Source organism: Nocardia sp. NPDC050630 (genome assembly GCF_044457245.1).
Taxonomy (GTDB): domain Bacteria; phylum Actinomycetota; class Actinomycetes; order Mycobacteriales; family Mycobacteriaceae; genus Nocardia.
The window spans coordinates 112588-227566 of sequence record NZ_JBITGN010000005.1 but is presented as its reverse complement, the minus strand read 5'-3'; the positions used below and the strand labels follow the sequence as shown (position 1 = coordinate 227566).

Annotated in this window: 107 protein-coding genes, 1 tRNA gene and 1 pseudogene (1 of these 109 cut by a window edge); 73 read left to right on the top strand and 36 right to left on the bottom strand. The window is 64.3% G+C overall.

The features are described 5' to 3' along the window. The 3 genes in view from ACIBG0_RS16005 to ACIBG0_RS15995 are tightly spaced (at most 48 nt apart) and all read left to right on the top strand, a layout consistent with a single transcriptional unit that may run on beyond the window. Nucleotides 1-581, top strand: the 3' portion of a protein-coding gene (locus ACIBG0_RS16005) for a cytochrome P450 (protein WP_397033077.1). Its footprint begins 661 nt before the window's first position; 581 of the gene's 1242 nt are visible here — the last part of the coding sequence; the start codon falls outside the window, past its left edge; its stop codon occupies nt 579-581. A gap of 48 nt (nt 582-629) precedes the next feature. Next, nucleotides 630-1496: an LLM class F420-dependent oxidoreductase gene (locus ACIBG0_RS16000; RefSeq protein WP_397033075.1), complete on the top strand. Its 867-nt coding sequence runs from the start codon at nt 630-632 to the stop codon at nt 1494-1496. Nucleotides 1497-1542: 46 nt separating this feature from the next. Next, nucleotides 1543-2058: a PaaI family thioesterase gene (locus ACIBG0_RS15995; protein WP_397033073.1), complete on the top strand. Its 516-nt coding sequence runs from the start codon at nt 1543-1545 to the stop codon at nt 2056-2058. 47 nt (nt 2059-2105) lie between these two features. On the opposite strand, the gene ACIBG0_RS15990 is transcribed toward ACIBG0_RS15995, so the two are convergent. Genes ACIBG0_RS15990 through ACIBG0_RS15965 form a run of 6 tightly spaced genes read right to left on the bottom strand, consistent with a single transcriptional unit; the run spans nt 2106 to nt 7038 of the window. Then, nucleotides 2106-2948 (bottom strand): acyl-ACP desaturase, encoded by an 843-nt coding sequence (locus ACIBG0_RS15990; RefSeq protein WP_397033072.1) that lies wholly within the window; start codon nt 2946-2948, stop codon nt 2106-2108. Nucleotides 2949-2957: 9 nt separating this feature from the next. Continuing rightward, nucleotides 2958-3791, bottom strand: coding sequence for an SAM-dependent methyltransferase (locus tag ACIBG0_RS15985; RefSeq protein WP_397033070.1), 834 nt, complete (start codon nt 3789-3791; stop codon nt 2958-2960). Continuing rightward, the gene (locus ACIBG0_RS15980) at nt 3788-4048 is read right to left on the bottom strand and encodes an acyl carrier protein (protein ID WP_397033068.1); all 261 of its coding nucleotides are present in this window, start codon (nt 4046-4048) and stop codon (nt 3788-3790) included. Before ACIBG0_RS15980 ends, ACIBG0_RS15985 begins: the two co-directional genes overlap by 4 nt. After that, a complete protein-coding gene (locus ACIBG0_RS15975; RefSeq protein WP_397033066.1) occupies nt 4045-4572 on the bottom strand; it encodes a PaaI family thioesterase in 528 nt (175 codons plus the stop codon). Before ACIBG0_RS15975 ends, ACIBG0_RS15980 begins: the two co-directional genes overlap by 4 nt. Before the next feature lie 3 nt (nt 4573-4575). Beyond that, nucleotides 4576-5364: a ferritin-like domain-containing protein gene (locus ACIBG0_RS15970; RefSeq protein WP_397033065.1), complete on the bottom strand. Its 789-nt coding sequence runs from the start codon at nt 5362-5364 to the stop codon at nt 4576-4578. A 24-nt stretch (nt 5365-5388) separates the two neighbouring features. Next, complete coding sequence (locus ACIBG0_RS15965; RefSeq protein WP_397033063.1) at nt 5389-7038, bottom strand: AMP-binding protein; 1650 nt, start codon at nt 7036-7038, stop codon at nt 5389-5391. 225 nt (nt 7039-7263) lie between these two features. On the opposite strand from ACIBG0_RS15965, the gene ACIBG0_RS15960 reads away from it, so the two are divergent. The 12 genes from ACIBG0_RS15960 to ACIBG0_RS15905 all read left to right on the top strand — a co-directional run bounded on the left by ACIBG0_RS15960 (nt 7264) and on the right by ACIBG0_RS15905 (nt 28772). Then, nucleotides 7264-8502 carry a cytochrome P450 gene (locus tag ACIBG0_RS15960; RefSeq protein WP_397033061.1) on the top strand — a complete coding sequence of 413 codons (1239 nt, stop codon included), beginning with the start codon at nt 7264-7266 and terminating at the stop codon, nt 8500-8502. After that, nucleotides 8499-9764, top strand: a complete 1266-nt coding sequence (locus ACIBG0_RS15955; RefSeq protein ID WP_397033060.1) for a cytochrome P450 — start codon at nt 8499-8501, stop codon at nt 9762-9764. The genes ACIBG0_RS15960 and ACIBG0_RS15955 overlap by 4 nt, the downstream gene beginning before the upstream one ends. Nucleotides 9765-9921: 157 nt before the next feature. Continuing rightward, nucleotides 9922-11277 carry an FAD-dependent oxidoreductase gene (locus tag ACIBG0_RS15950; RefSeq protein WP_397033058.1) on the top strand — a complete coding sequence of 452 codons (1356 nt, stop codon included), beginning with the start codon at nt 9922-9924 and terminating at the stop codon, nt 11275-11277. Between the two features lie 91 nt (nt 11278-11368). Continuing rightward, a complete protein-coding gene (locus ACIBG0_RS15945) occupies nt 11369-12631 on the top strand; it encodes a cytochrome P450 (protein WP_397033056.1) in 1263 nt (420 codons plus the stop codon). A 223-nt stretch (nt 12632-12854) separates the two neighbouring features. Next, nucleotides 12855-13787, top strand: a complete 933-nt coding sequence (locus tag ACIBG0_RS15940) for a LysR family transcriptional regulator (RefSeq protein WP_397033054.1) — start codon at nt 12855-12857, stop codon at nt 13785-13787. An 88-nt stretch (nt 13788-13875) separates the two neighbouring features. After that, entirely contained in the window at nt 13876-15552 is a 1677-nt protein-coding gene (locus ACIBG0_RS15935; RefSeq protein ID WP_397033052.1) for an AMP-dependent synthetase/ligase, read from the top strand. Nucleotides 15553-15593: 41 nt separating this feature from the next. Next, complete coding sequence (locus ACIBG0_RS15930; protein ID WP_397033051.1) at nt 15594-16844, top strand: NAD(P)/FAD-dependent oxidoreductase; 1251 nt, start codon at nt 15594-15596, stop codon at nt 16842-16844. Nucleotides 16845-16908: 64 nt separating this feature from the next. Beyond that, nucleotides 16909-17508, top strand: coding sequence for an SGNH/GDSL hydrolase family protein (locus ACIBG0_RS15925; RefSeq protein ID WP_397033050.1), 600 nt, complete (start codon nt 16909-16911; stop codon nt 17506-17508). 29 nt (nt 17509-17537) lie between these two features. Then, entirely contained in the window at nt 17538-24086 is a 6549-nt protein-coding gene (locus ACIBG0_RS15920) for an SDR family NAD(P)-dependent oxidoreductase (protein ID WP_397033049.1), read from the top strand. Continuing rightward, entirely contained in the window at nt 24083-26002 is a 1920-nt protein-coding gene (locus ACIBG0_RS15915) for a beta-hydroxydecanoyl-ACP dehydratase (protein WP_397033047.1), read from the top strand. Before ACIBG0_RS15920 ends, ACIBG0_RS15915 begins: the two co-directional genes overlap by 4 nt. Continuing rightward, a complete protein-coding gene (locus ACIBG0_RS15910) occupies nt 25999-27561 on the top strand; it encodes a PfaD family polyunsaturated fatty acid/polyketide biosynthesis protein (protein WP_397033045.1) in 1563 nt (520 codons plus the stop codon). The genes ACIBG0_RS15915 and ACIBG0_RS15910 overlap by 4 nt, the downstream gene beginning before the upstream one ends. A 398-nt stretch (nt 27562-27959) precedes the next feature. After that, complete coding sequence (locus ACIBG0_RS15905; protein ID WP_397033044.1) at nt 27960-28772, top strand: SDR family NAD(P)-dependent oxidoreductase; 813 nt, start codon at nt 27960-27962, stop codon at nt 28770-28772. Nucleotides 28773-28785: 13 nt separating this feature from the next. Here the strand turns inward: ACIBG0_RS15905 and ACIBG0_RS15900 are convergent, their stop codons facing one another. The 8 genes from ACIBG0_RS15900 to ACIBG0_RS15865 are packed head-to-tail and all read right to left on the bottom strand — an operon-like array spanning nt 28786 to nt 36555. Then, the gene (locus ACIBG0_RS15900; protein ID WP_397033042.1) at nt 28786-29598 is read right to left on the bottom strand and encodes a carbohydrate ABC transporter permease; all 813 of its coding nucleotides are present in this window, start codon (nt 29596-29598) and stop codon (nt 28786-28788) included. Continuing rightward, nucleotides 29588-30529 carry a carbohydrate ABC transporter permease gene (locus tag ACIBG0_RS15895; protein WP_397033040.1) on the bottom strand — a complete coding sequence of 314 codons (942 nt, stop codon included), beginning with the start codon at nt 30527-30529 and terminating at the stop codon, nt 29588-29590. The genes ACIBG0_RS15900 and ACIBG0_RS15895 overlap by 11 nt, the downstream gene beginning before the upstream one ends. After that, on the bottom strand, nt 30530-31381 hold the full coding sequence (locus ACIBG0_RS15890; RefSeq protein ID WP_397033039.1) for a metallophosphoesterase: 852 nt from the start codon (nt 31379-31381) through the stop codon (nt 30530-30532). Then, complete coding sequence (locus ACIBG0_RS15885) at nt 31378-32766, bottom strand: ABC transporter substrate-binding protein (RefSeq protein ID WP_397033038.1); 1389 nt, start codon at nt 32764-32766, stop codon at nt 31378-31380. Before ACIBG0_RS15885 ends, ACIBG0_RS15890 begins: the two co-directional genes overlap by 4 nt. A gap of 23 nt (nt 32767-32789) precedes the next feature. Then, nucleotides 32790-33917, bottom strand: a complete 1128-nt coding sequence (locus tag ACIBG0_RS15880; RefSeq protein ID WP_397033037.1) for an ABC transporter ATP-binding protein — start codon at nt 33915-33917, stop codon at nt 32790-32792. Between the two features lie 8 nt (nt 33918-33925). After that, nucleotides 33926-34813 (bottom strand): alpha/beta fold hydrolase, encoded by an 888-nt coding sequence (locus ACIBG0_RS15875; protein WP_397033036.1) that lies wholly within the window; start codon nt 34811-34813, stop codon nt 33926-33928. Then, the gene (locus ACIBG0_RS15870) at nt 34810-35388 is read right to left on the bottom strand and encodes a YiiD C-terminal domain-containing protein (protein ID WP_397033035.1); all 579 of its coding nucleotides are present in this window, start codon (nt 35386-35388) and stop codon (nt 34810-34812) included. Before ACIBG0_RS15870 ends, ACIBG0_RS15875 begins: the two co-directional genes overlap by 4 nt. Before the next feature lie 9 nt (nt 35389-35397). Further along, the gene (locus ACIBG0_RS15865; RefSeq protein WP_397033034.1) at nt 35398-36555 is read right to left on the bottom strand and encodes an acyl-CoA dehydrogenase family protein; all 1158 of its coding nucleotides are present in this window, start codon (nt 36553-36555) and stop codon (nt 35398-35400) included. Nucleotides 36556-36699: 144 nt separating this feature from the next. Between ACIBG0_RS15865 and ACIBG0_RS15860 the strand changes: the two genes are divergently transcribed. From ACIBG0_RS15860 to ACIBG0_RS15835, 6 genes are all read left to right on the top strand, one after another. Next, nucleotides 36700-37626 carry a PDR/VanB family oxidoreductase gene (locus ACIBG0_RS15860; RefSeq protein WP_397033032.1) on the top strand — a complete coding sequence of 309 codons (927 nt, stop codon included), beginning with the start codon at nt 36700-36702 and terminating at the stop codon, nt 37624-37626. Between the two features lie 94 nt (nt 37627-37720). Next, nucleotides 37721-38419 carry a hypothetical protein gene (locus ACIBG0_RS15855; protein ID WP_397033031.1) on the top strand — a complete coding sequence of 233 codons (699 nt, stop codon included), beginning with the start codon at nt 37721-37723 and terminating at the stop codon, nt 38417-38419. Nucleotides 38420-38779: 360 nt separating this feature from the next. Further along, nucleotides 38780-39382 carry a DUF4232 domain-containing protein gene (locus ACIBG0_RS15850; protein ID WP_397033029.1) on the top strand — a complete coding sequence of 201 codons (603 nt, stop codon included), beginning with the start codon at nt 38780-38782 and terminating at the stop codon, nt 39380-39382. 143 nt (nt 39383-39525) lie between these two features. Beyond that, nucleotides 39526-40476, top strand: a complete 951-nt coding sequence (locus tag ACIBG0_RS15845; protein WP_397033028.1) for a hypothetical protein — start codon at nt 39526-39528, stop codon at nt 40474-40476. A gap of 20 nt (nt 40477-40496) precedes the next feature. After that, nucleotides 40497-40829 (top strand): hypothetical protein, encoded by a 333-nt coding sequence (locus ACIBG0_RS15840; RefSeq protein WP_397033027.1) that lies wholly within the window; start codon nt 40497-40499, stop codon nt 40827-40829. Between the two features lie 16 nt (nt 40830-40845). Then, nucleotides 40846-41901, top strand: a complete 1056-nt coding sequence (locus ACIBG0_RS15835) for a DUF4185 domain-containing protein (protein WP_397033026.1) — start codon at nt 40846-40848, stop codon at nt 41899-41901. Nucleotides 41902-42068: 167 nt separating this feature from the next. Here the strand turns inward: ACIBG0_RS15835 and ACIBG0_RS15830 are convergent, their stop codons facing one another. Beyond that, complete coding sequence (locus tag ACIBG0_RS15830; RefSeq protein WP_397033024.1) at nt 42069-43289, bottom strand: ROK family protein; 1221 nt, start codon at nt 43287-43289, stop codon at nt 42069-42071. 148 nt (nt 43290-43437) lie between these two features. On the opposite strand from ACIBG0_RS15830, the gene ACIBG0_RS15825 reads away from it, so the two are divergent. From ACIBG0_RS15825 to dgoD, 8 genes are read left to right on the top strand one after another with little or no spacing between them, the layout of a single operon-like run. Beyond that, entirely contained in the window at nt 43438-44484 is a 1047-nt protein-coding gene (locus ACIBG0_RS15825; RefSeq protein ID WP_397033022.1) for a substrate-binding domain-containing protein, read from the top strand. Beyond that, entirely contained in the window at nt 44475-45995 is a 1521-nt protein-coding gene (locus ACIBG0_RS15820; RefSeq protein WP_397033021.1) for a sugar ABC transporter ATP-binding protein, read from the top strand. The genes ACIBG0_RS15825 and ACIBG0_RS15820 overlap by 10 nt, the downstream gene beginning before the upstream one ends. Then, on the top strand, nt 45992-47026 hold the full coding sequence (locus tag ACIBG0_RS15815; RefSeq protein WP_397033019.1) for an ABC transporter permease: 1035 nt from the start codon (nt 45992-45994) through the stop codon (nt 47024-47026). Before ACIBG0_RS15820 ends, ACIBG0_RS15815 begins: the two co-directional genes overlap by 4 nt. Nucleotides 47027-47042: 16 nt before the next feature. Beyond that, nucleotides 47043-47930 (top strand): SMP-30/gluconolactonase/LRE family protein, encoded by an 888-nt coding sequence (locus ACIBG0_RS15810; protein ID WP_397033017.1) that lies wholly within the window; start codon nt 47043-47045, stop codon nt 47928-47930. Further along, nucleotides 47927-48538 (top strand): bifunctional 4-hydroxy-2-oxoglutarate aldolase/2-dehydro-3-deoxy-phosphogluconate aldolase, encoded by a 612-nt coding sequence (locus ACIBG0_RS15805; protein WP_397033015.1) that lies wholly within the window; start codon nt 47927-47929, stop codon nt 48536-48538. Before ACIBG0_RS15810 ends, ACIBG0_RS15805 begins: the two co-directional genes overlap by 4 nt. A gap of 28 nt (nt 48539-48566) precedes the next feature. Then, the gene (locus ACIBG0_RS15800) at nt 48567-49511 is read left to right on the top strand and encodes a sugar kinase (RefSeq protein ID WP_397033013.1); all 945 of its coding nucleotides are present in this window, start codon (nt 48567-48569) and stop codon (nt 49509-49511) included. Between the two features lie 8 nt (nt 49512-49519). Beyond that, nucleotides 49520-50275 (top strand): SDR family NAD(P)-dependent oxidoreductase, encoded by a 756-nt coding sequence (locus tag ACIBG0_RS15795; protein ID WP_397033012.1) that lies wholly within the window; start codon nt 49520-49522, stop codon nt 50273-50275. Next, entirely contained in the window at nt 50272-51417 is a 1146-nt protein-coding gene (gene dgoD, locus ACIBG0_RS15790; protein ID WP_397033010.1) for a galactonate dehydratase, read from the top strand. The genes ACIBG0_RS15795 and dgoD overlap by 4 nt, the downstream gene beginning before the upstream one ends. A gap of 16 nt (nt 51418-51433) precedes the next feature. On the opposite strand, the gene ACIBG0_RS15785 is transcribed toward dgoD, so the two are convergent. After that, the gene (locus tag ACIBG0_RS15785) at nt 51434-51964 is read right to left on the bottom strand and encodes a CGNR zinc finger domain-containing protein (protein ID WP_397033008.1); all 531 of its coding nucleotides are present in this window, start codon (nt 51962-51964) and stop codon (nt 51434-51436) included. Between the two features lie 38 nt (nt 51965-52002). Here ACIBG0_RS15785 and ACIBG0_RS15780 point away from each other — a divergent pair, with 38 nt between their 5' ends. Beyond that, nucleotides 52003-52953 (top strand): EamA family transporter, encoded by a 951-nt coding sequence (locus ACIBG0_RS15780; RefSeq protein ID WP_397033007.1) that lies wholly within the window; start codon nt 52003-52005, stop codon nt 52951-52953. 199 nt (nt 52954-53152) lie between these two features. Here ACIBG0_RS15780 and ACIBG0_RS15775 read toward each other — a convergent pair whose 3' ends face one another. Beyond that, nucleotides 53153-54478: an RNA-guided endonuclease TnpB family protein gene (locus ACIBG0_RS15775; RefSeq protein ID WP_397033005.1), complete on the bottom strand. Its 1326-nt coding sequence runs from the start codon at nt 54476-54478 to the stop codon at nt 53153-53155. A 101-nt stretch (nt 54479-54579) separates the two neighbouring features. Then, the gene (locus ACIBG0_RS15770; protein WP_397033004.1) at nt 54580-55458 is read right to left on the bottom strand and encodes a LysR family transcriptional regulator ArgP; all 879 of its coding nucleotides are present in this window, start codon (nt 55456-55458) and stop codon (nt 54580-54582) included. A 65-nt stretch (nt 55459-55523) separates the two neighbouring features. Between ACIBG0_RS15770 and ACIBG0_RS15765 the strand changes: the two genes are divergently transcribed. The 5 genes from ACIBG0_RS15765 (at nt 55524) to ACIBG0_RS15745 (ending at nt 60925) form a co-directional block, all read left to right on the top strand. After that, entirely contained in the window at nt 55524-56153 is a 630-nt protein-coding gene (locus ACIBG0_RS15765) for a LysE/ArgO family amino acid transporter (RefSeq protein WP_397033003.1), read from the top strand. A gap of 90 nt (nt 56154-56243) precedes the next feature. Beyond that, nucleotides 56244-57050, top strand: a complete 807-nt coding sequence (locus ACIBG0_RS15760) for a hypothetical protein (protein WP_397033001.1) — start codon at nt 56244-56246, stop codon at nt 57048-57050. Nucleotides 57051-57084: 34 nt separating this feature from the next. After that, entirely contained in the window at nt 57085-57882 is a 798-nt protein-coding gene (locus ACIBG0_RS15755) for an N-acetylmuramoyl-L-alanine amidase (protein WP_397032999.1), read from the top strand. 101 nt (nt 57883-57983) lie between these two features. Further along, the gene (locus ACIBG0_RS15750) at nt 57984-60248 is read left to right on the top strand and encodes an MMPL family transporter (RefSeq protein WP_397032997.1); all 2265 of its coding nucleotides are present in this window, start codon (nt 57984-57986) and stop codon (nt 60246-60248) included. Further along, entirely contained in the window at nt 60245-60925 is a 681-nt protein-coding gene (locus ACIBG0_RS15745) for a TetR/AcrR family transcriptional regulator (RefSeq protein ID WP_397032995.1), read from the top strand. The genes ACIBG0_RS15750 and ACIBG0_RS15745 overlap by 4 nt, the downstream gene beginning before the upstream one ends. Nucleotides 60926-60951: 26 nt before the next feature. On the opposite strand, the pseudogene ACIBG0_RS15740 reads toward ACIBG0_RS15745, so the two are convergent. Both ACIBG0_RS15740 and ACIBG0_RS15735 read right to left on the bottom strand, forming a co-directional pair. Beyond that, nucleotides 60952-61278: pseudogene (locus tag ACIBG0_RS15740) on the bottom strand (anthrone oxygenase family protein); the annotation flags it as partial. A 96-nt stretch (nt 61279-61374) separates the two neighbouring features. Then, nucleotides 61375-62229: an NAD(P)H-binding protein gene (locus ACIBG0_RS15735; RefSeq protein ID WP_397032994.1), complete on the bottom strand. Its 855-nt coding sequence runs from the start codon at nt 62227-62229 to the stop codon at nt 61375-61377. A 165-nt stretch (nt 62230-62394) separates the two neighbouring features. On the opposite strand from ACIBG0_RS15735, the gene ACIBG0_RS15730 reads away from it, so the two are divergent. Both ACIBG0_RS15730 and ACIBG0_RS15725 read left to right on the top strand, forming a co-directional pair. Then, complete coding sequence (locus ACIBG0_RS15730; protein WP_397032992.1) at nt 62395-62601, top strand: CopG family transcriptional regulator; 207 nt, start codon at nt 62395-62397, stop codon at nt 62599-62601. A gap of 138 nt (nt 62602-62739) precedes the next feature. Beyond that, nucleotides 62740-63327, top strand: coding sequence for a Uma2 family endonuclease (locus ACIBG0_RS15725; protein WP_397032990.1), 588 nt, complete (start codon nt 62740-62742; stop codon nt 63325-63327). Nucleotides 63328-63526: 199 nt separating this feature from the next. Here ACIBG0_RS15725 and ACIBG0_RS15720 read toward each other — a convergent pair whose 3' ends face one another. Further along, nucleotides 63527-63733, bottom strand: coding sequence for a DUF397 domain-containing protein (locus ACIBG0_RS15720; protein WP_397032988.1), 207 nt, complete (start codon nt 63731-63733; stop codon nt 63527-63529). Further along, nucleotides 63730-64620 (bottom strand): helix-turn-helix domain-containing protein, encoded by an 891-nt coding sequence (locus tag ACIBG0_RS15715; protein WP_397032986.1) that lies wholly within the window; start codon nt 64618-64620, stop codon nt 63730-63732. Before ACIBG0_RS15715 ends, ACIBG0_RS15720 begins: the two co-directional genes overlap by 4 nt. Before the next feature lie 325 nt (nt 64621-64945). On the opposite strand from ACIBG0_RS15715, the gene ACIBG0_RS15710 reads away from it, so the two are divergent. After that, the gene (locus ACIBG0_RS15710) at nt 64946-65305 is read left to right on the top strand and encodes a hypothetical protein (RefSeq protein WP_397032985.1); all 360 of its coding nucleotides are present in this window, start codon (nt 64946-64948) and stop codon (nt 65303-65305) included. Next, a complete protein-coding gene (locus tag ACIBG0_RS15705) occupies nt 65305-65676 on the top strand; it encodes a hypothetical protein (protein ID WP_397032984.1) in 372 nt (123 codons plus the stop codon). The genes ACIBG0_RS15710 and ACIBG0_RS15705 overlap by 1 nt, the downstream gene beginning before the upstream one ends. A gap of 565 nt (nt 65677-66241) precedes the next feature. On the opposite strand, the gene ACIBG0_RS15700 is transcribed toward ACIBG0_RS15705, so the two are convergent. Then, complete coding sequence (locus tag ACIBG0_RS15700) at nt 66242-66985, bottom strand: glucose 1-dehydrogenase (RefSeq protein WP_397032983.1); 744 nt, start codon at nt 66983-66985, stop codon at nt 66242-66244. Nucleotides 66986-67317: 332 nt separating this feature from the next. Between ACIBG0_RS15700 and ACIBG0_RS15695 the strand changes: the two genes are divergently transcribed. Beyond that, a complete protein-coding gene (locus ACIBG0_RS15695) occupies nt 67318-68283 on the top strand; it encodes an alpha/beta fold hydrolase (protein ID WP_397032982.1) in 966 nt (321 codons plus the stop codon). Here ACIBG0_RS15695 and ACIBG0_RS15690 read toward each other — a convergent pair. Then, nucleotides 68280-69677 carry a wax ester/triacylglycerol synthase family O-acyltransferase gene (locus ACIBG0_RS15690; protein ID WP_397032980.1) on the bottom strand — a complete coding sequence of 466 codons (1398 nt, stop codon included), beginning with the start codon at nt 69675-69677 and terminating at the stop codon, nt 68280-68282. The two genes, ACIBG0_RS15695 and ACIBG0_RS15690, sit on opposite strands and share 4 nt — an antisense overlap. A gap of 232 nt (nt 69678-69909) precedes the next feature. Here ACIBG0_RS15690 and ACIBG0_RS15685 point away from each other — a divergent pair, with 232 nt between their 5' ends. From ACIBG0_RS15685 to ACIBG0_RS15675, 3 genes are read left to right on the top strand one after another with little or no spacing between them, the layout of a single operon-like run. Beyond that, the gene (locus tag ACIBG0_RS15685) at nt 69910-70812 is read left to right on the top strand and encodes a metal-dependent hydrolase (RefSeq protein ID WP_397032978.1); all 903 of its coding nucleotides are present in this window, start codon (nt 69910-69912) and stop codon (nt 70810-70812) included. Nucleotides 70813-70823: 11 nt separating this feature from the next. Further along, nucleotides 70824-71915 carry a PDR/VanB family oxidoreductase gene (locus ACIBG0_RS15680; protein WP_397032976.1) on the top strand — a complete coding sequence of 364 codons (1092 nt, stop codon included), beginning with the start codon at nt 70824-70826 and terminating at the stop codon, nt 71913-71915. A gap of 26 nt (nt 71916-71941) precedes the next feature. After that, a complete protein-coding gene (locus ACIBG0_RS15675; RefSeq protein WP_397032974.1) occupies nt 71942-73714 on the top strand; it encodes an SDR family oxidoreductase in 1773 nt (590 codons plus the stop codon). A 3-nt stretch (nt 73715-73717) separates the two neighbouring features. On the opposite strand, the gene ACIBG0_RS15670 is transcribed toward ACIBG0_RS15675, so the two are convergent. Further along, nucleotides 73718-74215 (bottom strand): hypothetical protein, encoded by a 498-nt coding sequence (locus ACIBG0_RS15670; protein WP_397033408.1) that lies wholly within the window; start codon nt 74213-74215, stop codon nt 73718-73720. 1274 nt (nt 74216-75489) lie between these two features. Here ACIBG0_RS15670 and ACIBG0_RS15665 point away from each other — a divergent pair. After that, the gene (locus ACIBG0_RS15665) at nt 75490-76488 is read left to right on the top strand and encodes a zinc-binding dehydrogenase (RefSeq protein ID WP_397032972.1); all 999 of its coding nucleotides are present in this window, start codon (nt 75490-75492) and stop codon (nt 76486-76488) included. A 68-nt stretch (nt 76489-76556) separates the two neighbouring features. Beyond that, nucleotides 76557-76706: a hypothetical protein gene (locus ACIBG0_RS15660; protein ID WP_397032971.1), complete on the top strand. Its 150-nt coding sequence runs from the start codon at nt 76557-76559 to the stop codon at nt 76704-76706. Between the two features lie 2 nt (nt 76707-76708). On the opposite strand, the gene ACIBG0_RS15655 is transcribed toward ACIBG0_RS15660, so the two are convergent. After that, nucleotides 76709-77140 (bottom strand): nitroreductase family deazaflavin-dependent oxidoreductase, encoded by a 432-nt coding sequence (locus ACIBG0_RS15655; protein ID WP_397032969.1) that lies wholly within the window; start codon nt 77138-77140, stop codon nt 76709-76711. A gap of 142 nt (nt 77141-77282) precedes the next feature. Between ACIBG0_RS15655 and ACIBG0_RS15650 the strand changes: the two genes are divergently transcribed. The 3 genes from ACIBG0_RS15650 (at nt 77283) to ACIBG0_RS15640 (ending at nt 78981) form a co-directional block, all read left to right on the top strand. Further along, nucleotides 77283-77356: transfer RNA gene (locus ACIBG0_RS15650), tRNA-Ile, on the top strand. Between the two features lie 97 nt (nt 77357-77453). Beyond that, nucleotides 77454-78386, top strand: coding sequence for a tyrosine-type recombinase/integrase (locus ACIBG0_RS15645; RefSeq protein ID WP_397032967.1), 933 nt, complete (start codon nt 77454-77456; stop codon nt 78384-78386). 64 nt (nt 78387-78450) lie between these two features. After that, a complete protein-coding gene (locus tag ACIBG0_RS15640) occupies nt 78451-78981 on the top strand; it encodes an HD domain-containing protein (protein ID WP_397032966.1) in 531 nt (176 codons plus the stop codon). 20 nt (nt 78982-79001) lie between these two features. On the opposite strand, the gene ACIBG0_RS15635 is transcribed toward ACIBG0_RS15640, so the two are convergent. Further along, the gene (locus tag ACIBG0_RS15635) at nt 79002-79472 is read right to left on the bottom strand and encodes an NUDIX hydrolase (RefSeq protein WP_397032965.1); all 471 of its coding nucleotides are present in this window, start codon (nt 79470-79472) and stop codon (nt 79002-79004) included. A gap of 6 nt (nt 79473-79478) precedes the next feature. Next, a complete protein-coding gene (locus ACIBG0_RS15630; protein WP_397032963.1) occupies nt 79479-80219 on the bottom strand; it encodes a helix-turn-helix domain-containing protein in 741 nt (246 codons plus the stop codon). A 148-nt stretch (nt 80220-80367) separates the two neighbouring features. Here ACIBG0_RS15630 and ACIBG0_RS15625 point away from each other — a divergent pair, with 148 nt between their 5' ends. The 18 genes from ACIBG0_RS15625 (at nt 80368) to ACIBG0_RS15540 (ending at nt 92713) form a co-directional block, all read left to right on the top strand. Next, entirely contained in the window at nt 80368-80580 is a 213-nt protein-coding gene (locus ACIBG0_RS15625; protein WP_397032962.1) for a helix-turn-helix domain-containing protein, read from the top strand. Next, on the top strand, nt 80577-80855 hold the full coding sequence (locus ACIBG0_RS15620; RefSeq protein ID WP_397032960.1) for a hypothetical protein: 279 nt from the start codon (nt 80577-80579) through the stop codon (nt 80853-80855). Before ACIBG0_RS15625 ends, ACIBG0_RS15620 begins: the two co-directional genes overlap by 4 nt. Before the next feature lie 145 nt (nt 80856-81000). Further along, nucleotides 81001-81366: a hypothetical protein gene (locus ACIBG0_RS15615; RefSeq protein ID WP_397032959.1), complete on the top strand. Its 366-nt coding sequence runs from the start codon at nt 81001-81003 to the stop codon at nt 81364-81366. Beyond that, nucleotides 81363-81698: a hypothetical protein gene (locus tag ACIBG0_RS15610; protein WP_397032958.1), complete on the top strand. Its 336-nt coding sequence runs from the start codon at nt 81363-81365 to the stop codon at nt 81696-81698. Before ACIBG0_RS15615 ends, ACIBG0_RS15610 begins: the two co-directional genes overlap by 4 nt. Beyond that, entirely contained in the window at nt 81691-81969 is a 279-nt protein-coding gene (locus tag ACIBG0_RS15605; RefSeq protein ID WP_397032957.1) for a hypothetical protein, read from the top strand. The genes ACIBG0_RS15610 and ACIBG0_RS15605 overlap by 8 nt, the downstream gene beginning before the upstream one ends. Then, a complete protein-coding gene (locus ACIBG0_RS15600; protein WP_397032955.1) occupies nt 81966-82361 on the top strand; it encodes an RRQRL motif-containing zinc-binding protein in 396 nt (131 codons plus the stop codon). Before ACIBG0_RS15605 ends, ACIBG0_RS15600 begins: the two co-directional genes overlap by 4 nt. Continuing rightward, nucleotides 82358-83422 carry a hypothetical protein gene (locus ACIBG0_RS15595; RefSeq protein WP_397032953.1) on the top strand — a complete coding sequence of 355 codons (1065 nt, stop codon included), beginning with the start codon at nt 82358-82360 and terminating at the stop codon, nt 83420-83422. Before ACIBG0_RS15600 ends, ACIBG0_RS15595 begins: the two co-directional genes overlap by 4 nt. Continuing rightward, nucleotides 83419-85437 (top strand): hypothetical protein, encoded by a 2019-nt coding sequence (locus tag ACIBG0_RS15590; protein ID WP_397032951.1) that lies wholly within the window; start codon nt 83419-83421, stop codon nt 85435-85437. The genes ACIBG0_RS15595 and ACIBG0_RS15590 overlap by 4 nt, the downstream gene beginning before the upstream one ends. A gap of 40 nt (nt 85438-85477) precedes the next feature. Further along, nucleotides 85478-86092 carry a hypothetical protein gene (locus tag ACIBG0_RS15585; RefSeq protein ID WP_397032949.1) on the top strand — a complete coding sequence of 205 codons (615 nt, stop codon included), beginning with the start codon at nt 85478-85480 and terminating at the stop codon, nt 86090-86092. A gap of 23 nt (nt 86093-86115) precedes the next feature. Continuing rightward, a complete protein-coding gene (locus tag ACIBG0_RS15580; RefSeq protein WP_397032947.1) occupies nt 86116-86481 on the top strand; it encodes a hypothetical protein in 366 nt (121 codons plus the stop codon). A gap of 38 nt (nt 86482-86519) precedes the next feature. Continuing rightward, on the top strand, nt 86520-88400 hold the full coding sequence (locus tag ACIBG0_RS15575) for a hypothetical protein (RefSeq protein ID WP_397032945.1): 1881 nt from the start codon (nt 86520-86522) through the stop codon (nt 88398-88400). 1 nt (nt 88401) lies between these two features. Further along, the gene (locus tag ACIBG0_RS15570) at nt 88402-88752 is read left to right on the top strand and encodes a hypothetical protein (RefSeq protein WP_397032944.1); all 351 of its coding nucleotides are present in this window, start codon (nt 88402-88404) and stop codon (nt 88750-88752) included. Between the two features lie 5 nt (nt 88753-88757). Next, nucleotides 88758-89102 carry a hypothetical protein gene (locus ACIBG0_RS15565; protein WP_397032943.1) on the top strand — a complete coding sequence of 115 codons (345 nt, stop codon included), beginning with the start codon at nt 88758-88760 and terminating at the stop codon, nt 89100-89102. A 2-nt stretch (nt 89103-89104) separates the two neighbouring features. After that, nucleotides 89105-90112 (top strand): toprim domain-containing protein, encoded by a 1008-nt coding sequence (locus ACIBG0_RS15560; RefSeq protein ID WP_397032941.1) that lies wholly within the window; start codon nt 89105-89107, stop codon nt 90110-90112. A 27-nt stretch (nt 90113-90139) separates the two neighbouring features. After that, nucleotides 90140-90490, top strand: a complete 351-nt coding sequence (locus ACIBG0_RS15555) for a hypothetical protein (protein WP_397032939.1) — start codon at nt 90140-90142, stop codon at nt 90488-90490. Between the two features lie 38 nt (nt 90491-90528). Further along, complete coding sequence (locus ACIBG0_RS15550) at nt 90529-90933, top strand: hypothetical protein (protein WP_397032937.1); 405 nt, start codon at nt 90529-90531, stop codon at nt 90931-90933. Nucleotides 90934-90936: 3 nt separating this feature from the next. Beyond that, on the top strand, nt 90937-91887 hold the full coding sequence (locus ACIBG0_RS15545) for a hypothetical protein (protein WP_397032935.1): 951 nt from the start codon (nt 90937-90939) through the stop codon (nt 91885-91887). An 82-nt stretch (nt 91888-91969) separates the two neighbouring features. Beyond that, the gene (locus ACIBG0_RS15540; protein WP_397032933.1) at nt 91970-92713 is read left to right on the top strand and encodes a DUF5131 family protein; all 744 of its coding nucleotides are present in this window, start codon (nt 91970-91972) and stop codon (nt 92711-92713) included. A 92-nt stretch (nt 92714-92805) separates the two neighbouring features. Here ACIBG0_RS15540 and tcmP read toward each other — a convergent pair whose 3' ends face one another. Beyond that, complete coding sequence (gene tcmP / locus ACIBG0_RS15535; RefSeq protein WP_397032931.1) at nt 92806-93996, bottom strand: three-Cys-motif partner protein TcmP; 1191 nt, start codon at nt 93994-93996, stop codon at nt 92806-92808. A gap of 739 nt (nt 93997-94735) precedes the next feature. Between tcmP and ACIBG0_RS15530 the strand changes: the two genes are divergently transcribed. From ACIBG0_RS15530 to ACIBG0_RS15520, 3 genes are all read left to right on the top strand, one after another. Beyond that, nucleotides 94736-95437, top strand: a complete 702-nt coding sequence (locus ACIBG0_RS15530) for a hypothetical protein (RefSeq protein ID WP_397032930.1) — start codon at nt 94736-94738, stop codon at nt 95435-95437. A gap of 43 nt (nt 95438-95480) precedes the next feature. Beyond that, the gene (locus ACIBG0_RS15525; RefSeq protein WP_397032929.1) at nt 95481-96605 is read left to right on the top strand and encodes a DNA adenine methylase; all 1125 of its coding nucleotides are present in this window, start codon (nt 95481-95483) and stop codon (nt 96603-96605) included. 2081 nt (nt 96606-98686) lie between these two features. Then, nucleotides 98687-99427 carry an HNH endonuclease gene (locus tag ACIBG0_RS15520; RefSeq protein ID WP_397032928.1) on the top strand — a complete coding sequence of 247 codons (741 nt, stop codon included), beginning with the start codon at nt 98687-98689 and terminating at the stop codon, nt 99425-99427. Nucleotides 99428-99900: 473 nt separating this feature from the next. Here ACIBG0_RS15520 and ACIBG0_RS15515 read toward each other — a convergent pair whose 3' ends face one another. Then, nucleotides 99901-100131 carry a hypothetical protein gene (locus tag ACIBG0_RS15515; RefSeq protein WP_397032927.1) on the bottom strand — a complete coding sequence of 77 codons (231 nt, stop codon included), beginning with the start codon at nt 100129-100131 and terminating at the stop codon, nt 99901-99903. Nucleotides 100132-101538: 1407 nt separating this feature from the next. Here ACIBG0_RS15515 and ACIBG0_RS15510 point away from each other — a divergent pair. Then, the gene (locus ACIBG0_RS15510) at nt 101539-102387 is read left to right on the top strand and encodes a DNA-processing protein DprA (protein WP_397032925.1); all 849 of its coding nucleotides are present in this window, start codon (nt 101539-101541) and stop codon (nt 102385-102387) included. Here the strand turns inward: ACIBG0_RS15510 and ACIBG0_RS15505 are convergent. Further along, nucleotides 102353-102880 carry a transposase gene (locus ACIBG0_RS15505; protein ID WP_397032923.1) on the bottom strand — a complete coding sequence of 176 codons (528 nt, stop codon included), beginning with the start codon at nt 102878-102880 and terminating at the stop codon, nt 102353-102355. The two genes, ACIBG0_RS15510 and ACIBG0_RS15505, sit on opposite strands and share 35 nt — an antisense overlap. A 1760-nt stretch (nt 102881-104640) precedes the next feature. On the opposite strand from ACIBG0_RS15505, the gene ACIBG0_RS15500 reads away from it, so the two are divergent. After that, nucleotides 104641-106017 (top strand): hypothetical protein, encoded by a 1377-nt coding sequence (locus tag ACIBG0_RS15500; RefSeq protein ID WP_397032921.1) that lies wholly within the window; start codon nt 104641-104643, stop codon nt 106015-106017. Between the two features lie 634 nt (nt 106018-106651). On the opposite strand, the gene ACIBG0_RS15495 is transcribed toward ACIBG0_RS15500, so the two are convergent. From ACIBG0_RS15495 to ACIBG0_RS15485, 3 genes are all read right to left on the bottom strand, one after another. Further along, complete coding sequence (locus ACIBG0_RS15495; protein ID WP_397032919.1) at nt 106652-106951, bottom strand: hypothetical protein; 300 nt, start codon at nt 106949-106951, stop codon at nt 106652-106654. Nucleotides 106952-107035: 84 nt separating this feature from the next. Beyond that, entirely contained in the window at nt 107036-107863 is an 828-nt protein-coding gene (locus ACIBG0_RS15490) for a hypothetical protein (RefSeq protein WP_397032918.1), read from the bottom strand. A 577-nt stretch (nt 107864-108440) separates the two neighbouring features. Next, entirely contained in the window at nt 108441-109349 is a 909-nt protein-coding gene (locus tag ACIBG0_RS15485; RefSeq protein ID WP_397032916.1) for an aminoglycoside phosphotransferase family protein, read from the bottom strand. Between the two features lie 405 nt (nt 109350-109754). Between ACIBG0_RS15485 and ACIBG0_RS15480 the strand changes: the two genes are divergently transcribed. After that, nucleotides 109755-110147, top strand: coding sequence for a hypothetical protein (locus ACIBG0_RS15480; protein WP_397032914.1), 393 nt, complete (start codon nt 109755-109757; stop codon nt 110145-110147). 963 nt (nt 110148-111110) lie between these two features. Here ACIBG0_RS15480 and ACIBG0_RS15475 read toward each other — a convergent pair. Then, nucleotides 111111-112490 (bottom strand): DEAD/DEAH box helicase, encoded by a 1380-nt coding sequence (locus ACIBG0_RS15475; protein WP_397032912.1) that lies wholly within the window; start codon nt 112488-112490, stop codon nt 111111-111113. A gap of 644 nt (nt 112491-113134) precedes the next feature. Between ACIBG0_RS15475 and ACIBG0_RS15470 the strand changes: the two genes are divergently transcribed. Then, nucleotides 113135-113308, top strand: coding sequence for a hypothetical protein (locus ACIBG0_RS15470; RefSeq protein WP_397032910.1), 174 nt, complete (start codon nt 113135-113137; stop codon nt 113306-113308). Between the two features lie 142 nt (nt 113309-113450). Here the strand turns inward: ACIBG0_RS15470 and ACIBG0_RS15465 are convergent, their stop codons facing one another. Beyond that, the gene (locus ACIBG0_RS15465) at nt 113451-114194 is read right to left on the bottom strand and encodes a peptidase inhibitor family I36 protein (protein WP_397032908.1); all 744 of its coding nucleotides are present in this window, start codon (nt 114192-114194) and stop codon (nt 113451-113453) included. Nucleotides 114195-114979 lie beyond the last annotated feature (785 nt).

Here is a 114979-nt window from a genome sequence, read left to right as displayed (position 1 = left end):
ACATCACCACGCGGATGCTGCGGCACTCGGCGGTACTCAGCGATATCGAAATGGTGCATCAGCTCGGCACGCTGTACGGCGCGGGTATTGAGCCGCAACAGAATCTGATCATCAACACCCTGCTGCTGATCCTCACCGACGAGCGGTTCGGCGGGAGTGTGCTCGGCGGAACGTTGTCCACCCGGGACGCGCTCGACGAGGTGTTGTTCAACGATCCGCCGATGGCGAACTTCTGCTTCAGCTTTCCGCGCCAGCCGATCCTGATCGACGATGTCTGGCTACCCGCCCATCAGCCGGTCGTCATCAGCATCGCCGCCTGCAATACCGACCCGGCGATTGTCGCGAATCAGTACGCGGGCAATCGCTCCCATCTGTCCTGGGGCGCCGGACCACACGTGTGCCCCGCGAATTCGATGGCCTACCTGATCGCACAGGACGCCATCGACCAACTACTCGATGCACTGCCCGAGATCCGCCTCGCGGTGCCGCCCGATCAGCTGACATGGCGGCCGGGACCGTTCCACCGCGCGCTCACCGCACTCCCGATCACCTTCCCGCCGTCACCTCCATTGCTGTCCTAGGACCGGCCGTGCCTGCCCGGCGCGCCCTGATCGTGCCACGCTCGACGTATGCGACTGAGTATTTGCCTCGCCGACTTCACCTGGCCGGATTCACCGGACGCGATCGGTGCGCGGGTCGATCGAATTGTGCGCGCCGCCGATCAATCCGGGCTCGACTCGGTATTCGTCATGGATCATCTGTTCCAGATCGGTTCGAACGGCCCGGCGGAAAACGACATGCTCGAGGCCTACGCCGCGCTGGGATATATCGCGGCGCGGACCGAGCGCGTCCGGTTCGGTGCTTTGGTCACCGCTGTCAGCTACCGGGATCCGGGGCTGCTGATCAAGAGCGTCACTACCCTCGACGTGCTCTCCGGTGGCCGCGCCTGGCTCGGCATCGGTGCGGCCTGGAATGGTGATGAAGCCACGGGGCTGGGTCTGTTCTTTCCGCCGACCTCCGAGCGATACGAACGCTTGGAGGAAACCCTGCGGATCGCGAAGCAGATGTGGGCAGGTTCCGAAAAGCCTTTCCACGGAAAGCATTACACCCTCGAACGCCCGCTCAACGTCCCCAACGCGCTGACCCGCCCGCACCCGCCCATCATGATCGGCGGCCAAGGCGAACGAAAGACACTGCGCCTGGTCGCCCAATACGCCGATGCCTGCAACCTCTTCGGCGAATCGGTCGACACCGTCGCAGCAAAACTCGAAGTCCTGCGCCGACATTGCGAAGCCATAAACCGTCCATACGAGGACATCGAAAAGACCATGGTCGCGTTCTGGTATCCGGACAAATCCGTTGCCGAGCAGGCGGATTCATTCGCCCGCTTCGCCGAGGTCGGCATTCAGCACGTCGTACTCGGCCGTCCCGGCCCTTTCATCGACGAGGACTTCGAGCAGATCTCCGAATTGGTGGGAGCGGTCGCCGACCTCTGATTTCGATCAGCCGATCGAAGCTCGGTATGCAGCGGGTGGTGGCCAGGTGGAATTCACCGGGCGCTGGTCGAATGGGCTGGCATTGTTCGCCAGGGAGGAAGAGGCCATGACCAGCATCGATACTCACACCGTCGCCAACCGCGTCGAGGAATTGACCTCCGTATTCGAGCGGGGGCTGCAGGAGAATCTGGGGGTCGGCGCGTCGCTGGGGATTCGGCTGGAGTCCGCGGGGGACGGGTACACGCGGTATTACCTGGATCCCAATCCGGCCACCATCAACGCCATGTTCACGGTGCACGGCGGAGTGATCGCGACGCTGATGGATACCGCGATGGGCAGTGCGGTATTCACGAAACTCGGTGACGGCGTGGCCTATACGACGTTGGAGTTGAAGGTGAATTTCATTCGGTCGGTGACATTGGACGGATCGCGACTCACCTGTGAGGCCACTGCGGTTCACGTTGGGCGTCGCACCGCGACGGCGGAGGGGCGGATCGTGGATGCGAACGGCAAGTTGATCGCGCATGGTTCGACCACGATTCTGGTGCTGAATCCGGAGTAGTGAAACAAATAGCCCTGCCTCCGAGCATCGGGGGGCAGGGCTATTCGTCAGGTCAGCGTGTTGCACTCGCCGATGAAGCGAACCAACTCATCGAGCCGGTCGGATCTGGCATCCACCGTCCGGTCGATCACCTTCACCAGATGCTCATAGGCCTCGGTGTGGTCGTAGGAGGCGACATCGGCGATCTTCAGCGCCCACCGCCAGTAGCCGCGCATGGTGTCGGCCAGTGGCATCCGAAAGTTGGCGATGACATCGCGGATCGGTTCCACGGTCGCATCGCCCTGCACCCGCAGATACCGCCCGACTACGTCGGCCATGAAGCTGAAATGCCTTGCCTCATCACGAGTTAACCGCCCCAGAACCGCTGCGAGAACGGGCTCGTCGACCACATCGCGCAGGTGCTGGTAATACATCTGCGTCGCCTTCTCCTGTACCAGCGCGTAGGCGAAGAACTGCACCGGATGGTCGTAGGGCAGGTCGAACGGCTTCTGTCCTTCGATCGCCAATTCCGCACGCAGCGAGTCACGTTCGGCGATTCCAGATGCTTGCTGGTATCGAGTGAGAGCCCGTGCGTGGGTATCCTCCTCCAGTGCCCACCGCACGGTGAAGTGGTAGAGCTCGCGGTTGTGCATGAAGGTGGCACGATCCACGGTGTCGTCCACCGGGAAATGCCGGTGGTATACATCGAAATAGCCGGGCAGATGATCCTCGATGAGAGTGACGAACTGCACCGCCGAACGCTGCCCATCGGTGAGCCGACCCGCATCGGCGAGCGACCAGTCGAAGGCGGTCTCCACATCCCAGGCCCGCGCGGCCGGGGAGGCGGCGAGGAAGCCGTCGACCGCGGCCGCCACCTCATCGACCGGAATCAGTGCCGACTCCATATTCATCTGCCTCTCCTACCGGGCATTGCGACAGGTCAGCGCGTAATGCTTGGTCGTATAACCCCATCCGGCATTGGCGATCTCCAGGTAATGCCGCAGCTTCGCGGCCAGTCCGGGGCCGTGCGCATCGATGCGTCCGGCGGCCGCATGGACATTTGCGATCCAGTCATCGATGGTGCGGCGGTAGTGCTCGGTGAGATCGTCCACCGCGATGACCGAGAATCCGGCGTCCTCGGCGGCGGTCAGCAACTCTGACAGTGGGCGCAGATCACCCCAGCCGAAGATGTCCTCGCGGACGAATTCGGTGCCGACGCGGGTGTCGAACGCATTGCGGGCGGAGGCATTTCGAAAACAGCTCTCCGAAACATAGAGTGCGCCACCACGCCGCAGCACCGACCGTGCGCGCCGGAAAACCCCGCCGAGGTCGGGCATATGCACGATCGAGCCGAGCAGAGTCACCGCATCGAAGCTGCGCACCGGCAGATCGAGATCTTCGAAGTGACCGACCTCGGTGCGCACCCGTTCGGTGACACCACGCGCGAGGGCCTGTTCGGCGATGTACTCGTGCTGGCGCGGTGCCGGGCTGATTCCCATTGTTTCGCAACCGAATTCCTCGGCCATGAACAGGATGAGCGAACCCCAGCCGCATCCGACATCGAGCAGTCGCTCCCCGCCGCGCAGGCCGAGCCGATCGGCGACGAAGTGTAGCTTCTGCCGCTGTGCCTGTTCGAGGGTGTCGGTCGGCGAGTTGTACAGTGCCGAACTATATTTGCGCAGCGGGTCGAGGAACTGGCCGAAGATGTCCGGATCCAGGTCGTAGTGCTGGTTGGTATCGGCCGTGACGGTCATGCCGCGGCCTCGTGCAGGGCCCGATCGACCACCTTGACGACATCGGCGAGCGTGGAGAGACCGAAGACGTCCTGGTCCTCCAACTCGATGTCGTAGGTGCGTTCGATCTTGGCGACCATGCGCAGCACGCGCACCGAATCGACGCCCGCCATACCGCGCAGGTCGACGTCGGGTCGTAGTTCGGCCTCGGCGATGCCGGTCTCGGTGGCGGCGATATCGGTGACGGTGCGCAGGATGTCGTCGGCGGTGTTGGTCATTGCTGAACTCCATTCGAAGAGAGGGCATTCGCGGTGGTCAATGCGTGCGAGAGCAGGGCGACCTCGTCGTCGCGGAGGGTGAGTTGATGGCGGACCGCATCGAGTTCGAACGGCTGATAGGCCGCGCTGGAGGTGGCGCAGACGGTGCCGTCGGCGTCCAGGATCTCGGCGGCTGCCTGAATGGGGTGATGCGACTCCGATAGCGTTGCCACACAGTGGTATTCGTGGTCGACCAGCAGCGGCGAGATGAATCGGGTGCGTTGGGAGACCGTGAATGCGGGATGGTGGCGGGCCAGCACGATGAGATTGCCCATCACCTCATCGCAGATCACGCCGATGAGTCCGCCGTGCACCACGCCCGGGTAGGACTCGAAGCCGCGTCCGAGTCGGAACCGGGCCTGCAGGCCGTCCGGATGCGGTTCGAACTCGAGCCGCAGCCCGGACGCGTTGTGCGGGGAACAGCCGAAGCAGTGGTAATCCGGAAGCACCGACCACGGCACCTGAACCGAGCTGTGTCGCTCCATGAGCTAGGCGATCGCGTCGGCGAGGGCGCGGCGGACCTTCGCGTTGGAGGACAGGTCGAGGCCCGTCATAGTGGCGAAGGTGCGACGCACCTTGTCGTGCAGCACATCCAGTTCGCCCTCGGCGGCTACCTGTCCGAGGAACAGATCGAATCCGGTGTCGATGGTCTCGTGGTCGCCGAGTTCGCTGATACCGGCCTTGAAGGTGCTCACCGGATGCTTGATCTTGGCCTCGGAGCTGTAGACGTACAGGGTCTCCAGCACAGACGGCAACTCCTCGGGGCGCCGCTCCAGCCGCTTGGTGGCGTAGTGGATGAACTCGCGGGCATGTCCGGCCTCATCGCGACTCGCATTGAGCAGCAGGCCCTTCAGCACCGGCTCCTGCACCCAGCTCGCGACGGCGCGGTAGATGTGGTTCACCGTGAGTTCGGAGATGATATTGGTGGCCAGGGTGGCCGAGGGGGTGGTTCCGGGGGCGTACGGCTCGCGCATGGAATCGACGGCCTTCTCGTCCACACTCTCGCCGACCGCACCGAGCCAGGAGCGAAAGGCATAGTGGTGCTGCACTTCCTGGTAGCCCCACACCACGGCGAAGGTGGAGAAGTCGTAGTCGTCGACGAATTCGTTCATGAAGCCGTGTACCGCGGCGATGACATTGGATTCGCCCATCGTCGCGCTCTTGGCCAGCGTCACGTATTCGGGGCGGACCAGTGCGTGGTCGACGGCGTCGAGGTCCAGATCGGTCAGCCGCCAATGCAGGCGTTCGTAGTGACGGAAGACTTCATAGCTGTGCACAGGAGGCTCCAGTTCGGTCGAAGATCATTGCCGTGGGGAGATGAGGTCGCGGGCGGCGAGGCGCTGCAGTTTGCCGCTGCTGGTGCGTGGAATGCTGCGTGGCGCAACGAGATGCACCGCTACGGCCGCCAGCCCGAGCTCGGTGGAGATGCGGCCGCGTATCTGATCGGCCAGCGCATCTGCTGCCGCGCCGGTGCAGTCGGATTCGGCTATGAGCGCGATGACATCCGCGCCGCTGGGATCGGTCGCGGCGGTGCAGCGGCCCTTGTAGATGCCATCGAGGTCACACACGGCGGCCTCGACATCCTGGGCGTAGTAGTTGACGCCGCGCACGGTGATCATGTCCTTGCATCGGCCCGTGACGAAGAGTTCACCGTCGCGCTGGTAGCCGAGATCGCCTGTGCGCAGCCAACCTTCGGTGTGCGGTCCGGCCACGCTGGACGGGTCGGCGGTCAGGTAGCCGTCCGTGACCGAGGGGCCCTGGATATGGATTTCGCCGACAGCGCCATCCGGCAGTGTCTCGCCGGTACCGAGATCCACGATGCGCAGCCGCAGATCGGCCACGGCGGAGCCGACACCTGCCACGGCGCGCGCCCCGGGGGCGTCCGGCGAAACGAGGTGTGCCCGAGCGTCATCCGCGAGTGCCGCGCGATCGACCCATTCGAACAGCGGTTCCCGCCCCAGCGGCGGGAAGGCGACGGCGAGGGTCGCCTCGGCCATGCCGTAGACCCCGAACATGGTCGAGCGCGCGAAACCGGCGGGCGCGAAATGCTGGCAGAACGAATCGACCACATCGCGGGAAATCGGTTCGGAACCATTGAAGGCGATGCGCCAATGCCGCAGGTCGAAGTCGGTGACCTCGTCCGCGGGGATGGCGTTGAGCAGTGCCTCGTAGCCGAAATTCGGCATGGCGGTGATCGTGCTGCCGCTTGTCGCGAATTCGGCCAGCCAGCGGGCCGGATTCTTGACGAATGCCAGCGGTGACCAGATGTGCGCGGGAATTCCGCGCAGGATCGCGGACAACGTGCCGAACAGGCCCATATCGTGGAACAGCGGCAGCCAGAAACCGCCCTGATCGGTCAGGTCGAGCGCGATGCCGGTTCGGATCGCGGCCAGGCCGCTGAGGGCGTTGTGGTGGGTCAGCCGAACGCCTTTAGGGGTGGCGGTGCTGCCGGAAGTGAACTGCACGATGGCAAGGTCGTCGGCATCGATCGCGGGCAGCGCGGTACTGACCTCGGTGAATAGCGTTGCGGTGTCCACCAATTCGACGTCCACCGCGGTTTCGAGTAGAGCGGCCAAATCGGCGAATCGGTGCGATACCAAGACGATGCGCATCCCGGCGGCCGCCGCAATGGTCGCGAGCTTGTGCGGGTATCGGCTCAGCTGCGCGGAACCGACAGGCAGGGGAAGGGGAGTTGCGGCACCGCCCGCCGCCGCGACTCCGAACAGACCGATCAGGAATTCGGGCGCGTTCGGGCACAGTATGCCCACCGGCTCGCCCCGTCGTATGCCACGGCGGACCAGCGCCGCGGCAGCGCCACGGGAGAGCCGGTCGAGTTCGGCGTAGCTCAGTTTTTCCGAAACCGACCAGAATGTGGCGGCCACCTCGGGGTGCGCGGCCGCGATCCGGGCCAGTCGACCCGGCAGCGTTTCGACCGATTCCGCAGAATTCATGTCTGCCACGACAACAGCGAATTGTGACAACGCCTTGAACGCATTGTGAATTGCGGTCTGCGATAAACATCCGCGATCATTCAATCGTGTTGCCCGATAAGGTATTCCGGCTATAGCGCGATAGGAACGAGTGATCGCCGCCGTACCGCCGGGTGCGCCGGCGCCACGATGGACCGGAATTGTTTTCGCCCGGTGTCCATTTCGCTTTTCATTCAGGAGTTGCCGGTGAGTTCCGACCATTCCGCGGTCGAGGAATTGACCCCGGTTCAGGTGGCGGTCGTCGAGAGCGTCGCACCGCATATGCGACACAATCCGTATGACAGTTATGCGGTGCTGCGTGATGCGGGGCCATTTGTACCCGGACCGCACGATATGCATTTGGTGACCCGCCACCACGAGGCGCAGACCATCATGCAGGATCCGCGCTGGAGCCACGCCGAGGAACCGCAACTGCTGCACGGCGACAGCGATGTCGAACTACCGGGATCGTTCCTCTGGATGGAGCCGCCGGAGCACACCCGGTTGCGCGGACTGGTCAGCAAGGCATTCACCGCGCGCACCGTCAGCGGCATGCGGGGCAGGGCCGAACAGTTGGTCGAGGATCTGCTCGCGAAGATGCTCGCCGCGGGCGAGGTCGATCTGCTGGATGCGCTGGCCTACCCGCTGCCGCTCACCATGGTCTGTGAGCTGCTGGGCGTTCCGGTCGAGGCATATGAGCATGTGCGCCAGATCTCGACCGGCATCGCCCGCGGCCTCGACCCGGATCTGCTGCTCTCGCCAGAGGAATTGGCCGCGCGCACCGCGGCGGTACACGCTTTCCTGGAGTTCTTCGGCGATCTGGTGGAGCAGCGGCGCAAATCTCCGCGCGCGGACCTGATCACGGCGCTCGTGCAGGCCGATGACGCGGGCGCTCGGCTGACTCGCACCGAATTGCTCGGCACATTGTTGATTCTCGTCGTCGCCGGGCACGAGACGACCGTCAATCTGATCGGCAACGGCGTGCTCGCGCTGATCCGCAATCCCGAGGAGTTCGAGCGGCTGCGCGAATTCCCGGAGCTGTGCGAATCGGCCGTCGACGAGGTGCTGCGCTACGACGCGCCGGTGCACCTCACCACGCGCACCGCGCACGATGTGATCACCGTCTCCGGCCGGACCTTCGCACCCGGTGATGCGGTGATCGTGCTGCTGGCCTCGGCCAATCGCGACTCACGCGCCTTCCCGGACGCCGACAGGTTCGATATCGCGCGGTATGCCGGGGGCCGAAAGGCCGAGCGGCACTTGTCCTTCGGCCTCGGCCTGCACTACTGCCTCGGTGCACCGCTGGCCCGGCTGGAGATGCAGGTCGTGCTGCGTGCCATTGCCGATCGCGTCGCGTCCATGACCTTGCTCGAGGAGCCGCCGTATCGACCGAATGTGGTCGTGCGCGGGATGTCCGAACTTCATGTGCGGCTGGAGGGAAAATGAACGCAGTATCGCGGAGCGATTCGATGAGGGGCGGCGGTCGGGCGACGGGTGGGCATACAGCCGATCCGATCACCTTCGATGCCTTCGATCCGAGTGCGCGAGCGGACCCGTATCCGGCATACCGTCGGGTGCGCGATGCCGCCGCGCTTTTTCCGTACGAATTCGGCGATGTCCCGGTCACTTTGATCACCCGGTACGAGGAATGCGCCGCCATCCTCACCGGATCGGACTGGGGGCACGGCTATGCCGCCGGCATCAGCCCGTTCCGGGACACCACCGCGGCGATTCCCGGTTCGTTCGTTCGAATGGACCCGCCCGAACACGGCCGTTATCGCAAGCTGGTGGCGAAAGCGTTCACGCCACGGTTGATGGCGGAGATGGTTCCGGTCGCCGGTCAGGTTGTCCGCGATCTGGTCGACGCGGCGGTGCGGCGTGGCGAACTCGATGTGCTCAATGATCTCGCGGTACCCCTTGCGGTGGCGATGGTGCCGGTCCGGCTGCTCGGCGCCGATCCGGCCGATGGTGCGCTGTTTCGCGAGTGGCAGCTGGCGATCGCGCGCGGCAGCGATCCGGATTCGCTGCTCGGCCCCGACGAAGTGGCCGCCCGCGGAACCGCGGCAATGGAGTGCATGGGCTACTTCGCCCGGCTGATCCAGCAGAAGAAGGCGCATCCGACACCGGATCTGCTGAGTGCGCTGGTGTCCGTGAGCGATGCGCAGCTGACCGAGCCCGAGGTGATCGGGATTGCGCTGCTGACGCTGGTCGCGGGCATGGAAACCTCGATCAACCTGATCGGCAACGGCATGCTCGCGCTGCTGCGCAATCCGGTTCAGCTGCAACTGCTGCGGGACAATCCGGAGCTGATCGGTCCGTCGCTGGACGAGATGCTGCGCTACGACGCCCCGACCCAGTTCACCATCCGAGTCGCTCTGGCCGACACCACCGTCGGCGAGCACGAGTTCCGTCGCGGCGACGGCGTGGTCGTACTCACCGCCTCGGCCAGCCGGGACGACCGGGTATACCCCGAGGCGGACACCTTCGATGTCACCCGCTACGCCGGAAACCGTCCGGCACGCAAGCATCTCGGCTTCAGCCTCGGCATTCATTACTGCGTCGGTGCGCCGCTCGCGCGAATCGAGGCGGAGGCCGCGCTCGGCACCCTGCTGGACCGGGCCTCCGAACTCGAACTCGCCACCGACACCGTGGAATACCGGCCGAGTCTGATTCACCGCGGCATTGTGTCGCTGCCGGTGTCGCTGTGAACGAGCGAACAATCAACACAGCCGACCGCGCTGGGATGTGCCGCAAGCGATTCGGCCACCGGTTTCGGCAGCACCGGTGCCGAATCGACTCGACGATGTACCGAGAATCTCCGATCTTCTCGGTCGTGTCGGAGCTGAGCGCCGGGCAGGCGCAGGCATGAATGAGCGGCGGCACGCGGTGGTGCTCGGCGCGGGCATCGCCGGATTGCTCGCCGCCCGGGTGCTTTCCGAGCATTACGCCAGGGTCACCATTTTCGAGCGCGACATGGTCGCTGGCACCACCATGCGACGCGGTGTACCACAGGCACGGCACCTGCACGGACTGCTGGATCGCGGCCGGACCATCATCGAACAGCTGTATCCGGGTTTCACCTCCGAAATGGCCGACCGGGGCGCGACCACGGCGGAGGCATTGGTCGGAACCCGCTGGTACGTAGGCGGTTTGCGGGTCGCACCCACATCAACCGGCCTCACCTCGGTAATGGCGACCAGACCACTACTGGAAGAGGTACTGCGACAGCGAACACTCGCGGTACCGGGTGTGCGCCTGTGCGAGGGCACGGCGCGCGGCCTCATCGGCGATGCCACGCGGGTCCGGGCGGTGTCGGTCTCCGGCGGATACGGGGCAGAGGCGTATGCCACGGACCTCGTCGTCGACGCGACCGGCCGCGGCTCCCGCGCGAGCGTCTGGCTGGCCGCTCTCGGAGCGCGGATACCGCGGGAGGAACGCCTCGAGGTCGATCTCGGCTACACTTCCAGGCTCTTCCGTTGGCGGCCGGGCCAATTGGGCGGCCACTCATCGGTGATCATCTCAACCGGCCCGAATGGCCGTGGCGGCGGTGCGATTCGGGTCGAGGGCGAGCGCTGGCACATAACATTGGCCGGAATGCTCGGCGATCATCCACCGACCGATCCGGACGGCTTCGCCGAATTCGCCGCCACCATGCCCGCACCGGATATCCACGAACTCATCACCACCTCCGAACCACTCGACGACGCTGTCCCGCACCGGTTCCGATCGCCCGTGCGCCGCCGCTTCGAGCGGCTTTCCGCGGTGCCGCAAGGCTTTCTGGTTCTCGGTGACGCGCTGTGCAGCTTCAATCCGCTGTACGCGCAGGGCATGGCCGTGGCCGCACAGCAGGCTCTTGCCTTACGCGAATGTCTGCGCGCGGAATCCGACCAGGCCGGACTACCTGCCCGGTACTACTGCGCCGCTGGCAAAGTGGTCGATGTCGCGTGGCAGCTCGCTGCCGGTGCCGACCTCGGTCATCCGGGCGTCATCGGCCCCCGCACGACCCGTACGCGCCTCATCAATGCCTATGTCGCCAGAGCACACCGGGTCGCGCATGTCGATCCGCAGGTCGCGCGGACCTTTCTGCGGGTCGCCAATCTCGTCGAACCGCCCGCGGCACTGGTGCGACCGTTAATGGCGGCCCGAATCCTGCTGCGCGCCAACGCGCAGTCCGCCGCGGTCCCCGACCGTTCACCGATCCCTATCGAACCGACGAGGTGACGGGTCCGCAATGCCGCGCCCCGCACCGCCACATTCCGACCGGACGCACCGCCAGTTCGGCGGTGCACCGCACAGAAGGGACCACCCTGATATGTCGCATGCGAATACGGCGGTGGCGGGCCAGGATTCCGCCATCCAGACCGCCATCGCTCAGCTATTCGGCCCCGAAGGCAGACCCGACCCGTACACGCCGGCACGGGTCCTACGCGAAGCGGGCCCGTTGCATCAGACTCCACTCGGCCACCATCTGCTGACCCGCTATGAGGACTGCACGGCAGTGCTGTCGACCACCGCGTGGAGTCATGCGGAAGAGGCCGCGATGATGCACCCCACCGTGTCACCGGAGGACGCACCCGAGGAACTGCCCACCTCATTTCTCTGGATGGAGCCGCCGGACCACACGCGGCTGCGCAATCTAGTGACCAAGGGGTTCACCCCGCGCATGGTGACCAGGCTGCGCCCGCGCATCGAGGAGCTGACCGAGGAGCTCGTCGACAATGCCCTGGCCGCAGGCGAATTCGATCTTGTCGAGATGATCGCCTATCCGCTTCCGCTGATCATTGCCTGCGAATTGATCGGTGTGCCGCCAGAGGCATATGAGCAGGTGCACCGGTGGTCCCAGGACCTGGCCCGCGGCTTCGATCACGACTACACGCTGCCCGAGCAGGCGCTGAAGGCTCGCAGCGCCGGTTCGCGCGGCTTCATGGGCTATTTCCGTGAGTTGCTGAACGAGCGGCGCCACGATCCGAAGGACGACCTGCTGAGCGCGCTGTCGCAGGTCGAGGACTGCGGCGACGTGCTCACCGAACAGGAACTGCTGGCCACGTGCATCACCACCTTCGTCGCCGGACACGAGACCACCGCCAATCTGATCGGCACCGGCATGCTGCAGCTGATGCGCAATCCGGGTGAAATCGCCGTCCTGCGCGCACGTCCCGAGCTGACCGCGTCCGCGCCGGACGAACTGCTGCGACTGGAGCCGTCGGTGCAGATCACCACCCGCGCCGCGACACGGCCGATCACCGTCGCGGGCCATGAGTTCGACACCGGGGAAGGAGTTGTGGTGCTGATCAATTCGGCCAATCGCGACGATACGGTGTTCCCCGATCCCGACCGGGTCGACGTGGCCAGGTATTCCGATCCGATGTCTCCGGCCAAGAAGCACCTCGGTTTCAGTCTCGGCATCCACTACTGCCTCGGCGCACCCCTGGCATTGCTGGAGATGGAGGTACTGCTGGACGTGCTGTTGCGCAAAGTGCGTGATATCGAACTGCTTTCGGACCAACCGCCCTATAAGCCGAATGTGGTCATTCGTGGCCTGGAAGCCCTGCCGACGAGGTTCACCGCCAAGTGAATTGTGCTCGGACCCGGTGTGATAGCACGCCGGGTCCGCTCTTGTCTCGGCCCATCGTTTCCGGGATGCTGAATGGTCGCGGCCTGTGATAGCACACCGGCGCACGCGCCGGGGTCAGTTCACCCGGCCGCAATGGTCTCGGCGATATCCGTCCGATCGCGGTTCATCCTCGGTTACCTGGCTCCGCTAACGTTTCGGGTACGCGGAATAAGGAGCCGGCGGCATGGAGTTCCGACATCTGGTCTCATTCATCACTATTGCCGAAGAGCTGCATTTCGGCCGCGCAGCGCAGCGCTTGCATCTCACGCAGCCCAGTCTCAGTGCCCAGCTGCAGAAGCTGGAGAAATCACTCGGCGTGCAACTGGTCGCACGTAACTCCCACGAGGTCAAACTGACCCCCGCGGGCCGAGAATTCGAGAGTCAAGCCCGCATCATTGTGGCCCAGATGGACCGGGCCGCCCAGGTCGCCAAGGCGACCGCCGAGGGGCGCGCGGGCACCCTCAATATCGGTTACAACCTTCCGGCCAGCAGACACGTGCTCCCGGATGCGCTAACCAGAATGACCGAACGGCATCCCGATATCGTGGTGTCGCTGTGGGAGAAGCGCACCGGCCCGCAGCTGGCGGCGCTGGCCGACGGCTCGCTCGACCTGGCGCTGGTATACGGCCACCCGAGCACCCCGGATTTCGCTTATCGCCGGTTACTGCACCGGGTTCCGCTGGTGGCGGTGGTCGGGCGCAGACACCGCTGGGCCGAACGGTCCGGCGTGCCCTTCGCCGAATTGGCCGGACAGGAGTGTGTGCTGTTCGCCCGCGAACAGTGTCCGGCCATGTACGACTCCATCTTCCGCGCGGCCGCGGACACCAGGATCAGCTTGGCCGTCGCGCATACCGCCGATGATCCCGGTGCGACCGCGCATATGGTATCGGTGCGTCCGTTCGTCGGATTCGCCTCACTACCGCGTGCCATCTCGATGGGGATGGGTGCGCCGGGCAGTATCTCGGTGGCGGTCAAACTGTTCGATCCGGTGCCGACATTGGATTTGTACGCGGTGTGGCGTACCGACGAGACGAATCCGGCGGTTTCGTTTTTCCTGGAGTGCATCGATTCCCCCGAACCGGCCCGTATAGATATTGCCCGTGCGCTCTCGGCCTGAGTCCTTCGATAGGCCATGACATTCGCGCGGTAGGAACCTCTGTATCGGCGGGGACGTAATTCGTTGCCGCCGACCAGAATTCGACATTGTGAATACAGTGTCAGTGACCGAGAACGGGATCGATCTACCGGACGACGCGAGTTTGTACTCGGTGATTTCCGGTGCGGCCGCGGCACATCCGCGACGGCAGTCGCTGTGCGGCGCGGACGGGACGCAACTCACCTGCGCCGAGGTGGACCGGCGGGCACGAGCGCTGGCCTCGGCGCTCGCCGGGCGTGGCGTGCAAGCGAGGGATCGGGTCGCGATCCTGGGCCGCACGAGTCTGGAGTGGGCGCTGCTGGATTGCGCACTGCTCGCCCTGGGCGCGGTGGTCGTTCCGGTGTATCCGACCTCCTCGGCGGCGCAGATCGAGCATATCCTGCGCGATAGCGGCAGTGCGTATTTCGTCGGCGAGGACGAATCCGATGCGGCGCGCCTGCGTGCCGCCGGTGCGGGCGAGGTCTGGACCTTCGCGCTGATCGCGGAGCTGACGACGACCGAAATCGACGCGGATCTCGATGCCCGCATCGCCACGGTGCACGCCGACGATCTGGCCATGATCGTCTACACCAGCGGCACCACCGGTGTCGCCAAGGGATGCTTGATCACGCACCGCAATATGTTCGTGTCCTCGGCCAATACCGTGCGGCAGACCGGTGCGCTCTTCGATGGCACGACCGTGTTGGCGCTGCCGTTGTCGCACGTCTTCGGACAGACCATCCTGTTCGCCTGCTTGTTCGGCGGCAGCCGCACCCATCTACTGCCCGGCATCCCGGATCTGGTGCCGCTGCTGCCGACGCTGCGGCCCACCTTCCTGGCGCTGATTCCCTACGGATTGGAGAAGATTCGCAAGTACTGCCGAACCCTGCTGTCCGGCACCGAGGAGCAGGAAGCGGTGACGCGCGGCCTGGCATTGCTGGGTGACCGAGCGACGCCGGAACCGTGCGACCATCCGGTTGCGGCCGCGCTCGGTGGGCAGCTGCGCTACGTCATCTCCGGCGGCGCCTCGCTCGACGAATCGACGATCGCGTTCTACGCCGGATTCGGTGTGGTGCTGCTGAACTGCTACGGGCTCACCGAGGCGGCGACCGCCGTGACGGTCAGCGCCCCGGAAACCAATCGGCTCGGCACCGTCGGGCGACCGATTCCGGGGACCTCGGTAGCGATCGCGGACGCCGATGGCGAGGTGCTGGTTTGCGGACCGCACGTCTCGCCGGGCTATTGGGGCGTGGCAGCGGACCAGACCGTCGTGAACGACGAAGGTTGGCTGCACACCGGCGATCTCGGTGGACTCGATGCCGATGGCTATCTGCGCATCACCGGCCGCAAGAAGGAGATCCTGGTGACCTCCGGCGGCAAGAATGTCGCGCCCGCGCCGCTCGAGGACCGGGTGCGACTGCACCCCTTGGTGAGTAACTGCATGGTGGTCGGAGACGGCCGCGATTACGTCACCGCATTGGTGACGCTGGATCCGGTGCAGCTGCGGCGTTGGCGCGGCAACCATCCCAACGGTGATCTCGAGGCCGCCGTGCAGACCGCGATCGACGATGCGAATTCCCTTGTTTCCCGCGCGGAATCGATCCGCGCATTTCGAATTGTGGATGGCGACTTCACCGTTGACGACGGATTGCTCACCTCGTCTCGGAAACTGCGCAGAGCCGCGATCGCCGCGGCTTATTCCACCGATATCGATTACCTCTACCCGGCACGCCAACCCGCGCAATAGGCGCGATCTCGAAATCTCGACTACCGGAAAGTGATGCGAATATGTACGACGTCATCGTTGTCGGAACTCGGGTCGCGGGTTCCCCGCTGGCCATGCTGCTCGCCAGGAAAGGGTACCGGGTCCTCGCCGTGGACCGTGCCACCTTCCCGAGCGACACTCCCTCGACCCACTACATCCACCAGGCCGGACTCGGCTTGCTGCGGTCGTGGGGTCTGCTGGAGCAGGTGGTGGCCTCCGGTTGCCCGCCCATCCGGCACCTGAACTTCACCTACACCGACATCGTCATCAAGGGTTTCGCCGATGTGGCGGCCGACGGCATCGACGCCGTGTACTGCCCGCGCCGCACCGTGCTGGACAAGATCCTGGTCGACGCGGCCGGGAATGCCGGCGTCGAGGTGATCCACGGGTTCTCCGTCACCGAGTTGGTGTTCGACGAGGATCGCGTGGTCGGCATCCGCGGGCGCGTCCGTGACGGCGCCGAGCAGGAGTTCCGTGCCGGTCTGGTGATCGGTGCCGACGGCTCGAATTCGACCGTGGCCAAGGCGGTCGGCGCCGAGGTGTACGAGGGCTCCCCGGCGGCGTGCTTCGTCTACTACTCCTACTACGACGGCGTCGACTGGGGCATGCAGCACCGCACCGGATTCGGTGAGCAGCAGTTCGCGGCGTGGCCGACCAATGACGGACTCTCGCTGGTCGCGGTGATGCGCAAGCGCGACCGTTTCCGCGACTTCCGCACCGATCCCGATGCCGGTGTGCAGGAGATCGTCGAGCAGATCGACCCCGAACTCGGTGCGCGCCTGCGGGATACGGGCAAGCGGGTCGAGCAGTTCCGCCCCATGCTCTACCCGGACAACTACCGTCGCCGCTCCTACGGACCCGGTTGGGCACTGGTGGGCGACGCCGGTTACCACAAGGACCCGTTCACCGGTTGGGGCATTACCGACGCCTTCAAGTACGCCCAGCTGCTCGCCGATCTGGTCGACGAGGGCCTCTCCGGAGCCAGGCCGCTCGATGCGGCGCTTGCCGAGTACCAGGTCGAACGCGACGCCCAAAGTGTCAGCACTTACGAACTGACACGGAGCATTTCGGAGCTGTCCCTGACGCCGTACTACGACTCGGTATTCCGCGCGACCAGCTATGACGAGGACTACTCGAAGAAGTTCTTCGGGCTGATCGCCGGAACCTACTCGCCGGAGAAGTACTTCGGCGAGCAGGAGCTGACCGAGCTGTACGAGAAGGTCGACTTCCCGGTCGACGCGCGGCATGTCACCAAGGATGGGGTGTCGGCATGAGTGAGCGAACCATGGCACAGCGCGCATCGCGCACAACGGAGCCGAGCGTCAGTGAGGTGCGGTCGTGAGCGGACTAACCGCACTGGGGGACAGCTTCGTCGAGGGTCGCGGTGACGCCGCGACCGGTGGCGGTTACCGCGGCTGGGTGTCGCGATTGGGCGGCCAGCTCGGTCTGCGACCGGCCGCTGTGCGCAACTTCGGTACGCACGGTGCCACTACCAGCATGGTGCTCGAACATCAACTGCGCCTGGCTGTTTCGACGCGAGCAAGTCTCTTCGGGGTGGTCGTCGGTGTGAACGATCTGGTCAGCGATTTCGATTCGGATCGGTTCGAACGCAATCTTTGGACGGTGTTCGACACGCTAGGTGGCACTGGCGCAACGGTTTTCACGGCAAGCTACCCGGATATTCCGGCTCGCTTGCCGGTGCCCGATGGATTCCGTGCACTGCTGCGGGATCGGTTCGTCTTCGCCAATGCGGTGCTGGCTGCCGTCACCGCCGAAACCGGCACGCTGCTGCTGGATATCGCCGCCCTGCCCGAGTGGGAGCAGCCCGAGGTGTGGACCGCCGATGGTCTGCACCCGAGCTCGCTCGGTCACCACATGTTCGCCGCGGGTGCGGCCGAGCTCATCGCATCGCGTACCGCGACCACCGTCGCCGCCTGATCTTTCCACCCGGTTCGAGAGGAACTTTCGTGACAGACGACAGACGCCTGGCGCGCAACCCGATCGCCATTGTCGGGATGTCCGGGCTGCTGCCCAACGCGCACAACCATCGAGAGTATTGGCAGAACATCGTCGAGGGCGTGGACTGCACCACCGAGGTGCCCGCCTCGCGCTGGAGCCTCGACGATTACTTCGACGCCGATCCGGATGCCCCGGATAAGACCTACTCGCGTCGCGGCGCGTTCCTGCCCGATATCGACTTCGACCCAGTGGAATTCGGGCTCCCGCCCAATCAACTCGAAGTCACCAGCACCATGCAGACGCTCAGTCTCGGCGTGGCGCGCGATCTGCTGATCGATGCGGGCGCGGTCGATTCCACCTGGTACGACCCGGGCAAGACCGGCGTCGTGCTCGGCACCACCGGACCGGTGCCGCTGATGCATCCACTGGCGGCGCGCCTTTCGACACCGGTGTTGAAAGAGGCGGCGCGCTCGGTCGGGCTCTCCGATACCGACGCCGATGCCATCGCCGATAAGTTCGTCGCGGCTTTCGCGCCGTGGGAAGCGAATTCGTTCCCGGGTCTGCTGGCCAATATCACCGCGGGCCGGGTCGCCAATCGGCTCGGCCTCGGCGGTATCAACTGCACCGTCGATGCGGCGTGTGCGGCATCGCTTGCCGCGCTGCGGACCGCGATTGCCGAACTGCAGGACGGCCGGGCGGACATGATGATCACCGGCGGTGTGGATACCGAGAACACCATCTTCATCTATATGTGCTTCAGCAAGGTGGGCGCACTGTCGGCGAACGGACAGATCAGCCCGTTCTCCGCCGATGCGAACGGCACGCTGCTCGGCGAGGGCATTACCATGCTCGCACTGCGACGGCTGGAAGACGCACGTCGCGACGGCAATCGAATCTATGCCGTGATCCGCGGCCTTGGTTCCTCCAGCGATGGCCGGGCCAAGAGCATCTACGCGCCGCGCGCGGGTGGCCAGCGGGTCGCGCTCGATCGTGCATATGCCGATGCTGATTGCTCACCTGCGGATGTCGCGCTGATCGAGGCGCATGCGACCGGTACACCAGTCGGGGATAAGACCGAACTGACCGCGCTGAAATCACTACTGTCCGAAGCAACTTCGGAGCCACGGTTCGCGGCGCTCGGCAGTGTGAAGTCGCAGATCGGGCACACCAAGGGCGCCGCGGGTACCGCTTCGGTGATGAAGTTGGCACTCGCACTGCATCAGAAGGTGTTGCCGGGCACCATCAATGTGGCCGCACCCAATGCGGAGATCGCACCGGATGACGCGCCCTACTACGTGAATACCCGGACTCGGCCGTGGATCCGGGATCCACAGCGGCCGGTGCGTCGGGCCGCCGCCTCGGCATTCGGGTTCGGTGGCACCAACTTCCACGTCGTGTTGGAGGAGGCCGACTCCGTTCGCGGACCGGTATTGCATCGCACGGCGCGGGCCCATCTGTGGCATGCGCCCGATGTGGCCGGACTGGTGGACGCGGTTCGCAGCGTGGATGGCATCGACGGCGGCGATATTCCGGAGGATCACGCGCGCATCGGATTCGTCTCGGTAGACGATGAGAATGCCGCGCACCTGCGGGCGCTGGCGGTGGACGAACTGGTGCGCAATCCCGCGGCCGTGGCGTGGGATCACCCGGAGGGCGTGTACTTCCGGGCGGCGGCACTGCCGGAGCGCAGGATCGGTGCGCTGTTCGCCGGGCAGGGCAGTCAGTACGTCGATATGGGATCGGATGCGGTGCTGAGCAATCCGTCTGTCGGGGCCGCCTTCGACGCGGCCAATATCGCATTCACCGGAGCGCCGGTGCGGCTGTCGTCAGTGGTGTTCCCGCCCCCAGCCTTCGATGAAGAGACCTCGTCGGAACAGGAAAAGGCGTTGCGCCGAACCGAATTCGCGCAACCCGCGATCGGTGCGCTATCGGCGGGGCAGTTCCAGGCGCTGGCGGAGTGCGGGTTCCGTGCGGATGGATATCTGGGGCACAGTTTCGGTGAACTCACCGCGCTATGGGCCTCCGGTGCGGTCGCTACCGAGGACTTCTTCGCCCTGGCCCGGGCACGCGGGGCGGCGATGACACCGGCAGCAGGTGTCGAGGCCGGGACCATGGTGGCGCTCGGTGCGTCGAGGGAAATCGCCGAGGAACTACTCGCCGGTATCGACGATGTCTGGATCTGCAATCACAATGCGCCCGATCAGGTCGTGGTCGGCGGCGGGCCGGAGGGGATCGCCGCCGTGGTCGAGCAGGCCGGTGCGCGAGGGGTGGCGACTCGGGCCCTGCCGGTGTCGGGAGCGTTCCATACACCGTATGTGGCGCATGCGGTGGACGCGTTCGCCGACGCGACCGCGGCGGTGACGATCGGTGCGCCCGACGCGCCGGTCTACGCGAATACCCCCGACGCTCGCTATGGCGACGATGTGGTTGCCAATCGGGCACTGCTGACCGAACAGCTCAGTAAGCCGGTCGAATTCGTCGCCGCGCTGACCGCGATGCACGCCGATGGCTGCACGGTATTCGTGGAATTCGGACCGAAGCAGGTGCTGACCTCATTGGTGCGGCGCACCCTCGGAGACGATGTCATCGCCATCGCGGCCGATTCCGGTCCCATCGGCAATAGCGATCTCGCGCTGGTACGGGCGGCGGTGCGGCTGGCCGTGCTCGGCTTCGGCCTGCACGGAATCAATCGGTATGCCGCGCCTCTGCCAGCCCCGCGCGCCTCGAATCGTGCGATGACCGTGACGATCTCGGCGCCGGAGTACGTGCCCGAGAGTAGGCGCGCGGCGTATGCGGCCGCACTCGACGACGGTTATCGAGTCAGTGTTTCCGCACCGACTCCGGTCGACACCGTGGTCGATCCTCAGCCCGAAACGCTGCCGGTGGCAGCGACGTTCGCCGAACCTACGGAGACGACTGTGTATCAGCCCTACGAGTCGGACGCGCTCGACAGTGCGCTCGTGCAGCACCTACAGACCCACCGTCAGTTCCTGGACGGACAGCTGGATATGGCACGCGGCTTGGCCGGTGCGCTCGGCAGTGGATCGCTCGACGAGGCGACCTTGCGGGCGATCGAAGCCGTGAAGGATCACGGTGTCGCGATCAGTGAAAGTCATTCGCGAGCAAGTGAAGTGCTTGCGCAGCTGGCGGAGCTGGAGGGTGGATTCGCGCCTGTTGCGCGGACACCGGCCGTGACGCGGCGGGTGGAGTCCACTCGGCAGGCGGCGATCGAGTCGGCCCCGCAGCGGCGGCCGTTGGCTTCGACGGATGTGGACAGCTCGAATGCTGCCGTAATCAGGGCGGGGTATTCGGGGATTTCCACCAACGGTGGGCCGGTTGCTCCCGAGTTCAACGGTGGCACCTCCGTCGCTTCGGAGTTCAACGGTGGTGTTGCGACTGCTCCCGAGTTCCAGGCCAATGGTGGCGCGGCTGCCGCGGAGGCTGGGGGTGGCGCGTCCGGCGCGGTATCCGGCTCTCCGACATCCGCCGAGGCACTGCTGAGTGCGTTGCGCGAGGTCGTGGCCGAGAAGACAGGCTATCCGGTGGAGATGGTGGATCCGTCGATGGATCTGGAGGCCGATTTGGGGGTGGACTCGATCAAGCGGGTTCAGGTAATCGGTGCGCTGCAGGAGCTGTTTCCGCAGCTGCCCGATCTGGGTCCGGAGCAGTTGGGGACGCTGCGCACGCTCGATCAGATCGCGGATTTGTTCGGGGACGGGACAGTCTCCGGGCTGGCTGGTGCTCCTACGGCGGCTTCGCCCACAGCTGGTGCCGGAGCCGTCACAGCTTCACCAACGGCGGCTCCTGGAACTGCCGCGGCGGCCGCCCCCACGGTTGCTGCCGGAGCTGCTGCGGCCGCCGCACCCGCAGGTGGTACCGGGTCCGCTGCGCCTAGGGGCGCTGCCTGGACTGCTGCGGCGGCCGCACCCACAGTCGGTGCCGCAAGCGCGTCGGCCGCCGCACCCAGCGGTGACGACCTGCGGATCGCATTGCGAGAGGTCGTGGCCGAGAAGACCGGCTATCCGGTGGAGATGGTGGATCCGTCGATGGATCTGGAGGCCGACCTCGGCGTCGATTCGATCAAGCGAGTCCAGGTGATCGGCGCGCTGCAGGAACGGTTTCCAGAATTACCCAGCCTCGGTCCGGAGCAGCTCGGCACGCTACGCACTGTGGATCAGATCGTCGACGAGCTCGCGACGTCGGTGGGTGGTGATGTCCACCCAAAAGCTGAGGCCGCGGCCGAAACGCCGCGGTATGCCGTCGAACTGATCACCCTGCCGGCACTGGATCGGGCGGTTGCCCCGTATCGCGAGGGCGGTGTGGTCGCGTTGGTCGACCTCACCGGCCAGGCCGACGCAGACTGCGCCGCCATCGAATCCATGCTCACCGAGCAGGGCTGGTCGGTGCATCGTACGGATTCGGCAGGGCTGTCGGATCTCGATTCCGTCGATATCTGCATCGCGGTGCTGAGCTGTGAGTTCGCCGATTGGGAGGCCGCGCAGCGGTGGCTCGGCGCCGCCGTGCTGACCGCAAGTCACGTGGTGCCGCGCTTGGCGAAGACCGATGGTCGGGCGGCGTTCGTCACGGTGACCCGGCTCGATGGTCGCCTCGGCTTCCTCGGCACGGCGGGTCCGATTGCCGCGCTGCTCGGCGGAGTCGGCGGTGTCGTGAAAACCCTTGCGGCCGAACAGCCCCAGCTGTTCTGCCGGGCACTCGATATCGATCCGGAAATCACAGCGGCGCGACTGGCCGAGCTGGTCAACGCAGAGTTGCACGATGCCGCATGTGACACGCTCGAGGTAGGTATCGATGCGGCGGAGCAGCGTAGGACGCTGGTGCCGAGTGTGCACGCGTCCGCCCGTCCAATAGGCCTCGTGCTTCACGAGCAAGGGCCGAGTGTGCTTACGGCACAGGATGTTCTGCTCGTCACGGGTGGCGCGCGTGGCGTTACCGCCACATGTGTCCGTGCGCTTGCGCAGCGCAGCGAGGCGCGCTTCGTGCTCCTCGGGCGCTCCGAGCTGTCACCTGAACCCGACTGGGCTGCGGGCGTTCCCGATGCCGAACTCAAGGCCGCGGCGGTGCGCGCACTGGTCGGCACCGGAGCGAAGCCACGCGATATCGAGCGTGCGTGCGCACAAGTGCGGTCTACCCGCGAAATCAGCGGAACACTGACCGAATTGGGTTCGCGGGCAGAGTATCTAGCTGTCGATGCCACCGACGAAGCGGCGGCGCGCACCGCACTCGCACCGTGGCGCGACACCATAACCGGCGTCGTGCACGGGGCAGGTGTGCTGGCGGACTCCATGCTCACCGATAAGTCGGCTGAATCCATTCAGCGGGTGCTGGATCCCAAGATCTCCGGGCTGGCCACCGTACTGGCCGCGCTCGGCGAACTTCGGCATCTGGTGCTGTTCACCTCGGTGGCCGGGCTATTCGGCAATGCGGGTCAGGCCGACTACGCCGCGGCGAACGAAGCACTGTCTCGATTCGCGCTGAGCTATCGGCGACGCCATCCCGACTGCCACGTCACCGCGATCGACTGGGGGGCCTGGGACGGCGGCATGGTGACGCCCGAACTGCGCGAGCATTTCCACGCTCGCGGCATCGCCCTGCTGGACCCCGAAACGGGTGCGGCGGCCTTCACCGAACAGTTCACCGCGGACCGCTGCGACGACGCGGTAGTACTGATCGGTCCAGCCGAAAGCCTCACGGGCGATACGACCGTCGAACCACCCGCGATGCAGGCCCGGCGGATCATCACCGGGCTCACCGACGATCCGATTATCCAGGCGCACCGAATCGGCGAACATATCGTGCTACCAGCCACTTTCGGTATCGGCGCGATGGTGAACCTGGCCGAGCGCAGCCTTCCCGGTCGAACGGTTATCGGTGCCAGGGATTTCGAGGTCCTCAAGGGAATCGTGTTCGACCATCCGGTGGATGAACTCGAACTCGAACTCGTCCCCGGTGCGTCGGTCGGCGGTCGAATGCTGGTCAGCGCGACCGTCCGTAGTGACGATGCGCTGCACTTCCGGGCGACGTTGCTGCTGGCTGCCGAACCGGATCAGCCGCCAACCAAGGCGATCCCGACCGGATCGGTCAGCGACGCGAATATCTACCGCGATGCCATCCAATTCCACGCGCCCGCCCTTCAGGGGCTGCGTACGGTACTCGCGGCCTCGGACGAGGTGATCGTATTCGATTGCGCCTTGCCCACCGCGCGAGTGGCCGAGGGTGCCTACGCCGGTCGCCTGCACGACCCGATCCTCGCTGACCTGATCCTGCAGGGGCCACCGGTGCTGGGCTACCGACTCCTCGGGGCAGCCTGTCTGCCACTAGGCGTCGGCCGGGTCGACTACTACCGGCAGTTGCCCACGGAGGAGCCGTTCCTGCTGACCGTGGACAACCCACGGCCAGGCAGCTTCGATGTCCGGATCGACGCCACCGCGACAACATCGGATGGGACAGTGCTACAACGCTTCTCGGATGTCACCGTGGTGACGACGCCGGATCTGACCGCGAAATTCCAGGCTTCGGTGCGGGGGTGGTCGGCATGACGGTGCTCGAATTCGACGGGGTGCCATTCGATCCGGTCGGTGCTGCCGCGGCCAAGGGCACGACCCAGGAAACCCAGGCGGTAGCAACCTCGACCGCCGCAGCAAAGGCACGCCCGCAAACTGCGGGACCTCTCACCGAGATCCGTTCGGGCGTCGTCGCCGCCCACCGCGCCGCGCTGACCGCCCAGGTCGCACTGCAACGGGCTATGTGGCAGCGGACGGTGCACCCACAGGTCCCGTTGGCGGGCCAGGGCCACAGCAACTCGTCAATCTCGAGTGCGCGCATCTCCGCCGCACCGGAGTGGGCATTCAAACCTCTAGCTCGCACGACCCGTACCAGTCTTGATCGGGCAGCACTGGTACGCCTCACCCAGGGCGATGCCGGCGGTGTATTCGGATATCGGCGCTCCGGCGTCGAATCCGTGGCGCGGCTAGCGGCGGCGGACCCCTTGGCCCTCACCGAGGTCGTAACAATCGAACTGCGCGGCGGCACCGGAAACGGCCGCGTGGTAGCGCATTTCGACGGTGATGTACGAGCGGCCGCAGTACAGGCGGCCGAGGTATTCGCACTCTTCACCGGCATGCAGCTGTGCCTCTCGCGAAGCACCCTGGTCAGCGAACCGGCCGCATCCGAAAGCCGCACTGGCACGGTCGAATTCATTGTCACAGAAATCGACCTGGTACCCCGTCCGCATGTCACCGGCACCGCGTCTGTCACGGGTTCTGTTCCACTGGAAGTCACCGTGACGGTGGCGGAAGCAACGGGCACGGGCGTGGGTCCAGGCGCCGCGGTCCCGGGCCTACTGCTCAACGAATTCCACATGACACACCTCGCCCGCGGCGACCAAGCCATCGCCATGGGGACCGAGTTCGCCGAATACACCGGCGTGCGAGCAACCCGCCTGCCGACGGGCGGGTTGCTCCTAGTCGACCGCGTACTCGAATTCGAGGGTGCTCGTGGCAAATTGGACGCCGCGACGTACCGCACCGAATACGACTCACCCGCCGATTCCTGGTATTACGGCGATACCGCCAACGAATCGATGCCGCATTTCGTGTACATGGAGACCTCGCTGCAGGCGGCACTGCTGATGGGCTACTACGCAGGTCCCACCCTCACCCAGCCGGGGGTCACTCTGAGCCTGCGCAACCTCGGTGGCACCGCAACCGTTCTGCGCCAGGTCGATCTGCGGGACAAGACTATCGAGCAGACCTCGCGCCTGCTGTCGACGACGATCCTGCCCGGCTCATCACTGCAGAATTTCGACTACACGCTGAGCGTGGACGGAGAACCCTTCTACACCGGCGAGACCATGTTCGGGTACTTCAGCGACGAAGCACTGGCGAACCAAACCGGCCTCGACGCAGGGCGGTCCGTCCCGACCTGGCTGGACGAGCATCCACAAGCCACCCGCACCATCGATGTCGCCGCTCGCCGAGCGGTTCCGAACGGGCGGTTGTGCGCGCGCCGCACCCTGGCACTGATCGACCGGGTCGACGTGGTCGACGGCGGCGGAAAATACAAGGCGGGCTATCTGCATTCGCTGCGCGAAATCGACCCGTCGGACTGGTATTTCGCCCGCCACTTCCACCTGGACCCGGTGATCCCGGGATCGCTCGGGGTGGAATCGGTCATCCACGCCATCCAGGAGTGGATGCTCGATGCCGGATTCGCCGACGCGATCGCCGATCCGGTCTTCCGCATTCCCAGCGATATCGCCTTCACCTGGCGCTACCGCGGCCAGTTCCTGCCGACCGATGCAACTGTTCGGCTGGAGGCGCACATCAAGGAAATCCGCAGGGGCGCAGATGGTGTCACGGTCATCGCGGACGGTTCGCTGTGGAAGCCGGGGTTGCGGATCTACGAACTCATCGACCTCGCGGTCGAACTCGGTGCGCGAGAGGAGCGGTCGTGACCGCATCGTCAACCAGCGTCGTCGCGCAGACCGCCGTCGACATCACGGCCGTACTGCTCGACGTACGGCAGCCGTGCTGGATCGTGCGGCACGACGGCCGGATGGGCGCGACCTCGGATGCCGCGGTCGCGGCCCGATCGCAGGTGCTCACGGCGGTCGCGCCGCTGCCGCCGGAGTCGCTCGGGGACAAGCGGTTCCGCTCGACCCACGGTGTCGGCTCGGCATACACGGCGGGTGCGATGGCCAATGGCATCGCCGCACCGGCTTTGGTGACGGCGATGGCGCGGGCGGGCTACCTGGCCTCCTATGGTGCGGCCGGGGTGGCCCCCGCTGCGGTCGATGCGGCGCTGGCCGAACTCGGTGCGCTGGGAAAGCCCTTTGCCTGTAACCTGATTCACAGTCCGTCCGAACCGGCGCTGGAACGCGCGATTGTCGATTCCTGCTTGCGGCACCGCGTGCGTTGCGTCGAGGCCTCGGCATTCATGGGACTGACCACCGAGGTCGTGCGATACCGGGCGGCCGGGCTCAGCAGCGACCCGCACGGTCGGCTCGAGGTGCGCAATCGCCTGATCGCCAAGGTGTCCCGAGTCGAGGTCGCCGAACCCTTTCTGCGCCCTGCACCTGCCGATCTGCTCCGCAGACTGGTCGAATCCGGTGATCTGACACCGGAACAGGCCCGCCTGGCCGAGCGGGTGCCGATGGCCGACGACATCACCGCGGAAGCCGATTCCGGCGGCCACACCGATCGCAGACCACTGCTCGTGCTGTTCCCGGAACTGGTCGCCGCGCGCGATCGAATCGCCACTACGGTCCCCGCAGCGGCGGCGGTACGGATCGGCGCGGCGGGCGGCATCGGCACCCCCGCTGCCGCCGCGGCCGCCTTCGCACTCGGCGCCGCCTACGTGGTGACCGGCTCGATCAATCAGGCCACCCGCGAGGCCGCCCAGTGCGAAACCACCAAACAACTACTCGCCCGAGCGGATTTCGCCGACTGCACAATGGCACCATCCTCCGACATGTTCGAACTCGGTGTACAGGTCCAAGTCCTGCGTCGAGGCACCATGTTCGCCGCCCGCGCCCAACGCTTGTACGACACCTATCGCGCCTACACCGGATTGGACGACATCCCCACCGACCTACGCCGCGATCTCGAAGCCACCCTCTTCCGACGGCCACTCGAAACGGTCTGGCAGGACTGCGTCACCTACTTCACCGAACGTGATCCCGCGCAATTGCTCGGCGCTGCCGAAGATCCGAAACGCAAAATGGCCTTGGTATTCCGCTGGTACCTCGGCCTGTCCTCCGGTTGGAGCATCCGTGGTGAAGCCGACCGCACCCCCGACTATCAAATCTGGTGTGGCCCTGCCATGGGCGGCTTCAACAATTGGGCCGCCGGAACCTACCTCGCTGTCCTCGACAACCGCCACGTATCCGAGATCGCCGACCAAATGATGCTCGGCGCGGCCTACCTCACCCGGATCGCCCAACTGCGCACGGCAGGCGTGCGGTTACCAGCCGAATGCACCCGCTTCGTGCCGCGACCTATACAGCAGCGCTGACCAGCGCGGCGAGATCGCCGTCGGCGTGATCCGGATCCGCGTTGAGCTCGGAATCTCCGCTCGCGGTGTATTCCGAGCTCGACGCTGATTCGGTGCGGTCCGGCTGGCCGATCGTGCCCTGCGTACCGAACTTCGTCGGATCTCCCGAAGCGGCTGCCCGAGCGCAGCCAGAATCATCCGAGGGCATCGTCCCGGTCTTCGGCAGCGAACCCTGTTTCGCTCCAGACCGTGACCGAGTTGTCGCCGGGCCGACGGCCAGCCGCGACGATCCGTGTGGGTTTGCGCCCACGATGCGCTTCGCCACCATTGCGCAACAAAAGGTTGCGCGTCTCCGGTCTTCGTGGCAGGGTGATGTGCAACCAATGGTTGCTTATTAATGGAATGGGACGTGATCGGACATGAGTGGTTTGCTGCTCGAGGACAAGAGCGCTGTGATCTATGGCGGCGGGGGCGCTATCGGCGGCGCTATCGCACGGGTATTCGCCCGGGAGGGCGCGAGGGTCTTCATCGCCGGGCGCACGCAGGCGAAGCTCGACACCGTGGCGCGTGATATCGCCGCCATGGGCGGAACAGTCGAAACCGCACAAGTTGACGTTTTCGATCAACAGGCGGTCGAAAAGCACGCCGATGCGATCGCGGCGGCGGTCGGCGAGATCGATATCGCCCTCAACGCCGTGAGTGTCATGCACGACCAAGGGACTTTGCTCGCGGACCTCTCGCTGGAGGAGTTCATGCGGCCGATCGACGGCTTTCTGCGAGCCCTGTTCATTACCAGCAAGGCTGTGGCACGGCACATGGGTCGCCAGCGTCCCGGCGTCATCCTGACGTTGTCCGAGCCGGGTGCCAAACTGGCTGTAGGCGGCATCTTGGGGCACAGTGTGAGCGCGGCCGGCAAGGAGGCCTTCGCACGGAACCTGGCCGCCGAGTTGGCGCCCAGCAACATCCGGGTCATCGGTATCCGTCCACACGCTGTCGTCGATGCGCCGGCAGCGGGTTCCTACACCAGGGACCTCTTCAGGCACATCGCGGCAGCGTCCGGGCAGTCGGTGCAGGAATTGCTCGAAGGCGGGGCGATGGCGCAGGCGACGCTGCTGAAGAGGCTGCCTACGCTGTCCCACATCGCGGAGACGGCCGCGTTCCTGGCTTCGGATCGAGCTGGATCCATGACGGGAGCAATCGCCAATCTGTCCGGCGGGGTGCTCGTCGACTGAGTTTCAGCTCGGGCTACTTCAACCCCGACCGCACGAACGCGTTCACGATGTGCCGCTGCAGCAGCAGATACATCAGCAACACCGGCAGGCAGGCCAGACTGGCCAATGCCATCATCGGCCCCCATTGATCTCCTTCGGTACCCATGAAACTGCGCAACCCCAGCTGCAGCACGCTATTGGATTGGCGCAGAACGACTGCGGGCCAGAAATATTCGTTCCAGGCGTTGATGAACAGCAAGATGGCCAGGGCGGCTAGGGCGGGGCGAAGGTTGGGGACGACGACGGTCCAGAGGATGGACCAGGAGGAGCGGCCGTCGATTTTGGCGGCGGCGACGAGCTCTTTGGGGAAGCTGGCCATGTGCTGGCGCAGCAGCAGCACCGCGAGGGCCGAGCACAGGGTCGGCAGAACCACGCCGATCAGGGAATTGACCAGTCCGAGCCGGGTGAGCAGCACGTAGTTCGGCAGCATCGTCACCTGGAACGGAACCAACCAGGTGCCGACGAATGCGAGGTACAGGATCCGCTGGAACGCGAAGGTGTACATCGCGAACGCGTAGGAGGCCAGCAGCGCCACCAGCAGCTGCCCTGCCGCGGACAGTGCCGCCACGAAGAAAGTATTGCCGATCAAGCCGACTACATCGACCTTTTCGGCGGCATCGGTGTAGTTGGCGAAGGAGATAGGCCAGGGGAGCGGGGACAGCGAGGTGACGTCCTCGGGCCGCCGCAGCGAGGTGGCGAAGAGCCAATAGATGGGGAAGACGCACACCACGGCGGTGGCCGCGAGCAGCAGATGGCTGCCCGCGGTCCGCAGACGGTCAATCATCATGGAAGGCAACCCTTTCCGAGATCCAGACCAGGATCCCGGCGATTACGCCGAATCCGGCGAACAGCAGCACGCCGGCCGCCGCACTGAGTCCGGCGTCGAAACTGTGGAAGGCGTAGTCCCACAGCAGGTAGTAGATATTGGTGGTGGCCTGCGCGGGACCGCCCTGTGTCATCGAATCGATGAGCGGGAAGGTCAATGTCGGACTGAGCAGTACGGTGGTCAGGACCAGGAACAGCAGTGTGGGGGACAGTAGCGGCAAAGTGATCCAGCGCCGGATCTGTCCCGGACTCGCGCCGTCCACCTGCGCCGCCTCGTCGTAATCGCCACTGATACCGGCTAATCCGGCCCACACCACCAGCACAGCGAATCCGAGCAACTGCCAGCCGGTGATCCCGATGATGACGGCGTGCGCGGTGTCCGCGTCGTACACCCAGTTGCGATCCGAGCCGAGCACTTGGTCGACGAAGCCGCTGCCGGGATGCAACAGCCACCGCCAAACCGCCGCTGCCGCGACGGGAGCCACCAGGAACGGCACGAAGATGAAGGCGTGGTAGAAGGTCCGGGCCCGCACCCTTCTGCTGGCCAGCGCAATCAATACCGGCAGCACAACAGTAAACGGAAGCATGCCTAGAATCAGCACACCGGTCCGCCCGACCGAATCCCAGAACGCCGGAAGTTGCGCCAATCGTTCGTAATTGCCGGTTCCGACAGGTTTCATCGGCGAGGTCGGCAGGAGATTCCATGAGTAGGTGGACAACTCGAACGCCTGTACCAGCGGCCTATAAATCCACACCACCAGCAGGAACAGCGCAGGCGCGAGGTAAAGGTAGGGCACCACGAACCGCCCCGCCCTGCGGAACCGGGCGTGGCGAGGCGTCTGCGGAATCGTTACGATATCCGATGCCGCAGTTGGGGTTTCGACCGCAAACATTTACCTGGCCTCGGCGGCCAGTGCGGCCAACTGCTCGAGCACATCGGCTTCGGCACGGTCGTAGACGGTTTCGGCGGGTGTTGCCTCGATCGCGGTGGCCACCAGGGTCGTACCGAGCAGATCGATTCGGCTGTAACCGAAACCGGTCAGGCCGCGGTGCCGTCCGAGCGGTGCGATCGTATCGATGCGATAGGCCAGTGCGGGCCCGATCCACACCGGAATGCCGCCGAGGGCGGCCGCACCCGTGAGGTGGTTGTGCCCGCAGATGATCAGTCGCACATCCGATCCGGCTAGTACCTCACCGAGCAGTTCCGGCTGCTCGAGCCGCAGATATTCGGTTGCTGCGACCGGTGACGGAACCGGCGGATGATGCAGCACCAGCAGGGTGCCGTGCGGTGCGGGTTCGCGCAGTTGATCGGTCAACCAGTCCAGTTGCTCGGGTTCGAGCCGTCCGTCGTGCCTGCACGGTGTGCTGCTGTCCAGCGCGATAATCCGCAGTCCGGCGACGTCGACCACCTGATCGTGGGTGAGGTCCGGATCGACCGACTCGAGACCGAGCAACTCGATGCCGAACGCCGTGCGCTCGTCGTGGTTGCCCATCGCGTACACCGTCCGTGCCCCGAGTTCGGCGGCCACCGGCTCCACCGCGTCACGCAGCCGCCGATATGCCTCCGGAGAACCGTTATCGGTCAGATCCCCCGACAACACCAGCGCGTCGATGCGCTGTCCCGAGGCCCGCAATTGCTGTAGCACCTGGGTGAGGTTGGCGTAGGTGTCGATGTTGCCGTGCACCCGCTCCCCGCTGGCTCGGATGTGGGTATCGGTCAGCTGAACGACCGTCACCGTGCTCATGACGCGGGCAGGAGTTCGGCGCCCCGTTGCCGGGCGGTGGTCAAGGTGGACTGGGGATCCTTGCCCTGGAACACAATCGACTCGACCGCGTCCATCATGCCGTCACGGATCTGCAGATAGTTGGTACCCGGCATCGAGATCCACGGCTCCATATTCGCCAGCTGTGCGACATTCGGCTTCAGCAAGGGATTCTGCTCCGACCAGGTCTTCAGCCCGTTCGGATCGTCCATCAAACCGGGTCGCAGCGGCAGATAGCCGATGCCCTGCGAGATCTTGGTATAGGCGTCCTCGCTGGTGAGGAATGCGATGAGATCCCACGACGCCCGCTGCTTGGCCGGGTCATTGGACAGGATATGCAGCGATGCGCCGGAATTCGTCGGCACGGTCGGCTTGCTGCCGAAGCTCGGCATGGGTGCCGCTCGCAGATCCCACTTGTCCTTGGCGCCCGTAACGAAGGTGCCCTGGATGGCGCTGGTCTCCAGGATCATGCCGATCTCACCGCGCGCGAACGCCTCATAACCCTGCTTCTGGTTGAGCTTCGGCATACTGCCGGAATCGACCAGCTGCTTGCTCATCTGAGCGACCTCGACCGCGGGCGCGTCCGCGAACGACAGCGTCTTGCGGTCCTCGGAGATGACCCGGCCGCCATTGGAGCGCACCATCGACTGGAAACACCAGTCCTTGGCCGTCTTGGTCAGGCAATCGATGTACACACCGCCCTTACCGGTCTTCGCGGTGATCGCGGCGGCCGCGTCGGAAACCTGCTGCCAGGTGGCGGGTGGCTTGGCCGGATCGAGCCCGGCCTCGGTGAACAGCGAGGCATTGAAATACAGGACGGGCGTGGAGAATACGAACGGAACACCGTATGTGTGGCCGTCCCAATCGGCGAGCGTGCGCGCCTTCGGGGCGAACGGATACTTGGCGCCGTCGAAGTTGTGCTGGACTTCCTGCTTGGAAACCAGCGTGTCCAGCGGCTTGGCGCCGAGCTGGTGGATGGTGTAGTCCAGATCGCTGAAGCCGAGCTGCGCGACGTCGGGTGGGGTGCCCGCGACCATCTGGTTCTGAATGCTGGAGATGGTGTCGGTGGCCGGATTCGGGCTATTGCCCTGCGGCTTCTGCGCGGTCACCTTGATATTCGGGTACTTCTTGCTGAAATCGGCGATCAGCGCGTTGAAGGTGTCGGTCCACGCCCCCGCGAGTCCGTAATTGTAGGACTCGAACACGATGGACACCTGCTGATCCGGCTTCAGTTCCGGGATCTGGGTGGTGTCGGCATTCGAGTCGGTGGTGGTGCTCCCGAGTCCGCCGCAGGCGCTGAGCGCGACGGTGGTTGCGAACACCAGGCCCAGTACGGGCACGGTGCGTTTCACGGTGGTTCTCCTCATCGCTGAAGGGTGGTTGTTACGAATCAGGCGACGGCGACAACAGTGCCGCCGCTCATCGAATCCCGCTGCGGCTCTTGCCAAGTCAGGCGCAGACCGGATTCCGGGTGGAACAAGTGCAGGTACGCGGGATCGACGCGCAGCCCGATCGGTTCGTCGGCGCGCACTCCGGCCGGACGCGGTGCGCGGGCGCACAGTGTCTGCTCGCCGATGCTGAAGTGGATCAGTTCCTCACTACCCAGGTTCTCGACCATCCGTACGTGGCCGCGGATGGCGGCGTCGGCCGAGTCGATGCGCAGTTGTTCAGGGCGGATTCCGGCGATGACCTCGATGTCGGCGTCGAAATCCGCTGCGGCGATGGCCAATTCGGTGTCTATGCCATCGGCGATCAGGAACAGGCGACCGTTGCGTTGGGTGACGGTCGCGGGGAACAGATTCATCGGTGGCGCACCGAGAAATCCGGCGACGAAGGTCGAGCGTGGACGGTCGTAGAGTTCGGTCGGGGTGCCGACCTGCTCCACCTGACCGTCATTGAGCAGTGCGATCCGATCCGCCATCGTCATCGCTTCGACTTGGTCGTGGGTGACGTACAGGAACGTCGCTCGCAATGTGCGATGCAGCGATATCAGTTCGGCCCGAGTGGCACTGCGCAATTTCGCATCGAGATTGGACAGCGGTTCGTCCATCAGAAACGCACCTGGATCACGAACCATGGCGCGTGCCAGGGCAACTCGCTGTCGTTGCCCACCCGACAATGCGGCAGGTCTGCGACGCAACAACTCGTCCAACCCCAGCGCTGTCGCCACCTCCGCAACTCGCGCGGCGATCTTCGTGCGCGGTGTGCGGCGTGCCCGCAAGGGGAAGCCGATATTCTTCGCCACCGTTAGATGCGGATACAGCGCGTAACTTTGGAACACCATGGCCAGGTCCCGTTGCTGCGGTGCCCGATGGGTGATATCGGTGTCGTCCAACAGGATTCGACCATCGGTTGGATCCTCCAGACCCGCGATCATCCGCAGCAGGGTGGATTTTCCGCAGCCGCTCGGTCCGAGTAACACCATGAACTCACCGTCGGCGATATCCAGGCTCACCTCCCGCACCGCATAGGTCGTGCCGAAGTGCTTGGATACCCGCTCGATGCGCAGTCGTGCCACCAGATCTCCTAGACCGGCAGCTCGCCCGCGACGACCCAGGTCGCCACCCGGGCCGCGATCGCCGGCGCATCCTTGACCCACTGGAAGTGATCTCGGTGCTCGACCGGCGCATGCTCGTCGATATGCCACTGCGTGACCCGCGCCTTCGGCATCCGCGAGACCAGGAAGTCGACGTTGGACTTCGGGCCGAGCACATCCTCGGACAGCGAGATAACCAGCACCGGCAACGTCATCCGGCGCAACAGCGTGTTGTACTGTCGCGCAGAACCTTTCGGGCGGTAGTAGCTGGTCAGCGAGTGCATCGACCAGTCGCGCATCACGCGGCCCGGCATCGGTGCCGGGATGAGTACGCCGCCGGGCCAGTGGCCCTTCCAGCGCGATACCAAGCCGATCCACTGGATCTGGCTCAGCGCCTCGAACCAGCGGCGCGGTCCGAACGCCCACCAGAACACCGTGCCGGTCCCGATGACGGTCACTCCGGCGACCTGGTCGGGCTCGGCAGCGGCGTACAGCAGAGCGAGCTGGCCGCCGAGACTGTGCCCGAACAGATGGATCGGCGCCTCCGGAAATCGCCTGCGCACGGCGGAAACCACTGCGGGCACATCGATTTCCAACATCTCGCGGTAGCCGAAATCGCGGTGCAGCCCGAATTCCGGCCTCGCCTCACCGTGTGCGCGCAAATCGCAGGTTGCGACCGAAAGGCCTTGGGCGTGCAGCTCTTTGGCAAACTTCAGGTAGTTCTTGGCTTTCATCGCCATGGCGGGCAGGATCAGCACTACCGGCGCATCGGACTTCTTGCCGGCCAAGAAGCGCACGGTGAATTCGACGCCATCGGCGGTCGATACCGTAGTCGACTCCAAGGCGCTGAACTCCTGCTGAGGTGCGGTGCTTGTCACTGCTGCGCCTCCGTGATCGCGATATCGCAGACGTAGTCGAAGGTGAACTTCGCGACGACCACATCGGCGTCATCGAGCAGCGACGCCTTGCCGGACAGTTCGAACCGGTTCGAGGCGGTGGCGGCCAGCACCTCGGCGAGTTCACGCTGATCGACGGTGGCAATGGCGCGGATCCGACCGACCGCCGGTTTGCGATAGGACGCCGTGCCCGCGCGCAGCACCAGCCGCTCGACGGTGTTCAGGCGCGTGGCGGCCGCACCGACGAAGGCGGCCGCGCCACCGATATCGGCGGCGGTGAACAGCGCACCGGCGTGCACGGTGCCCATGTGGTTGCGCACGCTGTTGCTGGCGGGAATCTCCACGACCGCGCGCTCCGGCGAGATCTCGGTGATCAGGGTGCCGACGTATCGTCCGAACGGCACCATATCCCGCGATACTGTCCGCAGATATTCGTAATCGACCGCATCGCAATCGAGTTCGGGATAGGCGGCGGCGAATCCGACTATTTCATGCGTTGGCCCACCCGTCACCCGGCCGCCATCCCTCATGGAATCGCTTCGCGATACTGTATTCATCTCTCTCCTTCAGCGATTGCGCAGCGCGCGACGGGCAATGGACCAGCGCAGCACCTCGGACGGACCCTCGTAGATGCGGAAGGCCCTGGCCTCCACCAGGAATCGGGCGACCAGGTAGTCCTCGCAGACACCGAGTCCACCGTGCAGCTGCACGGCCCGGTCGAGTACCCGCCAGACTGCCTCGGAGACAAACGTTTTCGCAATCGACGCATCGTGGCGCGCCTGCGACGACGTCGGCCCCTGCTCGTCGATGGTCTCGGCCGCCGTGCGGATCACACCACGTGCCGCGGCGATATCGATCTCGTTATCGGCGACGAGTCCCTGCGCCAGACCGTGGTCGGCGATCGGCACACCGAAAGACTTTCGGGTGCCGATGTGTTCGATAGCTAGCTGATGCGCACGCACGGCCAGGCCGAGCCAGTTCATGCAGAACACCAGACGCGACGGCGCGAGTCGGACCTGGGCGAGTACGAGTCCCTGACCAACCGCGCCCAGCACGGCCGAATCCGGCACCGCACAGTCGACGAAAGCGATCTCGCAATGCCCGCCCGGTGCACTGGAGTGATCGAGCGTCGGCATCCGTCGGCCGATCTTCAGCCCCGGATTGTCCTGGTCCACCAGGAACATGGTGGGTCCGTCGCTGGTCTGCGCGACACAGATGGTGAACGCGGCGCCCTGCGCGCCGGTGGTGAAATGCTTGGCGCCGTTGATGATCCAGCCGTCGTCGGTTTCCTCCGCGACGGTCTGCAGCATGCCGGGATCGGATCCGGCACCCGGCGCGGGTTCGGTCATCGCAATGGCCGAACGCACCTCACCGGCCGCCAGCGGGGCCAGATAGCGCTGCTGCTGTTCGGCATCGGCCACATGGGCGAGCAAGTGGATATTTCCGTCATCGGGCGCCCATGCGTTCACCGCGATCGGGCCGAGCAGACTCGCACCGGCCGCTTCCAACACCCGCGCCTGGGCGCGGGTGTCCAGGCCGAGCCCGCCGTACTCCGGGGCGGACAGCGGGCCGAAGACGCCCGCCTCCTTCGCTTTCTTCTGTAGCTCGAGCCGCAGCGCGTCGTCCATGACGCGCCCGTCGACGACGACCTCGCGTTCCACCGGAATTACCTGGTCACGTATGAACTGGGTGGTCTTGTCCACCACATGCGCCACAGTGTTCATGGCGTCAGTTTCGGTGGGCGGGCGGCGTACGAGTCGGGTCGATAGTCAACGTCGATTGTGCGAATCGACTGCGCATTCGTCCGGTGCGAATCGGTGGTCTCTCGGCGACGGTAGTCGCGAAGACGAGATAGCCGAGGGGACCAGATGACGGAGTTTCCGGTACGGGTGTCGGCCCGCCGTGACGAGGCCGAGGCAGTGTTCTCGCTCGAGCTGACCCCGGTTGCGGATGGGCAGCTGCCGTCGTGGGAGCCGGGCGCGCATATCGACGTTGCCGTCGGTGCCGCAGGGGTGCGACAGTACTCGCTCTGCGGTGATCCCGCTGATCGGCTGCGTTGGCGGATCGCTGTGCTGCGCGAGCCCGGGGGACGCGGCGGATCCGAATACCTTTACCAGACGGCGTGTTCGGACGCCGTGCTTCGTGTTTCCCGCCCCCGCAACAATTTCGGCCTTGTCGAGCGTGAAAGTTACGTATTCATCGCCGGTGGAATCGGAATCACTCCGATCCTGCCGATGGTGTCCGCCGCGCGGGCCGCGGGCGCTCGGTGGGAGCTGTACTACGGCGGACGCACCCTGGCGCATATGGCCTTCGCGGAGGAGATCTTCAACTACCAGCAGGCGCGACTGTTGCCGCAGGACCAACACGGACTGTTGCCGATCGCCGACATTATCACTGACCACCTTGGTTCCGCCATCTACTGCTGCGGACCCGAACCACTGCTCGCCGCAGTGGAAACCGAAGGCGCTCTGCATCATTCGGATGTATTTGTAGAACGATTCGTGCCGCGAGCGGATACCGCACCGTGTGGCGCATTCGAAATCCAATTGGCAAGCAGCGGAGAAATTCTTCACATCGGCGCGGACGAGTCCATTGCCGATGTGCTCGACGCCGCCGGTATCGGCATTATCACCTCCTGCCGTGAGGGCACCTGCGGCAGCTGCGAAACCGCCGTGCTCGCTGGCGAAATCGACCACCGCGATTCCGTGCTCACCACCGAAGAGCGGTCCTGCGGCAACACCATGATGCTGTGCGTTTCGCGGGCCAAATCGGACGTGCTCGTCCTCGATCTCTGACCGGCGAACCCTGAGCTGTCGGCGCTGACCGCGACCGGCATGGCGCGCTCGCGTGCCCGAACCTCCCAGACAAATCGAGAGGAAAGAAGTAAAGATGAGGAAAATCGTTGCGGTGGCCGCCGGATTGGTCGCCGCCGTCGGGATCGCCGCCGGTACCGCCGGCGCCCAGCCCGACAGTGAGGGCGCGGTGGGATTCACGGCCTACGCCACCGACACTCAGTCCATTGTGAAGACCGATGGCGGCGACATGGTCGTCGAGGACGGCGTCTTCAAGATCAAGGCGAGCAACGGCACCGTGCTCACCGGCATGCCGCTGAAGTTCCGCGTCGACGACTTCGAATTTCCGATCGTGGCCGATATCGCCGACCACTCCGCCACCCTCACTCCGCAGTTCGATATCGCGCACGCGGCCTACAAGCCGGTCGCGCTGCCGTTCGAGGACAAGGCGCCGTGGAAGAACGAATACGACCGTGAGCAGGCTGCCTGGTCCCGCATGACCAGCACCATCACTATGGGCGCTACCCTCGGCACCCTGATCGGTGGTATCGGCGGCGGCGCCGTCGGTTGCGTCCTGGGCGGTATCGCCGGTGCGACGGTCGCCTCGGCCGCCATCGTCGGCCTCTTCGGCGCCTTCATCCCGGCCGCCGCCATCGGCTGCCTCGGTGGCATCGTCGCGATCGGCGCCCTCGGCACCCTCGCGGGCCAGCTCCTGATCACCGCCCCGGTGGCCATCGGCGCTGCCATCCAGTACTTCTCCACTATCAACCAGCCGCCCGTTGCGCCGGCGAAGTAGATAGCGAAGAAGACCCAACGGCGTTCGTTGGGGGACACCGCCCCCGCCCGGTTCTTCACCCCGGGCGGGGGCTTCGCTGTGTTCCCGCACGCCGGAATTCGCCTGCCGGATCAGCTGGTGAAGCTGGCCGAGGCGTACTCGGCGTCGGAGAAGGTCGAAGTTCGCGCGCCGAACATCGCACGCGGAATGCCCTGTTCAGTGATCAGTCAGCTGCGGTATGCGTGGCAGCGTCGGCAGGTGAGGTGTTCGCGCCGTCGACCGTGACCGATCCTGCGTGGCGTATCCGGTTGTGGTGATGGCGTTTCCGCTGCACATCGGCCTGCTCGCGGAGTACGGTGAGGTGTTGTGAGGAGATGGCGGATGGCGTGGTGGCTGCTCACTGCGGCTACAGTCGCGACGGTCAGCAGTTGCGGTTCGCAACCCTCGGTGCCGGATACGACGAGCAGCAGCCCGGGCCCGGCGCTGCATGTGGTTTCGGAATCGTCGGCCGCCCGGACGTCGTCCGTGCGCGATTCGGATGCGGTTGCACCGCAATGTCGGACATCGGATCTTGCCGCCGGTCTCGGACCGGAAACCGCGGCTGCCGGAACTGTCGCCTTCCCGATCGTGTTCACCAACAACGGGTCCGGTCCGTGTGTACTCGAAGGTTTCCCGGGTGTCTCCTATGTCACCGGCCCCGATAGCGCACCTGTGGGTGCGGCTGCCGCCCGCGAGGGCGCCTCGTCCGGCCTGGTCCAGTTGGCTCCCGGCGGCCAGGCGTCGACGCTTGTGTTCGCGGTCAACGTCGGCAACATTCCGACCGAGCAGTGTCAACCGGTGACGGTGCCGGGGCTGCGAATCTACCCGCCCGACAACACCGCATCGCTGTATCTCGAGCGCGCCGCGACGGCGTGCGGTGCCGGGCAGGTGACTACGGCCCAGCTGAGGGTCCGTGCCGTCGTGGCGGGTGCCCGGGGCCAGTAGCTGTTTCGTTGCGGCGCCGCCGATTACGACGCGGTCACGAGAAGTGCACTATCGATGACGTGGCAGGGCTGGTCCCGGAGAATGGATAGCTATCACCCGAGATCCGGTCCCGCCGTGGGCCGGTCGACCTCTTGGAGGGGATTATGGTCGATTCCCTTTTCGCCGATGTGTCCGAGTTCCAAGTTCCGGTCGATGATTCCTATCCGTATCAGATCTTTTCGTGTCGCTCCAACGACGGGACCTACCGGGACCACAACTTCTACACGAACTATGCCTGGGCTGCCCGAGCCGCCGACGAGGGGCGAATAGCCTGCTTCATCGTCTACTTCTATTGGCGGCCGAACTGGCTCGACACCGTCGACACCCACCGGAGCATGGTCGGCCAGGCAGGGGGCCCGCATCCGCGGATGATCTCCATGATCGATGTGGAATCGGGCGGCAATCCCGGCGGGGACCAGTCCGACGGTATCAATCGCGCCTACTGGCGGCTGGCCGACTGGCTGGGCTCCACCCGCCGGGTCATCGGCTATGCGAACCGGCCCGATTTCGACAGCATGTGGCCGGTGCGTCCGGATGGGCTCAATATGATCGGCGCCGGCTACGGCAGAAATCCCAACCTGCCCGGTCAGATCGCCCACCAGTACACCGACGGTCAGGGATATGGTGGTGGCCTGCCCGAGGGCGCCCCGCCCTTCGGGAACTGCGATATGAACTCCGCCGACGGATTCTCGCCGGAGGACTTCGCCAACCAGGTCGGTGTCGGAGTCGTCGCGCCGGATCCGGTGACCGATATGTGGATTCAATTCATGGGTATCGGCGGCAACGGCTGGCCGCAGTTGGCGGATCACACCCTCGTCGACGGTGTCGCCGCCGTCGGGCAGGCTCTCGGGCTGCCCGGGTTCGCAGCACCGCCGGGGCCGACCCAGGTACCGCTGCCGCGTGACCCCGACGGTCGCATTCGTGACGAGTGGATTCAGATGCGGGGTGTACAAGGCAGCGGCTGGCCACAACTCGGCGGGTGGTCCCTCGTCGACGCGATCGCGGCAATCGGACAGAAGCTCGATATCGCAGGGTTCCAGCCACCCACTCGATAGTCCTTCGAGGGAGTATTCGCATGCCGACAATCGCCAGCACGAACGGCCGCTTTTTCGTGATCACCGACTGCGTGCCACAGGTACGGGCGGCGGCGACGGCCGCCGCCGCGGGCGGCACCCTGGCGGCTCTCACCGCTGCCACCGTTGCCGAGATCACCTTCCCGGAAGGGGCGTTCGCAGACGTATCAGCCTGCGACACACCGCAAGCCGGACCGACCGCATGGTTCGCCACCTACAACGGTGGGGTCCGCGAGGGCTGTGTCTATGCCATCGACCTCATTACCAAGCAGGTCTGGACCGAGAACGCCAACCGAGCCGCGGCATGGACCCGATTCGTCCTCGCCGCCGGATAAGTCGAAGTGAGAACCCATGTCGAAACATTGGGGCACCGCGATCACCGGGTACGCCGGAAGTACGGCCAGGCAGTTCGGGGTGGGTGGCGCCGACCTCGGGATACCCTATGACCGCGGCCATTTCCAGCCGGGCCGGTCGGGATTCGTCTTCGGTGACACCTTCACCGGCGACAGCCAAGGCTCCGGCGCATGGCTCGGCTCGCCGATCCTGCTGTTCAGCCCCGACCTTCCGGATGCCACCACCACCTTCACCGCAACGCCCGGCGGGGCGCAGGCAACACAAGCCCTCACCTACAACCACAACGCCGACAACGGCTACGGGTTCGAGGTCACCCGGATTCCCAACGACGCCTTCGTCGACCCGAACGGTCGAACGTGGTTGACCTACACCAGCGTTCACGACTGGAACGCGCCCAATGATCGGTACGGCGCGCTATTCTGCGCGCTCGCCTACTCCGACGACGACGGCGACACGTGGACGGACTACGCAATGGTGTGGCCCAACGACGGCAGCGACGGCTACGACGGCTGGAGCCCGTTCATGATGCAGTCCTTCGCTGGCATCGGGAACAACAACGGCGACGGCTACCTGTATGTCGTGTCGAAAGAGTGGGGGCGCATCCACAATCGAGGAGGTCCGATCCTGATGCGCGTGCCGTGGCAGCAGATCGCCAGCCGCGCCGACTACGAGTATTGGGGCTACAACGGCTCGGCCTGGCAATGGGGCAACCTGACACCCACCCCGTTGTTCGCCGGGATGGGCCCCATCGGGGAGTTGAGTGTGAAAAACCTTGCCGGAACGTGGGTCATGTCCTACTTCGACGTCGGCGGCTACTGCATTTCCACCCGCACCGCACCGGCAATCGACCGGGTATGGACCGGAGCGAAACGGCAAATCTACGGTGCTGTCCCGTGGTGGCAGTTCTGGGTCCGCTCCTTCCCCCAGCTCTACGGCGGCTACATTCACCCCCGCTCCACCTCGCCCGCCGACGTGACCCTGTATGTCTCGCAGTGGAATACCACCACGAACAATCCTTACTGGGTCATGCAATTCGACGGCATCACGCCGTAGCCACCATGCCTCGACGGCGGCGGGCCGCTCCCATACGAACTCGCCGCCGCAGCGCTCGACCGGGATCGCCAGGACGCGCCGACGAGCCTGGCCACATCGGTGTGGTCGCCGCTATAGCCGACCGAGCGACATGGCGACCGATGACCTCTGCGCTCTATACCAACGAGCTATGTGGTCGAGCGGATGGCGCGGCGGGCGGCTATGGAGCCGAAGGTTTCGCGGTCGGCGAGGAAGCCTTCGAGGGCGAAGGTGGCGGCGCCGAGGCTGACGGGGTTGTGGGGGAGGCTGCACAGTTGCAGGGTTACCGCGGCGAAGGGGTCGGACATGGCGTGGTGGGCGGCTACGCGGCGGGTTGCGTCGAGTAGGCGTTCGCCGAGAACATTCGCGACCAAGTCGCCGAAAACCATGGTGCGGGGGTTGAAGAGGTTCACCAAGTTCGCGACGGCGACACCCAGGTAGTTGCCGGTTTTTTCGATGATCTCGCTGGCGATCGGGTCATCGCTGGCGGCGATGGCCGCGATAGTGGCGGCATCGTCGGCCGCGAGAAGTGGGCTGGCCGGTGCGATTTCGCGCAGAGTCTGCACGATTCCGCGCGCGCTCACATAGGCCTCGACGCAGCCGTGACGTCCACAGCGGCATTCGCGTCCGTCGATGACGAGGTTGGTGTGGCCCCATTCGCCCGCGCTATTGGTCACACCGCGATAGAGCGCACCATCGATGACGACGCCGATGCCGACTCCGGCACGCAGCGTGACCACGATCAGATCGTCCACATCCCGCCCGGCGCCGAACCAAAGATGTGCTGCGGTACTGGCTTTCAACGGGTTGTCCAGATACAGCGGATGTGGCACCCGCGGTTGCAGCAGCGATTTCAACGACACGTCGTGCCAGTCCCAGTACGGCGAGAACACCGAGACGCCGTCTTCGGGTGCTACCAAGCCCGGCACACTCAATCCGACCCCGAGCACCCGCTCCGCATCGTCGGCGGTCAGCTCGCCGATGCCGCGAACGATCAACTCGGTGACGTCCTCGGGTCGGGTGGCCGTGGGATCAACCGCGATCTCCACCGAGCGCAGCACTGTCATCGCCAGGTCGAAAAGGTCTAGATGAATACTGGTTTCGGCGATATCGACACCGACGAGAGTGCCGCGCGCCGGATTGATCGCCAGCTGTGCCCGCGGCCGCCCGATGCCGGGCGCGTCGTAGCCGAGTTCGGCGAGCACCCCCACATCGAGTAGTTCGGCGATCATATTGCCGACCGTCGCGAACGAGAGCCCGGTGGCGCGGGCGATCTCTTGACGGCTGGTGTGGCCCGCGGCGGCATAGACCGCCTGCAGTACATAGAACCGATTCCGGCGGCGGATATCGCGCGCGGTCAGCTGGTACACGGTCGGGCCATCTCCTTCCGATTGATATTCGCAGACGCTACCCGAGCACTTCTGACAAGACTATTTACAACAGTTATCCGAAGTCCTACTGTAACCCAGGTCACTACAAGACGCCGAGTGCCCGGCGCAGTATTCAGAGGAGCACCCCATGTCCTGGACCCACCGAAGCCGTTGGACCAGAGCCGTTTTCTGCGGGGTATCGCTCGCGCTGGCCGTATCGGCCTGCTCATCGGGCAAAGACGATTCGCAGGCGAGCGGTCCGCAGCACAGCACCGGCGCGATCAGCCTGGTCTACGCGCAGAAGCAGGGCGATCAGGAGTACTTCATCGGCGAGGCCGAGGGCGCGAAGGCCAAGGCCAAGGAGTTGGGCATCGATCTGAAGGTGGTGAATCTCGGCAATGACGCGAACAAGGCGGTCACCGAGGTGCAGAACGCGGTGAACCAGAAGGCCAGCGGTGTGATCGTGGTAGTGCCTGATCCGTCGGTCGGTCCGCAGGTCGCCCAGCTCGCGAAGACCGGTGGCGTCGCACTGCTCACCTCCGATGACCAGGTCTGTACGAATGGACCGGATCCGTCGTCCTGCGCGAAGGACAATCTGGTGCCCCGGGTCGGCTTCAGCGGCACCCAGATGGGGACCGAGGTCGGCACCCGGGCCGCTCAGGACTTCAAAAAGGCAGGGTGGAAGCCGGAGGAGACCGCGATCATCGACGCCTGGAAACAGGACGTGACCGTGTGCACCGACCGGGTCAAGGCCAATCAGAAGGCATTCAAGGAGGCCGCCGGTGTGGACGTCAAGGTGATCGAGGTCGGCACCGACAACACCCCGTCGGACGCGCAGAACAAGATCTCGGCGACAGTGTCGGGCAATCGGTCGGTGAAGAACTGGATTGTCATGGGCTGCAACGACGAGAACGTCAGCGGTGGCGTCGCGGCGATCCAGAACGCCGGATACTCCGCCGACAACGTGCTCGGCGTCGGCCTCGGCGCCTATCTGGCCTGCAAGGAATGGCGCGGCGGCAAGCCGACCGGCTTCAAGGCGGCGCTGTTCATCAATGGCAAAGACGTTGGCGCACTGTCGGTTCAGACGATCTACGACTACCTGAAGAACGGCAAGCAGATGCCGCCCGAGGCCTACGCGCCGACCAAGATGGTCGACTCGACCAACTGGCAGCAGGCGGGCGTCACATGCAGCTGACCGGACTGCGGGTATCCGGGCTGAGTAAGAGCTTCGCCGGGGTGCCGGCCCTGCGCGAAGTAAGCCTGGATTTTCCCGCTGGCGCGGTGACCGCACTGATGGGTGAGAACGGGGCGGGTAAATCCACCCTGATCCGCATCCTCGGTGGCGATCACCGCCCGGACGGTGGCCGGCTCGAGTTGGATGGTGTGCGACTCGAGCTGGCCACCCCTGCCGACGCGCGGTCGGCGGGCATCCGGGTAATCGGACAGGAACCGGAGATCGTGCCGCATGTTTCCGTCGCCGAGAACGTCTATCTCGGATCGCTGCCGCGCCGCTCGGGCCGCTTGCTCGACCGGACCGCGTTGCGCGAACGGATGCGCGAAGACCTCGCCCGACTCGGCTTCGACCGTGACCTCGATCCGGACACCGTCGGATCGAAACTGACCGCGGCGCAACGCCAATTGGTGGAGATCATGCGCGCCTTGACGACCGACGCCAAAGTGATCGCTTTCGACGAGCCGACCTCCTCGTTGTCGGACCACGAAACCGAATCGCTGTTCGCGCTGATCGGTCGATTGCGCGAACAGGGTCTCGCGGTGATCTATGTGTCGCATCGGATGCGGGAGATCTTCCGGCTGGCTGATCGGGTCGCGGTGCTGCGCGATGGCGCGCTCGTCGGCGCACGGGCCACCGCCGACACCACCGATCGCGAGATCGTGCGGATGATGGTCGGCCGGGATCTGTCGACATTATTCGCGCGCAAGCACACTACGCCGGGGCGGGTGGTGCTCGAAGCGGATGCGGTGACCACCGATGATGTCCACGAGGTGAGTCTGCGGGTGCACGCCGGTGAGGTGGTCGCGCTGGCCGGGCTGGTCGGTGCGGGTCGCTCGGAACTGGCCGGTGCGCTGGCCGGTGATCTGCCGATCCGCTCCGGCGAGGTCAGGGTCGACGGTAAGAAACTGCGTCTTCGGCAACCGCGAGATGCGGTGCGGGCCGGGATGGGGTATGCGCCGGAGGAACGCAAGGCGCAAGCGCTGCTGCTGCATCGCGGTGTGCGCGACAATATTTCGCTCGCGACGCTCGACCGCCTGCGGCGGCTGCGGTTCGTCCGGGGCGGCGAGGAGCGCCGACTTGCCCGCCGGTACGTCGAATCACTCAGGGTGCGAACACCTTCCATCGAGCAGGAGGTGCGCAAGCTCTCCGGCGGCAATCAGCAGAAGGTCGTGCTGGCCCGCTGGCTCGCGCGAAAACCCAAGGTGCTCATCCTGGATGAGCCGACCCGTGGCGTCGATGTCGGCGCCAAAATCGAGATCTACCACATCATCGAGGAGCTGGCCGAATCCGGTGTCGCGGTGCTGGTGATCTCCTCGGAGCTACCCGAAGTGCTCGGCCTGGCCGACCGGATCGTGGTCATGCAGCACGGCCGGGTCACCGGCGAACTGGACCGCGAAGAGGCCAGCGAGGAGGCGATCCTCGCGCTGGCCATGGCCGCCGACCTATCGCATACATCGCGAGGAAACCCATGACAGACCAACAACTTTCGATTCCGGCGCAGGCGGCCGTCGCCGCACCATCGATGCTCACCCCGCGTCGGCTGGTGCGGGCGATCGGCACCGGAAATCTCAGTCTGATCGGCGCGCTGGTGGTGGTCGTCGCGATCTTCGCCTGGCTCAACGACGGCTATCTGGATCCGGCGAATCTGGCCGGAATCGGTGAAGCGGTAACGGTTTTCGGTCTGCTCGCCGTGGTCCAGACGGTCGTGATCATCTGTGGTGCGCTCGATATCTCGGTCGGCTCGCAGGCCGGTGTCGCGTCGGTGATCAGTGCGATGGCCTTCACCGCGACCGCCGATAATCCCTGGTTGGGCATTCTGGCCGCGATCGGTGTCGGGCTGGTACTCGGGGGGATCAACGGGCTGATCATCGTCTATGGTCGCGTGAATCCGGTGATCGCGACCCTGGCCACCCTGGCCGCGTTCAAAGGCGTCGCGCAGTTGATATCCGGCGGCAAGGCCCAGGGATTCGTGCTGGGCGACGATGTGTTCATCTTCATCGCTCGCGGCAAGATTCTGGGTCTGCCGGTGCCGGTGGTCATTCTCGCGGTTGTCGCGATTGGTATGCATGTGCTGCTGAAGTACACCGATATCGGGCGCAATATCTATGCCATCGGTGGAAATGACACGGCCGCAAGGCTTTCCGGCATCAATATCAACAAGTATCTGATCGCGGTGTTCGTGCTGGCTGGTGCGGTGGCCGCTGTTGCCGGGATCATCCTGACCGCTCGGACCGGCTCCGGGCAGCCGGTCTCGGGTAGTGAGGGGCTCGAGCTGAAGGCCATTACCGCGGCGGCATTGGGTGGATGTGCGCTCAAGGGTGGTAAGGGCACGATCGGTGGCACGCTGTTGGCCGTCGTACTGCTCGGTGCGCTGGACAACGGGCTGAACGTGGTCGGTGTGAATACGTTTTGGCAGAACGTCGCTCAGGGTTCACTGCTGGTGGCGGCGGTTGTTATTCAGCAGCGGCGCAGCGGGGAACGTGCGGTCGGGCTGCCGACCTAGGACCCGTCAGGAGCGAATGATGATCGAACTGAAGGCCGATCGGTGCTCGCCGAGGCCCGGCAGGTTGTGTGAGGGACCCGTCTGGGATAACCGAACTGATGAGATGCTGTGGGTGGATATACCGGCCGGCCGCATTCATCGCGCGAAATTGCGCGACGGTGATCTCGTGCAGCGGTCCACCGTGGCAGTGGGCAAGCGGGTCAGCGCGGTGGTGCCCTGTGCATCCGGCGGGCTGATCGCGACTGCCGTCGACACCTTTTTGCATCTCGTCGACGGCACCATGACCGAGGTCGCGGCCCTGTCGCTGCCCGATGACGGGGTACGGCGGCGCATGAACGATGCCAAGGCCGACCCGTGGGGGCGACTGTTCGCCGGGACCATGTCCGAAGACGAAATCGCGGGTACCGCAGCGCTTTATCGACTCGATCCCGATGGACAGCTGAGTACCGTGCGTGAGCAGGTGACGATCTCCAACGGGCTCGGCTGGAGCCCGGACGGTGCGACCGTGTATTACGCGGACAGCCCGACACATCGAGTCGAGGCCTTCGACTACGACTCGGCCACCGGCACTTTCGGCAACGGGCGTACCTTCGCCGAGTTTCCCGACGGCCTGCCGGATGGATTGACCGTGGACGCCAGGGGTTTCGTCTGGGTCGCGGTGTGGGGCGCGGGACAGGTGCGTTCGTTCGATCCATCGGGTCGGCCGTATGCGGTGATCGATGTCGGCCCGGCGCAGGTCTCCAGTTGTACTTTCGCTGGATCGGACCTGGATGTTCTCGTCATCACCACGGCCGCCGAGGGTTCCGATGAACCGGATGCCGGGCGGCTGTTCACCTGTAGGCCGGGTGTGACCGGTCTTGCGCCGAATACCTACTCCGATGCGAGGTTGGTGAGTAACCCATGACCGATCACGTCCTCACCCTGGACCCACCGATAATCGCAATACTGCGCGCGCCGACGGCCGCTAGATTCGCCGAGGTGACCGCCGTATTGCACGAGTCGGGCATCACGGCAGTGGAGTTCACGCTCAATTCGCCAGGGGCACTGGACGCACTGCGCGAGTGCGCCGGATTTGCCCACGCTGTCGGCGCGGGCACGGTGCTCACCGCCAGTGATGCCGCACGAGCTGTGGACGCGGGTGCGGCATACCTGATCACTCCCACGGTATGCGCCGAGGTCATCGCGGAGGGCCGCCGCATGGGCGTCCCGGTGATCTGCGGCGCGTTCACGCCCACCGAAATCCACAGTGCGTGGCAGGCGGGCGCGACCATGGTCAAGGTCTTTCCGGCCTCGATCGGCGGTCCCGGCTATGTGAAGGCGATTCGGGGTCCGCTGAAGGAGATCCCGCTGGTGCCGACCGGTGGTATCGGCCTCGCCGATGCCAGGGCGTATCTGGATGCGGGTGCCAGGGCACTCGGCATGGGTTCGCCGCTCGTCGGTGATGCGTGCATCGGCGGTGATCTGGATGCGCTGCGTGAGCGGGCTTCCGCAGTGCGGAAGGCGTTGCTATGAGGGCTCTCTCCGCGCGAAAGCCGCGGCAATGACCGGCGGATTGGTAACTCTCGGCGAAGCACTCGGTGTCATCGCCGCCGCTGAGCCCGGTCCATTGGCTCCTGGTGCGGCAATGCGCATGGATTTCGCCGGCGCGGAAGCGACTGTCGCCATCGGCGTCCGCAGGTTGGGGCACGAGAGCGCGTGGGTAGGCAGTGTCGGTGCCGATGCCGTCGGCACCATGGTGCTCGATCGACTTCGCGCCGAACAGGTCGACATCTCGCGGTGCCGAATCGATGCGGAACTGCCGAGCGGGCTGATGCTGCGCGAGCGACGAACCGCCGCCCACCTGCGAGTCACCTACTACCGCAAGGGTTTCGCTGGATCTCGATTGTCGGCCGCCGATATCGATACGGCCCAGATCGCCGCCGCACGGGTGCTGCATCTCACGGGCATCACCCCGGCGCTGAGCCCATCGGCCCGCGACGCCGTCCACACGGCATTGGATATCGCCGTCGATGCTGGGGCGACCATCTCTCTCGATATCAACTACCGCCGCGCATTGTGGTCGGAATCCGATGCGGCCGTCGAACTTTCGAAGCTCGTCTCCCGCGCGGATATCGTGTTCGCCGGCACGGATGAAGCGGCCATTCTGGTCTCTGCCGCGACCCCGGCCGAGATGGCGCAATCCCTCGCCGCACTCGGCCCTTCGCAGGTTGTGATCAAACTCGGATCCGAAGGCGCGCTCGCACTGCACAACGGCGAGCTGATCCAGCAGCCAGCGGTGGATATCCGCAGCGTCGACCCGGTCGGCGCGGGCGATGCGTTCGTCGCGGGCTACCTCGCCGGTGTGCTCGACAACGGGTCGCCGAGGCACAGCCTGCAATTGGGCGCCACCTGCGGCGCATTCGCCGTATCCGTACCCGGTGATTGGGCTGGTCTGCCGTTCCGGCACGAACTCGGCCTGCTCACCGGCGCCGACATCAACCGATAGGGAAGAGCATGAGTCGTCTGGCAGACCGGGTCGCGGTCGTCACCGGGGGTGCGTCCGGCATCGGTGCGGCCACCGCCCACCGGCTCGCCGCCGATGGCGCAGCGGTAGTCATCGCCGATATCGCCGAAACGGCTGGGCGCGAGGTCGCTTCGAAGATCCGTGCGTCCGGTCATCGCGCCGAATTCGTCCGGTGCGATGTGACTTCGGAGGCTTCCTGGGGCGAGCTACGCAGTAGCGTCAACGAACTGTTCGGACCGCTGGATTTCCTGTGCAGCAACGCATCCCGTCAGGCCACCATCCCGGCACACGAATTGACCAGGCAGGCATGGGATGACGGCCTCGCGGTCAATCTCACCCCACTATTCCTCGGCTTGCACACCTTCATCGATGATCTGCGCAGCCGCAGTGGCAATGTGGTCGCGATCTCTAGCGTGCACGCCCATTTCGGGCTGCCCGGTTATCCGGTCTATGCCGCCGCCAAGGGCGGGTTGACCGCATTGGTCCGGCAGCTGGCCGTGGAGTACGGGCGCGCTCATGTGCGGGTCAATGCCGTACTGCCCGGCCCGATTCTCACCCCGGTATGGGATGACGTTGACGAGGCAGGTCGGCGGCTATCCGCCCAGGCCACCGCACTGGACCGGATGGGGGCACCCGAGGAGGTCGCCGCCGCGGTCGCCTTCCTCGCCTCCGACGACGCGTCCTTCATCACCGGTGCCAACCTGGTCGTCGACGGCGGCTGGAGTGTGCGAAAGGAGTCCCGGTGAAGATCACCGCACTCACCACTTACCTGGTCGCTCCGCGCTGGTGCTTCCTGAAGATCGAGACCGACGAGGGCATCACCGGCTGGGGTGAGCCGGTAGTCGAGGGCCGCGCCCACACGGTCGCCGCCGCTGTCGACGAACTAGCCGACTACCTTGTCGGCAAGGATCCGATGAGCATCGAAGCACACTGGCAGGTGCTCACCAAGGGCGGTTTCTATCGGGGCGGACCGATCCTGTCGAGTGCGGTCGCGGGCATCGACCAGGCGCTGTGGGATATCACCGGAAAGGCACTGGGCGTACCGGTTTGGCAGTTGCTCGGCGGTGCCGTGCGCGATCGGATTCGGGTGTACAGCTGGATCGGCGGCGATCGCCCCGACGATGTCGCACAGGCGGCCGTGGAACGAAAAGAGCAGGGCTTCACCGCGATCAAGATGAACGGCTCCGCCGAATTGGAGCTGATCGATACACCGCGCGCGACCCGCGGCATTGTCGATCGAGTAGCGGCAGTCCGCGAGGCAACCGGCGATGACTTCGATATCGCCGTCGATTTCCATGGGCGCCTGTCCATTCCGATGGCGCGGCGCGTGCTGCCGCTGCTCGAACCGTATCTGCCGTTCTTCGTCGAGGAACCACTCGTGCCGGAGTGCAGCAGCCAGATCGGCGAGATCACCCGCGCGACAAGCATTCCCATCGCCACTGGTGAACGGCTCTATTCGCGTTGGGATTTCAATGCGGTCCTCGATCAGGGCATTGCCGTAGTCCAACCCGATCTTTCGCACGCGGGTGGTATCTCCGAGGTCCGCCGCATCGCCGCCCTCGCCGAGGCCCGCGATATCGCCCTCGCCCCACACTGCCCCCTCGGCCCGATCGCTCTCGCCGCCAGCCTCCAGGTCGGCTTCGCCACCCCCAACCTGCTCATCCAGGAGCAAAGCCTCGGCATCCACTACAACACCGGCTCCGACTTGCTCGACTACCTCGCCGACCCGAGGGTCTTCGCCTACCGCGACGGTTACGTCGACCTGCTCCAAGCCCCCGGCCTCGGCATCGAGATCGATGAAGCGGCGGTGACCCGCGCCGCCGAACAGGGCCACCGCTGGCGAAACCCGATCTGGCACCGCAAGGACGGTTCCTTCGCCGAGTGGTGATGCCTTCCTTGTCCGTTCACTTCTTCCTGGCGCGATAGGCAGCGACAGCATTGCGATTCCCGCATGCGGTGCTGCAGTAGCGGCGCGATCTATTGCGCGACAGATCGAGAACCAGTCCCTCGCAGCCTTCGTCGGCGCAGCGGGATAGCCGACTCAGCTCATCGGAGCGGACCAGATCGATCATTGCCATCGCGGTCTCTACGGCTATGCGGACAGGGAGCGGAGCCTGCGCGGATACCGCGTGGATGTGGTAGTCGACATCCCCGTGCCGGACCAATTGCGGCAGGGCACGATGCTTCGCCAGCGTCTCGTTGATCAGTCGCACCGTGGTATCGCGATCACTGGTCAGCATGCGACGTAGCGGCGTGCGTAAGGCACGTACCTCCGCGAGTTCGGCGGCGTCCCCGGAGTGCACGCCGGTGTAGACGTGCTTGACGAAAAACTCGTCGAGCTGGGCGATCTCGGTCAACGTATCCGGCTCCTCCGCCGAATTCACCAGCTCCACCGCGGCAACCAACGCCGCCTCAGTGTCATGAGCAAAGACCATGTTGACATATTACCTGACCGACTTTAGCGTCATTACTCATGGTTGCGATGACTCATGACAACACTGCGCAGCGGCTGCGAATGGGACTGCTCTGCGCGGTGGTGTCCGCGTCCTCGTTCGGACTATCCGGTTCACTGGCTCGCGGCTTGATGAATGCGGGCTGGAGTTCCGCGTCCGTGGTGGCGGTCCGCGTGCTGGTCGCCGCGGCGGTTCTGGTTCCGATCGCGCTGGTGCAATTGCGCGCTAACTGGGATCTGTTGCGCCGCAACGCATCACTGATCACCGCCTACGGACTGCTCGCCGTGGCCGGTACCCAACTCGCCTATTTCAACGCTGTCGCCCACATGCAAGTCGGCGTGGCGCTGCTCATCGAATACACCGCTCCGGTCGCCGTGGTCGGTTGGCTATGGCTGCGCAAGAGCCAACGGCCGAGCACCGCAACGGTTCTCGGTGCGCTACTCGGGATGACCGGTCTGCTCCTGGTCATCGACCTGCGCTCCGGCCTAGCCGCCAGCGGCATCGGCATCGCATGGGCGCTCGCCGCTATGATCGGAGCCGCCGCCTACTTCCTGCTCTCCGCCCACGGCGATGGCACCCTGCCGGGCACCGTACTCGCCGCCGGTGGCCTCCTCCTCGGTGGACTCGCCCTCCTCGCGGCAGGCGCGATCGGCATCGTCGCACTCCATGCGACCGCCGATCCCGTTGTCTTCCAACACCTCACCGTCTCATGGTGGGTGCCCGTCCTGGCGCTCGGCACGATAACCGCCGCCCTCGCCTACGTCTCCGGCATCGCCGCCACCCGCCTTCTCGGCTCGCGCCTCGCTTCCTTCGTAGCCCTCTTCGAAGTCCTGGCCGCCCTGGCCTTCGCCTGGATCCTCCTCGGCGAAGCCCCTCGCCCCCTCCAGCTCCTCGGCGGCACCCTGATCCTCATAGGCGTAATCACCGTCCGCCAAGGCGAAACCACCCCTGACCACGCTGAGCCCCGCTAATCGGGCCACGCCGCCGAGGCCGGCTTGACGTATACGTCAATCCCTACAGCGCGTCTGCGGACTCTGTGGGAGTCCGCGACGCCGTCCTTCTCGGACGTCCGGTGCACATCCCAGTATGGGGGTGCCGGTTCCCGCGTCATCCGGGCTGGTTTCACACACCCGGGTTGGTGTGTCAGAGCCGTCCCGTCGGCGGGCGTTGTTATCCGGGGCTCGTGCTTCGGGCTCCCGGACTCGGGCAAAGATCTAGTTGCTCGCCCCGAGTGGCGAGGTTGACAGCGGCATTGAGGTCGCGATCGAGTCGCGTCCCGCAGCCGCAGGTGAAAACGCGGTTAGCCATAGTCAATTGCTCATTGCGTTTCCCGCAAGATGAGCACAGTCGGCTCGACGGGAACCAGCGGTCGACGGTGGCCACTTCTCCGCCGCGCCAGCCCTGCTTGTAGCGGAGTTGCCGGGCGAACTCGCCCCACCCGGCGTCGCCGATCGCACGCGCCAGACATCGGTTGCGGAGCATGCCCGCGATGTTCAGGTCCTCGATGACCAGCCGATCGTGGGTCTTGACCAGCCGGTTCGACACCTGATGCAGAAAATGCGCGCGAATGTTGCGGATGCGGTGATGATGCCGTGCCAATCGGGCTGCGGCCTTGCGGCGGTTGCGGCTTCCCGTTTGTTTGCGGGTGAGCGTCTGCGCGAGACGGCGCTGCCTGCGCATCCCCATGACTAGTGGTTTCGGTTGGTCGGTGATCCGGTCGACCTCGACGCCGTCGCTGGTGGCGGCGACCAGGAATGCCGACAGCCCCCGATCAATGCCCAGCCAACCGCCGTGGTCACTGCTCTCACGCACCGTATGCCGGTGCGCGGGATGCAGGTCGGTGGCCTCGGTGACGAGGCTGATCATCCAGCGGCCCGCCCGCAACGACACCGTCGCGGACAGGATCTTTGCCCGACCCGCAGCGATCATCCGCCGCAACCGGCGCGTGTCCTCGCGCACCCGCACCGTGCCGATCACGGGCAAAGTTACAGACCGGGGGCCACTGTCGCCGACTCGGATGGAGGCCCGCCTGCGCTTGGCGTGTTTGTTCCGCAGCCGAAACGACGGAATCGTCGAGGCTTTCGTTTTGAATTTCGGGAACCCGACACGGCATCCGGTGCGTTTGCCGGTCCGTGAGTCCCGCCACGCCGCCAACCCTTGTGCGAGGTCGCCGGCGGCTTCTTCGAACACCTGCTGGCACACCTGGTTTCGCCACACGAGCCCGACCACTGTCAATGCCACCTCACCGGTCGCGTCGACAGTGAACACCCGTCCGGCCTGCTCGGTCTTCTTCCACGCATTGAACCCGTTGATGTGATCGAACCTGGTCCATGGCACTGACCTGTCCGGTTTGCGGCGGCGCTCATCCAAGGCTGCCTTCGTCATCGTCAGACACTGATTGAACGCGAACCGCGCCGCACCGGCGTGGCGGACCAGCATTGATTGCTGCTCGACAGTCGGGTCGAGACAGAATCGGAAACTCGTAAACCGCGCCACCACAACAGCATCCCAGCAGCCACCGACAACAACAGGCCACACCACCGAAATGGTGATCAGGACCCACCCCAAAGCCCCGAACGACGCACCCGAATTCTTAGTCAGCGCAGCGCCTCGGCCGCGGCAGCCGCAATGGCACCAGCAACGCCGCTGAGCGCCGGCGAATCGACCTTCCACTGCTGCCAATAGAGCGGTACATCGATATACGAATCCCCATCGATGGGCACCAGGTCCCGACCATCCCGAGTCTGCAGATCCGGCAACATGCCCCACCCCAGTCCGATCCGAATCGCCTCCGCGAATCCGGCCGACGACGGCACATAATGCCGCGGCGGATCCACCGGATGCCCACACCGCCGCCGTAGATGCCGATCCTGCAGATCATCTTTGCGATCGAAAAGCACGACGGGCGCAACGGAATACGCCTCAGCGCTCGGACCGTCGGCGAACCAGGTCCGCGCGAACCGCGGATTCGCCATCGGTCGATAACGCATGGCGCCGAGCCGTTCCACCCGACACCCCTGCACCGCCGATGAGGTGGCGGTGATCGCCGCCATCACCGTCCCGTCGCGCAGCAATCGAGTCGTGTGTTCCTCATCCTCGCGATGTATTTCGAAACACACCCCGGTGGGCGCCTGGCGCAATGCGGGCATCACCCACGTTTCCAGTGAGTCGGCATTGACCGCGATCGGCACCCGGATCGGCTGATCCGCGGGTCGCTCGGTATCGCCGAGTTCGCGTGCGGCATCTCCAGCCAGCAGTTCGATCTGGCGCGCCAAGCGCAGCACCGTGAGCCCGGATTCGGTGGGCCGCACCGGTTTTGTGCGTTGCAGCAGGATCCGACCGGCGGCGTCCTCGAGCGCCTTGATGCGTTGACTGACCGCCGACGGCGTTACGCGCAGACTGCGCGCGGCCGCATCGAAGGTGCCCTCGGTGACCGCCGCGTTGAGCGCACGGAGCTGATCGAGCTGGAGGTCCATTAAGAAATCCTAAAGGTACTTCAGAATCTTTAGCTGGTCTGGTCACAGCCGCGGATCTAGCGTCAATGCATGTGACGGCATCATCGGCGGCCATGGCGGCTATTTCGGGACTCGGCTTCGGACTCTCCTTGATCGTGGCGATCGGCGCGCAGAACGCCTTCGTCCTGCGCCAAGGTCTGCGCGGCCAGCATGTACTCGCCGTGGTCGCGGTCTGCACCGTGTCCGACATCGTGCTGATCGCGGCGGGAGTCGGCGGGTTGGGCGTCGTGGTCGAATCCGCACCCGTGCTGCTGTCGGTGATCCGCTACGCCGGAGCCGCGTTTCTGCTCGGCTACGGCATTCTCGCCGCCCGCCGCGTCTGCGCGGCATCGAGCCTGACCATCGAATCCACCGGCGCCACTGTCGCACTCGGCGCGACCGTCCTCACCTGTCTGGCCCTGACCTGGCTCAACCCGCACGTCTACCTGGACACTGTGCTGCTGCTCGGCTCCTTCGCCAATACCTACACCAGCCCGGACCGCTGGTTCCTAGGCGCGGGCGCGATGGTCGCCAGCATTATCTGGTTCACCTCGCTCGGCTACGGTGCCCGCAAACTCGGCCCCCTGTTCGCCCGCCCGAGCGCGTGGCGCGTACTCGATTCGGTGATCGCGGTCGTGATGTTCAGCCTTGCGTTGGGCCTATTGCTCACCGGCTAAGCTGCTAGGACCTGCAACGCCGTGGGATCGGATCGCGATCAGCACATGATGGGTGGGGGTCGCCGCCCCGGTGGGAGAGGTGGGCAGGCAGTGAGTAATCCGTACGGCGGGGAGCCGCCGCGACAGGATCCGGCGCCATGGGGGCAGCCGGTGGAATATTCGGCCCAGCAGGGCTGGGGGCAGACCGACTATCCGATGGGTTATCCCAGCGCACCGACGCCGAGTCCGCCGCCGAAACCGAAGACCGGTGTGATCGTCGCGGTGGTGCTCGGACTGGTCGCGGTGCTCGCCGTGGTCGGTGTTGGACTGGTTGTCATCACCGCGCGCGACAAGGATCAGCCGCAGGCATCGAATGTCACGGCCACCGTGGTCCCGGCGACGAGCGCGCCGGGCACGAGCACCCCGCGAACGACCACGACAACGCCGCGACCGGGCCAACCGTCCTCGGGCAAGCTCACCTACACCGACTTCGCCGGGGACTGGAATTTCACATTCGACAATGTGGAACTGCACGCCGACTGGGTCGAGGGCCGCGACCACGCCAACTGCCGCGATTTCGAGGTCAACGGCACGCTCACCGGCCTGGGCTGCCAGTACGCCGCCGAAATGGTGTACCGGGCCGAGGGCGGCGGGCTGAAGATCACCCAATTCGTCCTGGCGATGCCGACCGAGGGCCAGGCCACGGCCGCGCTCGGCAAGTTCACCGATGCGGACCTGCACCTGCGGCCGGGCACCTACATCGACAATTTCGCCACCGGCAAATGGCGCGACGGGACCGAGAAGGAGTTCGTCGTGGTCACGGTGGCCACCGCCAATGCGGCCGTCGCCGCGGACACGGTCAAGAAGTATCTGCAGTACCGGCACGCGGATACCCTCGGCGCGCTGGCCTTCCGATAGCTGTGTCGATGCGGCCTGTGGCAGTGTCGGTGTCATGCGTTGGCGAAGCTGGAAGACGACCGCCGCGATCTGCGCGTGGGGCATGTTGCTCGGCGGATGCGTGCACGACGCCTCCGGTTCATCGGCGCGGACCACCACGCCGCAAATAAGCGACGAACCGACGACGACCCCGCCGCACTTCATTGCCGAGGACCGCGTCGTCGTCATCGACCCCGGCCACAATGGCGGCAATGCCGACCAGCGCGGCGAGATCAACCGTCAGGTGCCGGACGGTCGCGGAAAAACCAAGGCGTGCAACACGACCGGCACATCCGGCACTGATGGCTATACCGAGCACGAATTCACCTGGGACGTCTCCACTCGGGTCCGGGATACCTTGGCCGCGCGGGGTATTCGCGTCGTGCTTACCCGCGACGACGATGCGGGCGTCGGCCCCTGCGTCGATGAACGCGCCGCTATCGGAAACCGCAGTGGCGCAGCGGCTGTCGTCTCGATCCATGCCGATGGCGCGGCTGCGGGCGCGCACGGTTTCCACGTCGCCTATTCGTCGCCGCCACTGAACTCGGCGCAGGGTGAGCCTTCGCGGCGACTGGCGACAATGCTGCGTGACACCATGCTCGGGTCCGGCTTCGTCCCGTCGACCTATGTCGGCTCCGATGGCATGAATCCGCGTGCGGATCTGGCGGGTCTCAACCTTTCCGAACGCCCGGTCGCGCTCGTGGAATGCGGAAATATGCGCGATCCTGGCGACGCCGCGCTGATCGAATCGCCGGATGGGCGGGCGAGGTACGCCGAAGCCATCGCCGATGCGATCGTCACATTCCTCGGGTGACCGGGATCACTATTGTTAGCTGTGCACCCACTATCGCCATTGAGTTAACGGCGTTACGCTAACGCTGTTACCTGAGAGCAGTCGAACTAGGGGAGTCGCTCATGCTGGTACGGATCGCCCATCTGGCCACCAGGCATCCGAAGACGATCCTGCTCGCCGCCGCACTACTGGCCGTACTCTGCGGCGTATTCGGTGCCACGGCGACCTCGCATATGAAGACCGCCGGTTTCACTCCGGGCGACGCCGAATCCACGCAGGTCACCCAGTTGATCGCGGATAACTTCGGCGGCGCGGAACCGAACCTCATCCTGCTGGTGCGCGACGAATCCGGCGCGGACAGTCCGGCCGCCAAGGCCGCGGGCGCGAAGTTGACCGACACCCTGCGCTCGCGCGGTGATGTGATCGGCATTCAGTCCTATTGGAACGCGCCGCAATCACTGTCGTCCGTATTGCGCAGCAAGGACGGTAAGAGCGCGTTGGTGCTCGGCTACATCACCGGCGAGGAGTCCGTGGCCCAGCGGACCGCCGGTGCTATCGCCGACGAAGTCACCGGCACCAATGACGGCGTCAGCATCTATCAGGGCGGCCTCAGCTCCATCTACCACGACTCGAACGAGCAGATCACCCATGATCTCGCGGTCGCCGAGAGCGTGGCTATCCCGCTGTCGTTCATCGTGTTGATCCTGGTGTTCGGCAGCTTGGTCGCGGCCTTCCTGCCGCTGGCCGTCGGGATCTTCGCGATCTTGACGACCCTGGCGATCCTGCGCACCCTCACGGTCTTCACCGATGTGTCGATCTACGCGCTGAATTTGACCACGGCATTGGGCCTTGCGCTCGCGATCGACTACAGCCTGTTCATTGTCAGCCGCTACCGCGAAGAACTCGGCAATGGTCTCGATATCGAGGCGGCCGTGGTGCGCGCGGTGCAGACGGCAGGACGCACGGTGCTGTATTCGGCGCTGACCGTCGCCTTGTCGGTGGCCGCGTTGGGCGTCTTCAACCTGTACTTCCTGAAATCCTTCGCCTACGCGGGCGTTGCGGTGGTCGCCGCGGCCGCCGCCGCATCGATCCTGATCCTGCCCGCGGTGCTGATGCTGCTGGGGCATCGGGTCAACGCATTGGATCTGCGAAAGCCGTTGGCGCGCTTGCTCGGCCGCGACGTGCACGTTGAGCGCGCTCCGGAGCAGAACTTCTGGTACCGCACGGTGCAGTGGGTTATGCGCCATGCCGCACCGGTCGCCATCGCGATCATCGTGCTGATGCTGGCGATCGGGTCCCCGTTCCTCGGTGTGAAATTCGGCTATCCGGATGACCGAGTCCTCAATGCGGGCGCCTCCGCCACCAGCCGCACGGTCGGCGACGCACTGCGCTCCGACTTCCAATCCAACGCCGCGACAAATGCCACCGTGGTGCTCGACGACTACCACGGAAATCCGGCCGCCATCGGCGACTACGCCGCTGCGCTGTCGAAGGTGGACGGTGTGTCCGGAGTGCTGTCGGGTGCCGGACTATATAGCCGCGGCTTGAAGGTCGCGCCCGGATCGCCGCAGATGACGAATGACACCGGCGCGTTCCTCACTGTCGCGACGACGGTCGATCCGTTCACCGCCGCGGGTAAGACGCAGCTGGACCGGCTGCGCGATGTCCCGAGCCCGGGACCGGCGCTCTTCGGCGGCGCCGCCGCGATCAATCGCGACTCCCTCGACGCACTGGGTGCGCGACTCCCGCTGGCCGGTGCGCTGATCGCGCTCGCCGCCTTCGTGGTGCTGTTCCTGTTCACCGGAAGTGTGCTGCTGCCGCTGAAAGCCCTTGCCCTCAATACGCTTTCGTTGACCGCGGCGTTCGGCGCAATGGTTTGGATCTTCCAGAACGGGCATTTGTCCAGCGTTTTCGGCAATGAAGCGACCGGATATCTGGTCCCGACCATGCCGATCCTGATGTTCTGTCTCGCCTTCGGAATGTCGATGGACTATGAGGTATTCCTGCTCTCGCGCATTCGCGAGGAGTGGCTGGCCTCGGGGCGCACCGCCGCGGACAACACTCGCGCGGTCGCGCTGGGCGTCGCACGCACCGGCCGGATCTTCACCGCGGCCGCACTCTTGATGGCCATCGTGATGGCCGCCATGGTCACCTCGAAGGTGTCGTTCATCCAGATGACGGGACTGGGGCTGACTTTGACGGTGCTCGCGGACGCTACGCTGATCCGCGGCTTGCTCGCGCCCGCACTCATGCGGCTGCTCGGCACCGCGAACTGGTGGGCCCCCGCGCCGCTTGCCAAGCTGCACGCCAAGATCGGCTTGAGCGAGGGCGAAACCCTGCGGGGTACAACTGAATCCGCTAAACATCAACTAGCCGGACGACCGTGAATTTTACTCCGAGGCAGCGTTCGGCACGTGGCTCCGGTGCGGAACTGCGTGCCGAAATCCTCGATGCTACAAAGAAGCTGCTGGCTCGTAGCGGGCATGTAGACGCGGTGTCGATCCGGCAGATCGCCAAGATCGTCGGTGTCACACCGCCATCCATATACCGCCATTTCGCGGACAAAGATCAGCTGATCGAGTCGGTGGTGGCCCAGGTATTCGAGGATCTGGATGCGGAAATGCTGGCCGCATCCGATCCGAACGAGTCGCCGATGGAGCGTTTGCGTCAACAGGGCCTGGCGTATGTCCGGTTCGCCAGGGAGCATCCCGAGCAGTACCGCCTGGCCATGACGCCCGGCGAGACGGCGGGCGCGGTCGACCAAGTGCTGACCAGCAGCGCCTTCGCCCACTTCGCGGCGACAATCACCGAGTGCATGAACCTCGGTGTGATCGCGCCGGGCGACCCGGTGCCGGTCGTCTTGGAGCTGTGGACGAGCGCGCACGGCATCGCCTCGCTGCTGATCGCGAAACCCTATTTGCCCTGGGGCGATGTGGAGGCCTTCACCGATCGGGTAATGCGCTCGATCTGTGTCGGTCGGGTTGTCATCGATAGCGTGCTCGGTGTGGACGTGTCCGCCGATGCCCTCGCCGAGTGGGCGGTGCAGAACCGTCGGGTGTCCTGAGCCGCGCTCAGGGCCGCGAAGGCCAGGGTCGCGGCTACCGTTCGCACCGCATGGGCGAGCTGCCAGCGGTCGCGGACGGTTGCCCAGTCATCGGGCGGCATGGTGACGAGCCAGTCGCGTTGGTCGGCATTGATCGGCAGGTTGACGATGACCGTCAGGATCAGCACGCCCGCGAGCAGGGCGAACGCAATGATCGGGAGCCAGCGGACCGGACCGCGGTCGCGGATGCGGATCGCGATGATGAGCGCGATTGCGACCAGAGCGGGGAGGAGGGTGGCGCTCGCGAGGACATCGAGCCATTCCAGTTCGATCTGTCTGACCTGGGTATAGACGGCGGCGCTGACGTCACGCATCGATAGTTCGAGGACGAGGATCGAGATCAGGAAGCCGGCGAAGACACCGCTGAATATCTGGGCAGCGAACTGGGCGATTGCGCGCATGGTTCGCACTCAATTCCGGAAGGCGGCAGCGTGCTCGGCGGCCCACTCGGCGAAATTTCTTGTGCTGCCGAGGATTTTCTCGACATCATTGGTGACGGGTGCGGCCTGGCCGACGCCGTCGGCGTAGCGCGTCAGCAGGGAGTCGACGAAATCCTCCGGAAAGCCGCGCGCCACCATGCCTTGCCGCACCACGGCGGCGGGAACTTCTTCATAGCGCAGCGGCCTACCGATGACCTCGCCAATCATCCGAACCATATCGGCATGCGTAAGGGATTGGGGCCCAGTAAGTTCCACTCGTCGGCTCAGCAGATCATCGGTCAAGAGGGCATGCGCCGCGACCGCCGCGATATCGTCTTCGTGCAGCGGACTTTCGGCGAATTCGGCAAAGGGCCCGCGCACCACATCGCCCGCGCGAATCTGGGTATCCCAGCCGCTCTGCACGACATTGCTGGCAAAGCTGCTGGCGCGCAAGCTTACCCACTCCAGACCGCTGTCCGCTACTGCCTGCTCGGCTTCCTTGTTCCGGTCGCCACGGAAGCGGGACGGCTGTGCGGCGAGCGGGTCGTCGATATTGATGGCGGAGAGGGCGACCAGCCTGCGCACCCCACGCTTACCGGCCAGTTCCGCGAAGTCGAAGGCGGCATCGCCCACGGCCCGTGGGTGCAGGAATGCCGCGGCCGCACCGTCGAGAGCATCGGCAACAGTGTCCGGCCAGGCCGGATCACCGGCCACCACCTCGACGCCGGCGGGCAGTGCGGCACTTTCGGGGGATCGGCTGACGGCTCTCACTCGAATGCCTTGTGCAGCAAGCAGTTCGACGAGTCGACGACCGACGGTTCCAGTGGCTCCGGTGACAATAATCATGACGCTACTCTCTCTCTGAGAAACATATTGTATGAATCTCATATTAGATTATCTGGAGCGTCATGAGATATGACTTCCGTAACATTGGGAATGTGCACCTGTCCGGCGAGGTGCGTTGTCGGCCGCGTGGTGCGCCGAGAACGCCCTACGTTGTACTTACATTCTGTGAAGACCAAGACCAGCGTGTATCTCGAAGCTGAGCAAGCCGCACGTCTCGAGAAGGCTGCGGCGGAATCCGGGCGATCGGAAGCCGACCTGATCCGGGAGGGAATCGACCTCGTGCTGCTCCGCGCGCACCAGGTCCGCCGCAGTCGGCCATGGCCGTCGTTCGACTCCGGTGATCCGAACTTCGCCGCCCACAGCGCAGGATGAATGAAATTTCCCGCCCGCATGCTGCGCAATTGCTGTATGAGCGAAGCAGTGAGCGTGTGCGACGTGAAGTTATAGATGAATACCGCCCTAGCGCGGCCTGAGGGTCCGATCCGGGTTCGGACTGCAATGATGTCCGGTATGAGCGGTCCCGACGAGCGGGTGACGGCCGAGGAGTTCGCTGAAGGGGCGACTGCTGGGCTCGGTGACATCGAAATCGTAGACGGGCGCGTGGTCCGATTGATGGCCCAGAGCCCGGTGCACAGCCGTGTGGTCCGGCGGCTGGCCGGGATGCTGGAGGCAGCCCGGCGCGACGGCGGTCCGTGCATGGTGGTGGATTCCGACATAGCCGCACGGTTCGCGGATGCGGAATCCGCAGCGGCGGATCGGCGATTGAATATCCGCTATCCCGACATCTGGATCCGGGACTGCGAACCTTACGACGTCAACACCGTGCGTGAGCACATTCTGCTGGTGGTCGAGGTCACTTCCGAATCAACCATCGATGTCGATATCACCGACAAGCGAATTCAATACGCAGCCGCGGGTATCCCTCGCTATCTGATTGTCCGGCTGGATCAGAAGGAAGAACGCATCGAGGAGATCGAGGAATACCGCCTCGACTGGTCCGGTCGCCGCTACCGAGCGCACACGGTCCACCGCCGTGTGCTGCTGCTCGACGACCCGGTCGAGGCGACCATCCCATTCGATGTACTGGAGCAGCCATAGCGACCAGTCGCGAGTGTCCACTCCGACGCGGGATATCGCGAAACCCTTGGTATAACTGCAGATACCGTCCATGAATAGCCATGATTGCGGTGCCATCGAACCTGTTGCGAGAGGTCTTTCAGGGGTGACAGCAGACGGCCCCGTCGCGACGCTTGGGCTCGTCGCGCGGGGCCGTTGTGGTGCTCGAATTTTGCCTAGCTCAGGCGGGATTGAGCTCACCGTCGGTGATGCCTGCTGTGAAGGCATCCCATTCGCCTGGGGCGAAGGTCAGTGCTGGGCCGGTCGGGTTCTTCGAGTCACGAATGCCTACACTGCCTCCATCGAGCCATGCCACCTCGACACAGTCGGTCTGGCCGCCGCTGTGGCTGCTCTTGAACCAATTCGCTTTGGATAGTTCGGTATTCACGCTCTGTAACTCCTTGCTGCCCGCCTGAGCAGTTCTCGCGTTTGCGTCTCATCCAGTGCCGTACTCCGTATGGCCGAAGCAATGTCATGGTAGCGGCGGAAGTCATCGGTGTGTTCCAGGTACAAGTCCGGCTTCCCATTCCCTTCGAGATAGACCAACGGGGGTTCCACTGTGTGGCCCTTGCCGTCTGTGCCGAAGTCGAGGAGCACGAACGGACCATGCAGCACACCCAACGTGCACCCGCCGACGTACGGATGTATACGGATCGAGACGTTCGGCAGCTTGCCGATCTCGGCCAGATGATTCAGCTGTGCGGCCATCACCTTCGGCCCGCCGACAACGCGGTGCAGCGCCGATTCATGCAGCAGCAGTTCGAGTTTCACCGGATCGGCTTTGCGGGTAACGATAGTTTGCCGCTTCAGCCGCAACTCGACGCGGCGTTCGATGTCTTCCGGATCGCTGTCACGGTAGAACGCGCTGATCAGAGCCCGCGCATAGTCAGCGGTCTGTACGAGACCGAGCACGATCTCGTGGTACGCGATCAGTTGACGTGCGGCAGCCGCGAGTTCGACGTACATATTGAACGTCGCATCGCTGTAGAGCCCGCCGAATGCGGTGTACCACGAGGTGACCCGTGCTTGTTTGGCGAGTTCGACGGCGCGGTCGATGTCGGCCGGTTTGACCTCGTACAGTTCGCACAGCGCTTGAATATCGCGGATACGGGACTTCTTGACACCGCCGGTCTCGAGCCGATGCAGGGCGGTCTTACTCAGTTCCACCAGGTGAGAGGCTCGTTCGAGCGATAGCCCGGTGCCTTCGCGCGCCTCGCGCAGGAAACGTCCCAGTTGTCGCCTGGGCAGGGTCGAGGGTTCATCGTCGCTGGTCATGGTGTTTGCATCCTTTGCAGAAGCGGAACGAAACGAAACCCGAACGCGGAAGGGACTTTACGCGGGCAGTGGACCTCTTCTTGGTGATTCGGGCCAATTGGGTCCGGAACTTCCGGAAGCGCGTGTTTCACTCGAAGTTCGTGGTGTGCTTGGCCCCGACGTTCGGATGACACCGCAGGTCGGCTCCCCGAGAACAGCGCCAATCCACTGGAGCCACAACAACTTCAGCTATCCGGCTGCGCGGCTCGGATCACGTGCCCGCGGGCGATGGCGGTTGTTGTCGCCGGACGTCGATACCGACCACCGACCACGTTCCGGGGGAACTATGACACATACGCAATCCACCAGCGACAAACCAAAAGCCATCGGGTTCGTCCGCGATGACGTGTCCGGTCCGGATGCGCCACGCCACGCCACCGATGTTCGGCGGCATGCGGATACGCGCGGCTACCAGTACGTCTACACGGCTCGGCCACCGGACGATATCGATGATCCGATCGGGTATGCGCTCAGGCTGGCGGCGGGTCTCGAGGTCGAGGTGATCGTTGTCTTCGACCTCGAGCATGTCGGCTGTCGACCGTCCCTGATCTGCGATGCGGGGTTTGATTTGGAAACCGTTTGCCCGCAAGGCATCTGGATGCGCTCCGGTATGTCCGGGCCCAGCGTCGAACAGGAAGTGGAGTGATGACCGACGACACCATCCTCATCCCACCCACCATCTGCGGCCGCGCCGAGGTCGAGTTGGCGCACCAGCAGATGCGGCAACACCGCGCGTGCCGAATCGAGCGGTGCGCGTGGAAGTGGGCTGCCTTCTACACACTCGTGCGGCACGGTCGGATCACGCCGCAGGCGTTGAGCCCGCGCGAGCGCGCCCACCGGCGCGGCATCGCTTTTCCGGCCGAGACCATCGAGCATTGCCTGCCCATCGGCACGCCCGGACTCCAGACGTTCCAGCAGGTGCTCGACGGGCTCACACAACTAGCGGTACCGACGGACCCACCTGGATCAGGATCGCGGGTGGTGAACAACCATGGGCGCATGGCAGGTGGTGCATAGCGTGCTCGCGGTCATCGGGGGCGGTGCGTTCGCGATGGTCGGGGTGGCTTGCGTGTGGCCGGTCGACCGGCCGCGACGCCACCGGCCCGCCGCGGGTCGCTGCCGTCTACGTCCGATCGAATGGCCGAAGGCATGGACGTGCGGGCCGCCCGATCAACCGCTCACCCTGGCCGACGCCCATCTCGCGATGCCAACTGCACCGCGACCACGACTGCGCCCGCAAGCACGCCGCGTTCGACGCGCTGGTGGCGGCCGGACGTATCCACCCCGATTCCGCACGCCGCCACCGACTGTGGGGGAGACCGTGGTGAACGCACCGCACCCGGATTCGATTGCTACGCGAGTGCGTTTCCTCGAGGATCGGGCCGCCCATGCCGGATGTCGACTGGTCGGTGGCGATCAGCCGCCGGGCGGGGCAACTATTGGACATCGACGGTGAGCGCGTCTACGGCGGCAACCTCGAACAGATCGATGTCATAGCAGCGCCGAAATACCGTGGCAGGCAAGTGTGTTCACGCCGCGTGAGTCGTCGATCGGTAGGCTGCCCGCTGGCGCGAAGTAGCGTTCACGAGAACGTCTTGTGTGGAACTCCCACGGTCAGCCCGCCGTCGATGACGAATTCAGCACCGGTCGAATAGGACGATTCGTCGCTGGCCAGGTAGGTCACCAGCGCGGACACCTCGGAGGGATCGGCGGCGCGCCCGAGCGGGATCTGCAGGAAATCCTCCGGAATACCCTCGGTCATCGGGGTCCGGATCAATCCGGGATGGATCGAATTCACCCGAATTCCATACTGCGCCAACTCGAGTGCGGTCGATTTGGTGAGTCCGCGCACCGCGAATTTGGTGGCGGTGTACCCGTGCAGGCCGGGGCTGCCGCGCATGCCCTCAACCGAGGAAATATTGATGACCGAACCGCCGCCCGCCTCGATCATTGCGGGCGTGGCGGCCTGCATGCCGAGGAAGGTCCCGGTCAAATTGATATCGATGATCTTGCGCCACTCGGCCAATTCGAAGTCGACGAGCAGATTGCCATTGACGATCCCGGCATTGTTCACCAAAACATTCAGCGAACCGAAGCGTTGCACGGCCTCGGCGACCGCATCCTGCCACTGCTGCTTTTCGCGTACATCGAGATGGACGTAGGCGGCATTGTCGCCGATCTCCTTGGCCAGTGCCGCGCCCTCCTCGTCGAGGATGTCGCCGAGCAGCACCCGCGCATCCTCGGCCACCAGCGCCCGCGCGTGGGCGGCGCCCATACCCCGCGCGCCGCCACTGATCAGTGCCACCTTGCCGGTCAACCGCCCCATCGCGGCCTCCTCTCGATCCCCGTGAACTTACTGAAACACGTTACAGAGGATTGCCGCTCCGCTCTTGGTTCGGTATCGACCAACGGGACTCCGCACTACTGTGTGTTCTCTCGTGCCCGCCGGTTCCCGCGTCCCGTGGCCGCGCTTGGATCGTGCGTGTCGATGAAGTTCCCGGGCGGCCTGTAGATCGTCATCCATGCGACCATCCGAACGCGAGGGCGGTGACAAGCCCGCCTGCATCGCCGAATACATCGTCCGCACCCTCGCCTGAACAGGCCCTATGGCATCATCGATATAGAACGTGTTCTAGCGAGACCGCGAGGAGGCCGACGATGACGAATTCGAATCCCGCGGCGGTGGCTATGCGACGGTTCTCGCGGCGTTCCGGGGTGCCCGATATCGCCGAGGTGCCCGGTGGACGGCTCGTGCAGCTGCCGGGGCGCGGGCGCACCTATGTCGTCGATATCGCGGGCCCCGAGGGCGCACCCACCCTGATCCTGCTGCATGCCACCGCCTGCACGGGCTACCTGACCTGGTTCCCGGCGCTCGATACGCTGGCCGAGCATTACCGGGTGATCGTCTTCGATCAGCGCTGGCATGGCCGCGGCATCCGCTCGAAGCGGTTCTCGGTGCAGGACTGTGCCGACGACGTCGTCGCGGTGGCGGACGCGCTCGGGATCGAGCGTGCGATCCTGGCCGGATACTCGCTGGGCGGTGTCGTGGCGTTGCTTGCCGCCCGACGGCATTCGGATCGGGTGAGCGGCCTGGTGCTGTGCGCGACGCCGTATCGGTTCCAGGAAAAGTTGCGCGAGCGCGCATTTCACCTGGCCTTCGGCGCGGTGGCAGGAGCCATCGGCCCGTATGCGTACCGCCGTGCGGCGGAGTATGTGGGTCGGTTACCCGAATTGCCGGAGTGCACGTGGGCCCCGGGAAAGCTGAATCGCTGGGCGCTCACTGAATTTCGCAGCAGTAGTGGTTGGGCCATGGCGCAGGTCATCGCCGAGGTCGGCCGATTCGATGCCACCACTTGGCTTTCCACGCTGCGCATGCCGACCGCCGTCGTGATCACGACGCGTGACCGTGCGATTCCGGTCTATCGGCAATTGGAGATGGCGACCATGATTCCCGGTGCGAGCATTCATCTGGTCAAGGCCGGTCACGCATCCTGCGTGCTGGAGGCCGACCGCTTCGTGCCGGTACTGCTGGAGGCCTGCGCCGCTGTTGTCGCAAGACTGAAGGAAACTTCGAATGCGGCCCTGTCCGGCGGCGATGGCGAACAGGGCAGCGGTAGGCATTAGCCCAGATCGCGTGCCGCGGCGAGCAATTCATCGACAGCGTCGGGAACCGCATCAGCGATCACCTGCAGGTCGGGCACCAGTTCTCGGCAGGCGATGAACCCGAAGTCCAGATCACCGTTATTGGACAGCGCGGTGACGGTCAGTCCCGCGCCGTGGAACACCGGCCCGAACGGATACATGGCTTCGACCTGCAGGCCGAGGAAATACAACGGCATCGGGGGGCCCGGCACATTCGACACCACCAGGTTGTGCACCACCGGATGAAGTTCGGCCAGTTTCAGCGACGAGTAGACGCGCGCGGCCAACTGAAAGGTGTTCGGCGGAGCGTACTTCGACCAGTCCATCAGGAAATCCGCCCCGACGAATTCGTGTTCCTGTTTGGCGTCGCGGTTGGCCTCGGCGACCTGTCGCAGGCGTTCCACCGGATCGGCGATATCGGTGCCGAGCTGGCAGAACAGCGAGGAGACCTTATTGATGCCCGCGGTGTGCCGGGAAGCGTCGTGCACCGACACCGGCACCGAGGCGATCAGGGATTTGTCGGGCAGCTCGTCGTGCTTGTCCAGGTAGGTGCGCAGCACGCCCGCCACGATGGTCAAGACGACATCGTTGATTTTCACATCGAAGGCGGTCTTGATTTCCTTGATCGCGGCGAGCTCGGTCTCGGCACAGGCCACCACGCGATCCGGGCTGATCGCGCCGTTGAACGGGGTTCGTGGTGCGGTCAACGGTAAGGCCATGCCCGCCTGGCTGTTTCGACGTCGCTGCGCGAAACCAGCAACCAAACCAAGGGTTTTCGGCACCATGCCGAACAAGCCCAGCTTATTCGGCAGGTTGAGCACCGCCGCGGCGGCCAGCTTCAAGTCGCTGGGCTGGGGTTCGGCGTGCCACTCCTCGGTCCGTTCGGTCTTGCTGAGCCCTGGCTCCAGGTCGCACAGATGCATCATCATGTTGGCGCCGGTGATGCCGTCCACGGCGGCATGGTGGTACTTGCAGATCACCGCCATTTTCCCGTCCGACAAGTGCTCCACCACGCTCATCTCCCACAGCGGACGGCTGCGATCCATCGGCACGCTGGCGATCTCGCCAACCAGGTCCGCGAGTTCCGGGCGTTCCAACGGGCGCGGCGTTTCGATGCGCCGGACGTGATGGTCCAGATCGAAATTCGGGTCTTCCACCCAGACCGGATGGTCGAGATTGAACGGCACCTCATGGATGCGCCGCCGCATCTGCGGGATCAGCGGCAGCCTGCGGCCGAGTTCTGCTTTGAATTTTTCGAAGGTGTACTGCGCGCCCCCTGCGGTGGGATCCAGGATCAGCAGTGCACAGACGTGCAGGTGCTGGGTCTCGGTCTCGAGATACAGGAAGCTGGCATCCAGTCCGGTTAGTCGTTCCATAGCCAAAGCCTACTAGAACGTGTTCTAGTTTACTGCCTGATCGCGGGGATCTCGGTCACAGTGAAGCGTTCTATCGTCAAGGGGGCTTTTCGCCGGCGTTCGCGCTGGTCGAGCATGTGTGTAACCGAGGGTTTCATATATGTGTATGATTATTGCTACGGCGATGAAGGAAGGTACACAATGTCGCGGTCTTTTTCGGGCTGAGGCGCGGCGGTGAGATCAAGGAGTACCGATGAAGTTACTTCGCAGGGCACAGCGGCGGGTCGATGTCGATCCCGGCGAGGTCGCCCTCAACGCGCGCAATGTGCGGTTCGACTGGGCGGACACTCCCTTGCATTGGATGCCCGCAGAACCCATCGCCTCGCATCTGATCAATGCGTTGAACCTGTTGCTGCCCGAGGGCGAGCGGATGTTCTGCGCCGCGTATTCCGAGGCGCTGCCCTACGTGAAGGACGAGAAACTGCGCGAGGCCATGCTCGGCTTCATCGGTCAGGAATCCATGCACGCCGAGACCCACGACAAGGTGCTGCACGAGGTACTCGCCGCCAACGGCATAGATCCGGAACCTTATGTGCGGCAGGCGGAATACCTTTTCCGCAAGTCGCTCGGGCCCAAGAATGTCGATGGCGTCGCGCAGCGCCAGGTCATGGTGGAGCGATTGGCAATCATCGCCTGCCTGGAGCATTTCTTCGCCTACCTCGGCGATTGGGTGCTCAATGCCGATTTGGAGAAGTTCGGCGCCGACCCCCGTGTGGCGGACCTTTTCCGCTGGCACGGTGCCGAGGAGGTCGAGCACCGGCACGTCGCCCACGATGTGGCCGTCTACTTCGGCGCGGGCTATGTGCGACGGGCGGCGATCATGACGATCGTCTTCCCGATTTTCATCACGCTGGTGGTGCGCGGCACCAAATTCATGGTGCACCAGGATCCCGCGCTGCCCGACCTCGGTTATCCGCGCCTGATCACTCGGGTTTTCGGCGCAATGGGGCGCGGTGCGCTGCCCGGTGTGCCCTCGCTGCTGTGGAGTGCGCTGACGACGTTCAAGCCCGGCTACAATCCGGAATCAGTCGGTTCGACCGCGCAGGCGGTGGCGTATCTGGCCAAATCCCCTGCGGCCCAGGCGGTCGCGTCTTGAACTGGAGACCGATGCCCGAGCAGCGGCCAGCCGATCTGTTCGGTAAGCGCGAGGGGGATCGGGCCGTACGGGTGCTCGATGCGGTCGCCTCGGCGCGGCTGCGGTGGACCACGATCATCAACCGCCGCGATCTGTCACCACGCGCCGATGATCACCGGCTGACGCTCGTTGTGACCGGTCGACGCATCGAGGCGCAGGACCAGGATGTGGTGAGCCTGCGGCTGGAATCGCCGGATGCGCGCGCACTTCCTGCGTGGCGACCGGGTGCGCATCTCGATCTGGAGTTGCCTTCGGGTCGGTTGCGGCAGTACTCGCTGTGTGGTGATCCGGCCGATACCCGGGCGTATCGGATCGCGGTACGCCGGATTCCGGAGGGCGGTGGCGGTTCGGTGGAAGTGCACGACGAGCTGCCGGTCGGATCGCGCATTGTGGTTCGCGGTCCGCGCAACGCGTTTCCGTTCGCGGTACCCGGTCACGGATCACCCGCCGCGCGTGTGCATTTCATCGCGGGTGGGATCGGGATTACGCCGATTCTGCCGATGGCGCGATTGGCGATGCGGCTCGGCATCGACTGGTCGATGGTATACACCGGGCGTAACCGGGACACGATTCCGTTTCTCGACGAGATCGCGGAATTCGGCGCTCGGGTCACCGTGCGCGCGGATGACGAACACGGAGTGCCCAACGCCGCAACACTGCTCGCAGGGATCACCTCCGATACCGCTGTGTACTGCTGCGGCCCGGTTCCGATGACCACCGCCGTCGCCGCGGCCGTGCGCGAAATGCCCGGCGTCGAACTGCATTCCGAGCGGTTTTCGCCGCCGCCGATCGTCGATGGTGTGCCATTCGAGATCGAGTTCGCCTCCACCGGCGAAGTTGTCGAGGTGCCCGCGGCTGAATCGGCGCTACAGACGATTCTGCGGAGCCGCCCGGATCGACCGTATTCATGTCGCCAGGGTTTCTGCCGGACCTGCAAAGTGCGGGTGCTCTCCGGTGTACCCGAGCATCGCGAGAGCGTGCTCACCGCCGCCGATCACGAGGCAGGGGAGATGCTCGTCTGCGTCTCGCGTTCGCGGGGTGGGCGATTGGTATTGGACCTGTGAGTAGGAAACCCCGAGGAGTTACGTCGATGACGACGACCGACCTGGACTCGGCCGCGACGCGGCGGATCGTGCGCAACGGCGAATTCGACATCGCCGTCTTCGAATACGGCGATCCGAGCGCGGAAACCATTGTGCTGGTGCATGGTTGGCCGGATACCCATCATCTCTGGAATGCGGTGGTGCCACTGCTGACCGAGCGTTTCCACGTCGTCACCTACGACACTCGCGGCCACGGAGAGTCCACCCGCACCCGGCGCGCCCGAGACTTCCGCCTGGATGCACTCGCCGGTGACTTCTTCGCCGTCGCCGACGCGGTGAGCCCGGATCAGCCGGTGCACGTCCTCGCGCACGACTGGGGTTCGGTTCAGGTGTGGGAGGCGGTGTGCGAACCGGAAGCGGCCGAGCGGGTCGCCTCGTTCACTTCGGTCTCCGGGCCGAACCTGGATCATCTCGCGAAGTGGGTGCGTGCCAGGTTGTCCCGGCCGACGCCGCGCAATCTGTGGCAGCCGCTCTCCCAGGCGCTGTCGTCGGGATACACGATCTTCTCCATGACGCCGGGGCTCGATCAGGTCTTCCGGGTGGTCGCACACGAAAAACGTTGGCAGCGCATTGTTTCGATCATGAACGACACCGCGCCGTCGAATATCGTGCTCGGCCCGACGTTCCGTCGCGACGCCGTCGAAGGCCTGCTCATCTACCGTGCCAATATCCTGCCGCGACTGCTCGCGCCACGAGAGCGGCGCACCGAGGTGCCGGTCCAGTTGATCGTCGCCGGTCGCGATGTCGCGGTACGACCCGCAGGCTATGACGATGAGCGCAAATGGGTTTCGCGGCTCTGGCGCCGTGATGTACCTGCCGGACATTGGATGCCGTTCTCCCATCCCGAATTGCTCGCCACCGCGACCACCGAGCTCATCGACGCGGTCAACGGCGGTGCGGCGCCGCGCGGCCTGCGTCGAGCCGAAATCGGGCGCACCCGAAGGCCATTCGAAGATCAGCTCGTGCTGATCACCGGCGGCGGCAGCGGTATCGGTCGTGAGACGGCTCTGGCGTTCGCGCGGCTCGGTGCGGAAATCGTGCTGTCGGATATCAATCTGGATGCGGCCAAGCAGACGCGCGAGCTTATCGCCGCCGAAGGCGGTGTGGCGCACGCCTATCAGCTCGATGTCTCCGATGAGGAAGCAGTGCACTTGCATGCGGTCGATGTGTTCGCCGCACACGGCGTGCCCGACATTCTGATCAACAATGCCGGAATCGGGCAGGCCGGTGGGTTCTTCGATACGCCGTCGGCGGAGTTCGATCGGATCATGCGGATCAATCTCGGCGGCGTGGTCAATGGGTGCCGCGCCTTCGGTGCGGCGATGGCCGAGCGCGGACTCGGCGGGCATATCGTCAACCTGTCCAGCATGGCGGCCTACAGTCCGCAGCAGGGCTTCAGCGCATACTCCACCAGTAAGTCAGCGGTATTCATGTTCTCCGACTGCCTGCGTGCCGAACTGGCCGGGCGCGGAATCTCGGTGCACACCATCTGCCCCGGTATCGTGCACACCAATATAGTTGCCACTACGAGGTTTTCGGGTGTCAGCGCGGAGGAGGAGCGGCGCAAGCAGGAGCGCTACGACAAGCTGTATCAGGCACGGCGCTACGGGCCGGATAAAGTCGCGGCCCAGATCGTGCGTGCGGTCGAACGGGATCGCAGCATCGTGCCGGTCACTCCGGAGGCCAGGCTGCAGTACCAGTTCAGCAAGTTCGCCCCGGCGGTGGTGCGGTTCTTCGCCGCGCGGGTGAAGCTCACCTAGCTTCTAAGGTGTGCTCGCGAGTTCGGCCTCGATGGCCGCGACTCGCTCGGCGCCGATGCCCCACGGGTGTTCGACGCCCACCTTGCTGTCCAGATCCCAAAGCACACACGCTTCGCCAGGCTTTGCGACCATCGACCAAGCGACTACCGTGCGGCCGAGCTGTTCGCCCATGGATCCGTGCGAAGTGCCTGTCGTCGCAACGCCTTCCGGGAAATGATGGAGGAATCGGCCATATGCCGCGGTGCAGAATGCGGCATACATCTGCGTGCACAGAATGAATCCGTGCCAGGCCTCATCCACCGCATGGGAGGGCATACCGATGACCTGACCGTCGCGCATGGCAGCGCCACAACAGCGCAGCCACTGCCGCAGTCCGGTTTCCACCAGTTCCCGTGGCTGCCATGGACTGGTTTTGAAAACCGCGTCGGGAAATTCGAGTGCGGCCACTACTCGGTCGACATCGCCCAGGTCGATTCGGCGCTGGGGCCGGTTTCGTAACAAAGCCACGATTCACTCTACGGCGAATGGGCGATTGTTCGGCGAGCCTTTGCTCGTGGGAGTGGGCCTATACCATTTCGGAATGGCGGTTTTCTTCGTTGTACTGCTGCTGATCATCCTCCTGGTCGGCGGTGGCATCACGACACTGGTCGCGTTTCTGATCACGCGGTCCACCAACAGGGCATCGTCGCGTGGGCAGATGGGGTATGGGGGTTCCAATGACTCGCCGTGGGTTTACGGGGCCGCCGGGTTCGATTCTGGGATGGGGTTCGATCCCGGCAGCGGTGGGGGGCATGGCCACGGGCACGGGCACGGGCACGATGGTGGCAGCGGCAGCAGCTGTAGTGGCGGTAGCAGCTGTAGCGGTGGGAGCAGTAGTTGCGGAGGTGGGGGGAGCAGTTGTGGTGGTGGTGGGAGTAGCTGCGGTGGTGGCGGGTCCTGAAATGCTCGCTCTGCTGCTGGTCTGCCCGATTACGGCCCTCATCACGGGCGGACCGCCGGATTCTTGCTGCTGGTGACCAACCTGCCGAGTGGGACGCTGCGGTGCGGGTTCGGGTGGATCGGGGGCCGAGTTCTTCGTTGTGGGAGGTAGGAGATTGGGTTAGCACTGACTCTGGGGGGTCGGGGGTTGTGGCAGTGGCGGAGGCAGCAGCTGCGCCGGGGCGGTTCCTGATCGCGTTGGTTCCACGGCGCTGGGCCCGGTGGGACCTGGGCTCCGGGATCGTGGGCGGGATCGCTCGATTCGCTGCCGGTGACTAGCTGCTGAGTTGGCCGCTGCGGCGCGGGTTCGGGTGGATCGGGGGCCGAGTTCTTCATCGGGTGATTCCGGAGATTCGGATAGCAGTGACTCCGGTGGTTCGGGCTGTGCGGGAGGCAGCAGCGGTTGCGGTAGGGGTGGTTCCAACAGCAGCTGCGGTGCTTGTGATGGACGCAGCAGCTGCGGCGGGGGTGGTTCCTGATGGCTCTGTTCCACCAGGGCTGGGGCTGTGGGCTTCTGGCGGGGTGCCCGACGGCCACCGGACTGGGTCGCTGCCGACTTCCAGCGGGTGCCCGTCGGGATGTTGTCGAGCAGGAGCAGCTGCGGCGGGGCGTCCTGACAGCGCTGGTTCCATCACGCTGTGCCCTGTGTGCCCTCAGCGCGTGTGTTGGGATCAGGGGTCGCTTCTATTCCGAGTTCTGCGCTGAGCATAATCGGCCCCCTCGGCTTGACCTCAACACTGCTTCAGGTTCCAGGCTGGTCCATGTCGGATCAAGTCAGGAATTGATGGAGGTTTGTCATGCGCGCTGTGCACGCTGCGGAATTCGGTGGGCCCGAGGTTCTTTCGGTGCGTGAGGTGCCGGAGCCGGTGGCCGGGCCGGGACAGGTGGTCGTCGACGTCGCGGCCGCCGATGTCATGTTCCTCGACGTCCAGCTCCGAAGTGGTTGGGGCACCGAGTTTTTCCAGCTCGAACCGCCATACGTGCCCGGCGGCGCGGTCGCCGGTGTGGTTACCTCGGTCGGTCCGGATGTCGAGCCGAGTTGGATCGGCAAACGCGTCGTCACCGACACCGCCGCTAGCGGCATCGGCGGTGGCCAGCCGATCGGTGGCTACGCGGAGCAGGCACTCGCCAAGGCCGAAACCCTGGTCGCCGTGCCAGAGGGCCTGAGCCTGCCGGCGGCGGTGGCGCTTGCCCACGACGGCAAGACCGCGCTCGCCATCTTCGATCGAGCCGCGATCCAGCCCGGCGAATGGGTGCTCATCACCGCGGCCGGTGGGGGATTGGGCACCCTGCTGATTCAACTCGTCCGCGCGGCTGGAGCGAATGTGGTTGCCGCGGCCCGCGGCAGCGCCAAACTGGAGCTCGCGGCACGACTCGGCGCGAATGCGGTCATCGACTACTCCGAGCCCGACTGGTCGGCGAAGGCACGTGCCGCGACCGGTGGGTCCGGCGCGAACGTTGTATTGGACGGTGCGGGTGGCGAATTGGGTGCGGGCGCGATCGAAGCAGCGGCCAACGGCGGCCGCTTCATCGGATATGGCGCTGCCGCAGGACAATTCGCCGACTTCGATCGAGAAGCAGTGACGGCGCGCGGAATCGACGTGGTCGGACTATTCGATCTGACCGGAAAAGGCGATATCGATTGGCTCGCCTTGACCACCCGTGCACTGGAGGAAGCGGCGGCCGGACGACTGGAAGTCGTTATCGGCCAATCCTTCCCACTCGAACAGGCCGATCGCGCACATGTGGCAATAGAATCGCGAACCGCCGTTGGACGCACACTTCTTACGGTCTGAACGGCCTTCTGTGACAACTTATCTCACGTACGTGCAGGTAACCCCTTCGAGGCGCTAGGGTGCCCCGCGTGGAAACGCTGATCGTCGTAGTCGTCGTCCTCGCCGTGCTCGGTCTCGTCGCTCTCATCGTGCAGTGGGCCAGCCGCCCGCCGCGCGGCGAGTCCGGTTGGGACCGTGGTGATGTCGACGACGACTACGACGGCTGGGAGACCGACTGAACTCACCTGACCGGAGTCAACACCACCACCGCGATCGGCCGCTTGGTCATCTTCTGGTACTCGCTGTAGCGCCCCTTGTTGACCTTGTCGACAATCGCCCAGCGCCGCGCGTAATCCGGATCGCCGGGCAACGTCGCCCGCGCGATCACCGCTATCTTGCGCCGCCCGACCTGAATCTCACACTCCGGCTCAGCCTTCACATTCGCCAACCACCCCGGTGGCCGCGGCGACCCACCATTCGACGCGGTCACCAAATAATCCGCCCCATCCCGCCCATACGTCAGCGCCGAAGTCCGCGCCTGCCCTGTCTTCCGCCCCACCGTCCGCAACAACAACGTCGGATTCCCGAACAGCACCCGATGCCCCACCACCCCACCACTGTTCTCATAAACCCACTGATGCACCTTCAACACATTCGCAAACAAACTAGCCACAGCCCACCCTCCACCCTGTTCCCGGTTTACCCCCACCCTATCCACCCCAACTTCGCCCCTCCGGTCACCACGCCACCCCATCCGACTGGTGCCCACCCCACCCCACCCGGTACCATCCCAACGCTGTGGATATCCCACACACGGGGCGGTAGCTCAGTCGGTTAGAGCCGTGGACTCATAATCCATTGGTCGCGGGTTCGAGCCCCGCCCGCCCCACAAACAGCACTTTACCAGCGGAAATGCTGAAAGCGACAGTCGGGTTCGTCCAGAACAGTGCTTCGTCAGCAATGTATTTTGCGCGTAGAATCTGGCCATGGGGCTGGATCTGGACGACATCCGCGAGCTAGCGGAAGACTTCGCGACCGAGCTGCGCCGCAAGAACCGGAGCAAGCAGACGATCGACGGCTACCTCACGCGGATCCGGTACTTCGCCGACTACCTGCAGGCGAACGATCTGTCGACCGCAGCGCCGGACATCACTCGCGCCCACATCGGCGGCTACATCGAGGATCTGCTCACGCGGCCGAATCGGCGCACAGGTGAGCCGCTCTCTCCGGAATACGCGCGTGGCCAATACCGGTCGCTGCAACAGTTCTTCAAATACCTTGCGGCCGAGGACATCATCGACGCCAACCCGTTCGACAAGATGAGTCCACCAGCGGTTCCTGAGCAGCAGGTGCCCGTACCGAGCATGGACGCTGTGAAGGCACTGCTCGCCGAGTGCGACGGCACCGACTTCAACGCGCGCCGCGACACCGCGATCATCCGGCTGTTCGCTGATACCGGGATGCGCTGTGGAGAACTCGCACCGCTCGAGGTGGACTCGCTGGACTTCAACGAGAACACCGTGCTGGTGATAGGCAAGGGTGGCCGACCACGGACGTGCCCGTTCGGCGACAAGACCCGGACGGCGCTACGGAGGTACCTCCGGGTTCGGGCGAAGCATTCCGGCGCAAAGAACGACAACCCAGCGCTCTGGCTTGGATACCGCGGCTCGATGTCCGACTCCGGCATACGGCAGATGCTCGAACGCCGTTGCGACGCCGCGGGTATCGAGCGACTCCACCCGCATCAACTCCGCCACTTCTTCGCCCATACCTGGCTCGACAGCGGGGGCCAGGAGCAAGACCTGATGATGCTCGCTGGATGGCGGTCCCGACAGATGCTCGGCAGATATGGCGCCGCCGTCGCGGACAGCCGGGCGAAGTCTGCGCACCGACGGGCACGGCTAGGCGACAAGCTGTAGGCGCACCGGCTGGAATATCCGGTGGCACGCCTGAGCCTGTCGGTCAGGCGTTACCGTTAGCGGTATGTCCGATGATCTCGTCGCCTGGGCTGCGCAGCTGGCGCAGGACCACCTCGTCGGTCTGACGCGGCGGTGGCAGCATGTGCAGGGCGTCGCGCAGCAAGCCCAGCAGGCTGTGTGCATTGTGGACGACTCTGACCTACTGCTTGCCGCAGCGTGGCTGCACGATATCGGTTATGCGCCCTCGGTCTGCCGAACCGGATTCCATCCCGTCGACGGGGCCGAGTTCCTGCGACAGCAGGGTGCTTCCTCGCGGCTGTGTGCTCTCATCGCAAACCATTCATGCGCGCGTGTAGAAGCGCGAAACCGCGACATCGCGATCGACTGGCCGGACGAACAGACAGCCCTACGTGACGCCCTATGGTGGGCGGATATGACGACGACCCCAACCGGAGAGACTACGGACGTGCGCAGTCGCGTTGCCGAAGTTCGCGAACGCTACGGCCCGGAGCATGTTGTGTCCAAGTCGTTGGTGGAGGCTGCACCCGAACTGATCGAGGCAGCCGAGCGCACCGAGAAGCTATTGCGCGGTTGATGCGGTCCTGAATTTGGCTGTTACGTGAAATACGTTCCTGTTGTGGGACTTAGACCTCGTTCTATGCGAAGCACAATCGAGGGATGTACGTTCAGGGACGAAATATCATTCGGTGCAACCCATCTGACCTCCTTCGACTCTGAGCTAGTACGGAGGTCACCGCCGATAGGATCGGCGTGAAAGCAGATCGAGAACTCTTGGCGCACCTCTCCGTCGTCATATGCGATGACGTGCTCCGGATTCGAGAATATGCCGATAAGGTCTGTCACTCGGACATCGATTCCGGTCTCTTCTTTGACCTCTCGCACTAGAGCCTGCGTGATTGTCTCGCCAGCTTCCAGCCCGCCGCCAGGGATCGAATAGCGGTCGTTGTCGGTGCGGTGAATCATCAGGACTCGGCCCTGTGAATCGCGTATAACGGCGCTCACGGCTACTTTTACGCTGTTGGCCGTGGGGGCATCAGGATCGTGAAAATAGTCGGTCCGACTCATGAACGATCACCTTTCAGAGGTCGCGTTCGACCACACATGCTCGAAGCTGGTCATGTATGTCTCGAACATGTCGCCTGCGGGCAGTTGTCGAAGATGAACGGCTGGGGCATGCGCACCCGGCAGTCCGTAAACGTGCATGTTGACGATCATCTCGTTGTCGAATCGGAAGACTGAGTTGTACAGCGTCGTGTCGTGGTACCGCAGCTCGACGCCGTCGATCGTTGCCAGCGGTTCGATAAGCGCGAGCGCGTTGTTGATGCGCGAAGGGACAGTGCCCGCCGCCAAGCGTTCTTCGGCGCTACGTTTGTCGGCCTCTGCTGCTGAAGGCCGACCGAACAACAGCCGTACTTTCAATCCGTCGCGGGTCTTCGTGCGTAGCGTCCGTGTGAATTCAGGCTCCTCGGCGAGAAACAGGCCCGCGAGAACCAGGACGTCAAGTTGCTCGGTCGTGCTCGAGAGCAGTCGCTTCCACAAGTCACTTGGAATTGCGCTGCGGTGGGGGAAGACCGTCAGCACCTCTGACTGGGCAACCTCGATCTTCCGTTCCGGTGCAAGGGCGTCCGGCCACAAGTAGTTCTCGGTTTCCCCGAGGAGGGCGGCAACGGCGTGCCGGTGCCGCGGATAGGGCGTGCGCGCCTTCGTGATCCAGCGCTCAACCGTCTTGGGCTCCACACCGGTCTTGTCAGCGACATCCGGAATGTCGAGCCCAGCCTGCTGCATCGCACTGCGGAGGCGTTCGTTCGCCATGTCTCCTCCAATGAAGGGACGTCTAGGGACTTCTTAACCGTACCGGAGACGTCTGGACAAGTCCACCTATGCGGTGCTTCTGCCTCCCAATTCCACGAAAAGTGGGGAACTGCAAGGAATTTCCCACTTTCGAAGGAGCGGACATCCGATGGAGAGGACTTCTACTGAGGCTCGGAATCTGATCAGCCTCAAGACTGCGGCGGCGCTTGTCGACGTCGATACCAAGACGATCCGGAATTGGATCGCGGCCGGTGATCTCAGCGGGTTCCGCGTGAATGGTCGCCTTCTGCGAGTGGAACGTGACGAGCTGCTGGCGCTGATTCAGCCGACCGTCATGATCATGGATGGCGGTGCGGCGTGAGCACCCCCGTCGAGAGGACGTTGCAGGCACGGATCGCCGCGCACGAGTCCTGGGCAAAGACCTCGGATCGAGCCGCCAGGACGGCGAAGGCCCGCGATGCACTGCTGACCAAGTTCGATCGCCTCGTTGATCCTGATGGGCTGCTCAGCCCAGAAGAGCGGGCTTACCGAGCGGCGCAAGCACGGAAGGCCCATTACACACGGCTGGCGTTGAAGTCGGCACAGGCTCGTCGGCGCCGTGGTGGCAAGAGCCGCCATGAAGGCGGTGATTCGTAATGCGCGCCCGCACATTTGGTTTCGCGGTTGCGGCCGTGTCGATCGGCTATCTCGTTTTGACGCATCCCGCGGTTGTCGGTTTCACGGTGATGCTGCTGGGTGGGGTCGCGTTCTGGCGGTTGTCGCGTCGGTGGGGGGTGCGGCGATGAGTGTGAACGAGTCGTTCCATCCGCTTGAGTTGTTGGACGAGTTGGACGCGGTCATCCGTGAGCAGGAGTTGTTGCAGCTGCGGACGATTGCGTTGCGGGCCCGGTACAGGGCGTTGGAGCCGTACGCCGACTTGTTCAACAAGCCGGGTCCAGACGGCAAGCCCTGGTCCTGCGAGGAGTACGGCAGCGTCAACGTCAAGTACACCGCCGCTTGGCTCGGTGATGCGGCTCGGGACATGGCCAGGACGCTGAAGTATCACTTGCGGCCTGCGCGTGAGCTGGCGGCGAAGATTCGCGAGTACCCGCAGCCAGAATGTGAGCAGGCGGACCGTCCGCAGGTTGATCGGGGGCGGTCGCGGTGAGCGCGCCGTGGCAGCCGGGGCGGGTGTCGCAGGGGTACACGGTCACCCATGTCGACCGTGGCCGTGGGCATACGGCGTTGCATTCGATGGCCGGGCCTGAATTCATCGGTGTCGGTGCGGTTTACGCGCCGTTGGGGTTGTTGCCTCCGGTGCTGCGGTTGGTGGCGGTTGGTGTGTTGCTGCTGGTCGCGGTCGGTGCGTGTGCGTCGTTGAAGGACACCGGACATCACTATCCGCCGTCGCCGAACATCTGCCGTTCGGTGAATTCCGGCGTGTCACCGGAGAAGCCGGGCAGCTGCGTCCCCGCAGGGGAGGTGCGCGGCCGTGAGTGATCTGGACGATGCGCGGGCACGGTTCGAGCAGCTGTCGACCGCTGATGAGGTGTTGTTCGACATGTCGGAGGCCGCGTGGGCGTCGATGGAGCGCGACGACTTCGCTCAGACGACGGGTGAGTGCGCCAAGCTCGATTACCTCAAAGGGGTTCGTGACTCGGTTAAGCGCGAGACCAGCGAGGCACGGCGCAGCTGGCGGGCGGCGTTGGAACGGGATATCGCGCAGCAGCGGACTCGAACAGGTTCGCGGCGGATCGAGCGGTCGCGATGAGCCGGTTTCACGATCCAGACGGTGAACGGCACGGGATTCCGACGTGGCCGTGGGGTTTCGCGCCGCAGCATCTGCGGACCCGTCGCCAGTTGGCGCGCGACGGGCAGCGACCGGGCGCCGACTACGAGGGGCAGGTGTTGCGGTCGCGTGGCGGCCTTCGGGGTCCGTTGAAGGCGTACCTGTACGACGCGGAAACCGCTGTGCCGAAACGGGTTCCGACTGCTGCGCAGTTGGAGGCCCTTGAGCTGGCGCGGATGGAGCGGTCGGTGCGGGCGTGTGAGCGGCGCGGCATCGACGCCGCCGACATGCGGGAGGTGATCGAGCAGGCCCGCGCCGATATCGCGGCCCGTCGCCAATCAACTCGGGGGCAGGGAAGGGAGCGAACACGATGAACCACAACGCGAAGAAGTCTCGGTATGCGTCGTTGGAGCGTCGCCACCGCACGCAGATCGTCGGCGGTTTGCGTGATCTGCCAAAGCCTTTGACCTATCGCGAGATCGCGCAGTTGCTTGGCATTTCGCTGCGTCAAGTTGAGCGGTGCCTGGGTGAGGCGGCGGCGTTGCGTGGTCAGGGGTTGACCAAGCGGGAGGTCGCCGAAGAGATCGGTGTCCCGTACGGATCGTTAGGCCGGGTTTTGTCGGTGCCGCACCGCAAGACGGTCACCGCCCGCCAGGACGCGGCGCTGGCCGCGCTGACCGACATGCACGGGATGCAGGTCGATGTGCTGGCGTGGTTTTTGAACACCAGCCTGAGCAGCGCCTACGACCTCGCCGCCATCCTGATCGAGCGCGGGTTGGTGCATCCGCTGGTGGAGGTGCAGCCAGGGCGGGCGTGGGTGTACCCGAAGCCGGATACCGCGGCCCGTTACCTGAGTTGGCGGCCCAAGGACTGGAAGCCGCCGCTGATGTATGCCAACCACTACCGTGCGGTCGCCCAAGCCCGGATCATGCTCGTCGGCTCGGACCCGCAGCTGTGGGTGTCGGAACGGATCCTGCGCCGCCGCGCCGAGATCGCAGCCAGCGAAACCCGTTCCGGGCAACTGATGTTCAGCACTGGCCGTGCCCCGAAGCGGGACCGCCCGCACGTTCACGACGGCCGGTTCCTCGGTGAGGTCGACGGCAAACACGGCTGGTGGGCGCTGGAAGTCGAGCTGACCGAGAAGAAAGACCGCGCCCAGATGGACGCCGCCCTGGCCGGCGCGTTGCGGGCCGCGCGCGACAGCGTCGAGGAATCGGTGGTCGGGCTGCTGTATCTGTGCCGCTCGGCACGAGTGCAGGACGTGGTCAACGCCGCCTACGACCGGCTCCCACGCGAACTGGCGGACCTGTCGCTGCTGTTCGCCACCGGCGATTTCGACGACGAATGGACCAAGTTCTTGGCCGCCCGCAACCAGGCCCGCGCCGCGAAACGCCGCGCCCGCAACGGACTTCACATCTCCAAGGAAGCATCATGACCAACCAGAACTGCCAGCCGATCCTGACTCCCACCGACTGCGACCCGCTCGGGGCGACCACGGCCATACCACCGGCTGCGTCGTCGACGATCGTGCAGGATCCGCCACCGTCGATTGAGGTGCATCCGGTCAAGCCGCCGATCAAGCAGCTCGACGGTATCGACTTGCCCGACCTGACCACCCTCACGCATTTCGCGGGCACCGCGACGGTGTGCGGGGTGGTGGTAGTCGCGATGCTGGTGATGATCGTGGCCGTGGCGGCGCGCTGGCCGTTGGCGCCGCACCGGTTGCGCAACTTCGCGATCGGATCCTTGCTGCTGCCAGCGTCTTCGGCGCTGGCGGGTGGTTCGTGGACAACACCAGCTGCCTTGTTGTGGTCGGGTGCGTCCCAGCTCGCCGATGGTGATTGGTCCGGGCTGCGGATGATGCTGGCGCTGGGGGTGCCGTTCGCGGCGGTGACCGCGACGTATGTGTGGGCGAAGTTCGTGCACAAGACCAACACTGTCGGGTTGAAGTCCCTCGGTCGTACTGAGCGGGTCAAGGATGCGATGGTCGCCCGCCGCTTCGCCCGCGCCGCCCACGCCGCGAAACTCGGTGCCCCCTACAGCGTCGGCGACGGCATCGTGCTCGGCCCGTTGGCGGATCGCACGACCGCGAAACCGGCCGGGTTGTGGCAGGAACTCACCACGCGGCATCAGTCGTGGATGGTGATCCCGCACAAGCAGGCCAAACGCCACTGCGCGGCGGTCGGTACGACCGGTTCCGGGAAGACCGAGCTGATCAAACGCTATTTCGTCGGGATGCTCGACTACGAGTGGCGGGCGTTTGTGCAGTGGAAGGACGTGCCCGCGATGCGGCGCCGTCACCCGCGTCCGCTGCTGGCGGTGATTTCGTGCAAGGGCGGCGAAGACGACCGCGATTTGGGTATCGAGATCCGTGACTACGCGGTGCGGATGGGGATCGACCCGGCACGGATCGCGATGGTGATGCCCGGGGTGGACCGGCTCGACGTGTGGGACATGCCCGCCCGAGACATGCGCGGCGTGATCGGCGACATGCTCAACGCGGGCGAAGCCACCACCAGCGAGGGCCAGCATTTCGACGAAATGCGCCGCCGCATCGTCTCTCTCGTGGTCGACGCTCCGGTCGGGCCGCCGCGTTCGTCGGCGGAGTTCCTGGAGCGGATCTCCGAGCAGAAGCTGCTCGATATCTGGAACAACGCCCCCGATGTGCAGCGCATGGTCGAGGCGTTGCAGGCGGAGAAGGTCCCCCAGCTCGACGACATGCTGATCAAGGCATCGAACCTGTTCGACCTGCTGCAGGACCACGACGGGCAGTTCGTATTCGACGGCGGCAAGAGCCTCGACGACATCGACGTGCTGTATGTGACCGTGCCGGGCCTGGACAAAGACGCCGCCCGCGCTCAGGTCGCCGCGATCCTGCGCATGGTGATGCAACGCGCCGGGCGCACCGCGAAAGACCAGCGCCGCAGCGTGACCGCGATCATCGACGAAATCTCGGCGCTGACCACGGCCAAGGGATCGATCGGTGTGATCGACGTGTGCGAGCGGGGCCGCTCCCAGAACGTCGCACTGCTGTTCGCTGCCCAATCCCAAGAAGGTCTCGCCGCGGACGTATGGGGCTTGAACCGGCTGCTGAAAGCCTGCGCGGGTGGATTGCTGCTCGGCTACAACGAGAACGCCGGAGAACTGTGCAAACACCTCGGTTCCGTGCGCGGGATGCTGCCGAGCCGTCATCTGATCAAGGGTCAACGCCACGGCGACGAAGGCCAGGTGTCGGTCGGTGAGATGTGGCTGGTCGACCCGGATCTGTTGCGTCAGCTCGACACCGGCGAATTCGTCTACGCCCGCGGTCGTCGAGCCCAGTGGGGCCGCATCGTGCGGGTCGAGCGGAACGAACTCGCCCCGATGCCGGGCACACCGGCCGCGCAAGCCGCCGCCGACAACGCCGCAGGCAAGCCGAACCCCTCATCAGGTGCCGCCGCCGTCGCCTGACCACCCCGATATCCCGAAATCGATTGAAAGGCAACACATCATGCGTATCCGCAACAACAACCATGACCACAACGGGGAAGACCCCGACGAGGGCCGCGAACCCACCGACCCGAAACGCCAGGGCGAGAAGCTGGCCGAGGAGGTCGCCGAGTTCCTCGCAGCCGCAGTTGCCGCCGTCGACAACCCGCCCACACGAGCCCGCAGCAGCGAACCCGAATCCACCGACCGCCCGGTGCTGCGCCTGGTGAAGAACGACGCCACAGACCGCGACGACGCGAACGGTTGGGACACACCCGCCGACCCAGGGACAGCCATCGCGGCCGGGCGGGCAGCACGACGGCGGGTAGCTCGCGGCGCTGCGGGAGCCTCCGCTCTTGTGGTCGCTGCGACCGCGTTCGCGGCGTGGGGGCAGCCATGGCTGGTGGCCGGACCACTGGCCGCCTACGGCACGGGCTGGCTGGCCTACCTGTGGTGGAACGCGGCCTTGCGTCCTTCGATCCCACAGACCCTCGCCACCGTCACCAGCGGCGTCAGCGCGGCATTCGCCGTCGTCGTCACCACGATCGCCGCGATCGTGCGCGGGCTGATCGACCGGATCGACACCGCCCGCACCCGGCACGAAACCACACGCACGGCGCCGACCACCGCTCCGTAACCCACCACAAGGAAGGAAATCCCTTGAGCACCAACCGAACCCCCGACGAGCCGATCCACACCGCACCGGTGGATCTGTACGAGCGACTGAATGAGGTCGATGACCGGCTGATCCAGCTGCGGCGCGAGCTCGTCGATATCCGCCGCGAGTACGCCACCCTGCGGCGGCACCCGGATTCCCTGGCAGTCGACACCCTCGGTGACCCACTCGACCCGGTCGAGGCGACTTTGCGCGTCGAAACCGCGCTGGCCATGTCGGATGACCAGCTCGACGCCGCCGGGGTCTGGATAGCGCGGGCACGTGGCCGGTACGCGACCCGGCTCAAGCTCACCGACGCCGCCGCCGAAGAACTCGACCGCCGACGCAACCGCGTCGAGCGGACCCGATGAACCGCGAAAACCGCTACCGCTGAAAGGAATACAACAACATGACCGACCGCAGCCCCGAAGATGAGTTGATCGCCGAGGCCCGCAAGTTCGGGTACGCGATGAAGGAAATGCTGCGTTTGCACGCTCAGGCCGGGAACTGGCTGGAGCGTCGCCGGGTGCGCAAGCAGATCAGCCTGGCGTTACGCGAGCAGCGCCGTGCCGAGCAGGCCGATCGTAAGAACCAGCTGGTGTGGACCCAGCAGATGATCGACCGCTACCGCACGCACTCACTGGCCGTGGCCGACCGTGCCTCCGACCCGAGTGTCGACCACCAGCGCCGCTACCGCGACGCACAGGCGTTGTCGCGGCACGCGAATGATCTGCAGGTCCGCATCATCGGCAACACCAGCCTGACACGGGTCGAACAGGGCATCGCCCTCGACGGTGTGGACGCGGCCACGATCTTCCCGCGGTTCGAGCCGGGCCGGTTGTTCGCCAAGGCGCACAAAGTGCGTGGTGTGGACGCGTTGCGGTACCGCGCCCAGGTCGCCCGCACCATCCGGGAACAAGCCGCGCCGCAGCGTGAGCAGCAGCGGCAGGCCGCGCCCTATCAGGCGACGCTGGCGTGGATGAGTGGGACCGGGCAGGACCCGATCACCGAAACGCGCGGGTTCGACACCGCGCGTGAGGGTTTGGAGTGGATGCACCGCGATATCGACCACACGATGTGGGTCGACGGGCAAACCGTGGACGCCACCGTGCGCGATCCGGCCGGACGCCCGGTATATCACCGCCACGGCGACCCGGAAACGGTGGCCGAACAACTCGAACAGCCCCTCGGCATCATCCGTGACCCCTTTGGTGGGTACCGGCAGAACCCAAGCGCGGGATTCTTCGCCGATGCCGACACCGTCGCTGATCACCAGCGCACCGTCGCCGACGCGCACGCCGAACAGTTGCATCCGGCCACCGAGCGTCCACCCCAGCAGCCGGGCAAACCATTCGTGGTCAACGTCGGTCCCTCCGATGTACTGCACCTCGACGACGTCGAGTACGCCAAGGTCCCACCGCAGGACCGTACGCAGTCGCGCACGTTCGAAACGCGTGAGCAGGCATACGACTGGACGTTGCATCAGCTCGACACCTACCGCGACACCAGCAGCCGCGCCGGGGAAGACTTCTCGCTCACCATCCGCGAACAGGGCCGAGCACACGACGCCGAGATCGTCGACGGGCCGCTCGGGATGGTCACCGACGAAGTCCGCGCCCTGCGTGAACAGCACCTGCGTCCCCAGCGCGGACAGGCCACCGAGCAGCCGAAAACCCATCCCGCCGAGCTGCAGGCAGCCAAGTCGGAGGATCCGGAGCGGTTCGCACAGATCGAACGCCGGTTGAGGGACATCTCCGATGACCGGGACCGGCTGGAGAGCCGGGTCGGGATGTTGCAGCGCGGGTTGGACGCGGTCACCGCCGACCGCGACGAGATGAAACGCAAACTCGACGCCGCCGAGGGCCGCATCGAGGAGTTGAAGCACCGAAACGTCCGCCTGGCCAACGAGATCGGTGAACTGCGCGACCGCCCCAAGGTCGATCACGTTGCCGCCGAACGCGACCGCTACAAGCGCGAACGCGACGAAGCCGTGCAGAAACTCGCCCAGACCCTGTGGACCCAGCGAAACGGGCGCGAAGCCAATCGGGGTGAGCAAGCCCCACGGCGCAGTGAGGAACAGCACCACGTGGTGATCGACGCCGACGAAAACCATCCCCAGCAGCAACGGCCGGGCGAGGACACCGGCAGTCAGGGACCGGTGGGCAAGCGTGCCAGCTACCTGCACGACCTCACCGACACCGGCCATGAGCGGCCAGGTCCCGACACCCAGTCATGGCCGCAGCCCGGACGCAACGGTCACGGCCGCGATGGTATCGAGCGGAGCCGCTGAGATGGAACGCGAACACGAGGAAGCGATGCGCGCCGACTACCAGCAGCACTACCAGCTGGGCCGGGATATGTTCCGCGACGGGATCACCGAAACCGATATCGAACGGCTCGACTCGGACCGAATCGAGATCGAGAAACGGTGGCAAGACGGCCCGCACACCGAGCACTGGGACTACCTGTCCGACGCTCAGCACGACTGGGAACGCTCGCCCGCGACCATGTCCCGGTTCATGGAAAACGTCGACCACAACGCCGGATACGGGCTCACCGATATCCAGCGCCGCAGCCAACAGCAGGCCCGTGAGCTGACCGGCAACGACCGGCCACGCCCCCGGAGCCAGCGAGGCAGGTGAACATTATGCACATCGAGCACGAGGAAGCGATGCGCGCGGCGTTCACCGAACTCGATCGCCTCACCCGCATGGCATACCGGCCCGAGGCGACTCAGGCCGATATCCACCGCCTCTACACCGACGGCGCCGCGATCGATCAGGGCTGGCACTACGGCCCGCACCGCGAGCAGTGGGGATTCCTCAAACACGCTCGCTCGCAATGGGAATGCGACCCCACCGCGATGCGGCGGAGCTTGGTCGAATCCCTGCGGAGCGCGGGCACGAAGTTGGATCCGGTGCAGCGCCGCAGCATCGAACAGGGCCGGGTCCTCGCGGACTCCACTCGTCCCGGCATCGATCGGGGACGGTGAGGATGCAATCGCAACAGCCGCACGGGCATTCCTACGAGGTCGTCACCGAGGCGTTGACCCGCAGGATGGGTCCGGCCCCGTATCCACGCGGCCCCGAGCAGTGGACCAACTACCTGTGCCCGGTACACGAGAGCGACGGGCAGCAGCACAACCCGTCACTGGGCGTGCGGTACGACCCCCGCCAAGGCAAGACGATGGTGCGGTGTTGGGCAAAGTGCAACGACGAAGAGGTCTTGGACCGGATCGGGTTACGGGTGCGGGACCTGTGGGACCGGTTGCCCGAACGTGACCCGAACCGCCGCACCAGCAGCGGTGTCCACGGCCAGCGCTTCGGGGTGAGCGAGCGGCGGCCGTTGACCCCGGTGGAACGGGCGATCGCCGCGGCCTCGTTCCCGATCCTGAACAAACCCGATATCGGGGCACAGACCGGGCCAGGCGAGAACGTCGATACCTACGTCTACCGGTGGCACACCGATCAGATCGAGGGCGCGGTGTTCCGGATGCGGACCCCGCACGAACACGGATACGCCAAATCGTTCTGGCAAGCCAGATGGACCGGAACTCGTTGGGAGAAAGGCGGTTTTGCCCCGATCCCATGGAAACTCGCCGACATCCGGGAAGCCCTCGACACCGGCCGCGAGATCTATGTGTGCGAGGGCGAGAAGGACGTCCAAGCCGCGAACCGGGCCGGGCTGATCGCGACCTGCAACGCAATGGGCGCCGGATCCTGGACCCCCGAACACGCCAAATGGCTGCGCGGGGCAGGCCGGGTGATCGTGGTCGCCGACCGCGACCGCCCCGGCTACCGACACGCCGCCAAAGTCGCCGAAACCCTACACGGTCAGGTCGGTGAGGTCCGGGTCATGCAGGCCCGCGATGGCAAGGACCTGTCGGACCACTTCGCCGCTGGTCACATGCTCGAAGACCTCGAACCGGTCCGGTATCTCGATCAACCCAAACAACAGCAGCGGCCGCGGTTTCGGCCGGTGAGCCGAACCCGAAGCCGCTGACCAGAGCAGAACGTAAGGAGAAACCCGATGAACCACCCGAACCCCGAACCCCGCGAAATCCGCGATCGCGGCCAGCAACTCGGACGTGAGGTGTTCAACGCCACCGCTGCGGCGAACAACCCTGACATGGTCTACCCCGACTGGCCCGAAGACGTGCCGTTGCCCGACCTCTCTGACCGCGTGGTCACCGCCGAGGCCGCCTACTACCACCATCTGACCCAGCATCGCGAGCACCTGGGACGTGACATCGAATTCCAGGCCGACTACGAGCTTCTGGACTGGCTTAGCGCCGAGGGTGCCGACCTGCGCGACTACCAGACCTGGAGCTGCGACCCGGAAGAGCCGCTGCGGCGTAGCGACCGCCGCCGCAGCCGCTGAACACATCACTGAAACACATCTTGGAAGGACACAGCATCATGACCAGCACTTTTGGACAGCGTTTCCGTCGCGCCGCGCGCCCGAGTAGCGCGTTCAGCAAGACCAGCAACCCGGGCACGACCGTGTACGGGCGTATCGCCGCGATCGTGGAGGAGCCCAAGCTCAAATACGGCGGTGCTCCCGACGAGGTCGAACTCGACGACAACGGCAAGCCCGTCATGCAGTTGGTGATCACCCTCGACACCAGTAGCGGGCCGCGGAATCTGTATGTGTCCTGGCGCATGGAACAAGCCATCGGTCTGGCGTTGGAGAACGCAGGCACGGAGGACTTCGCGATCGGTGCGTTGCTGTCGGTCACCTACACCGGACCCGACCCCGACTACCCGAAGGCCCGGTTGTTCACCGCCGTCTACAACCACACCACCGGGCAGAGCGGTGCGTGAACCGTGACCGGACACGACTCCGGTGCAAACGCGGTGCGCAGCAACGACGCTGCGCACTACCACGCACCATACGATGCACAACCCGGTGCGCAGGCATCGAGACGGCCGGTGCGGGCGTGGCCGGTGCTGCTGCTGGCGCTGCCCGCGTTCGTCGCGATCTGGTCCGGCTGGGTCGGTCTTGGTGAGCTGACCGGTTTCGGTCCGGTGCACCCGCTACCCGGTATCGCCGATGATTTCGAGATCAACACTGCGATCACCCTGCCGATCGGGATGGAAGCCTATGCCTCCTACGCGCTGTCGGTATGGCTGTCCGGGCGGATCCGTTCGAACCGAACCCGCAGCTACGCGAAGTATTCGGCGTTCGGCAGCCTCGCGCTGGGTGCCGTTGGGCAGGTCGCCTACCACCTCATGCAAGCCGCCGGTGTGACCGTGGCGCCGTGGCCGGTCACCGTGCTGGTGGCTTGCCTTCCTGTTGTGGTCCTCGGCATGGGTGCGGCGTTGGCGCACATGATTATCGGTGAGCACCACCACGCACCAGCCGTGCGCGCCGATGCCGAGCCGGTGCGTAAGCCCGAAGCGGTACGCACCGTCTCGGTACGTGAAGTCCACACCGAGACTCGATCGACTACCAGCGAAGTGACCGCCCACCAAGGCGCACAGCAGCTGAATGGTGCGCAGCAAGTCGAGATCGAAGCACCCGTGCGCACTAGCGACACCGATCAGCAGCCACGCACCGACCGATGGGCGACGGTGGCCGAGATGGTGTGCAGCACCGACCCATCCGGGCGGCGCGATCCGGGCACGGTCGCCGCGATTCTGCGGCTGAAGCATGAGGAGGGTTGGTCGCATGCGCGTATCGCCGAGCACGTCGAACTTAGCGCCTCCTCGGTGACCCGGACTCTGGCCGCGGCGCAGCACCACACCAAATCCGGTGTGGCTGGCGATGACGTTTGAGAAAGGAGTCACACGATGCAGCGTGTGGGACTACGAATACGCGGTGTGGACGTAGTGTCGACAAGATTCGGGAGGAGGTGTCATGTCGGACAAGTCGGGCATCGAATGGACTGAGGCGACGTGGAACCCGGTGACGGGCTGCGACCGAGTTTCGGCCGGGTGTGACCACTGCTATGCGATGGTGCTGGCGAAACGCCTGAAAGCGATGGGTGCCGACAAGTACCAGCGTGACGGTGATGTGCGCACGTCCGGGCCGGGGTTCGGCGTGACCATCCACCCGCAGGCGTTGGATGTACCGCGACGGTGGCGCGCGCCGCGCGTGGTATTCGTCAATTCGATGTCGGACCTGTTCCACGCCAAGGTGCCGGTCGGATTCATCCGCGACGTGTTCGACGTGATGCGCGAAACCCCGCAGCACACCTACCAGGTGTTGACGAAACGCTCACTGCGCTTGAAGCGCCTCGCCGATGGTTTGGACTGGCCGGCCAATGTGTGGATGGGAGTGTCGGTCGAGAACACCGACTACCTCGACCGCGTCGACCACCTGCGCGAAGTCCCCGCAGCGGTGCGATTCCTGTCGTGTGAGCCGCTTCTGGGGCCGCTGGACGGATTGAAGCTCGACGGCATCGGGTGGGTTATCGCGGGCGGGGAATCCGGGGTGGGCCATCGGCCGATGGATCCGACCTGGGTCCGTGGCATTCGTGATGTGTGCCAAGACATGTCGGTGCCGTTCTTCTTCAAGCAGTGGGGTGGTCGGACCCCGAAAGCGATGGGACGCGAGCTCGATGGTCGACTGTGGGACGGTATGCCCGCATTGATCGCATGAGCTGAAACCTCTTGGACCCCTACCGAATCGGTAGGGGTCTTGCTGCGTCTTGGGCCTGCCTGACCTGGATGAATGCGCTGGCTGAGATGGTTCTACGCACCTTTGGCTTGGCTGGTTGCGGCTCGAACGAATGACCTGAGCTGGATCTGGCGACCCCCGCTGTCCACCTCAACCGCGCCGGAGTGGACAAGCGGCCGCAATGCCTTGATGACGTGCTCGGGACGGAACACGGTGTCGAACAAGGCAAAGTCGCGTAGAGCCTCGACACGGGTCGGCCCCCGCGTTTTCAGTTGGTCGAGCAGCAGGCGTGATAACGAACCAAGCTGTGGATCGACAAACTCGAAGAGTGCTTCGAGTTGGCTGTCGCGAGGATCTCGGAAGCCGATCCCGAAGGTGCGGTCCACCTCCCACAGGCTGTCCTTCATCTTCTTCACACCGAGTCGGTGGTTTGTCCCGAACACCAGATACAGTGCGTCGCCGCGACGGTCGACCAGTTCGAAGTCGAGCAGGTACTTGAATCCCGCGGTCTTGAGTGCCGTGCGGTAGCAGGTGAGGATGAACTGACGCTTCTCGCTGCTATCGACCGTGCCTGCTTGGCGCCAAGTACGGTCGCCGCCGAATACATCATCTGCAGCATCACCAAGATCCGAGACGAACCGCACGAAGTGCTGCGGTTTGAAGGTGACGATCACCTCTGAGCCGCTGTTGTTGGCGATGCGCTGCAGGAATCGGAACGGCACCGGCGCGTTGCCCCAAGAGTCCAAAACCGCGAGAATCGGTGATTCCCATGCTCTGACGCGGTCGAGTTCTTGCTCGAGAAGCTCTTCGCACTTGCCCTTCTTGATTGATACAGGCATCTGATCTTCTGGTCGCGGTCGATCGGGGAACGCGCGCTTCAGCTGTTCAGGGAGCATTGCGACGCAACGTTGATCGTCATCGATGAACAGGAAGCGAGCCTTCTTCGAAGGGTTGGAGACCTTTTCGACGAAGGCCCGGACCGCGATGATCGGTGAACCGTCCTCGCCGCGGTCGTACACGCCAGGGCCGGAGAATCCCTCGGCGTACGTGGCCGTGTTCCATGAGTTGTCGCTGAGAATGATCGGGAACCATCGACGCAGGTACCGGTCGTAAATGTCATGTTTGGCGGCAGTGTGTTCCACCCGCGGCCACGGCACTGGCCCATCGACAGGCATATCGGCAACCCCCTTGCCTCGCAACGCTTTCAAGTAAGCGTAGCCAGAACCGTGCGTGTGGGCATGCCGCTTCGCTATCAAATCCGCCATGAACCCCGGCACCTGACAACCGACGGCCATCCGAACAGTAGGCACCGCCAGGCGGGCCTACTGGCATCTCTGGGACCGGATTTTGATGCGGACTTGATGCGGACCTGATCCGATCCTGATGCGGACCTGATCCGGATTCAGAGTCGGATCAAAATCCGATCAATCCGAACACGAAAACGCTTCTACCTGGGGCGTTTTGCGCCGTCTTCTGCCCTGCCCGTCCCCCACTCTCTATGGCTTCGCTGTTCATAGAGAGTGGGGGACGGGCAGGGCAGAAGACAACACAAAACACAAAGAGCCAAAGACCAAGGACAAAAGAGGAAGAGAGACCACAAAAAGAGAGGACCACAAAAGGGGTTGGGTGCGGGGTTGCGTCAGGTGCGTACATCACGTCTAGAGCAGCGCCACCTCCGGTGGCGTGTTCGCGCGCCAGGTCGCGCTCAGTGCGGCAGGTCAACTCAAGTGCGCAAGTGGCGGCTTCGAGCACGCAAGTTTCAGCGCATGACGGAAGTGGAGCGCGGCAGCAGGAACATTGTGCGTCGAGATGGGGACCACGAAAGGAGAGTCATCCTCCGGGCGGTTTTATGCCTAACCATCAAAGAAAACGCGGGGTTGATGCTTACGAGTCAACTTGATTCCTATGCACCAACTGATTGACGTATATGCATCAAAATCATTGGGCTACAAGGATTTTCGCGGTAGAATTGATGCCCAATCATCAAGGCGGGGAGGTCTTTAGATGAGTACTTTTGCCGGATCGGTTGTGACCGCGATCGAATCAACGTGGGCGACAATTCGGGACCGGCATCCGGACGTACCGGATGTGGTGGTCGCGATGGCGGCCGGTTCGATCGGCTCTCCGCGCGGCGTGCGGCTCGGTCACTTCGGGCCGGATCGCTGGCTGCACGGCCAGGAGTGGATGCCGGAATTGTTCGTCGGCGGTGAAGGGTTCGCGCTCAGTGCCTGCGATGTCCTGGGCACCCTGCTGCACGAAGCCGCGCACGGCGTCGCCCGCGCTCGCGGTGTCCAGGACACCAGCCGCCGGGGTGCCTACCAAAATGCGAAATACCGTGGCATCGCCAATGAATTCGGTCTCACCGTCGTCCGGCAGGCCAGCCGCGGATGGTCGGAGACCACCGTCCCCGACGAGATCGCCGAACAGTACCGCCAGCAGATCGACACGTTGCACAGCGTGCTGGTCGCCTACCGACGCTCCGAACGCGGTGGCGCCCTGGCGGGCCCGGCCGGAGTCGCTGGCGATTCCGACGACGAGACCAGCGATGAAGACGGCGAGGACGATCAGCGTGCACCGCGCAATGGTCGGGCGCTGACCTGTGGCTGCGATCCGGTGCGGCGGGTCCGCGCGGCACAGCGCACCATCGACGCAGGGCCGATCCTGTGCGGTATCTGCCAGCAGCCCTTCGCGATCGCAGCGGCCTGATTGACGCGTACGCGTCAAATCTGTTGAGGGAGGATTCGCCCTGATGAAACCGCCGATGGCGTACTACGGGGGCAAGACGACGATCTCGTCGAAGATCGCGGGCATACTGCCCGAGCACGGGCATTACGTCGAACCGTTCGCGGGATCGCTAGCGGTGCTGCTGGCCAAACCGGCTGCACGGATGGAAACGGTCAACGACATCGACGGCGACCTCATGACGTTCTGGCGAGTCCTGCGCGACCGCCCGACCGAGCTGGCGCGGGTATGTGCACTGACTCCGCATTCGCGTACCGAGCACGAGGCATCCCATGGTGACCTGTCCGACCTCGACGAGCTGGAGCGGGCCCGCCGGGTGTGGGTACGGATCACCCAGTCCCGCACCGGAACCCTGCGCCGCACCGGCTGGCGCCACCACGTCGACCCAAACGGATCCGGAGTATCCATGCCGGGATATCTAGCCGCATACCTGGAGCGGATGCTGCCCGCGGCAGAACGTCTGGCCGCGGTATCGCTGGAATCGCGTCCAGCACTCGAGCTGATCACTACCTACGGCCGTCATCGTTCCGCGCTGCTGTATGTGGATCCGCCGTATCTGGGCACGACCCGCGACCGCAACTACCGCCACGAAATGGGCGCAGAATCCCACCATCGAGAGCTGGCGGCCGCGCTGCACGCCTGCCAGGCCACCGTGGTGCTGTCCGGGTATGCCAGCGACCTCTACGACCACGAGCTCTACCCGCACTGGTACCGCCACGAGATGGCAGCCTTCACCACCCAAGGCGGAGCCCGCCACGAACGGACCGAGATCCTATGGTCCGACCACCCACTCAACACCCCTGACACCGGCATGCTGCCACTGCCGGAGTTTCGTAACAACGACACCGCGACCGGAGGCGGCTGTTACGAAACTCAATGCGCGGCACCGAAATGCACGAAGGTCCTCACCCGAGCCGCGACCGGCCGGCCCGGGCGCTACTGCTCCACCGCGTGCCGTATGCGCGCCAGCCGCAAACGCGCAGGACGCTCCGGCGAAACCGAAGGCTTGCGTGACCTGGAAGCTAGCGGGGATCGATGCTTGCCCGCGAGGGCGACACCGCCCTTGGTCTGCGATCTTCTTGTGTTGTCTCCTCCGTGGTGCTTCCCTCCAGAGGAAACGTGTTCGGAGTGACTCACAACACAGACAGATCGGTCGGACATCGCCGCATTTTCCCGTCTTGCCCGTGTTGCACAAGCCCCGTTATCAAATTGCAATCCCCTTGTATGACCCTTTGGGAACTTCGTCTAGACGAAAGTCCCGGTATGCTTAACCAGCGGGTTTACCTGTTGGCAACACTGCGAGGACGGGGTTTGGACACCGGCATGTCACCGGGTTGTGATGCGTTTCCCCTGATGCACGCGCGCGCCGATCGAGTACAGTCCAATGTCGGATATCGAATTCGATGTGATGGATTTCACATTTGATGGACTGGGTCGCATCTGAGTGAAGCTTGGAAGGTGGCACTCGGGAAACGAGGCGTTACCGTATGGATGTCCTACTAAAGGAAATGCTCGGATCCGTCACTGGGTGCCAGCCTGGACGAACCCGAGCACTTCAGTAGGTTGTCATCTGCGCGAGCTCGTGATCCATTCGATGATCGCGCGGAGTGACAGAGCCAACAGTCTGGTGGCACCTGCCACCAGACTGTTGCTGTTTGTCAGGGACAAGACCACCGCGATGGCGTCGAGTCCTGACGTGACAGCCGCGCACCATCGCTTGGCTGCCTTTACCCGCCGTAGTCGCGCAGTCCTGCTCACGCGCTCGCGACGGGTTGCATCCGATTCGGACGGATCGAGATCCACCGAACCTCCTTACTGCGGTGACCACCCAGGTCGGCGGTCGGGCACAGGGCCTGTTCCCCTCTGAACGAGGCTGTGCAGCAGGAAGACTCGACGGCTCGAGCGAACGCTCGAATCGAACAAACGGTCAGCGTACAGCGCGCCGCCGTCAAAGACTCGAAGCACTGCAAAACGGTTGCCGCCCTGCCCGAATTCGGGCGAACGCCCTATCCGATCGGACGGCTCGCCAGCACGTCCTCACGGACCGTGCTCGCGAGCCGAGAGATATTGGATCAGAACAGAGTCCGGAAACGAAGAGACACGCCGACCGACATCCCTCGCATTCCAATTTCTGTGTGCTACTCGCGGTTTCGCTCGCAGCGAACTAGCGGCGGTTATCCGGAATGCAATCCTCGCTCGCGGAAACCGCCGGGTACTACGTCCTTCCCGGAAGGTTTGGCTACCCTGACCGGATTAGATAACGACGTGCGGTCGATTGCGTTGCTGCGCACAACAGATCAGTTGGCATTGCGCTGAAGTACCTGGAGATCAAGGGCTTTCGCATGTCCCAAACTTTCGTCCAAAAATCTTCGGTTTTAGAACGAACGAGCTGTGGATCTAGTGGTCTGATTGCTGAACTTCCTCGACATGCGGCGCAACATCGGCTGTTCCTGGAACAGTCGGTCAGCCTCGCGAATGCCCCCCGAAGGCATTCATGCGAACCGCGACATCTAGTCGAAAGTTTGTGGAACGCAACCAATCCGGTTGTATCTTACAGACGAACCGTTCAAATGGAAGGGCAACTTTGCATGGTTTGGCGACAAAATCCGCGGTATGCCATCTGACCTGGTATTATGTCGTCAATTCTCAGGCTAACGCAATATTGCGTTAGCAATCATCCTGGTGCTACGGGGGAGGCGGGCCACCCTGCTCGGCACGAGCTGCCCGCATCGGCGTCCAGGGGCACGCAACCGAAGACGTGATGGGCATCTTGATCCGCGGGTCGTAGCACCCGGTGAGGTCCGGCTGGGCCGGGCGACGTTGAATGAACGGCAAAACAATGCCGTCGATCCAGGGGCTAGCTGTGGTTAGCCCGGAGCCGCCAGCGCTTTCGGACCCGATGGTTCGGCTGCGCAGGTCTGGGTTGTTGTCGGCGCGCTTGCGTACGCTGGCCGCCGTGGTCGATGTTGTCTCGGCTGCACATATTCAGCTGAAGGAGGGGCATCGATGCCAGCGTGGGCTTTTAAGTCGGTGGGCGAGGATCGAGACTGGCACAGCAACGACGGGTACCCCGATATACCAGGCGTGCAGTATGTCTACACGAACACCGTGGGCAACTGCCTACGCGTTGCTGAGGGCGACACAGTTGTCGTACACGATCGCTTACTCGTACATGGTGTTTCGGTCGTAGATGCGATCGCGGTCGAACATGACGTGCCGGTGCAGATCAAACGATGCCCGGAGTGTGGCAGGGCATCGGTCGGCCGGCTCAAGCGCAGTCCGACGAAGTTCCGCTGCGACCGGGGCGGCCACAAGTTCGACGATCCGGTCGTGAGCGACGAGACACGAACCGTGTACACCGCGCACATCGCCAACCATTGGCAGGCCATCGACGGCGCGGTGTCGACAGAGCGCCTCATGACAGCGAGGTCGAACAACGATCGACAAAGCTCGATCCGACCGCTCGACATAGATCTGCTCGATCAGTTGCTCGACCGGGCCGCGGTCCTCCTCCCCACCCTGGCACCTGGGAAACCAACCGGTGGGCTGACCAAAGTGTCGAAGCCGATCGCGGGTGGACACCGGATGGTGGCGTCGCGGGTTCGAAACGGGCAGGACAAGTTTCGGGATGCCGTGCTTCAACGGGACGGGTTGGTGTGTGCGATCACGGGCCGCTGCCATCCTACGGCGTTGGAAGCCGCGCACCTGCGCAAGTTCGCGGACCACGGAACGCATCTGGCCGAAGAGGGCTTGCCGCTGCGGGCCGACATCCACAAGCTGTTCGACGCTGGGCTGATTGCGATTGACCCGACGACCATGGAAGTGGTCGTTTCGCCCCAGCTCGACGCCTACCCGGGCTATAGCGAGCTGCGTGGAACACAGGTGAAGGTGACCGATATCAGCACGGCGGCGCTGACCGACCATTTCGAGGCTGCTGTCTCCAGCTGGGGGTGACCACGGCTGTCGAGCAGTAGGCGCGGTATCTCATGAGGGTTGGCTCCATGGGGGTCGAGTGCGAGCTGTTCGGAGTCTCGTTGCGGGGACCGGTCCAGGTGTAGCCGTGCGGCAGCGACCGGTGAGTCGGTAGTTGCGCTGTGGGACGCTGAAACGACCCGTGTTGATGCCCATGCATCAACCACTCGGCCGCGATCCAGCCGCTGTGACGACTGGGCTACTCGTTCGACCACGACGGAGGGAAGCTTTGCAGCGCAACCGATTCCGAGACCGGTGCATCGAGTGCAAGCGACGGGTACTTGAGAATGCCGGATTCATCTTTGACCCGGGATACGCCAACGCGGTGGTGTGCCTGGACTGCCTCTACGACTTCTACGGCGAGACACGCGGCTTCTCCGTCCCATCCATCGGCACGGAAGCCGGTTCGCGAAGTGGGCGAAGAACACGCCCACAACCACTTGATGCCCGACCTTCTACAACGTCCACTCCGGCTGGAAGTCGTCGTGGTCGGCCCAGGCGTAGGCAAGGAATCGCAGCATCGAGTCCTCGAGGTCACCTCCGCTGCGCATCAACGCCGTGGTGAGGATGTGCCGCTTGCCCAACGTTTCTCGCAGTTCCCGCGCCTTGTCGATATAGCCGCCACTCGCCAATGCGGCGGCCTCGTCCTCCCAGAGCCTTGCCCGAATGAACTCATCGATGCTCATACCCGGATTGGACGCACTACATCAGCCGTTGGTTCCGTCGATAGAGGCACGTGTCGTGTTCCGAATCGGTCCCTACGCACCTCGACAGCCGAGGCAGGGTGCTTGTGCAATGCTGGCCTAAAACGAGCCGGGGCGGAGAAGTGATCTCTCTGCCCAGCTCGGTCCAGATCCTTCGTGACCAAACGTCTTACTGCCAGCATGCCCCGGTCGGGTAACTCGCTCGCACCCGAAACGGCATCCCAATGAAACCGACGAAAGCAACCCCGCGACCCACACGAGTTAGCTGTGCTGTCTCGTGAGACTGGTGCCGACAGCTGGGGTAGTTCGTCGGTGTCGCGAACCACCAATCGCATCTCCAACCGGCGGAGTCCGGTATCTAACGGCCGAGGGTTGCTCCTCGGGCGTCCGGCGGCGCCAGGCGCCATGCCGCCTTGTTTCCACCAGGCCCGGATACTGAGGCTCGCGTGGCGCGCGCCCAAATGGCCGTGGGCACGATCGTGCTGAGCCGAATGTGTCAGTGCCCCAAGTCATCCGACTCGGCGCTGTACCGTTGATCTAGCTGTAGACGATGATCCACAAGCGACGAGGAGCCATTCGTATGGCGGTAGCGGGAGCCGAGAGGCCGTGCCGGGTACTGAAGCATGCTTACGCCAACTCGGCGGATACTTCACTAGCTGTCCGATGGCTGTATCTAAACAGTCCGTCTTTACCGCTCCGGCATATAGAGGCTTGCTTCCGTGGACTCTACAATCCTGTTCTAGTTCCCGCAGATCAGTTACACTTGTACAATCACCTCCTGTATTGGGCGAATGGAATTCCAGCTGAAGTTCCTCCATTTATTAATCTTCTAACCCAGAGATTGATGCTGCCAACGGAAAATTCTCCTCTGGATTTAGCGCTTGCGCTAGACTGGTACAAGATCCCCGACGACGGGGATTCTGGAAATTGGAGCAACACCGAATCTGGTGGCCTCGTGAACAAGATGAAATACTATATCTATAGTCCAAATGTACGCAAATCGGCGGCTAGCCAGTTGGTAACACTCCTCGTCGATACCATCAACCGTCATCCCGCGCTTAACTCGGCTAAATGCGTCGTCTCGGTTCCGGGGTCGAAAGGGGATGGCAAGAGCGTCGGCGAGTGGCTCGCCGCATCGGTTGCCGAGGCCACCGGAAAGCGGCTTGTGCGAACGAATGGGCCCGCCCGAGCCTCTAGGAAAGAGAACCGGGGGTACAGTCTGGATGGCTTGTTCACCATCACAGAGAAGTTGTCACACCCATGTGTAATCGTTGACGATGTGATACGAAGCGGTGCCACGGCCGAAGCGGTTGCTGCAGTCGCAAAGATGGCTGGGGCGTCACGTGTGTACGGGCTGGCGGGTGCCAAGACCATGAGGAGTTAGCCACTGTGAGCCGGGAAGACAACCTGCGGGCACTTGTGGCGTTTGAGGTGTTCAAAACGCCTCAGAAGATAACGCGCGCCCTCCTCGACCCGAACCCTGAGCTGCTCCGAGGTGCGTGGCGGGCCTTGGATCGAGGAACCCAGGAATCTCTGCACAAACAGTCCGAAGACCTAAGCAACAGAAAAATTCTGGCTGTTTGCGCGGACGATCCGCGATTCCCGAATTCCCTCGTGTTTAATGGACGACCTATCGTGCCAGTACTTTTCTGCACAGGGGATCTCTCTCTCCTTGGTGCACCTGGTGCAGGAATGTGCGGTTCCAGAAAGGTTAGCTCTCTAGGCATCAAGGCCGCGCGTGCGTGCGGCGAGGAAGTAAGCGACCGCGGCCTCACGGTTGTTTCAGGTTATGCTAAGGGCGTCGACACCGAGACTCATCTCGCCGCCCTTGAACGAGGCGGTCGGACGATCATCGTTCTCGCAGAGGGGGTAAACCACTTTAGGGTTAAAAGGGAATTCTCCGAGAAGTTCGACCCGGAGCGTGTGTTGGTTGTATCGCAGTTTCATCCTCAGCAACCATGGGCTTCATACTCTGCAATGGCTCGAAACCACGTTATTTTCGGCCTCGGTCTGGCTCTAATCGTTATTGAGGCTGGAGAAAAAGGCGGTACATTGGCGGCTGGGCGCGATGCACTGAAACGAGGTCGTCCAGTTTTCGTTCTTAATTTCGGAGATGAAACCCCACCGGGAAACAGAATTTTGCTTGATAGCGGCGGACGTGAAGTTAAGTCACGGCGTGGTCTCGGGGAAGCCTTAGATCATCTTAAAGATTCGCCATATCAGGGCATGCTGATTTAGCAAGTGTTCCTGGGTCTGGAGCCCGTCGTCGTTGCCGGTGGGCCCGAGACATCGCCGGACCCTCGATGCTCTTTCGCCTCACCTGGCATGTTCGCGCGCCAGGGCACGGCTCAATGCGGTAGGTCAAGTCAGATGCGACAGTGGCGGTTTCGAGCATGCAAGTTCCAGCCCCGGACCTGGCCGCGGCGGCGATCACAGAGCTTGCCAGCTGTGTGATCAACGTCGAGCGGGCTGCGGTCAACGCGTCGAGCGCATCGGTTTTTCCCTTGTCGCGCAACCGCTTCGACGATGGTGTCGGCGCCTCGACGACCCGGTAGCCGATCCGTTCGAGACGATCGGCCAGGATTGCCCCGTAGGAACCGGTGCCCTCGGCCGCGATCAGGACACCGTCCACGTCACCGTCGGTGCGGCGGGCCAGCCATCCGATCGCGCGTTCGAGCCCGGTGCTGGTGGTCGGGAAGGTTGATTCATCGGTGACTCGCCCGAAGGGCACTCGATGATCGCGTAACTGTGTGTGGCGGAGTGGGTGTCGACACCGACGACGAATCGGTAGTGATCTGCCACGATGGACAATACGATGTCTCCTGTCGATGAGCGGACGTCGTAACCGGCGCCGGCCCGGGTGCAGATCACCACGAGGCAAATCTGTAAGGAGCCACAACCGATTTCGGTCGGGCAGGCTTCTGATCAAGCCATCGTGGTGGGCCGGGTCGATGCCGACCTCCAGACCGAACGGAAACCTCCCGGGAATGACACCCCCAAAAGAGGGTCAGACGGTTCACGAGTCACGCCCGGCCTGAAGGACCAGCACCACCCTGCCAGCCAGCCCGAGGCCGGCCACCACAAACACTTACAGACGGTTGATAGCGCGGCGGCGGGGCCGCGGTGGCCCGAGGTGGAGGACCACAACAGGAGGGTGGTCGGGATGCAGGTCCACGCGCAGGTAACCTCTTAGTACTTCAGTCCGAATCCGGGCTATAAGCCTGCCTCATCACCGCGCCCGTGCCCGTCGACAAGGTCACGCTCGAAGGCCGACCGGGCCGCGAATGATCAGGTTCATGTGGGTACACCGACCTCGCTGGGGTTCATGTCGTTGTACAGGCCGCGCCAGCCCGGATGGCGCAGGCCGTCGTCGGTGTAAACTGGGGATGGTAGGTCTTTGGAACCTGCGCTCTTCCCTCAAGTAGATGAGGCTGGGGTTGGTCATCCTGGTCGCCGGTCAACTGGATTGGTGAGATGCCGAGGGAGGGCTTGCCGCCGTTGCCGAGAAGTATTCCGACCGGTCCATGGCCGCAGCATATAGGGGCCGGCGAACGATCCACCGGGCGCCGCGATGCGGACCTAAGGGCTGGGACGAAGGGTTAGGGATTCTAACCACCGGTGCATCGCCGCAGCAGATACAGATCCGATTCTATTAATCGCTGCCGCGTGTACAGCCCACAAGTCGAACAGGCCAATCTGACTAACGCCTGCTCAGGCCAGTAGTGAACTCTGTCCCTAAATAAAGGAGCAATGATGGTCTCCTCCATAGACGAACTCCAGAAATCAACACGTGCTGATGCGGCACAGGTATCCCGCTCTCAAGCTCAACGACCGAACGGGTCCGGGACGATCGATATCGAAGCTGGCTGGCCGCCCCGGCTCCAAGGCGCGACAGCCAGTCGTTCAATCCCTTCAGTCTCTTCTGACCGGTACGTCAGTTCGCGCGACCTTCAACGCAGCGTTGAAATTGCCCTTTGTCATCCCGACATCGAAGAATACCTTGAGGGACGCTGGCAAGTCTTGAGCTGCCAGCCATTTGCGCGAAGAAGATCTCATCGATCCGTACCACACACGATCCAGGTTGCGATCTTCAACTACACGGTAAATCGCCTAGTCGAGGTCTTTGTTGAGGATGAAGAAGTGGTCTCGATGGAAGAAAGAAGTCCATATGAACATCCAGAATCTGTAATCGAAATTGCCCAAGCTGCAGCGATAGCACGCGCAGCCCCAAGCCTTCTGGGGCGGATTGATGGACTTGCGACTCACGGGATACTGCAGGTCCCATCAGAAGGGCCGAGCCAGGGGCATAGATGCATCTTGGTAATCTTTACCGAGCAAGATGATCCGATGCGTGAGCTACCAGTGCTATATAGCGCCATAGTTGACCTGAATCTGCAGTCTGTTATCGCTTCGGGATCGGGGCCGAAATGTCGATGCGCCCCGAATGAATCCAATCGGTTATCAAGCCTCTAGACATGTCAGGAAGTCGCTATGAGTGAGAGCAGCAGCTTACATAAGAAATGGCAAGACTGGTTCTTTGACTGCGGTGTATTCGGTCACCAGGGGCTTTGCCTGCTAGACGGGTACTTTCGAGGTCAGAAAATGTTCAACAAGCTGTGCCTACCTGTAATTCGGGTAAAGTATACAGAAGATCAGGATTGGCTTCTGGCCCCGAAGTTGGGGGGTGGATGCGGCCCCTACAATGATCGAATATCTTGGGATACCGAAGAGTTTGCAGAGGGCTTTGTAACATTACCTGTCGGCCCCTATCACCTAGAAGAACAGGATACGCAACACGAGGGTATGCGATATCTTCGCGCAGAGCCCGTTGTGGTGAATGGTGAAGACGTATTTCAGACTTCTGTGTACGCACGTATCGGCGCCTATCACATTAAGCAGGAATACACCTTGCACAACGACGGGATGATACAACCTCGAGTGTATAGCAAGGGATTATCCTGCAATATAGACCACGACCATAATCCATATTGGAGATTTGACTTCTCTCTCGGCTCTCCAGAAGTAGCTCGAGTGTCGGTTCACCATCAGTCGATGTTCGGGAACGATCTTATTGCTGATATAAATACTGAGGGGTCTGTAGTTAACAGCTTTTTTGGCAGGATGATCGAGTATCGAATCACGAGCACCCAGCCGCCCACGGTCGCGGCCATTCGCAATCCTGCTCAAGCTGTTGTCGTTCCTCCCGAGCCAGGTTCCAGCGAGGGGGTCATAGGCCCCACGCCCTTTTCTGGCATAGATGGATATGTGCGTAGATACAGGCCGGAGGAAGACCGGGATTGGCCGAAGAAGGAAATGGATGAGCTCTCCTTCGTGCGAAATGATCCGTGCATTGACACGGATATCGTGTTTTGGTCTATCTGCCATCTGCACCATCATGCAGATAAGAACAACGAACATTTTCATGGAGTCGGTCCCGATATATTCTTGACTCCAATGACTCTCGCTAATGTTCCTCCTGAATTCTTCAGGCTAGTGGAAGTGAGCGGAAAAATTTCCATAAAAGACTTCAAGGCAGTCGGAAAGGACAAATGGAAGCACGTCGATTTCTCGGACAAAGTTCTCGTGAGTCCAAGCTCTCCCAATCAAGAAATAATTGGTATAGCTCAGGTCGGCGACACAAAGGGGGAATTCATAATAAGGCCTACTTGGATGATGGACAACTCCATAAGCGTGGAGGTTATAGGAAATTTGTTCGATGAGACTCAGCGCGTGGCACACTTGTCTGGTCAGTTCAATGTTATGCGCGACTCGTCCATGAGCGGGGTGAAGATGCATCTGGTGGATTACCATAAGGGTGATCCGGATACCGCCGACTTGACGTTTGACGTATCCAATCAGCAAAAGTAACTGGTAGAAGGTGCAGGGCGAGTTGGTGGAGCCGGGCCATCGGGCTTCATGTACCGCATCGCCGCCAGGCGGCATCATCGTGGTCGATCGCGAGAGACGGCGACACTGGACATCTGCCTTGAGGACAAACTTGAGGACAAATAGATACCCCGCCGTGCTGGACGCCTGGGCACGAATACGGTTGGCCGCGACGCCGAACGGTACTCCGGCCTAGCGACCGACTACGGGTTCGTGGCGCGGCAACGGGTGAAGACGGCCAGTCGACCCGATGCATTACTGTGCACCACATCAAGATCGCAACGCTTGTTGTTCGACAGCAATGTATTTTGCTGGTTTGCTTCCTCCTGACCAGGGTTTCGCCTGGACAGGACACTGTTCGGAGTGTTTGATCTCATAATCCATTGGTCGCGGGTTCGAGCCCCGCCCGCCCCACAAACCCCCTGGTCAGGGGGATTGCAGTCGGTGTTTGGGTCGTGCCTTAACCACCCAGGTCACCACTTACTCACCTTTTTCAAATTGCGGGCACATGCTGCTCCCCCCAGCTTCCGACACTCTGCCCGGCCAGGGCATCGGGAGCTGGTTGTTTGCTAGCCAATGATGGCCGACGCTGGGCATCGCTGGTCACTCTCGAGGATCATGTTCGGCTCGTCGTGGAAGTCCCGTCTTGCTCATCCGGCAGAGCGAAGGCCGCGAAGCGATTCCGGGCGTCCGGGCCTTGATGGGTGCGTTGGACGTAGTGCCTTCGTGTCACCGCTTCGGTGTTGCCGAGTTGGGCGGCCGCGACACCGATACCGGATTGCCCGCCGTCGGCGTCTTCGGCCAGATGCGTGCCGACGGTCTTGCGCGCCGCATGGGGGTTCTGGGGTATTCCCGTGGCGCCGATGCGGTCGAGTGCCCGCTGTAGTTGCTTGCGGGCATTGCGAGGATCGCGCAAGGTCCCTCCTCGGGATGGGAACACGAGATCGTTGGGCTCATGCGGATCAAGTCACGGCGGGTGGTCAGTCTCTCTACGGCCCACTCAGGTAGCAGCAGTCGGCGTTTGCCGTTCGGGCCGCCCTTGGGATGCGGTTGGATGATCATCCCCCCGCCGCGTACGCACGACGGTCCCCTCAACGAGCACAGTGGGCTTAGTGGCGTCGAGATCGAGGTGCTTCCCCTTCAACGCCATCGTCTCGCCGATGCGGCATCCGGTGGCCAAGAGGAGATCGACCAGATCGGCGATACCGTTCGCGACAGCGCGCTTGTCACCACACAGCCCGCTTCGGATGCGTTGCACCTCGTTGAGCGACCATGCCACAACCGGTTTGTCTTCGACCTGGATCGGTGCGAGCAGCTTGATGATATTTCCGGCACTGGCGCCGTATCGGCTTGCTAGCGTCCACATTCCGGATAAGCAGGTCTTCGTGAGTTTCGCGGTCGGCCTGCCCACTTCATCGGCGATGTCTTCGAGTGACCCTTCCAGCACCTGAGTGGTGCACTCAGCGATGGTCAGCTTGCCGATTCTGGGGACGATGTGAAGGTCCAGTATCTCCCCGTATCGGCGTTTGGTGTTCGCGGATAGCTTGGAGCGCTCGACCTTTATCTGCCATCGCTCGACGAGGCGGTGCACGAGCGTATCCGCCGTGATTTCGGACTTCGAGGGCGCGACCCGCCGGGCCAGCTTTTCCTCGAGTGCTGCTATGGCCTTGGACTTAGATTGCCCGACCGCCTCCACTTGCCGCAGGGCGCCGTCGAGGTCGCGAAGTCTGGTCTTTGCTACGTGCCGGATCGGTTTTCCGGCTGCATCCCGAACGACTGTAACGGTGATCTTCCCGTGCCGTCCGGGCTTGATTCGTTCGCGCGGCATCAGGCATCCCCGCCGACCACGCGCGCGACAACGCAACTATTCATTTGTACTCCCGTAGATATCAATTCCCGGTGCTAGCCGGTCTTGTGCATTCCAATTCTACTGGGCCACAGCGCTTTACGGAGAATCCGCCAGCGCGACCAAGTCATTGGATTCGGGTGGACCGTTCGGGGCGTCACCTTCGCTCGGACGGCCCTCTTCTGGACGCTGTGCTGACGGCGCGCTCAGCGGCACCAGGCCTCGCCCGATTGGACAAGCCAACCTCGGATGGATCCGCGGCGGGCGCCGTCCGGCCCGCGTCCTGCCATCGGCGCCGCTGTGAAGCAGGCCGGCGGATGGCACCGGACAGACCAATACTGCGGAATCGAACCCCAAGTCGGGCGATGGTCCCGAACAACCGAGTACTGCGGAAACCCCGGCTGAGTCTGTATCCGGAGCAGACGCTCGATACTCGTCTTCGCGAGATGGACTGCTGGCCAAGGACTGTGCGCGGCCGAACGCGCGGATCGTGGTGTTCGAGATTGTCTGTTTATGGCCTGACCGATGGAATCCGCTCCCTCTGCACGGAAGCGATTGATCAGCGGTGAGTCGATGCGGTGAGACGTCGCAGTGCAGCGTGGGCGGGTGGGCCCCATGTGGGCTTGCCGCCGGGGCGGCGGTGGACACCGGCGTCCGCGATGAAGATGCCGCTGAGGGCGCGCAGCACCGCCCATCCGCGGGCGCGACGCAGGGTCGCGGTGTCCGGGGTCGGCTGGTAGGCGGCATGGAAGCGCTCGGCGGCACCGTCGGGCAGCAGAATCCACGCGGCAGCGAGGTCGCAAGCCGGATCGCCCGCGAAGAGGTCGCCGAAGTCGATCACGCCGCAGATCGTGCCCTCCGCGGTCAGGACGTTTGCTGGATGCAGGTCGCCGTGGAGCCATAGCGCCGGTCCGGCCCAGTCGGGCGCGGCGGCGGCGTCTTCGAAGACCGCGCGGACAGCGTCTGGATCGGGGATCAGCCCCAGCTCCGTGGCCGAGGCTAGCTGCTTGGCGAACCCCTCGGAGTACTCGGCCAGCGGCCCTCCGCGGTTTCGGCCGGTGGGTGCCTGTTCGGGGGCGGGTTGGTGAAATGCGGTCAGGAAGGCGGCCAGGGTGGTGGCCGCTTCCGTGGCGTGGGTGACGGGGGCGCGGTCGGCAGGCGTGCCCGGCACCCAGGTGGTGACGATCCAGGGGCGCGGAAACCTCTCGGAGGGCTCACCGAGCCGCTGGGGAACGGGAACCGGCAGAGGAAGGTGCGGGGCGAGGACAGGCAGCCAGGTGTGCTCTTTGCGCAGCAGCGTGTCCGCGGAGCAGGGCAACCGGACGGCGAGGTCATCGCCGAGCCGCCACAGCTGGTTGTCCCAGCCGCGTGCGCCGAGCCGCACAGGGTAGTCAGCGAGGTCGGGGTGCTGCTCACGCAGCAGATGCCGCACCAACTCCGCAGTGATGTCGATCCCGGTGTGCGACATGCGGATCAACAGTAGCCAGAGGGCAGCCGACCGTTCCAGCTGCTGGAGGGGGCCGGGTCATCCTGGACTTCGCATGCCTTCCAAAACCTTTCAGCGCAAAGCGCACAGTCGGATAGGACAGGACGGCGCGAGCTGCAATCCATCTCGTATACGGAAAGCGCGACCAGCGGCATAGAAAGACGTTCGTTCGGGCGGGATGCCACCTCGCAGCTCCATACCCTTCGACACGTTTATCGACACCGCTTCGGCGGGGCTGGACTGGCGGTTCCCTCCCGAGGGCGGATGTTCAACCCGACCAGGCTCGCGACGCTTTCCCCGCCGGACAGCACAGCAGACCGGTAGCGGGAATCGCCGCAGGACTGAGGATCAGGAACGTGGCTCCTGCCCGCTTTTAGGCTGGATCGGTTGATCAGGCATGTCCACTTCCGGCACGAGAAGGGCTACACGGTGACTCACAAAATCGCGACCGCCGCCGCGGTCGGCATCCTGTCTGTCGTCCTGTCCGCAGGCGTCGCCACCGCCCAGGCGCTGGACCCGGGACCGGGAGAAGGGCAGGCGGGGGAGCCGACCCCCGGAAGTGGTGCCACGGGCACGGGCATCGACTTCGGGAATCAGGCCGGTGCTGTCGAACCCGTGCAGGTCTTCGGGCCCTCTGCGCCGCTGAGTTCCGACGATGGCGGCAGCACGGGCGGTGCCGGGAATGAGGACAAGGGCGGGGGCAAAGGTAGTAAAGGTAGTAAAGGTAAAGGCAAAGGCAAGGGTAAAGGCAAAGGTAAAGACGAGAGCGCGGGCGAATAAGGGCGGTCACTGGGTGCCTCTGGCCGTCGATAACGTCCGCCGACCGACACCAGGACTTCGAGCCGAGTGATGCTCGGAAATGAACATCGCGAACCGCGGTCTTGGCCGGGCGCTTTGACCTGCGATGGGTCTGGCGAAATCCCTGTGGTGCCGTGTAGCGGCAGCATCCGACAGGCACGTCTATCGGCGGTCAGGAGCGGGCGGTGTCGAGGCCGAGAGGGATCCTGTAATCGGCTATTACCGCGTGTTTCGGATTGCAGCATCGGTGTCGCTTCATGACCTCGTATCGCTTTCCTTTGATGAGTGAGGCTGCCGCCGTGTCCGAAGCAGGACCGCGCCGACCGCCCTCGTCGACACAGGACTGACGGCATCTCGAGCTCGCACGGGGGCGGTGCGGCACGTCGAGACTTTCCGCACTACGTGCACGTCCGGAGTGTTCGTCGTTGGCGCATCCGAAAACCGGAATCGGCATGTGGGCGCGTTCGGCCACAGGTCGAGTTCCGTTGCGGGACAATAGTTCGGAAACCTCCCACCGACCGCTCAACGGCATGGCCGCGCGTTCTCTCGGGGCTGGTACTGCAACGGCACTCGGTTCGGTAGTGTGCTGGGCGCGGTGTTGGATGTTGTTGCGGCGGAGTTGGATTCGCTGTGTGGGAGGATCGGTGGCCGTTCGCGCGGTCGAAGCCGCGGGGCCGGGCGCGGGGTAGATGGCCGGGTTGGATCGGAAAGGTCCAAGTGTCGTGTCCCGGCGTGTTCCTCTTGGCCACGCCCGCAGATTTCCCGGCTACGCAATCGCACGGCAACCCATCAGGCGCGACTGCCTCGCACTCGATGGGTTGCCCGTCAGTACCGGCGTCATCAGCCACGTTCACCAGCATTCGATGCCTGGCAGTTGGCCGGCGATGCTCAGCGATTCGGCGATCTCGGCATGGGCTCGTCTGGGGGAGCGACCGAAAACGGGCCTTATGCGGCCGTTCCGCGCGCGGAGTGAGCGCGCGGCTTGGCGCGCGACTGACCATGCGCCGCGCTGCGACGACCGCTGCCTTGGCGCGGTCCGCCACTGCCCCTGCGCGCTCCGCCACTGCTACGGTACGCTCCGCTGCTGCTGCTGCTGCGGCGGTCGTCTTCACGTGCCGCCCGCTCGCTGTAGGAGGGCGCGACGAATGGGGCAATCGTGCCGACGAGTTCGGCCACCACGGGCGAATCGGCGGTGACCCGTTGCGGGGTCACAGTGATCTTGGCCTTGCGCATGATGTCGGCCAGGTCGCGTCGTTCGCCGGGCAGCACCAGGGTGATCACTTCACCGGAGTTGCCAGCTCGCGCGGTACGGCCCGAACGGTGCAGGTACGCCTTGTGTTCGGCGGGCGGATCAACGTGCACGACCAGCTCGACACCGTCGACGTGCACGCCGCGCGCGGCCACATCGGTCGCCACCAGCACCAGGGCATCACCGGCGGCGAAGACGGCGAGGTTGCGGTCGCGGGCGCCCTGCGAGAGGTTGCCGTGCAGATCGACGGCCGGAATTCCGGCGAGGGTCAGTTGCTTGGCCAGTTTGCGAGCCTGATGTTTGGTGCGCATGAACAGGATTCGCCGACCCGAGCCGGAGGCGAGCCGGTGTACGACCTCGCGCTTGGCTTCGACGCTCGCGGTTTCGAAAACGTGATGGGTCATGGCGGCGACCGGGGAGTTCGCCTCATCGACGGAATGCAGCTTGGCATCCGGCAGGAAGCGGCTGACCAGCTTGTTGACGCCGTTATCCAGGGTGGCCGAGAACAGCAGGCGCTGACCGTCATTCGGGGTGGCCGCGAGAATGCGGGTCACGCCTGGCAGGAACCCGAGGTCGGCCATGTGGTCGGCCTCGTCGATCACGGTGACCTCGACGGCATCCAGGGAGATCAGACGTTGGTTCATCAGATCCTCGAGCCGGCCGGGGCAGGCGACGACAATGTCGACACCGGCGCGCAGCGCCCGGACCTGCCGGTTCTGCGGGACCCCACCGAAAATCGTGGTGACGGTCATGCGATAGGCCGCGGCGAGGGGTTCCAGCGCGGCCGTGATCTGGGTGGCCAATTCCCGAGTCGGCGCCAGCACCAGGCCGGTCGGGCGGCTCGGTGCGCGCCTACCGGCGAGACCGCCGCCGAGACGGTTGACCATCGGGATGGCGAAGGCGAGCGTCTTGCCGCTGCCGGTCCGGCCACGACCCAGCACGTCGCGTCCGGCCAGCGAATCGGGCAGGGTGTCGGTCTGGATCGGAAAAGGTTCGGTGATCCCGGCGCGAGTCAACGCCTTCACCAGCGGTGCGCTCACGCCGAGCGCGGCAAAAGAAATGTCAGCAGAACTCATAGGTGTTGCGGTGCCTTTCGGGCATCAGGTGGTGCCCGAGCCGTCTGTGGACCTTCCGGGTCCGCGCCGGGGCACGAAATGGCGAGATTGCCAATGGGCAAAATCGATCGCCGTATGAAGAGCGGATGCGGCAAGCGCTGGTTGCGAAGCGAATGCGATCTACGACGCTTGGCGTGACATGTCACGCACTTGATCAACAATAGCCTGTGATGGGCGGTTCGTACACATCGGGTGAGGTTTCTCGCCTCTGGCCAGGGATGGGCCGCCAGGCTCGTGTTTCTAGGCCGGAACCGTATTGGCCGGGGGTAAGGGAACAGAGTCCGAGGTCAGACTTCGGCGCATGATCTGCAACTGGCCCCCGCGCTATCGCGGTTACCAGTGCGACATTGCTCAGTTTGGTAGACCGAAAGCGAGACCCGTTGTGGGACGGTTGGGTAGGAGGACACTGGAGGGAGGCCGGGATGGTCTATCGGGCGATGTTGAAGTCCCGGACAGCATTACGTGAGGCGTGCAAGCCCAGGGTGTGCCGGTGCGGGTTCTGGCCGAGCGCGCCGGGTGCGGCAAAAGCATCGTCGGGTTGTTGCGGTCGGAGGCGCGGAGTTCGTGTAGCCCGGAGCTGGCGGCTCTTCGTCGGCGGGGAACTGTTGTCCGTCCTCGACGACGACAGTGACGCCGAACGCTACAGCGCCATCGACGGCCACGGCGTCAACGTCGCAATCAGCGAGCACGGCGCACGCCACCGCGCCGACGGGCACGTCAACCCGCGCCTGTTCGTCCAAAAGATCACCGGACAGATGGTGGTCGGCGCAGTCGAGTAATCAGTACGCCGACGGGTTCCGCACCGGCGTTCACCCTGGGTGCGGAACCCCTCGGCTGCATCACCATTGACGTTACAGAATCCACGACAGGCACCGATCTGCGACGACTTACCGAACAGGCCAGCGAGCGTGCGCGGCGTAGTCAGCGCGTAGTCGACGCCCCAGGCGAGGGCGTGACCGAGGTGGTGCGGGTGGTGGTCGACTTCGTCGTGGTAGGGCTGGTGCGTGTCGCGGTCGTGCTCGATGTCTTCGGTGTGCCGACGATGATCGAGCGAGCTTTCCCCCGCCACTCGGCAGGTAGATCACCCTTCGCTGTCTTCGCGACCGTGTAGGTTTCGCCGTGGTAGTCGCGAGCGGCGTACAGGGTGGCAATCTTGCCGGTACGGTTGAACACCGATATCGCTGCGGCGTCGATGTGCTGGTCGGCCAGGTTGGGCGAACCAGTGGTGAACAGCGACATTTTGCCCGTGCCTTCACTGCCGGTGAACAGACATACCCAGTCGGTGGGGCAGCGGTCGTAGCCGGTGCAGCCGCCAGTGGTGTTGCACCACTTGTCTGTCACACTGATGAAGGTCTTTCCGCTGATCTTGGCTGATTCCAGACCTTTGCCACTTTCCAGGACCACATCGTGTTCCTCGTCCGGGGCTGCGCCGAGCCGGTCGAGCAGGTAAGTACACGCTGCACTCAGTGCGATCCCGGTGGCGGCCACAATCAGCCCCGCGGTCACCGTCGCTCCCGCCCGGAGCTTCGTCGCTACGGCCGCCACGACGGGCTCCACCAACTGACAGGTGACATCCTTCGCGGTATCGGTCGCTTCGTCCGGCTTGCAGCCAACGGTCCCGAGTCCAACCACGATTGCGAACAACACCACGAACAGCTTTTGCACTCCATCACAATGCACATGTATTCACCACGTGGGCAAGGGTTTTCATGTTCACTACCCCCGCGACCGGGCGTGGTTTCCGTTTCTGTGCGAAACGAACGAATGTCGCCGACCCGCTCCAGCAGCGCTGTGCGGGCCCGCCACCACGCGCATCAGAGCTGTTCGGTCATACTCCTCGCCGTGGTGACGGTCGAATCAGAGAACTACTTGTGGCCGGACACCCTCGCACGGGGATACATCCATCAGGATCTCTGGAGGCAGGCCCCGCACTTGCCTGTGCCGGTGCGACTGCCGCTGATCGGCGACGGTCCGGCGACCAAATATCCTGTCGAGAAGTACATTCGCGGATTGCCACTTCGGCGTTGATCGTGCGCACCAGAGGATTCGACCCGTTGTACACACCGTCCGGGACGCCCTGAACGCTCTCTATGATCTTCTTCATCGTCGCCTCCTCGCCGCCCAGCGACTGCACCAGCCCATCCAGTTTCATCGGCTCGGCGATAACGTGTTCTCCCCGAGGAGAGCAGCGACGGCGTGTCGATGCGGCGGCCGCCGTCCGCGTGGCCCGGGTGGTGGGTCGGCCTGCATTTTGTTTCCGCGGTCCTCCAGCGACAAGGGGTGCCTGCCGGCGTCGGCTGCGCCGATGGCCTGACGGCCACCCTTGACCTCGGAGCCGCTACGCGAAAAGGGGGAGGCCCTATCGGGCGGCGGAGCCTGTCCGCCTCTGTGTGCAACCCGACCCAACCCAGGCCGAGCAGACAGTCCGCTCGGCCTGGGTTGGCGGCCAT

Bases quoted from the DNA above. Each gene is read 5' to 3' on its own strand.
- ACIBG0_RS16000 (WP_397033075.1), top strand. From the start codon at position 630: ATGCGACTGAGTATTTGCCTCGCCGACTTCACCTGGCCGGATTCACCG.
- ACIBG0_RS15990 (WP_397033072.1), bottom strand. From the start codon at position 2,948: ATGAATATGGAGTCGGCACTGATTCCGGTCGATGAGGTGGCGGCCGCG.
- ACIBG0_RS15985 (WP_397033070.1), bottom strand. From the start codon at position 3,791: ATGACCGTCACGGCCGATACCAACCAGCACTACGACCTGGATCCGGAC.
- ACIBG0_RS15980 (WP_397033068.1), bottom strand. From the start codon at position 4,048: ATGACCAACACCGCCGACGACATCCTGCGCACCGTCACCGATATCGCC.
- ACIBG0_RS15975 (WP_397033066.1), bottom strand. From the start codon at position 4,572: ATGGAGCGACACAGCTCGGTTCAGGTGCCGTGGTCGGTGCTTCCGGAT.
- ACIBG0_RS15965 (WP_397033063.1), bottom strand. From the start codon at position 7,038: ATGAATTCTGCGGAATCGGTCGAAACGCTGCCGGGTCGACTGGCCCGG.
- ACIBG0_RS15955 (WP_397033060.1), top strand. From the start codon at position 8,499: ATGAACGCAGTATCGCGGAGCGATTCGATGAGGGGCGGCGGTCGGGCG.
- ACIBG0_RS15950 (WP_397033058.1), top strand. From the start codon at position 9,922: ATGAATGAGCGGCGGCACGCGGTGGTGCTCGGCGCGGGCATCGCCGGA.
- ACIBG0_RS15945 (WP_397033056.1), top strand. From the start codon at position 11,369: ATGTCGCATGCGAATACGGCGGTGGCGGGCCAGGATTCCGCCATCCAG.
- ACIBG0_RS15940 (WP_397033054.1), top strand. From the start codon at position 12,855: ATGGAGTTCCGACATCTGGTCTCATTCATCACTATTGCCGAAGAGCTG.
- ACIBG0_RS15930 (WP_397033051.1), top strand. From the start codon at position 15,594: ATGTACGACGTCATCGTTGTCGGAACTCGGGTCGCGGGTTCCCCGCTG.
- ACIBG0_RS15915 (WP_397033047.1), top strand. From the start codon at position 24,083: ATGACGGTGCTCGAATTCGACGGGGTGCCATTCGATCCGGTCGGTGCT.
- ACIBG0_RS15905 (WP_397033044.1), top strand. From the start codon at position 27,960: ATGAGTGGTTTGCTGCTCGAGGACAAGAGCGCTGTGATCTATGGCGGC.
- ACIBG0_RS15900 (WP_397033042.1), bottom strand. From the start codon at position 29,598: ATGATGATTGACCGTCTGCGGACCGCGGGCAGCCATCTGCTGCTCGCG.
- ACIBG0_RS15895 (WP_397033040.1), bottom strand. From the start codon at position 30,529: ATGTTTGCGGTCGAAACCCCAACTGCGGCATCGGATATCGTAACGATT.
- ACIBG0_RS15890 (WP_397033039.1), bottom strand. From the start codon at position 31,381: ATGAGCACGGTGACGGTCGTTCAGCTGACCGATACCCACATCCGAGCC.
- ACIBG0_RS15885 (WP_397033038.1), bottom strand. From the start codon at position 32,766: ATGAGGAGAACCACCGTGAAACGCACCGTGCCCGTACTGGGCCTGGTG.
- ACIBG0_RS15870 (WP_397033035.1), bottom strand. From the start codon at position 35,388: ATGAATACAGTATCGCGAAGCGATTCCATGAGGGATGGCGGCCGGGTG.
- ACIBG0_RS15865 (WP_397033034.1), bottom strand. From the start codon at position 36,555: ATGAACACTGTGGCGCATGTGGTGGACAAGACCACCCAGTTCATACGT.
- ACIBG0_RS15860 (WP_397033032.1), top strand. From the start codon at position 36,700: ATGACGGAGTTTCCGGTACGGGTGTCGGCCCGCCGTGACGAGGCCGAG.
- ACIBG0_RS15855 (WP_397033031.1), top strand. From the start codon at position 37,721: ATGAGGAAAATCGTTGCGGTGGCCGCCGGATTGGTCGCCGCCGTCGGG.
- ACIBG0_RS15850 (WP_397033029.1), top strand. From the start codon at position 38,780: ATGGCGTGGTGGCTGCTCACTGCGGCTACAGTCGCGACGGTCAGCAGT.
- ACIBG0_RS15845 (WP_397033028.1), top strand. From the start codon at position 39,526: ATGGTCGATTCCCTTTTCGCCGATGTGTCCGAGTTCCAAGTTCCGGTC.
- ACIBG0_RS15840 (WP_397033027.1), top strand. From the start codon at position 40,497: ATGCCGACAATCGCCAGCACGAACGGCCGCTTTTTCGTGATCACCGAC.
- ACIBG0_RS15835 (WP_397033026.1), top strand. From the start codon at position 40,846: ATGTCGAAACATTGGGGCACCGCGATCACCGGGTACGCCGGAAGTACG.
- ACIBG0_RS15825 (WP_397033022.1), top strand. From the start codon at position 43,438: ATGTCCTGGACCCACCGAAGCCGTTGGACCAGAGCCGTTTTCTGCGGG.
- ACIBG0_RS15820 (WP_397033021.1), top strand. From the start codon at position 44,475: ATGCAGCTGACCGGACTGCGGGTATCCGGGCTGAGTAAGAGCTTCGCC.
- ACIBG0_RS15815 (WP_397033019.1), top strand. From the start codon at position 45,992: ATGACAGACCAACAACTTTCGATTCCGGCGCAGGCGGCCGTCGCCGCA.
- ACIBG0_RS15810 (WP_397033017.1), top strand. From the start codon at position 47,043: ATGATGATCGAACTGAAGGCCGATCGGTGCTCGCCGAGGCCCGGCAGG.
- ACIBG0_RS15805 (WP_397033015.1), top strand. From the start codon at position 47,927: ATGACCGATCACGTCCTCACCCTGGACCCACCGATAATCGCAATACTG.
- ACIBG0_RS15800 (WP_397033013.1), top strand. From the start codon at position 48,567: ATGACCGGCGGATTGGTAACTCTCGGCGAAGCACTCGGTGTCATCGCC.
- ACIBG0_RS15795 (WP_397033012.1), top strand. From the start codon at position 49,520: ATGAGTCGTCTGGCAGACCGGGTCGCGGTCGTCACCGGGGGTGCGTCC.
- ACIBG0_RS15785 (WP_397033008.1), bottom strand. From the start codon at position 51,964: ATGGTCTTTGCTCATGACACTGAGGCGGCGTTGGTTGCCGCGGTGGAG.
- ACIBG0_RS15780 (WP_397033007.1), top strand. From the start codon at position 52,003: ATGGTTGCGATGACTCATGACAACACTGCGCAGCGGCTGCGAATGGGA.
- ACIBG0_RS15770 (WP_397033004.1), bottom strand. From the start codon at position 55,458: ATGGACCTCCAGCTCGATCAGCTCCGTGCGCTCAACGCGGCGGTCACC.
- ACIBG0_RS15765 (WP_397033003.1), top strand. From the start codon at position 55,524: ATGCATGTGACGGCATCATCGGCGGCCATGGCGGCTATTTCGGGACTC.
- ACIBG0_RS15755 (WP_397032999.1), top strand. From the start codon at position 57,085: ATGCGTTGGCGAAGCTGGAAGACGACCGCCGCGATCTGCGCGTGGGGC.
- ACIBG0_RS15750 (WP_397032997.1), top strand. From the start codon at position 57,984: ATGCTGGTACGGATCGCCCATCTGGCCACCAGGCATCCGAAGACGATC.
- ACIBG0_RS15735 (WP_397032994.1), bottom strand. From the start codon at position 62,229: ATGATTATTGTCACCGGAGCCACTGGAACCGTCGGTCGTCGACTCGTC.
- ACIBG0_RS15725 (WP_397032990.1), top strand. From the start codon at position 62,740: ATGAGCGGTCCCGACGAGCGGGTGACGGCCGAGGAGTTCGCTGAAGGG.
- ACIBG0_RS15715 (WP_397032986.1), bottom strand. From the start codon at position 64,620: ATGACCAGCGACGATGAACCCTCGACCCTGCCCAGGCGACAACTGGGA.
- ACIBG0_RS15710 (WP_397032985.1), top strand. From the start codon at position 64,946: ATGACACATACGCAATCCACCAGCGACAAACCAAAAGCCATCGGGTTC.
- ACIBG0_RS15705 (WP_397032984.1), top strand. From the start codon at position 65,305: ATGACCGACGACACCATCCTCATCCCACCCACCATCTGCGGCCGCGCC.
- ACIBG0_RS15700 (WP_397032983.1), bottom strand. From the start codon at position 66,985: ATGGGGCGGTTGACCGGCAAGGTGGCACTGATCAGTGGCGGCGCGCGG.
- ACIBG0_RS15695 (WP_397032982.1), top strand. From the start codon at position 67,318: ATGACGAATTCGAATCCCGCGGCGGTGGCTATGCGACGGTTCTCGCGG.
- ACIBG0_RS15690 (WP_397032980.1), bottom strand. From the start codon at position 69,677: ATGGAACGACTAACCGGACTGGATGCCAGCTTCCTGTATCTCGAGACC.
- ACIBG0_RS15685 (WP_397032978.1), top strand. From the start codon at position 69,910: ATGAAGTTACTTCGCAGGGCACAGCGGCGGGTCGATGTCGATCCCGGC.
- ACIBG0_RS15680 (WP_397032976.1), top strand. From the start codon at position 70,824: ATGCCCGAGCAGCGGCCAGCCGATCTGTTCGGTAAGCGCGAGGGGGAT.
- ACIBG0_RS15675 (WP_397032974.1), top strand. From the start codon at position 71,942: ATGACGACGACCGACCTGGACTCGGCCGCGACGCGGCGGATCGTGCGC.
- ACIBG0_RS15665 (WP_397032972.1), top strand. From the start codon at position 75,490: ATGCGCGCTGTGCACGCTGCGGAATTCGGTGGGCCCGAGGTTCTTTCG.
- ACIBG0_RS15645 (WP_397032967.1), top strand. From the start codon at position 77,454: ATGGGGCTGGATCTGGACGACATCCGCGAGCTAGCGGAAGACTTCGCG.
- ACIBG0_RS15640 (WP_397032966.1), top strand. From the start codon at position 78,451: ATGTCCGATGATCTCGTCGCCTGGGCTGCGCAGCTGGCGCAGGACCAC.
- ACIBG0_RS15635 (WP_397032965.1), bottom strand. From the start codon at position 79,472: ATGAGTCGGACCGACTATTTTCACGATCCTGATGCCCCCACGGCCAAC.
- ACIBG0_RS15630 (WP_397032963.1), bottom strand. From the start codon at position 80,219: ATGGCGAACGAACGCCTCCGCAGTGCGATGCAGCAGGCTGGGCTCGAC.
- ACIBG0_RS15625 (WP_397032962.1), top strand. From the start codon at position 80,368: ATGGAGAGGACTTCTACTGAGGCTCGGAATCTGATCAGCCTCAAGACT.
- ACIBG0_RS15615 (WP_397032959.1), top strand. From the start codon at position 81,001: ATGAGTGTGAACGAGTCGTTCCATCCGCTTGAGTTGTTGGACGAGTTG.
- ACIBG0_RS15600 (WP_397032955.1), top strand. From the start codon at position 81,966: ATGAGCCGGTTTCACGATCCAGACGGTGAACGGCACGGGATTCCGACG.
- ACIBG0_RS15595 (WP_397032953.1), top strand. From the start codon at position 82,358: ATGAACCACAACGCGAAGAAGTCTCGGTATGCGTCGTTGGAGCGTCGC.
- ACIBG0_RS15590 (WP_397032951.1), top strand. From the start codon at position 83,419: ATGACCAACCAGAACTGCCAGCCGATCCTGACTCCCACCGACTGCGAC.
- ACIBG0_RS15585 (WP_397032949.1), top strand. From the start codon at position 85,478: ATGCGTATCCGCAACAACAACCATGACCACAACGGGGAAGACCCCGAC.
- ACIBG0_RS15575 (WP_397032945.1), top strand. From the start codon at position 86,520: ATGACCGACCGCAGCCCCGAAGATGAGTTGATCGCCGAGGCCCGCAAG.
- ACIBG0_RS15570 (WP_397032944.1), top strand. From the start codon at position 88,402: ATGGAACGCGAACACGAGGAAGCGATGCGCGCCGACTACCAGCAGCAC.
- ACIBG0_RS15565 (WP_397032943.1), top strand. From the start codon at position 88,758: ATGCACATCGAGCACGAGGAAGCGATGCGCGCGGCGTTCACCGAACTC.
- ACIBG0_RS15560 (WP_397032941.1), top strand. From the start codon at position 89,105: ATGCAATCGCAACAGCCGCACGGGCATTCCTACGAGGTCGTCACCGAG.
- ACIBG0_RS15555 (WP_397032939.1), top strand. From the start codon at position 90,140: ATGAACCACCCGAACCCCGAACCCCGCGAAATCCGCGATCGCGGCCAG.
- ACIBG0_RS15550 (WP_397032937.1), top strand. From the start codon at position 90,529: ATGACCAGCACTTTTGGACAGCGTTTCCGTCGCGCCGCGCGCCCGAGT.
- ACIBG0_RS15540 (WP_397032933.1), top strand. From the start codon at position 91,970: ATGTCGGACAAGTCGGGCATCGAATGGACTGAGGCGACGTGGAACCCG.
- tcmP (WP_397032931.1), bottom strand. From the start codon at position 93,996: ATGGCGGATTTGATAGCGAAGCGGCATGCCCACACGCACGGTTCTGGC.
- ACIBG0_RS15530 (WP_397032930.1), top strand. From the start codon at position 94,736: ATGAGTACTTTTGCCGGATCGGTTGTGACCGCGATCGAATCAACGTGG.
- ACIBG0_RS15525 (WP_397032929.1), top strand. From the start codon at position 95,481: ATGAAACCGCCGATGGCGTACTACGGGGGCAAGACGACGATCTCGTCG.
- ACIBG0_RS15515 (WP_397032927.1), bottom strand. From the start codon at position 100,131: ATGAGCATCGATGAGTTCATTCGGGCAAGGCTCTGGGAGGACGAGGCC.
- ACIBG0_RS15500 (WP_397032921.1), top strand. From the start codon at position 104,641: ATGAGTGAGAGCAGCAGCTTACATAAGAAATGGCAAGACTGGTTCTTT.
- ACIBG0_RS15490 (WP_397032918.1), bottom strand. From the start codon at position 107,863: ATGCCGCGCGAACGAATCAAGCCCGGACGGCACGGGAAGATCACCGTT.
- ACIBG0_RS15485 (WP_397032916.1), bottom strand. From the start codon at position 109,349: ATGTCGCACACCGGGATCGACATCACTGCGGAGTTGGTGCGGCATCTG.
- ACIBG0_RS15475 (WP_397032912.1), bottom strand. From the start codon at position 112,490: ATGAGTTCTGCTGACATTTCTTTTGCCGCGCTCGGCGTGAGCGCACCG.